The organism is Streptomyces sp. NPDC091280 (assembly GCF_044768565.1).
GTDB lineage: Bacteria > Actinomycetota > Actinomycetes > Streptomycetales > Streptomycetaceae > Streptomyces.
In genome coordinates, this window is sequence record NZ_JBIVUZ010000008.1 from 1 (window position 1) to 113329 (window position 113329).

The 113329-nt window shown below is 71.9% G+C and carries 100 protein-coding genes, 1 pseudogene and 1 riboswitch (1 of these 102 cut by a window edge); of the genes and pseudogenes, 55 read left to right on the forward strand and 46 right to left on the reverse strand.

Annotation, left to right across the window (positions count from 1 at the left end; genetic code table 11):
* A pseudogene (locus ACIQPR_RS23820) lies at window positions 1-224 on the reverse strand (cytochrome ubiquinol oxidase subunit I); the annotation flags it as partial.
* Between the two features lie 9 nt (window positions 225-233).
* Here ACIQPR_RS23820 and ACIQPR_RS23825 point away from each other — a divergent pair.
* Together ACIQPR_RS23825 and ACIQPR_RS23830 are read left to right on the forward strand one after the other, a co-directional pair.
* Window positions 234-755 (forward strand): RNA polymerase sigma factor, encoded by a 522-nt coding sequence (locus ACIQPR_RS23825; protein ID WP_403651504.1) that lies wholly within the window; start codon window positions 234-236, stop codon window positions 753-755.
* Window positions 756-788: 33 nt separating this feature from the next.
* Window positions 789-1688 (forward strand): CU044_5270 family protein, encoded by a 900-nt coding sequence (locus tag ACIQPR_RS23830; protein WP_403651506.1) that lies wholly within the window; start codon window positions 789-791, stop codon window positions 1686-1688.
* Here the strand turns inward: ACIQPR_RS23830 and ACIQPR_RS23835 are convergent, their stop codons facing one another.
* Window positions 1689-2537: a bifunctional 5,10-methylenetetrahydrofolate dehydrogenase/5,10-methenyltetrahydrofolate cyclohydrolase gene (locus tag ACIQPR_RS23835; RefSeq protein WP_403651508.1), complete on the reverse strand. Its 849-nt coding sequence runs from the start codon at window positions 2535-2537 to the stop codon at window positions 1689-1691.
* Between the two features lie 21 nt (window positions 2538-2558).
* Window positions 2559-2643: riboswitch (ZMP/ZTP riboswitch) on the reverse strand.
* Between the two features lie 224 nt (window positions 2644-2867).
* On the reverse strand, window positions 2868-3233 hold the full coding sequence (locus tag ACIQPR_RS23840; protein WP_403651510.1) for a nuclear transport factor 2 family protein: 366 nt from the start codon (window positions 3231-3233) through the stop codon (window positions 2868-2870).
* Between the two features lie 171 nt (window positions 3234-3404).
* Between ACIQPR_RS23840 and ACIQPR_RS23845 the strand changes: the two genes are divergently transcribed.
* Window positions 3405-3698: a hypothetical protein gene (locus ACIQPR_RS23845; protein WP_403651512.1), complete on the forward strand. Its 294-nt coding sequence runs from the start codon at window positions 3405-3407 to the stop codon at window positions 3696-3698.
* A gap of 87 nt (window positions 3699-3785) precedes the next feature.
* On the opposite strand, the gene ACIQPR_RS23850 is transcribed toward ACIQPR_RS23845, so the two are convergent.
* The 3 genes from ACIQPR_RS23850 to ACIQPR_RS23860 are packed head-to-tail and all read right to left on the reverse strand — an operon-like array spanning window position 3786 to window position 7179.
* Complete coding sequence (locus tag ACIQPR_RS23850) at window positions 3786-5075, reverse strand: TIGR00730 family Rossman fold protein (protein WP_403651513.1); 1290 nt, start codon at window positions 5073-5075, stop codon at window positions 3786-3788.
* Entirely contained in the window at window positions 5072-6418 is a 1347-nt protein-coding gene (locus ACIQPR_RS23855; RefSeq protein ID WP_403651515.1) for an FAD-binding protein, read from the reverse strand. Before ACIQPR_RS23855 ends, ACIQPR_RS23850 begins: the two co-directional genes overlap by 4 nt.
* Complete coding sequence (locus ACIQPR_RS23860) at window positions 6415-7179, reverse strand: isopentenyl transferase family protein (RefSeq protein WP_403651517.1); 765 nt, start codon at window positions 7177-7179, stop codon at window positions 6415-6417. The genes ACIQPR_RS23855 and ACIQPR_RS23860 overlap by 4 nt, the downstream gene beginning before the upstream one ends.
* Before the next feature lie 253 nt (window positions 7180-7432).
* Between ACIQPR_RS23860 and ACIQPR_RS23865 the strand changes: the two genes are divergently transcribed.
* From ACIQPR_RS23865 to ACIQPR_RS23880, 4 genes are all read left to right on the forward strand, one after another.
* Window positions 7433-8026, forward strand: a complete 594-nt coding sequence (locus tag ACIQPR_RS23865; RefSeq protein ID WP_403651519.1) for a transketolase — start codon at window positions 7433-7435, stop codon at window positions 8024-8026.
* A 98-nt stretch (window positions 8027-8124) separates the two neighbouring features.
* Window positions 8125-9213 carry an S-(hydroxymethyl)mycothiol dehydrogenase gene (locus tag ACIQPR_RS23870; protein ID WP_403651521.1) on the forward strand — a complete coding sequence of 363 codons (1089 nt, stop codon included), beginning with the start codon at window positions 8125-8127 and terminating at the stop codon, window positions 9211-9213.
* The gene (locus ACIQPR_RS23875) at window positions 9213-9842 is read left to right on the forward strand and encodes an MBL fold metallo-hydrolase (protein WP_403651523.1); all 630 of its coding nucleotides are present in this window, start codon (window positions 9213-9215) and stop codon (window positions 9840-9842) included. Before ACIQPR_RS23870 ends, ACIQPR_RS23875 begins: the two co-directional genes overlap by 1 nt.
* 87 nt (window positions 9843-9929) lie before the next feature.
* Window positions 9930-10844 (forward strand): SDR family oxidoreductase, encoded by a 915-nt coding sequence (locus ACIQPR_RS23880; RefSeq protein WP_403651525.1) that lies wholly within the window; start codon window positions 9930-9932, stop codon window positions 10842-10844.
* 2 nt (window positions 10845-10846) lie between these two features.
* Here the strand turns inward: ACIQPR_RS23880 and ACIQPR_RS23885 are convergent, their stop codons facing one another.
* Window positions 10847-11383, reverse strand: a complete 537-nt coding sequence (locus ACIQPR_RS23885; protein ID WP_403651527.1) for a hypothetical protein — start codon at window positions 11381-11383, stop codon at window positions 10847-10849.
* A gap of 50 nt (window positions 11384-11433) precedes the next feature.
* On the opposite strand from ACIQPR_RS23885, the gene ACIQPR_RS23890 reads away from it, so the two are divergent.
* Window positions 11434-12225, forward strand: coding sequence for an SDR family NAD(P)-dependent oxidoreductase (locus ACIQPR_RS23890; RefSeq protein ID WP_403651528.1), 792 nt, complete (start codon window positions 11434-11436; stop codon window positions 12223-12225).
* Here ACIQPR_RS23890 and ACIQPR_RS23895 read toward each other — a convergent pair.
* On the reverse strand, window positions 12211-13599 hold the full coding sequence (locus ACIQPR_RS23895; protein WP_403651530.1) for a pyridoxal phosphate-dependent decarboxylase family protein: 1389 nt from the start codon (window positions 13597-13599) through the stop codon (window positions 12211-12213). The genes ACIQPR_RS23890 and ACIQPR_RS23895 overlap by 15 nt on opposite strands.
* Window positions 13600-13808: 209 nt before the next feature.
* Between ACIQPR_RS23895 and ACIQPR_RS23900 the strand changes: the two genes are divergently transcribed.
* Window positions 13809-14507, forward strand: a complete 699-nt coding sequence (locus ACIQPR_RS23900; protein ID WP_403651532.1) for a L,D-transpeptidase family protein — start codon at window positions 13809-13811, stop codon at window positions 14505-14507.
* Window positions 14508-14514: 7 nt separating this feature from the next.
* Here ACIQPR_RS23900 and ACIQPR_RS23905 read toward each other — a convergent pair whose 3' ends face one another.
* Entirely contained in the window at window positions 14515-15738 is a 1224-nt protein-coding gene (locus tag ACIQPR_RS23905) for a Gfo/Idh/MocA family protein (protein ID WP_403651534.1), read from the reverse strand.
* Between the two features lie 165 nt (window positions 15739-15903).
* Between ACIQPR_RS23905 and ACIQPR_RS23910 the strand changes: the two genes are divergently transcribed.
* Window positions 15904-17067 carry an ROK family protein gene (locus ACIQPR_RS23910; protein ID WP_403651536.1) on the forward strand — a complete coding sequence of 388 codons (1164 nt, stop codon included), beginning with the start codon at window positions 15904-15906 and terminating at the stop codon, window positions 17065-17067.
* 100 nt (window positions 17068-17167) lie between these two features.
* Complete coding sequence (locus ACIQPR_RS23915; protein ID WP_403651538.1) at window positions 17168-17353, forward strand: hypothetical protein; 186 nt, start codon at window positions 17168-17170, stop codon at window positions 17351-17353.
* Between the two features lie 176 nt (window positions 17354-17529).
* Here the strand turns inward: ACIQPR_RS23915 and ACIQPR_RS23920 are convergent, their stop codons facing one another.
* Entirely contained in the window at window positions 17530-18897 is a 1368-nt protein-coding gene (locus tag ACIQPR_RS23920) for a S1 family peptidase (RefSeq protein ID WP_403651540.1), read from the reverse strand.
* 232 nt (window positions 18898-19129) lie between these two features.
* Between ACIQPR_RS23920 and ACIQPR_RS23925 the strand changes: the two genes are divergently transcribed.
* The 4 genes from ACIQPR_RS23925 to ACIQPR_RS23940 are packed head-to-tail and all read left to right on the forward strand — an operon-like array spanning window position 19130 to window position 22022.
* On the forward strand, window positions 19130-20308 hold the full coding sequence (locus ACIQPR_RS23925; protein WP_403651542.1) for a MalY/PatB family protein: 1179 nt from the start codon (window positions 19130-19132) through the stop codon (window positions 20306-20308).
* A 50-nt stretch (window positions 20309-20358) separates the two neighbouring features.
* Window positions 20359-21117 carry a type 1 glutamine amidotransferase domain-containing protein gene (locus tag ACIQPR_RS23930; protein ID WP_403651544.1) on the forward strand — a complete coding sequence of 253 codons (759 nt, stop codon included), beginning with the start codon at window positions 20359-20361 and terminating at the stop codon, window positions 21115-21117.
* A gap of 10 nt (window positions 21118-21127) precedes the next feature.
* Window positions 21128-21514 (forward strand): PPOX class F420-dependent oxidoreductase, encoded by a 387-nt coding sequence (locus ACIQPR_RS23935; protein WP_403651545.1) that lies wholly within the window; start codon window positions 21128-21130, stop codon window positions 21512-21514.
* A gap of 37 nt (window positions 21515-21551) precedes the next feature.
* On the forward strand, window positions 21552-22022 hold the full coding sequence (locus ACIQPR_RS23940; protein WP_403651546.1) for a DUF1003 domain-containing protein: 471 nt from the start codon (window positions 21552-21554) through the stop codon (window positions 22020-22022).
* Between the two features lie 65 nt (window positions 22023-22087).
* Here the strand turns inward: ACIQPR_RS23940 and ACIQPR_RS23945 are convergent, their stop codons facing one another.
* The 3 genes from ACIQPR_RS23945 to ACIQPR_RS23955 all read right to left on the reverse strand — a co-directional run bounded on the left by ACIQPR_RS23945 (window position 22088) and on the right by ACIQPR_RS23955 (window position 26285).
* Window positions 22088-24874, reverse strand: coding sequence for an alpha/beta hydrolase family protein (locus tag ACIQPR_RS23945; protein WP_403651547.1), 2787 nt, complete (start codon window positions 24872-24874; stop codon window positions 22088-22090).
* Window positions 24875-25042: 168 nt separating this feature from the next.
* On the reverse strand, window positions 25043-25456 hold the full coding sequence (locus ACIQPR_RS23950; RefSeq protein ID WP_403651549.1) for a Zn-ribbon domain-containing OB-fold protein: 414 nt from the start codon (window positions 25454-25456) through the stop codon (window positions 25043-25045).
* A 151-nt stretch (window positions 25457-25607) separates the two neighbouring features.
* Window positions 25608-26285, reverse strand: a complete 678-nt coding sequence (locus ACIQPR_RS23955; RefSeq protein ID WP_403652655.1) for a TetR family transcriptional regulator — start codon at window positions 26283-26285, stop codon at window positions 25608-25610.
* A 231-nt stretch (window positions 26286-26516) separates the two neighbouring features.
* Here ACIQPR_RS23955 and ACIQPR_RS23960 point away from each other — a divergent pair, with 231 nt between their 5' ends.
* From ACIQPR_RS23960 to ACIQPR_RS23970, 3 genes are all read left to right on the forward strand, one after another.
* A complete protein-coding gene (locus ACIQPR_RS23960; RefSeq protein WP_403651550.1) occupies window positions 26517-27608 on the forward strand; it encodes a substrate-binding domain-containing protein in 1092 nt (363 codons plus the stop codon).
* A gap of 67 nt (window positions 27609-27675) precedes the next feature.
* Complete coding sequence (locus tag ACIQPR_RS23965) at window positions 27676-28512, forward strand: hypothetical protein (RefSeq protein ID WP_403651552.1); 837 nt, start codon at window positions 27676-27678, stop codon at window positions 28510-28512.
* Window positions 28513-28591: 79 nt separating this feature from the next.
* Window positions 28592-29242 carry a peptidoglycan-binding protein gene (locus tag ACIQPR_RS23970; protein WP_403651554.1) on the forward strand — a complete coding sequence of 217 codons (651 nt, stop codon included), beginning with the start codon at window positions 28592-28594 and terminating at the stop codon, window positions 29240-29242.
* Window positions 29243-29261: 19 nt separating this feature from the next.
* Here the strand turns inward: ACIQPR_RS23970 and ACIQPR_RS23975 are convergent, their stop codons facing one another.
* The 5 genes from ACIQPR_RS23975 to ACIQPR_RS23995 all read right to left on the reverse strand — a co-directional run bounded on the left by ACIQPR_RS23975 (window position 29262) and on the right by ACIQPR_RS23995 (window position 35906).
* On the reverse strand, window positions 29262-29636 hold the full coding sequence (locus tag ACIQPR_RS23975) for a hypothetical protein (protein ID WP_093623389.1): 375 nt from the start codon (window positions 29634-29636) through the stop codon (window positions 29262-29264).
* A gap of 414 nt (window positions 29637-30050) precedes the next feature.
* Window positions 30051-30974, reverse strand: coding sequence for a MurR/RpiR family transcriptional regulator (locus ACIQPR_RS23980; RefSeq protein WP_403651556.1), 924 nt, complete (start codon window positions 30972-30974; stop codon window positions 30051-30053).
* Between the two features lie 67 nt (window positions 30975-31041).
* Window positions 31042-32766 (reverse strand): ArnT family glycosyltransferase, encoded by a 1725-nt coding sequence (locus ACIQPR_RS23985; RefSeq protein ID WP_403651558.1) that lies wholly within the window; start codon window positions 32764-32766, stop codon window positions 31042-31044.
* Between the two features lie 92 nt (window positions 32767-32858).
* On the reverse strand, window positions 32859-34787 hold the full coding sequence (locus ACIQPR_RS23990; protein WP_403651560.1) for a phosphatase PAP2 family protein: 1929 nt from the start codon (window positions 34785-34787) through the stop codon (window positions 32859-32861).
* Window positions 34788-35006: 219 nt separating this feature from the next.
* Complete coding sequence (locus ACIQPR_RS23995) at window positions 35007-35906, reverse strand: N-acetylglucosamine kinase (RefSeq protein WP_403651562.1); 900 nt, start codon at window positions 35904-35906, stop codon at window positions 35007-35009.
* 283 nt (window positions 35907-36189) lie between these two features.
* On the opposite strand from ACIQPR_RS23995, the gene ACIQPR_RS24000 reads away from it, so the two are divergent.
* The 6 genes from ACIQPR_RS24000 (at window position 36190) to ACIQPR_RS24025 (ending at window position 44484) form a co-directional block, all read left to right on the forward strand.
* Entirely contained in the window at window positions 36190-37344 is a 1155-nt protein-coding gene (locus tag ACIQPR_RS24000) for an ROK family protein (protein WP_403651564.1), read from the forward strand.
* Window positions 37345-37618: 274 nt separating this feature from the next.
* On the forward strand, window positions 37619-38941 hold the full coding sequence (locus ACIQPR_RS24005) for an extracellular solute-binding protein (protein ID WP_403651566.1): 1323 nt from the start codon (window positions 37619-37621) through the stop codon (window positions 38939-38941).
* 121 nt (window positions 38942-39062) lie between these two features.
* Window positions 39063-39977, forward strand: a complete 915-nt coding sequence (locus tag ACIQPR_RS24010) for a carbohydrate ABC transporter permease (RefSeq protein WP_403651568.1) — start codon at window positions 39063-39065, stop codon at window positions 39975-39977.
* Window positions 39974-40876: a carbohydrate ABC transporter permease gene (locus tag ACIQPR_RS24015; RefSeq protein ID WP_403651570.1), complete on the forward strand. Its 903-nt coding sequence runs from the start codon at window positions 39974-39976 to the stop codon at window positions 40874-40876. Before ACIQPR_RS24010 ends, ACIQPR_RS24015 begins: the two co-directional genes overlap by 4 nt.
* Window positions 40877-40878: 2 nt before the next feature.
* Window positions 40879-42597 (forward strand): hypothetical protein, encoded by a 1719-nt coding sequence (locus ACIQPR_RS24020; RefSeq protein ID WP_403651572.1) that lies wholly within the window; start codon window positions 40879-40881, stop codon window positions 42595-42597.
* A gap of 51 nt (window positions 42598-42648) precedes the next feature.
* Complete coding sequence (locus ACIQPR_RS24025; protein ID WP_403651574.1) at window positions 42649-44484, forward strand: hypothetical protein; 1836 nt, start codon at window positions 42649-42651, stop codon at window positions 44482-44484.
* A 22-nt stretch (window positions 44485-44506) separates the two neighbouring features.
* On the opposite strand, the gene ACIQPR_RS24030 is transcribed toward ACIQPR_RS24025, so the two are convergent.
* The gene (locus tag ACIQPR_RS24030; RefSeq protein WP_403651576.1) at window positions 44507-45154 is read right to left on the reverse strand and encodes a nucleoside/nucleotide kinase family protein; all 648 of its coding nucleotides are present in this window, start codon (window positions 45152-45154) and stop codon (window positions 44507-44509) included.
* Window positions 45155-45266: 112 nt separating this feature from the next.
* Here ACIQPR_RS24030 and ACIQPR_RS24035 point away from each other — a divergent pair, with 112 nt between their 5' ends.
* Window positions 45267-45662 (forward strand): YybH family protein, encoded by a 396-nt coding sequence (locus ACIQPR_RS24035; protein WP_403651578.1) that lies wholly within the window; start codon window positions 45267-45269, stop codon window positions 45660-45662.
* A gap of 135 nt (window positions 45663-45797) precedes the next feature.
* A complete protein-coding gene (locus ACIQPR_RS24040; RefSeq protein ID WP_403651580.1) occupies window positions 45798-46388 on the forward strand; it encodes a TetR/AcrR family transcriptional regulator in 591 nt (196 codons plus the stop codon).
* A gap of 29 nt (window positions 46389-46417) precedes the next feature.
* Here the strand turns inward: ACIQPR_RS24040 and ACIQPR_RS24045 are convergent, their stop codons facing one another.
* Window positions 46418-46804, reverse strand: coding sequence for a DUF5997 family protein (locus tag ACIQPR_RS24045; RefSeq protein WP_403651581.1), 387 nt, complete (start codon window positions 46802-46804; stop codon window positions 46418-46420).
* Between the two features lie 58 nt (window positions 46805-46862).
* On the opposite strand from ACIQPR_RS24045, the gene ACIQPR_RS24050 reads away from it, so the two are divergent.
* A complete protein-coding gene (locus tag ACIQPR_RS24050) occupies window positions 46863-47645 on the forward strand; it encodes a LysR family substrate-binding domain-containing protein (RefSeq protein WP_403651583.1) in 783 nt (260 codons plus the stop codon).
* 84 nt (window positions 47646-47729) lie between these two features.
* On the opposite strand, the gene ACIQPR_RS24055 is transcribed toward ACIQPR_RS24050, so the two are convergent.
* Together ACIQPR_RS24055 and ACIQPR_RS24060 are read right to left on the reverse strand one after the other, a co-directional pair.
* Complete coding sequence (locus ACIQPR_RS24055) at window positions 47730-48632, reverse strand: M48 family metalloprotease (RefSeq protein ID WP_403651585.1); 903 nt, start codon at window positions 48630-48632, stop codon at window positions 47730-47732.
* Entirely contained in the window at window positions 48629-49012 is a 384-nt protein-coding gene (locus ACIQPR_RS24060; RefSeq protein ID WP_403651587.1) for a BlaI/MecI/CopY family transcriptional regulator, read from the reverse strand. Before ACIQPR_RS24060 ends, ACIQPR_RS24055 begins: the two co-directional genes overlap by 4 nt.
* A 168-nt stretch (window positions 49013-49180) precedes the next feature.
* Here ACIQPR_RS24060 and ACIQPR_RS24065 point away from each other — a divergent pair, with 168 nt between their 5' ends.
* The 9 genes from ACIQPR_RS24065 (at window position 49181) to ACIQPR_RS24105 (ending at window position 58084) form a co-directional block, all read left to right on the forward strand.
* On the forward strand, window positions 49181-49963 hold the full coding sequence (locus ACIQPR_RS24065) for an NAD(P)H-dependent oxidoreductase (protein WP_403651588.1): 783 nt from the start codon (window positions 49181-49183) through the stop codon (window positions 49961-49963).
* Window positions 49956-50405 carry a VOC family protein gene (locus tag ACIQPR_RS24070; protein ID WP_403651590.1) on the forward strand — a complete coding sequence of 150 codons (450 nt, stop codon included), beginning with the start codon at window positions 49956-49958 and terminating at the stop codon, window positions 50403-50405. Before ACIQPR_RS24065 ends, ACIQPR_RS24070 begins: the two co-directional genes overlap by 8 nt.
* A 191-nt stretch (window positions 50406-50596) precedes the next feature.
* Complete coding sequence (locus tag ACIQPR_RS24075; protein ID WP_403651592.1) at window positions 50597-51745, forward strand: NAD(P)/FAD-dependent oxidoreductase; 1149 nt, start codon at window positions 50597-50599, stop codon at window positions 51743-51745.
* Window positions 51745-52503 carry an enoyl-CoA hydratase/isomerase family protein gene (locus tag ACIQPR_RS24080; protein WP_403651594.1) on the forward strand — a complete coding sequence of 253 codons (759 nt, stop codon included), beginning with the start codon at window positions 51745-51747 and terminating at the stop codon, window positions 52501-52503. The genes ACIQPR_RS24075 and ACIQPR_RS24080 overlap by 1 nt, the downstream gene beginning before the upstream one ends.
* A complete protein-coding gene (locus ACIQPR_RS24085; RefSeq protein ID WP_403651596.1) occupies window positions 52503-53651 on the forward strand; it encodes an acyl-CoA dehydrogenase family protein in 1149 nt (382 codons plus the stop codon). Before ACIQPR_RS24080 ends, ACIQPR_RS24085 begins: the two co-directional genes overlap by 1 nt.
* Complete coding sequence (locus ACIQPR_RS24090) at window positions 53648-55066, forward strand: AMP-binding protein (RefSeq protein ID WP_403651598.1); 1419 nt, start codon at window positions 53648-53650, stop codon at window positions 55064-55066. The genes ACIQPR_RS24085 and ACIQPR_RS24090 overlap by 4 nt, the downstream gene beginning before the upstream one ends.
* Window positions 55063-55902: a DUF6282 family protein gene (locus tag ACIQPR_RS24095; RefSeq protein WP_403651600.1), complete on the forward strand. Its 840-nt coding sequence runs from the start codon at window positions 55063-55065 to the stop codon at window positions 55900-55902. The genes ACIQPR_RS24090 and ACIQPR_RS24095 overlap by 4 nt, the downstream gene beginning before the upstream one ends.
* Complete coding sequence (locus ACIQPR_RS24100; RefSeq protein WP_403651602.1) at window positions 55899-56945, forward strand: isocitrate/isopropylmalate family dehydrogenase; 1047 nt, start codon at window positions 55899-55901, stop codon at window positions 56943-56945. The genes ACIQPR_RS24095 and ACIQPR_RS24100 overlap by 4 nt, the downstream gene beginning before the upstream one ends.
* Window positions 56942-58084, forward strand: a complete 1143-nt coding sequence (locus ACIQPR_RS24105) for a pyridoxal phosphate-dependent aminotransferase (RefSeq protein ID WP_403651604.1) — start codon at window positions 56942-56944, stop codon at window positions 58082-58084. Before ACIQPR_RS24100 ends, ACIQPR_RS24105 begins: the two co-directional genes overlap by 4 nt.
* Window positions 58085-58088: 4 nt before the next feature.
* Here the strand turns inward: ACIQPR_RS24105 and ACIQPR_RS24110 are convergent, their stop codons facing one another.
* On the reverse strand, window positions 58089-58943 hold the full coding sequence (locus ACIQPR_RS24110) for a LysR family transcriptional regulator (RefSeq protein WP_403651606.1): 855 nt from the start codon (window positions 58941-58943) through the stop codon (window positions 58089-58091).
* Window positions 58944-59028: 85 nt separating this feature from the next.
* Between ACIQPR_RS24110 and ACIQPR_RS24115 the strand changes: the two genes are divergently transcribed.
* Window positions 59029-59961 carry an EamA family transporter gene (locus tag ACIQPR_RS24115; protein ID WP_403651608.1) on the forward strand — a complete coding sequence of 311 codons (933 nt, stop codon included), beginning with the start codon at window positions 59029-59031 and terminating at the stop codon, window positions 59959-59961.
* Between the two features lie 99 nt (window positions 59962-60060).
* Here ACIQPR_RS24115 and gdhA read toward each other — a convergent pair whose 3' ends face one another.
* The 4 genes from gdhA to ACIQPR_RS24135 form a co-directional block, all read right to left on the reverse strand.
* Window positions 60061-61407: an NADP-specific glutamate dehydrogenase gene (gdhA, locus tag ACIQPR_RS24120; RefSeq protein WP_403651610.1), complete on the reverse strand. Its 1347-nt coding sequence runs from the start codon at window positions 61405-61407 to the stop codon at window positions 60061-60063.
* An 87-nt stretch (window positions 61408-61494) separates the two neighbouring features.
* Window positions 61495-63369 carry an APC family permease gene (locus ACIQPR_RS24125; protein WP_403651611.1) on the reverse strand — a complete coding sequence of 625 codons (1875 nt, stop codon included), beginning with the start codon at window positions 63367-63369 and terminating at the stop codon, window positions 61495-61497.
* Between the two features lie 239 nt (window positions 63370-63608).
* Window positions 63609-65237: an L-glutamate gamma-semialdehyde dehydrogenase gene (gene pruA / locus ACIQPR_RS24130; protein WP_403651612.1), complete on the reverse strand. Its 1629-nt coding sequence runs from the start codon at window positions 65235-65237 to the stop codon at window positions 63609-63611.
* A 103-nt stretch (window positions 65238-65340) separates the two neighbouring features.
* Complete coding sequence (locus tag ACIQPR_RS24135) at window positions 65341-66090, reverse strand: FadR/GntR family transcriptional regulator (RefSeq protein ID WP_403651614.1); 750 nt, start codon at window positions 66088-66090, stop codon at window positions 65341-65343.
* A gap of 54 nt (window positions 66091-66144) precedes the next feature.
* Between ACIQPR_RS24135 and ACIQPR_RS24140 the strand changes: the two genes are divergently transcribed.
* The 4 genes from ACIQPR_RS24140 (at window position 66145) to prcB (ending at window position 70709) form a co-directional block, all read left to right on the forward strand.
* The gene (locus ACIQPR_RS24140; protein ID WP_403651616.1) at window positions 66145-67179 is read left to right on the forward strand and encodes a helix-turn-helix domain-containing protein; all 1035 of its coding nucleotides are present in this window, start codon (window positions 66145-66147) and stop codon (window positions 67177-67179) included.
* A gap of 154 nt (window positions 67180-67333) precedes the next feature.
* Entirely contained in the window at window positions 67334-68815 is a 1482-nt protein-coding gene (locus tag ACIQPR_RS24145) for a hypothetical protein (protein ID WP_403651618.1), read from the forward strand.
* Window positions 68812-69765 carry a YbhN family protein gene (locus ACIQPR_RS24150; RefSeq protein ID WP_403651620.1) on the forward strand — a complete coding sequence of 318 codons (954 nt, stop codon included), beginning with the start codon at window positions 68812-68814 and terminating at the stop codon, window positions 69763-69765. Before ACIQPR_RS24145 ends, ACIQPR_RS24150 begins: the two co-directional genes overlap by 4 nt.
* Window positions 69766-69842: 77 nt before the next feature.
* Window positions 69843-70709: a proteasome subunit beta gene (prcB, locus tag ACIQPR_RS24155; protein WP_403651622.1), complete on the forward strand. Its 867-nt coding sequence runs from the start codon at window positions 69843-69845 to the stop codon at window positions 70707-70709.
* A 62-nt stretch (window positions 70710-70771) separates the two neighbouring features.
* Here prcB and ACIQPR_RS24160 read toward each other — a convergent pair whose 3' ends face one another.
* The 3 genes from ACIQPR_RS24160 to ACIQPR_RS24170 are packed head-to-tail and all read right to left on the reverse strand — an operon-like array spanning window position 70772 to window position 72755.
* Window positions 70772-71479, reverse strand: coding sequence for a phosphatase PAP2 family protein (locus ACIQPR_RS24160; RefSeq protein ID WP_403651624.1), 708 nt, complete (start codon window positions 71477-71479; stop codon window positions 70772-70774).
* The gene (locus ACIQPR_RS24165; RefSeq protein ID WP_403652658.1) at window positions 71476-72078 is read right to left on the reverse strand and encodes a phosphatase PAP2 family protein; all 603 of its coding nucleotides are present in this window, start codon (window positions 72076-72078) and stop codon (window positions 71476-71478) included. The genes ACIQPR_RS24160 and ACIQPR_RS24165 overlap by 4 nt, the downstream gene beginning before the upstream one ends.
* Complete coding sequence (locus ACIQPR_RS24170; protein WP_403651626.1) at window positions 72078-72755, reverse strand: DedA family protein; 678 nt, start codon at window positions 72753-72755, stop codon at window positions 72078-72080. Before ACIQPR_RS24170 ends, ACIQPR_RS24165 begins: the two co-directional genes overlap by 1 nt.
* A gap of 195 nt (window positions 72756-72950) precedes the next feature.
* On the opposite strand from ACIQPR_RS24170, the gene efeU reads away from it, so the two are divergent.
* From efeU to ACIQPR_RS24185, 3 genes are all read left to right on the forward strand, one after another.
* Entirely contained in the window at window positions 72951-75014 is a 2064-nt protein-coding gene (efeU, locus tag ACIQPR_RS24175) for an iron uptake transporter permease EfeU (protein WP_403651628.1), read from the forward strand.
* Between the two features lie 50 nt (window positions 75015-75064).
* Window positions 75065-76336 carry an iron uptake transporter deferrochelatase/peroxidase subunit gene (gene efeB / locus ACIQPR_RS24180; protein ID WP_403651630.1) on the forward strand — a complete coding sequence of 424 codons (1272 nt, stop codon included), beginning with the start codon at window positions 75065-75067 and terminating at the stop codon, window positions 76334-76336.
* Window positions 76337-76469: 133 nt separating this feature from the next.
* Complete coding sequence (locus ACIQPR_RS24185; RefSeq protein ID WP_403651632.1) at window positions 76470-77633, forward strand: HoxN/HupN/NixA family nickel/cobalt transporter; 1164 nt, start codon at window positions 76470-76472, stop codon at window positions 77631-77633.
* Between the two features lie 21 nt (window positions 77634-77654).
* Here the strand turns inward: ACIQPR_RS24185 and ACIQPR_RS24190 are convergent, their stop codons facing one another.
* The 4 genes from ACIQPR_RS24190 to ACIQPR_RS24205 all read right to left on the reverse strand — a co-directional run bounded on the left by ACIQPR_RS24190 (window position 77655) and on the right by ACIQPR_RS24205 (window position 81993).
* Entirely contained in the window at window positions 77655-78614 is a 960-nt protein-coding gene (locus ACIQPR_RS24190) for a hypothetical protein (protein ID WP_403651634.1), read from the reverse strand.
* A 10-nt stretch (window positions 78615-78624) separates the two neighbouring features.
* Complete coding sequence (locus ACIQPR_RS24195; protein ID WP_403651636.1) at window positions 78625-80097, reverse strand: APC family permease; 1473 nt, start codon at window positions 80095-80097, stop codon at window positions 78625-78627.
* A gap of 225 nt (window positions 80098-80322) precedes the next feature.
* Window positions 80323-81726: a Si-specific NAD(P)(+) transhydrogenase gene (gene sthA, locus ACIQPR_RS24200; RefSeq protein ID WP_403651638.1), complete on the reverse strand. Its 1404-nt coding sequence runs from the start codon at window positions 81724-81726 to the stop codon at window positions 80323-80325.
* Window positions 81727-81795: 69 nt separating this feature from the next.
* A complete protein-coding gene (locus ACIQPR_RS24205; protein WP_403651640.1) occupies window positions 81796-81993 on the reverse strand; it encodes a hypothetical protein in 198 nt (65 codons plus the stop codon).
* Window positions 81994-82147: 154 nt separating this feature from the next.
* Here ACIQPR_RS24205 and ACIQPR_RS24210 point away from each other — a divergent pair, with 154 nt between their 5' ends.
* Window positions 82148-83983 carry a glycoside hydrolase family 15 protein gene (locus ACIQPR_RS24210; RefSeq protein WP_403651642.1) on the forward strand — a complete coding sequence of 612 codons (1836 nt, stop codon included), beginning with the start codon at window positions 82148-82150 and terminating at the stop codon, window positions 83981-83983.
* A gap of 42 nt (window positions 83984-84025) precedes the next feature.
* Here ACIQPR_RS24210 and ACIQPR_RS24215 read toward each other — a convergent pair whose 3' ends face one another.
* The 3 genes from ACIQPR_RS24215 to ACIQPR_RS24225 all read right to left on the reverse strand — a co-directional run bounded on the left by ACIQPR_RS24215 (window position 84026) and on the right by ACIQPR_RS24225 (window position 89723).
* Window positions 84026-86752, reverse strand: coding sequence for a SpoIIE family protein phosphatase (locus tag ACIQPR_RS24215; RefSeq protein WP_403651644.1), 2727 nt, complete (start codon window positions 86750-86752; stop codon window positions 84026-84028).
* A gap of 76 nt (window positions 86753-86828) precedes the next feature.
* Window positions 86829-89372 (reverse strand): SpoIIE family protein phosphatase, encoded by a 2544-nt coding sequence (locus ACIQPR_RS24220; RefSeq protein WP_403651646.1) that lies wholly within the window; start codon window positions 89370-89372, stop codon window positions 86829-86831.
* A gap of 204 nt (window positions 89373-89576) precedes the next feature.
* Complete coding sequence (locus ACIQPR_RS24225; RefSeq protein WP_403651648.1) at window positions 89577-89723, reverse strand: hypothetical protein; 147 nt, start codon at window positions 89721-89723, stop codon at window positions 89577-89579.
* 257 nt (window positions 89724-89980) lie between these two features.
* On the opposite strand from ACIQPR_RS24225, the gene ACIQPR_RS24230 reads away from it, so the two are divergent.
* Window positions 89981-91162: a cytochrome P450 gene (locus ACIQPR_RS24230; RefSeq protein WP_403651650.1), complete on the forward strand. Its 1182-nt coding sequence runs from the start codon at window positions 89981-89983 to the stop codon at window positions 91160-91162.
* A gap of 154 nt (window positions 91163-91316) precedes the next feature.
* On the opposite strand, the gene ACIQPR_RS24235 is transcribed toward ACIQPR_RS24230, so the two are convergent.
* The 6 genes from ACIQPR_RS24235 to ACIQPR_RS24260 form a co-directional block, all read right to left on the reverse strand.
* A complete protein-coding gene (locus ACIQPR_RS24235) occupies window positions 91317-92795 on the reverse strand; it encodes an aldehyde dehydrogenase family protein (protein ID WP_403651652.1) in 1479 nt (492 codons plus the stop codon).
* Between the two features lie 72 nt (window positions 92796-92867).
* Window positions 92868-93893 (reverse strand): oligopeptide/dipeptide ABC transporter ATP-binding protein, encoded by a 1026-nt coding sequence (locus ACIQPR_RS24240; protein ID WP_403651654.1) that lies wholly within the window; start codon window positions 93891-93893, stop codon window positions 92868-92870.
* Window positions 93886-95895, reverse strand: a complete 2010-nt coding sequence (locus tag ACIQPR_RS24245; RefSeq protein WP_403651657.1) for a dipeptide/oligopeptide/nickel ABC transporter permease/ATP-binding protein — start codon at window positions 95893-95895, stop codon at window positions 93886-93888. The genes ACIQPR_RS24240 and ACIQPR_RS24245 overlap by 8 nt, the downstream gene beginning before the upstream one ends.
* Entirely contained in the window at window positions 95892-96830 is a 939-nt protein-coding gene (locus ACIQPR_RS24250) for an ABC transporter permease (RefSeq protein ID WP_403651660.1), read from the reverse strand. The genes ACIQPR_RS24245 and ACIQPR_RS24250 overlap by 4 nt, the downstream gene beginning before the upstream one ends.
* An 88-nt stretch (window positions 96831-96918) precedes the next feature.
* Window positions 96919-98532, reverse strand: a complete 1614-nt coding sequence (locus ACIQPR_RS24255; protein WP_403651663.1) for an ABC transporter substrate-binding protein — start codon at window positions 98530-98532, stop codon at window positions 96919-96921.
* A 578-nt stretch (window positions 98533-99110) separates the two neighbouring features.
* Entirely contained in the window at window positions 99111-99914 is an 804-nt protein-coding gene (locus tag ACIQPR_RS24260; RefSeq protein WP_403651666.1) for an IclR family transcriptional regulator, read from the reverse strand.
* Window positions 99915-100073: 159 nt separating this feature from the next.
* Here ACIQPR_RS24260 and ACIQPR_RS24265 point away from each other — a divergent pair, with 159 nt between their 5' ends.
* The 4 genes from ACIQPR_RS24265 (at window position 100074) to ACIQPR_RS24280 (ending at window position 104299) form a co-directional block, all read left to right on the forward strand.
* The gene (locus ACIQPR_RS24265) at window positions 100074-100940 is read left to right on the forward strand and encodes an alpha/beta hydrolase (RefSeq protein ID WP_403651669.1); all 867 of its coding nucleotides are present in this window, start codon (window positions 100074-100076) and stop codon (window positions 100938-100940) included.
* 325 nt (window positions 100941-101265) lie between these two features.
* Window positions 101266-101856, forward strand: coding sequence for a carboxymuconolactone decarboxylase family protein (locus ACIQPR_RS24270; RefSeq protein ID WP_403651672.1), 591 nt, complete (start codon window positions 101266-101268; stop codon window positions 101854-101856).
* Window positions 101856-102842: an aldo/keto reductase gene (locus ACIQPR_RS24275; RefSeq protein ID WP_403651675.1), complete on the forward strand. Its 987-nt coding sequence runs from the start codon at window positions 101856-101858 to the stop codon at window positions 102840-102842. Before ACIQPR_RS24270 ends, ACIQPR_RS24275 begins: the two co-directional genes overlap by 1 nt.
* A 95-nt stretch (window positions 102843-102937) precedes the next feature.
* Window positions 102938-104299 carry a DHA2 family efflux MFS transporter permease subunit gene (locus tag ACIQPR_RS24280; RefSeq protein ID WP_403651678.1) on the forward strand — a complete coding sequence of 454 codons (1362 nt, stop codon included), beginning with the start codon at window positions 102938-102940 and terminating at the stop codon, window positions 104297-104299.
* Between the two features lie 28 nt (window positions 104300-104327).
* Here the strand turns inward: ACIQPR_RS24280 and ACIQPR_RS24285 are convergent, their stop codons facing one another.
* From ACIQPR_RS24285 to ACIQPR_RS24295, 3 genes are all read right to left on the reverse strand, one after another.
* On the reverse strand, window positions 104328-105476 hold the full coding sequence (locus ACIQPR_RS24285; protein ID WP_403651681.1) for a serine hydrolase domain-containing protein: 1149 nt from the start codon (window positions 105474-105476) through the stop codon (window positions 104328-104330).
* Between the two features lie 194 nt (window positions 105477-105670).
* Entirely contained in the window at window positions 105671-106147 is a 477-nt protein-coding gene (locus ACIQPR_RS24290) for a hypothetical protein (protein WP_403651684.1), read from the reverse strand.
* Between the two features lie 259 nt (window positions 106148-106406).
* Complete coding sequence (locus ACIQPR_RS24295) at window positions 106407-107165, reverse strand: DUF3050 domain-containing protein (RefSeq protein WP_403651687.1); 759 nt, start codon at window positions 107163-107165, stop codon at window positions 106407-106409.
* A 229-nt stretch (window positions 107166-107394) separates the two neighbouring features.
* Here ACIQPR_RS24295 and ACIQPR_RS24300 point away from each other — a divergent pair, with 229 nt between their 5' ends.
* The 5 genes in view from ACIQPR_RS24300 to ACIQPR_RS24320 are tightly spaced (at most 28 nt apart) and all read left to right on the forward strand, a layout consistent with a single transcriptional unit that may run on beyond the window.
* On the forward strand, window positions 107395-107973 hold the full coding sequence (locus ACIQPR_RS24300; RefSeq protein WP_403651690.1) for a hypothetical protein: 579 nt from the start codon (window positions 107395-107397) through the stop codon (window positions 107971-107973).
* 28 nt (window positions 107974-108001) lie between these two features.
* A complete protein-coding gene (gene pabB, locus ACIQPR_RS24305; RefSeq protein WP_403651693.1) occupies window positions 108002-110191 on the forward strand; it encodes an aminodeoxychorismate synthase component I in 2190 nt (729 codons plus the stop codon).
* Entirely contained in the window at window positions 110188-111711 is a 1524-nt protein-coding gene (locus tag ACIQPR_RS24310) for an AMP-binding protein (protein ID WP_403651696.1), read from the forward strand. Before pabB ends, ACIQPR_RS24310 begins: the two co-directional genes overlap by 4 nt.
* A 23-nt stretch (window positions 111712-111734) precedes the next feature.
* Window positions 111735-113297: a class I adenylate-forming enzyme family protein gene (locus ACIQPR_RS24315; protein WP_403651699.1), complete on the forward strand. Its 1563-nt coding sequence runs from the start codon at window positions 111735-111737 to the stop codon at window positions 113295-113297.
* Window positions 113294-113329 carry the 5' end (the start) of an FAD-dependent monooxygenase gene (locus ACIQPR_RS24320; RefSeq protein WP_403651702.1) on the forward strand. It continues 1134 nt past the right edge of the window, so the window shows 36 of its 1170 coding nt (coding positions 1-36); the start codon lies at window positions 113294-113296; the stop codon falls past the right edge of the window. The genes ACIQPR_RS24315 and ACIQPR_RS24320 overlap by 4 nt, the downstream gene beginning before the upstream one ends.

A 113329-nucleotide genomic window follows, 5' to 3' on the forward strand; every position in this document is an offset into this window, starting at 1 on the left:
TCGGCGCGCATCAGCAGCGCCATGACGCCGCCGATCAGGAAGAACGCGAAGGACGTGACCAGATACAGCGTGCCGATCGTCTTGTGGTCCGTGGTCGTCAGCCACTTGATGCTCTTGAGGTCTCTCACGCCCCGCCTGTGTCCGTGCCCAGCCCGCCCGTCACACTCGACGGGCGCGAGGAGAATCACGGAATCGGGTGTGACGATCGCCCGGGTGCCGGACACGAAAGGAACATGAGCAACGACGAGATCTTCGCCGCTGCCTATCGCGAGCACTACTGGGCGGTCAGCCGCTACGTGGCCCGGCGACTGGGCGGGCACGGCGGTGAGGTGGAGGAAGTGGTGGCGGAGGTCTTCACCGTCGCCTGGCGCCGCCGTGCGGATCTGCCGCCGGCCCCGCTGCCCTGGCTCTACGGTGTCGCCCGCAACTGCCTGGCCAACGCGGTGCGCGGACATGGGCGCCGCCGCAGACTCGTCGACCGGTTGGGCAACGACGAGAGCGCGCACGGGCGGCAGGTGGCTGCCGGACCCGACGCGGAGGCGCCCGGCTCCTGGGTGCACGAGGCGCTCGCGCGGCTGACCCCGGCCGATCAGGAGGTACTGCGGCTGACGGCATGGGAGGAGCTGGGGGTGGAGGAGGTCGCCGTGGTCCTCGGATGCGGGGTGCGGGCCGCGGCCATGCGGCTGCATCGGGCGCGGAAGCGGCTGAGAGCGGAGATCGACCGGCTCGCGGTGCTGGGAGGGACAGGGTGTTGACCAAGTATTCCGCCGGGCCGCAGGAGCGTCGCCGTGGCTGACGAACTCGAACTCCTGCGGGGCGCCAACCCGTTCACGGCCGACGGGTCCCCGTACGGCGACGGACCGTTGGACCACCGTGCCGAACGCCGGCTCAACCGGCTGCTGTCCGAACGGCGGACCGGGCGCCGTCGACTGCTCTGGAGTCTCGGCACGGCGGTCGTCGTGGCGGCGACCGTGTGCACGCTGTCGCTGGGCGGGCCGAACGGCACTCCCGCCGTGGCGGCGCCCCGCCCGCTGGTCGTGCACGCGAACTCCACGCCCGTCACCCTGAAGCAGCTCGCCGCGCTCGCCGAGGCGGTCGCGGCCGACGGAACTCCCGTGCTGCGCAAGGGGACTCACGTGCGGTCGTGGAGCCTCGGCATGTCCGACGACGGACCGCCGGTCACCGTCCCCGAGGAACGGATCGTGCGTTGGAACGCGGACGACAGCCACACCGAGCGTGTCGTCGAGGACGGGCAGGTCGTCAAGGAGACGACGTATCCGCCGAGTTGGAGCGATGTCCCGCCCGATGCCCGGCCGCCGCACGATGTGGCGGGACTGCGGGCGTACCTCCGGGAGACGGCGTACAGCCGGACAGCGTTGACGACTCCCGAACTCCTCGGCGCCGTGGCGGAGTTGCTGGACCACTGGACGCTCGGGGCGCGGGAGTCGGCCGCGTTGGCGCGGTTGCTGGCGGAGGCGGACGGGCTGCGGCCGGCGGGGGAGGTGACCGACCGGCTCGGGCGGCGCGGCGAGGCCTATGTGTATCCGCGGTCGGGCAGCCGGCTCATGCTGATCATGGATCCGGCCACCGGCGCCGTCCTCGGGATGGAGAGCACCTTCACGAAGGACCGGCCCGAGTACGGCGTCAAGGCCGGGGACGTCATGGACTACCGTGTGTGGACGCGCTGATCACGCCCCGAGCTGCCGGGCGGCGCCGGTCACGGTCTGTTCCAGGAGCGTGGCGATGGTCATCGGGCCGACCCCGCCCGGCACCGGGGTGATCAGCGCGGCGCGCTCGGCGGCGGAGTCGAAGTCGACGTCGCCGACGTTGCCCGCGTTGTAGCCCGCGTCGAGCACGACCGCGCCCGGCTTGACGTCCTCGCCGCGGATCAGCCGGGGGCGGCCCACGGCGGCGACCACGATGTCCGCCTCGCGGACCGCCGCCGACAGGTCGCGGGTGCGCGAGTGGCAGTAGGTGACCGTGGCGTCGCGGGCCAGCAGCAGCATGCCGGCGGGCTTGCCGAGGATCGCGCTGCGGCCCACGACGACGGCCCGTTTCCCGGAGGGGTCGACGCCGTACTCGTCGAGCAGCCGCATCATGCCGCCGGGCGTGCAGGACACGAAGCCCGGCAGGCCGAAGCTCATCGCCGCGAAGGACGCGAAGGTGACGCCGTCGACGTCCTTGTCCGGCGCGATCGCCTCGAACGCGGCCCGCTCGTCGATGTGTTCGCCCATGGGGTGCTGGAGCAGGATGCCGTGCACGGCCGGGTCGGCGGAGAGCGCGGTGAGGGTGGCGACCAGTTCGGCGGTCGTCGTGGTGGCGGGGAGTTCGACGTGCCGGGACTCGATGCCGGCCTTGCGGCTGCGGTTCTGCTTCATCCTGACGTAGGTGACGGAGGCCGGGTCCGCACCGACCAGGACCGTCGCGAGCGTGGGCGCCGTACCGGTGCGTTCCTTGAGGTCGGCGGCCTGCTTCGCGGTGTCCTCGACGATCCGCCGGGCGAGCGCGGTGCCGTCCATGATCCGTGCCTGGGGCATGATCCACTCCTGGGCTGGTCGACGTATCGCCCAGGCGCACGGCGTTCACTCCGCGTGGGCCGCTCCACGGTGGTGCTCCACCTCAGCGCCAGTCACGGCCCACGGACAGCCTAACCGAGGAGAGCCCGGCGGGTACGGGCGCGCTTCACCGGCGCCGCGGGCGAGTGCGCGCCGCGCGCAGCGCCGACCCCAGCAGGGCGGCGGACGCCCGCAGACCCGCTGCGGGGACCGGTCCCCGCCGTCTGGTCCCGGCCGGGCCCGCGGGTACCGTGCTCGCCGAGAACGTCCAGGTCAGCCGGGCGGAGACCCGTACCTTCGGCACCAATCTCGCTAGCCGTCCCATGCCTGGATCATGGTCTGCCGGGTGATCTTGCCGTCGTCCAGCACGAGCATCGACTCGGCCAGCACCCGGGTTCCGTCCGGATACCGGCAGGACTCGCTGTAGGCGACCCGGTCCCCCTGCACGACGCACTCCTCCAGCTTGTGCGTCATGTCCCGGCTGTAGACGTCGGCGAGCATGGCGCCGATCTCGTCCCGGCCGTGCAGGACCTTGGGGTTGCTGGGCTGGGTCTGGTGGTCGACGACGTGGATCTCCGCGTCGTCGGCGTAGAGCGACAGAAGCGTCGCCGCTGTGTGGTCCTCGATGCCCCGGCGCAGGGCTTCGGTGTCGAAGCCGGGGCGTGCCGCGGTGCCCATGGTGACCTCCTCGGAGGGCCGCGGCCCGAACAGGAACGGGCCGCGGCGGGCCTCTCCTACGAGCGTCCTCCGCCGCGCCGGGGTCGGCAAACCGAACGGCGCGCTCCGCCTGACGGGTGAGCGGCGGGCGCTGCCCGTGACCGGGCGGCGACCCTCCGCGTTGCTGCAAGCATGATCTCAACACGACGTATCGCCGCCGCCGTTGGTCTCGCCGTCGGGGTCACCGGCCTCGTCGCGCCGATGGCGAACGCCGCCGACGCGCCCGCCTTCAAGGACGGCAAGGTCAGCCCGGTCGCCCTGCTGGACTCGCTCGCGGTCAGCGAGATCCCCGCCGAGCACCAGGGGCAGATCCCCAAGGTCGCCGACCAGATGAAGGCGCTGAACCACCTCAACGACCTCCAGCAGCTGCACCAGGTCACCGACATGGCCGCGCCGGTCACGGGACTTCTCCCCGCCGTCGAGTAGCGTCACCGCGCAGACCATGAGGGCCGTCCGGAAACGGGCGGCCCTCAGCCGTGCCGGGGGTCGGCCCGCCGCATGGAGGCGGGCTCCTCAGGCCGCGTCGGCCGTCGCCCGCAGCGTCCGCCAGTCACGGGCCATCGACAGCGCGCCCGCCGTGCCGGGACGGCAGGCCTCCAGCATCCCCGACAGGGTTTCGCCCGGCCCGAGTTCGAGCCACTCCGTGACACCGTCCGCGTCCATCTCCGCGACGGCGTCCGCGAAACGGACCGGGTCGCGCAGCCCCCGCACCCAGAACTCCGGTGTCAGGACCTCGGCGCCGACCGGCCGCGCGGTGATGTCACAGACGAGCGGGACGCGTGGGACGCGCGGTTCCAGAGGGAGCAGGGTGCGGCGCAACTCGTCGCGCATCGGGTCGAGTTGGGGGGAGGAGAGCGTACCCACGGCACGGCAGGCGTCCGCGAGCGAGAACACGCCCGCGACATGGGCGGCGGCCATACGTCCCGCCGAGTACCCGAAGACGACGTCAGGGTGGACTCCCCAACTGCGCAGCAGACGGTACTGCGCGACCTGGAGCGCGAAGACCGCGGGATCGGCGAAGGCGACACGGTCCAGGAGTCGCGCGGTGGGGGTGTCCGGCTCGGCGAACATCACGTCGCGCACCGGCAGGTCGAGGTACGGGACCAGCAGGTCGCCGACCTCGTCGAGCGCGTCGGCGAACACCGGGTACAGCGCGTACAGTTCACGCCCCATGCCGGGTCGCTGCGAGCCGCTGCCGGAGAACAGGAACGCGGTGCGTCCTTTGCGACGCCGGACCGGGGCGGCCGGACGAGCCGTCTCGGCGGGCCTGTCGACCAACCGGGCCACCGCCTCGGCCACCGACGAGCACACCACGATCCGCTCCAGGTCCCCCGGATGCAGGAAGCCCTCGGCGCGCGCGTGTTCCAGGAAGGCCAGCAGCGGACGGTAGAAACCGGACGGGTCGAGCAGCAGCACCGGCTTGCGGTGGATCTGCAACTGCGCCCACGACAACACCTCGAACAGTTCCTCCGCGGTGCCCAGCCCGCCCGGCAGCGCCACGAACGCGTCGCCCGCCTGCGCCATCCGCGCCTTGCGCTCGTGCATGTCCGCGACCACTTCGAGGGAGGTCAGCCCGGTGTGCGCGATCTCGTACGGCAGCATGCGGCGCGGTACGAAGCCGGTCACCGCGCCGCCGGCGGCCAGGGCCGCGTCCGCGAGGGTGCCCATGAGGCCGGTGCGGGCACCGCCGTAGACGAGGCGCAGGCCTGTCCGCGCGAGGGCCTCGCCGAGTTCGGCGGCCGTGCGGGAGTGGCCGGGGTCGGTGCCGGGGGACGCCCCGCAGAAGACGGTCACCGAGGTCACGGCCACAGCCGGTACCCCCGGGTCAGGACGGCGTACGGGTCGAACCGCCTTTTGGCGCGGGCCAGTTCGGACCAGACGGGACCGAAGTGGGCGCGCCAGTCGGCGGGGAGCATCGGAAGGGCTCCGCCGGGGAGCAGCACCCCGCCGACGGCCACGGCCCGTTCGTAGAGCGCGCGGTTGGCCGCCACCAATCGCCTTACCGTGTCCGGGTGGTCGGGCGGTGCCGTGCGCATCAGCGAGAGCAGGCACAGGAGTTCACCCGCCGGCCTGCGCAGCAGCGGGGTGCGCAGGGTGTGGCCCGTGAGCGGGCGCAGCTGGACGGTTCCGCAGGCGCGCAGGCCCTGTTGGGCCTCCTCGGCGAGCAGCGCGGGGACGAGGGAGACGGCGGCCTCCTCCGGGAGGAGCAGCGTCAGCCACGGATGCGGGCGCTGCCACTCGCCGGTGGCCCGCAGTAGCCGTTCGTCGCGGTCCATGCGGTGCAGATACTCGGCGTAGGAGAGGTCCTCGATCTCCTCCGTGTCCCGGTCGTGGCCCAGATCGCCGATCAACAGCTCGTCCTCGTGCGGCAGTTGACCGGAGTGCGGCGCCACCGCCTCGATCATGTAGTCCCAGACGCCACCCAGCGCCGGTCGGGCCTGGCCCGTGACATGGCTGAAGCGGGCGTCCCGGGCCAGCCGCCGCTGGTCGGTGAAGTACGGCTCGGGCGCGTGGTGGTAGAGGCGGTAGCGGCGCACCAGGTCGGGCGCGGGCACCAGCCGCAGGGTGGCGCCGACGATCAGGGCGCACTGGCCGAGACCGGCCAGGACGGCGTCGAACAGGTCCTGACGCCGCTCCGGCGAGCACGTCAGCCGTTCCCCGGTGCCGGTGACGACCTCCAGCTCCCGCACCCAGTCGGTGACCGCGCCGTGGCGGTGGCTGGCGGCCCCGAGGCTCCCGGTGCTCAGCGCCCCGCCGACGCTGGAGCCGAGATGGTCGGGAAGCACCGGCGGCGCGAGCCCCTCGGCCAGCGCGGCGCGCACGACATCGCGCAACAGGGCGCCCGCTCCGGCGACCAGTGTCCGGTCCCGGGGCACACAGCGCACCTCGTCCAACGCGGCCATGTCGACGACATAGCCACCGTCGGCCTGTCCCTGCCCGTACAGCGCCTGGCCGCCGCCGCGCGCCGACACCGGCAGACCGCGCGGACCGGCGAAGGAGACGAGGTCCCGTATCTCGTCGGCGGAACGGGCGGCCAGGACACCGAGCGGACGGGAACCCACGATGTGTCCGAAGTCGTCCGCGGCACGTGCCAGATCCTCGGCCGGCGCGCCCGGTGGTGGAATGAGATCCGAGGATGATTTCATGCTGCATGCTCCAGCACGTCGAAGTCGACTTTGGACTGTGTCATCCATTCCTCGAATATCTCGGCGAACACCGCGGACTGGAGAATCCCGTGCTCGGCATGCCGCTCGGCGATCAGGGCGGCCATCCGGTCCAGGACGTGTGCCGGGAGGTCCTCCTTGTCGATCTTCTCCACATCCAGCGAGTATTTCGCACAGCATTCGAGGACGGCCTCGAAACCGTTGACCGAGGCGGCGAGCAACCGATGGCCGGGATCGTGCCAGAGCGCGGCCAGCTCCTCCAGCAGGCCCCGAGCGGGCGCGGCCGGGGTGAGCATCGCGCGGGCCCGGCGGGTGAGCGCGGCGACATAGGCGGCACGGTCGGGAAGGGGCAGCAGGCGGACCGTCAGCCGCCAGGGCAGACCGGAGCCGCGCGCGGCCAGCTCCCGCAGCAGCGAGATCGAGCCGCCTTCCACGATGACCGGCCGCGGGCCCAGTCCGGCCACCAGGTCGACCAAGGCGTCCGTGGCCGCCGCGGCGGAGAGGTCACCGTCCGCGAAGGTCCGGTCGCCGAGCCAGTACCTGCGCACGTCGGGCACCTCGGCGCCCGCCCGGGCGCTCGTCGTGGCCAGGTCGGTGAAGCACTGTAAGCGGTCGGCCACGACGATCGGGGCGCCGGTCGCCCGCGCCAGTTCGGTGGCCGCCGCGCTTTTCCCGACACCTGTCGGTCCCGCGATCAGATACACGAACGGACGTGCGAAAGGAGGCGTTTCCTTTTCGGTCATGACACGTGTCCCTTCCGGTGTGCAGCAGGGAATTACCAGCGTCAACCTACGCACGGGGGTGGCGATCAAGAACCAGGTGTTCGCCTCGGCAGGGCAAAGACATCACCACTTTCCTGTGAGGTTGTTAAAAGTTCAAGTCCTGGGTATGGCTGGCCATTTAGTCGGGAATCCAGGGCGATATGAGAAGGCGTCGCGAGGATTCTTAACCAGTTCTTGCTGCGTTTAAAGAAAAAACTTTCCAGGAGGTAGTGCCGTGGATTCCGACATGCTGCTCGCCGTTGCCGAGACCTGCCCCGAACCCCGGCGGGACGGACCCGCGGCCAAGGGCACCGTCCTGGTCGGCTACGGCGCGGTGGAGGAGCTGACCAGGTACGCCTCCGCTCCGGGCTGGACCGTGCACGTCCCCGGGCACCCCGTCGAAGTACGCCGGGCCATCATGGGCGCCCTGCACAACGGCGAGCAGGCCTACGTCCATGTCTCCGCCGAGTCCAACGCCGATCCCCGTACCGCGCGGGGCGGCTTCGAGATCGTCCGCGAAGGACTCGCCGGCGTGGTGCTGGCGGTCGGCGCCACCCTCGACCCGGTCCTGCGCGTCACCGCCGGGCTCGACCTCGCCGTCCTCTACGCGTCCACCGTCCGGCCCTTCGACGAGATCGGCCTGCGCACGGCCGTACTCGCCGCCGACCACGCGGACGTGATCCTCGTCGAACCCGGCCTGCCCGGTACCTCGGCCCGCGAGGTCGCCAAAACCCTGGTCCACGTACCGCACCGGCTGCTGGCGCTGGGCGGGGCGGAGGCACGGGACGAAGGGGGCGTGGGCCGTGCGGTCCGCGACTTCCTGAGGTGACCGCCGACGGACGGCCCTGCTCCGCGCTCGTGCCCTTACCGATCAGTCACGCGTAGGGTCTCGGGCAGGGACAACGATCGACGAAAGGGTTCAGGACCATGGCGCAGGAAGTGCGCGGCGTGATCGCGCCGGGAAAGAACGAACCGGTCCGGGTCGAGACGATCGTCGTACCCGACCCCGGACCCGGTGAGGCCGTGGTGAAGGTACAGGCCTGCGGGGTCTGTCACACGGACCTGCACTACAAGCAGGGCGGGATCAGCGACGACTTCCCCTTCCTGCTGGGGCACGAGGCGGCGGGCATCGTGGAGTCGGTCGGCGAGGGGGTCACCGATGTCGCCCCGGGCGACTTCGTGATCCTCAACTGGCGTGCGGTGTGCGGGAACTGTCGGGCCTGTCTGCGCGGCAGGCCGCAGTACTGCTTCAACACCCACAACGCGAAGCAGAAGATGACCCTGGCCTCGACCGGCCAGGAACTCTCCCCGGCTCTCGGCATCGGCGCCTTCGCCGACAAGACGCTGGTCGCGGCGGGCCAGTGCACCAAGGTCGACCCGACCGTCTCCCCGGCCGTCGCCGGACTGCTCGGCTGCGGTGTGATGGCCGGCATCGGCGCGGCCATCAACACCGGGAACGTCGGACGCGGCGACAGCGTCGCCGTCATCGGCTGCGGCGGGGTCGGCGACGCGGCCATCGCCGGGGCACGCCTCGCGGGCGCGGCACGGATCATCGCCGTCGACATCGACGACCGCAAGCTGGAGAAGGCCCGCTCAATGGGCGCCACCCACACGGTCAACTCCAAGACGTCCGACGCCGTCGAGGCGATCCGCGAACTGACCGGCGGCTTCGGCGCCGACGTCGTCATCGAGGCGGTCGGCCGCCCCGAGACCTACCAGCAGGCCTTCTACGGCCGTGACCTCGCCGGCACGGTCGTCCTGGTCGGCGTCCCGACACCGGAGATGAAGCTCGAACTCCCGCTCCTGGACGTCTTCGGGCGCGGCGGCTCCCTCAAGTCGTCCTGGTACGGCGACTGCCTGCCCTCCCGCGACTTCCCGATGCTGATCGACCTGCACCAGCAGGGCCGCCTGGATCTGGGCGCGTTCGTCACCGAGACGGTCCAACTCGACGAGGTGGAGAAGGCGTTCGAGCGGATGCACGGCGGCGACGTACTGCGTTCGGTGGTGGTGCTCTGATGGCCGCGCGCATCGAACACCTCGTCACCTCCGGGCAGTTCACGCTCGACGGCGGCACCTGGGACGTCGACAACAACGTGTGGATCGTCGGCGACGACCACGAGGTCGTGGTGATCGACGCGGCCCACGACGCCGACGCCATCGTCCGGGCGATCGGCGACCGCAGACTGACCGCCATCATCTGCACCCACGCCCACAACGACCACATCGACGCCGCCCCCGCCCTCGCGGACCGCACCGGTGCCACGATCTGGCTGCACCCCGACGACCTGCCCCTGTGGAAGCAGACCCACCCCGACCGCGACCCCGACGCCCAGCTCGCGGACGGCCAGGTGATCGAGACCGCGGGCGCCGACCTCAAGGTCCTGCACACCCCGGGACACGCGCCCGGCGCCGTGTGCCTCTACGACCCGGGACTCGGCACGGTCTTCACCGGCGACACCCTCTTCCACGGCGGACCGGGCGCCACCGGACGGTCGTACTCCCACTTCCCGACCATCATCGACTCCATCCGCGACCGTCTCCTGACGCTCCCGCCGGAGACGAAGGTGCTCACGGGCCACGGCGACCCGACCACGGTCGGCGCCGAGGCCGCCCACCTGGAGGAGTGGATCGCGCGGGGCCACTGAGGTCCCCGACGAAAACCCGACAGAAGATGTCCGGCTTCCCGCGCACGATCGACAGGAGACACGTCGAACGGACACGGGAGGTCGGACATGCCGGGCCCACTGGAAGGCAGGGTCGCGCTGGTCGCGGGGGCGACCCGCGGAGCGGGACGCGGGATCGCCGTGGAACTCGGCGCGGCCGGCGCCACCGTCTACGTCACCGGACGCACCACCCGCGCCCGGCGCTCCGAGTACGACCGGCCCGAGACGATCGAGGACACCGCCGACCTCGTCACCGCGGCCGGCGGCCGGGGCGTCGCCGTACCCACCGACCACCTGGACCCCTCGGCCGTACGGGCCCTCGTAGACCGCGTCGACCACGAAGCGGGCCGCCTCGACATCCTCGTCAACGACATCTGGGGCGGCGAGCACCTCTTCGCCTGGGACGCCCCGGTCTGGGAACACGACCTCGACAAAGGGCTGCGGCTGCTCAGGCTCGCGGTGGAGACCCACGCGATCACCAGCCACCACGCCCTGCCCCTGCTGCTGCGCCGGCCCGGCGGCCTGGTCGTGGAGATGACCGACGGGACCGCCGAGTACAACCACGACACCTACCGCGTCTCCTTCTTCTACGACCTCGCCAAGTCGGCCGTCCTGCGCATGGCCTTCGCCCTCGGCCACGAACTCGGCCCGCGCGGCGCCACCGCCGTGGCCCTCACGCCCGGCTGGCTGCGCTCGGAGATCATGCTCGACCAGTTCGGCGTCCGCGAGGAGAACTGGCGCGACGCCCTCGACCGCGTCCCCCACTTCGCCATCTCGGAGACCCCGCGCTACGTCGGCCGCGCGGTGACGGCCCTCGCGACGGATCCCGGCGCGGCCCGCTGGAACGGGCAGTCACTGTCCAGCGGCCAACTCGCCCCGCTCTACGGCTTCACGGACCTCGACGGCAGCCGCCCCGACGCGTGGCGGTATCTGGTCGAGGTGCAGGACGCGGGGAAACCGGCGGACGTCACCGGGTACCGATGACCTCAGACGGGACGCACGGGCGGCAGGACCCACGCGGCCGAGTGACCCGGTGGCAGCGCCAGGTCGTCACGTACGGCCGCGTAGTAGCCCTGCCGCCCTTCCCGCTGCCGTTCCAACAGCTCCTGCCAGGTCTCCGGATCGTGCCTGCCCTCGCGCAGGAACCGCTCCATCGCCAGCACCGAGGTGACCCACACCCGGGCCTCCGCCACCACCTCGGGGCTGCCCAGCATGAGCAGCGTCTCGCCGGCCGGGTCGCGGGCCAGCGCCGCCTCGGCGATCAGCGGCGCCGCCTCCTGGGGTGTGAGCGGGTGGGGGTGTGGGTCGTTGCGGAAGTGCGACGCGACCCGGTAGGTGAGCGTGACCGTCTGCTTCAGGACCCGTGCGTAGTCGGTGTACACCGCGAGCCGCCGCTCCTCCCACCGGGCCTCCCGCTCCCGCTGGAACCGCACCCGCTCACCCCGCACGATCGCCACGTAGGAGCCGAGCGCCCCGATCACCACACCGATCAGCGCGGGCAGTTGCTGTATGAACGCGTTCATGTCCGCACGGTATCTGCCGAGTTGATCGTCACGGCAGTACGTTCGTGACCATGACTGACTCAAGGCGCTTCGAGGGGTACGGAGTTCTCGTCACCGGTGCGGCCCGCGGCATCGGCGCGGCCGTCGCGCGGCGACTCGGCGAGGAGGGGGCGCGGGTGCTGCTGACCGACGCCGATCCGGCCGAGGCGGAGAAGACTGCGGCGGCACTGCGTGAACTCGGCCTGGGAGCAGAGGCGTTCGGCTGCGACGTGGGGGACCGGGAGGCCGTGGAGCGCGCCGTCGCCCATGCCGTGGCGATGTTCGGCGGGCTCGACGTCCTGGTCAACTGCGCGGCCCACTGCACCCCCGACCGCCCGCTCTTCGAGGACGAGCCGGACGACGGGTGGGCCCGCGACATCGACATCACGCTGACCGGGCCGTACCGCTGCTGCCGTGCCGCCCTCCCGCACCTGGTGGCCTCCGGACGCGGAGCCGTCGTCAACATCGGTTCCGTGAACGGGATCCAGGACTTCGGCAACCACGCCTACAGCGCCGCGAAGGCCGGGCTCGGCTCGCTGACCCGCACCCTCGCCGGACGCGTGGCCAAGCGGGGCGTGCGGGTCAACATGGTGGTGCCGGGCACCGTCCGTACCTCCGCGTGGGAGGGCCGGGAGGACGACCTCGACGCGGTGCGCGGGCTCTATCCGCTCGGCCGGGTCGGCGAGCCGGAGGACATCGCGGCGGCCGTCGCGTTCCTCGCCTCGCGCGACGCCTCCTGGATCACCGGCACGGCACTGCACGTCGACGGCGGCCTCACCGCGGTCAACACCGGCTTCCGGACGGCCGTTTCAGACCGGAACTGAGGCCAGCGCCGCCAGCACCCGGTCCGTGTCGGCCTCGGACGTACGCCAGTTGCTGAACGCGGCCCGCAGCGCGGGCGTCCCGTCGTGGACCGTCGGGGTCAGGAACGCCTCGCCGGTCGCGGCCACGGCGTCCGCCAGCGCGGCCACCCGGTCCCGCGTCGGGTCGTCGGCGAGGGTGAAGCAGACGACGTTCAGCCGGACCGGTGCCGACAGCCGCAGACCCGGGAGCGCGGCGATGCCCTCGCCCAGGCGGTGGGCGAGGGCGACGTTGCGCTCGACGATCTCGCGGTGCCCGGCGCTGCCGTAGGCCAGGAGGGAGAACCAGGCGGGGAGGGCGCGCAGCCGGCGGGAGTTCTCCGGGGTGAGGTGGAGGAAGTCCGGGTCGCCGGTCGGCAGGCCGAGATAGGGGGAGGAGTTGTGGAACACCCGCGTCTGGAGGTCGCGGCGGCGGGTGAACTGGACGGCCGCGTCGTAGGGCACGTTGAGCCACTTGTGGAGGTCGACGCAGACCGAGTCCGCCGCGTCGAGTCCGTCGACGAGATGGGCGTGGGCGGGGGAGAGCGCGGCGAAACCGCCGAACGCGGCGTCCACGTGCAGCCAGAAGTCGTGCCGCTCCCTGAGCGCCGCGACGGCCCGCAGATCGTCGAAGTCGACGGTGTTCACCGTACCGGCGTTGGCCACGACGATCGCCGGGCGACCGCCCAACTCGCCCAGGGCGGCGTCGAGTCGGGCCACGTCGACGGCCTCACGGCCGCCCGCGAGCACGGGCACCTGCCGCAGCCGGTCCCGGCCGATGCCCAGCACGGACAGCGCCTTGGTGACGCTGGAGTGCGGGCTGCCGGAGAGCACGTCGACCGGGCCGAGCGCGAAGACGCCGTCCCGGGAGACATCGACGCCCAGCCGCTCGCCGAGCCACTCGCGGGCGACGGCGAGGCCCACCGTGTTGGACATGGTCGCGCCGGTCACGAAGGCCCCGGAGTGCGCCTCGCCCAGTCCCAGCAGCTCGCGCAGCCAGCCGACCGTCTCCCGCTCCAGCGCCGCCGCCCAGGAACCGGCGGCGCCGGACACGTTCTGGTCGTACGCGCTGGTCAGCCAGTCCCCGGTGATCGACGCGGGCGTCGCACCGCCGGTGACGAAACCGAGGTAGCGCGGTCCCGCCGAGCCGGAGAAACCGGGCGCCCACCGCTCGGCGAACCGCGCGAGCGCACCCTCGGCACCCGTCCCGTCGACCGGCAGCGGATCGTGACCGGGGGCCCGCCCGGTGCGCACGACCGGCCGCTCGGCCACACCGGCCAGCTCACGGACGGCGAAGTCGCGGGCGGACCGCAGGAGTTCGGGGAGCAGGGCGAGATCGTCGGCGAGGGTGCTGTGCATGGGCGGCAGCGTAGGCGGAGCCGGTCGGCCGGGTATCGGTCCACTCTGAGGAAAGTGGACCGATACTCCGTACGTACCACCGCGGGTCCGGCTCGGCGGTGCGGAATGTCACCGTTTCGTCGCAGCGTCGCCCGTCTTACAACCACCGTTCCCGCACACGGGTCTAGGTGGCAGAGATCGCAGTTCCGGGGCAAGGGAAAGGGCAGGTCATGGGGGACATACGCAGACGAGGTGCCGTGGTGCTCGGCGTCACCGGGCTGGTGGCACCGCTCACACTCGCGCTGGGCAGCGTTCCGGCGCAGGCCGCGGCGAGCTGTACGACGCAGGCCGGGCCGTACCAGAAGCAGGTGGAGAAGTTCCTCGGTCGGCCGGTCGACGGCAAGCAGTCCGCCGCCGACTGCAAGGCCATCCGGGCCTTCCAGACCAAGCACGGCATCACCCCGAACATCGGCTACGCCGGGTCCGTCACCTGGGGCGTGATGGACCTCATGAACAAGCAGAAGGCCGTGGGCGACAAGCCGAACGCGGCCCGCAAGTGCCCGACGAACAAGGGCCGCATCGCCTGCGTCAACCTCACGCTCCAGATCAGCTGGATCCAGGACGGCAGCCGGCTCGTCTACGGTCCGGTCCCGGTGCGCACCGGCCGCGACGGCTACGAGACCCGCACCGGACTGAAGAAGATCTACTGGCGGGACATCGACCACGTCTCGAACATCTACAACGTGCCGATGCCCTACAGCCAGTTCTTCGACGGCGGCCAGGCCTTCCACTCGGTCAACCTCAGCATGTGGAACCCGCCGGGCTCGCACGGCTGCGTCAACATGACCCCGGCCACCGCCAAGAAGTACTGGTCGCTCCTGAAGAACGGCGACGACGTCTTCGTCTACGGCCGCAAGCCGGGCACCTGACGGACAGTCACCCGGCCCGCGTCCCGGTGTCGTTACCGGGCGCGTCCCCGAAGTCCGGGATCTCCAGCCTCGCCCCGCCCTGCCGTGCCGAGTCGTGCGCGACGATGCCCGGCAGGGTGTAGCGGGCCGCGACCCACGCGTTGACCGACGGCAGGGTGCGGGAGTTGACCGCGGTCACGAAGTCGTCCGCCAGGAAGTGGTGGCTGCCCTCATGGCCGTTGTGCAGATGGTCGAACTCCCGCGGCAGCCGCGACCGGTCGTGCACCGGGGCCGAGCCGGAGGTGAAGGCGGCCCGGAGGTCCGGCGCGATGTGCTGGAGTGACGGATCGTCAGGAGACATGGTGGGCTTGGGCTCCAGCAGTTCGCTGATGTCCTTCACCCCCTTCTTGTCCTGCCAGAACGCCACCGTGGCGAGCTGCTCCATGCTCGCGTCGGTCCCGAAGAACCGGAAACGCGACTCCCGGATCTGCGAGGGATAGCCCACGCGCCGGAACTCGTTCGTACGGAACGAACCGCCGCCCGCCACCTCGAACAGCGCGGTCGCGTTCGAGAAGTCGTTGCCGAACTGGCTGACGTCCTTGTCGAAGACGCCGTCCCCGCGCTCGTCGACCACCCCGATCGCGGACACGCTCACCGCGTGCGTCTGCCAGGCCCCGAGCACCCCGCCCACCGAGTGCGTCGGGTAAAGCAGCGGCGGATAGCTCGCGGTCGCCTTCCAGTTGTCGCCACCGCTGTACTGGTACGCCTCGTAGAACCCCAGATCCATGTCGTGCACGTAGTCGCCCTCGGCGTAGAAGAGCCGCCCGAAGGCGCCCTCCGCGATCTGGTTGCGGGCGTGCACGGTCGCCGGGTTGTACTGGCTGGTCTCACCCATCATGTACGTCAGCCCGGTCGTCCTGACCGCGTCGATGATCGCCGCGATCTCCTCGGCGCTGATCGCCATGGGGACCGCCGAGTACACGTGCTTGCCCGCGCCGAGCCCCTGGAGGACCAGCGGGCCGTGGGTCCAGCGCTGGGTGAAGATCGCGACGGCGTCCACGGCGGGGGACTCCAGCATCGCGTCGTAGGAGGGGAAGGTGCCCGCCAGTCCTTCGGAGGCGGCCAGTCGCTCCGCCCGCTCCGGCAGGAGGTCGGTCACATGGACCTCGCTCACACCCGGGTGGGCCTGGAACAGCCTGGCGAACTGACCGGAGAACTGGCCTGCTCCGACGATGCCGAGGGAGAACGTCATGGATGCGTGCCCTTCACTGACGAGGATGTCACCATGACTTACTTTTGAGGTGGAAGAATCCCGGCGTCAAGAGTCGTACCAGGATGTTTTCCGGACGGTTTTCGGGTCGTAGAGTGCCCACGTTACTTCCAGAACGAAAGAAAAAGTCCGGGAGGGTCCACTCTCATGACCACGCATGCCGCGAGCTGGTCGCCCCTGAGTCCGGGCGAGCGCTCCGTGGCGATCGAGGTGCTCGTCCACGGCCCGCTCTCGCGCACCGACCTCGCCCGTCGGCTCGACCTCTCGGCGGGCAGCCTCACCCGCCTCACCAAGCCGCTCATCGAGTCCGGCCTGCTGGTCGAGGTCCCCGACGGCAGCGGCGCCCCGGCCGGAACGCGCCAGGGCCGCCCCTCGCAGCCCCTCGCCGTCGTCGCCGAGTCCCGCACCTTCCTCGGCTTCAAGATCACCGAGGACATGGTCTACGGCGTGGTCACCACCCTCAGGAGCGACATCGTCGCCCGCCTCGACCGGCCGCTGACCACCCACGACCCGGCCGAGGTCGCCGACCGGGTCGCCCGCATGACCGGCGAACTGGCCGCGCGCTTCCCCACCCTCGCGGGCATCGGCATCGGTGTCGGCGGTCATGTCCGCGACCGTGCCGTGGTGGGGGAGTCGCCCTTCCTCGGCTGGCGTGACGTGCCGCTGGCCCGACTCGTCGAGCGGCGCACCGGGTTGCCGGTCGTGGTGGAGAACGACGTCGCCGCGTTCGTCGAGGCCGAGACCTGGTTCGGCGCCGGGCGCGGCCTCGACCGCTTCGTCGTCCTCACCATCGGCGCGGGCGTCGGCTACGGCCTCGTCCTCGGCGGCAAGCGGGTGCCCTACGCCGAGCAGGACCGCGGGTTCGCCCGGCACTGGATCGTGGACCCCAACGGCCCGCTCACCCCGACCGGCGAACGCGGCAGCGCCGTCTCGCTGTTGACCATCCCCAGCATCCGCTACCAGGTACGGGCCGCCACCGGCCGGGATCTGACGTACGAGGAGATCCTCGCCGGTGCCGCCGCCGGTGAGCCCATGGCCGCCCGGGTGATCGGCGAAGCGGCGCGCGGGCTGGGCGTGTTGGTGGCGCAGATCGCCAACTTCGTGCAGCCGCAGAAGATCCTGCTCGCCGGTGAGGGGGTCGGTCTGATCGACGTGGCCGGCCGGACCGTGGACGACACCGTGCGCGCCCACCGGCATCCGCTGGCCGCCCCGCTGGACGTCGAGACCAGGGTCTCCGACTTCCACGACTGGGCGCGCGGGGCCGCGGTGTTGGCGATCCAGGTGCTCGTGCTGGGTGTGGCGAAGGTGTGAAATGCGTTACGGAGCTTGACAGATGGACGTGATCAGTAACACGGTCCGTTATGTCCGATTGGCTCGTGATTACTCACATCGCCTTCACCTTCGGCGACGTATGCTTCACAGCATGTCCACCCGTGTTGAATCAGCCACCGAGCGATCGGCAGCCGAGGTCAACGAGGAGATCAGGGCCCTGTGGCTCCGGTCGGGCGGGACACTGAGCGTCGAACAGCGCGAGGAGTACCGGCGGCTGGTGATGGAATGGGCCACCGCGGCTCCCCAGTCGGCCACGGCGGCCTGAGAGCCGCCGACCGGCCGGTGCGCGACTGTCGTTCGGATTCCGTCGCCCGGCCTTCCTCGTGACCCTCGGTCCAGCCGGCCGACCCCCCGTCGACCCGACAACTCGCGATCACCCGCACTGTCCGTACCACTCGCGATCACCCGAGACGCCCCCCCCGTGACGTTCCCCTCGCGTGATCAGCCCCACATCGCCGAGTAGTGCCGCTGGAAGGCCTTGCGGTCCTGCTCCGCGCGGATCCAGCGCGTCGCCACCAGCGCGATCAGACTTCCCGCGATCACCAGCAGGCCCGGCCCCACGTTCTTCGGGTCGGTCAGCCGGGACGCCAGCGTCGTCGTGCCCGCCGTGGTGTTCGTCGCCGGGGCCGACGTCCCGGGCGTCACCGAGCCGGTGCCCGCCGCGGTCCCGGCGGCCGAGGCGGACGGCGCGGGCGAAGCCGCCGTCTTCGGCGCCACCAGCAGCTTGACGTCGAGCGCGGCCAGCGCCTTGGTCAGCGGCTGGAAGAACGTCGTACCGCCCGTCTTGCAGTCGCCGCTGCCGCCCGAGGTCACCCCGAGCGCGATGCCGTTGGAGAACAACGGGCCACCGCTGTCACCCGGTTCGGCACACACCGTGGTCTGGATCAGACCGGTCACCGTGCCCTCGGGATAGTTCACCGTCGCGTCCAGCGCGGTCACCTCGCCGTCGTGCAGGCCGCTGGTGCTGCCGCTGCGGAACACCTTCTCGCCCACGGCCGCGTCGGCCAGACCCGTGATCGTCACCCCGCTGCCGTTGCCTATCGCGACGACGTCCGCGCCCTCGCCCGCCGAACCGCTCGCGTACTGCACCAGGGAGAAGTCGCTGCCGGGGAAGTTGTCGACGACCGTCTTGCCCAGCTGCTGGTCGCCCTGGTTGTCCGCGAACCAGATCGAGCCGACCGGGCCGCAGTGCCCGGCCGTCAGGATGAAGTCGGTCTGGCCGTTGGTCACGTTGTAGCCCGCCGAACAACGGCCGCCGGTCGACAGGATGGGCTGCGCCCCGTTGATCCGGGTGGTGAACTTGCCCTGCGTGCGCTGCATCTCCACCGGGGCGCCGATGCTGTTCGCGACCTTCTTCATCGCGGCCCAACTGGTCGCGGAGACACTGCTGTCGGCCTCCACGAGCACCTTGTTGTTCCGGTAGTCCATCGCCCACGCCGTGCCCGGCACCTTGGGCGCCGAACTCAGCGTGCCGACCGCCGACTTCAGCTGGTTCAGGCTGTACGGCACGACCTTCGCCTCGGCGCCCGCCTTCGTCACCTGGGCCGCCGTCGCCTTGTCGGTCACCGCGACGACCGTACGGCCGCCGGAGTCGACCCAACTGCCCGCCGTACGGGCCGAACCGAGCTTCGCCACCAGGGCGGAGCCCTTGTCCGCGGGTGTCTGCGGCGCGCTGAGCGTGGCGGCGTCCCTGGCCGGGGTGTCACTCGCCATGGCCGCCTGGGTGACCATGGCACCTCCCAGCAGGAGTCCGCCGACGGCCGTCAACCGTGTCACTCGCCGGACGACCCGTCGTCGTGCGTGCCTCATCACTGGCTCCCGAACCCCGAACGTGCGGTGCCGAACACCGCGGGGCACTCCGGTCGTTGAGGTGCCCTTCCTCCATACGTGTCCCGCCCGCCTCCCGTTCACCTTTCGGAAGATCGGCTTCGGTCGCCGACGACAACAGACGCGCGCGACGGCCGAGTTGGCCCCGGCGGCGCCCGCAGCGGCCCGGCGCGGAGCGTCGCCCGGGCGCCGCGATCCCCCTATCTTGAGCCCCATGACCAGCAACCCGCAGGCCGCGGCCGGTGAACCCAACCCCCTGCGCGCGCTCACCCTCGACCGCCTCCGCCGCCGTACCAGCATGAAATGGCGCACCTACCCCGCCGACGTGCTGCCGGTGTGGGTGGCCGAGATGGACGTGCCGCTCGCCGACGCCGTGGTCCGCGCGGTCACCGACGCGCTCGCCCTCGGGGACACCGGCTATCCCGCCGGTACCGCCTACGCGGAGGCGCTCGCCGCGTTCGCCGAGAAGCGGTGGGGCTGGGCCGGGCTCGCCGTGGAGCACACCCGGATCGTGCCGGACGTCATGCTGGGCGTCGTCGAGATGCTCCGCCTGGTCACCGGGCCGGGCGACCCGGTGGTGCTGAACCCGCCCGTGTATCCGCCGTTCTTCCAGTTCGTGACCCATATGGACCGGCGGGTGGTGGAAGCGCCGCTCGGCGTCGACCTGCGCCTCGACCTCGACGCCCTGGAGGACGCGTTCCGGAGCGCGGCGCAGGGCGGCGGGCGGGCCGCGTATCTGCTGTGCAGCCCGCACAACCCGACCGGTACGGTGCACACCGCCGCCGAACTGACCGCCGTCGCCGCGCTCGCCGAGCGGTACGGGGTGCGGGTCGTGGCCGACGAGATCCACGCACCGGTCGTCGCCGCGGGCGCCGCGTTCGTGCCCTACCTCAGCGTGCCGGGCGCGGCACGCGGACTGTCGCTCATGTCCGCGTCGAAGGCCTGGAACCTCGCCGGACTCAAGGCCGCCCTCGCCGTCGCGGGCCCCGCGTCCGCCGCCGACCTGGCCCGGCTGCCGGAGGAGGTCGGCCACGGCCCGAGCCACCTCGGCGTCATCGCCCACACCGCCGCCCTGCGCGACGGCACGGCCTGGCTGGACGCCCTGCTCACCGGCCTCGACGACAACCGCCGACTGCTCACCGGCCTGCTCGCCGAACACCTGCCCGCCGTGGGCCACCGCCCCGCCGAGGCCACCTACCTCGCCTGGCTGGACTGCCGCGCGCTCGGCCTCGGCGACGATCCGGCCAGGGTCTTCCTCGACCGGGGCCGGGTCGCGCTGAGCCCCGGCATCGACTTCGGCACCGGCGGCACGGGACACGTACGACTCAACCTGGCGACGTCCCCGGAGGTGATCGGCGAGGCGGTGCGCAGGATGGCGGCGGCGCTGCGCTGACCCCCCGCCGCGCCGTCCCGCGCATCCGGCCCGGCTGCCATCATGAGCCCATGCGTGTGCTGATGCCGGTCCCCGACCACGACTTCGACGTCACCGAGGTCGCCGTGCCCTGGCGGCTGCTCACCGACGCCGGGCACGAGGTCGTGCTCGCCACCGAGCGGGCCGGGACCCGCCCCGCCGCCGACCCCCGGCTGCTCAGCGGTGTCCTCTTCGGGCAGCTCGGGGCCGAGGACGAACCCAAGCGGTTCTATCAACAGCTCACCGAGGCACCGGAGTTCGGTGCCACGGTCGGCTGGGCGGACGTGGACGTGGCCGGGTTCGACGGGCTGCTGCTGCCGGGCGGCCACGCGCCGGGTATGCGCCAGTACCTCGGCTCGGCCCAACTGCGGGCGAAAGTCGGGGAGTTCTGGAACCTCGGCCGCCCGGTCGGCGCGATCTGCCACGGCGTCCTCGTGCTGGCCCGCACCGAGGACCCCGCCACCGGCCGCAGTGTCCTCGCCGGACGCCGTACGACCTGTCTGCCCAAGTACATGGAACGCACCGCCTACTTGAGCACCGCCTGGCGGCTCGGCCGCTACTACCGCACCTACCCGGCCTATGTGGAGGACGAGGTGCGGGCCGCGCTCGACGACCCGGGCACGCAGTTCGAGCGCGGGCCCAGGGAACTCACCCGGCGCGGAACCGCGGGCGACGACACCCACGCCTTCGTCGTCGAGGACGGCACCTATCTGTCGGCCCGCTGGCCCGGGGACGCGTACCTCTTCGCCCGCCGGTATCTCGATCTCCTGCGGGCACACTCGGGTGCTTAGACTGCCGACCATGGACGAGACCCCGCTGGACCGGCTCGGCGCAGGCCAGTACCTGCTGATCACCACTTACCGCAAGAACGGCTCCCCGGTCCCCACCCCGGTGTGGGTGGTGCGCGACGGAGACACCCTCGGGGTGTGGACGGTCGCCGACTCCTGGAAGGTGAAGCGCATCCGGGCCCGCGGCGACGTCCTGGTGGGCCCCTGCGACCTGCGCGGCAACCCCACCGGCGGCTCGGTGCCCGCCACCGCCGAACTCACCGACGCCGAGACCGCCGCCCGCTACCGCGCCCTCATCAAGCGCAAGTACGGCCTCACCGGCCGTCTCACCCTGCTCGGCAGCCGGCTGCGCCGCGGTCTCGACGGCACCGTCGGCGTCCGCGTGACCCTCAAGCCCTGAGCGCGGACACCGTGCACACCGACCCCAGGGAGCGCCCGTGGACCCCGCGCTGAACCCGGCCGAGCTGCGGCTGCGGCAGGAGCGGATCGTCTTCGCCCGGATGCGCGGCACCCAGGACCGGGTCGCCGACGCCATCACGGCCTTCGCCGGCACCATGCTCTTCGTCTATCTGCACGCCCTGTGGTTCGCCGTGTGGATCGCCCTCAACGAAGGTCTCCTCGGGCGGGCCGGGATCTTCGACCCGTACCCGTACGGGCTGCTCACGATGATCGTCAGCCTGGAGGCCATCTTCCTGTCGACCTTCGTCATGGTCAGCCAGAACCGGCAGGCGGCCCGCGAGAACGTCCGCGCCGACCTCGACTTCGAGACCAACCTCCGCTCCGAGGTGTGGTCCGCCCACATCGGAGCGGCCCTGGGCCTGGACCCCCGCGAGATCGAACAACGCGTGCAGGAACTCCTCAGCGAGAACCGCGCCAAGATGAACGGCGGCTCGAAACAGCCGAGTTGACCCGTCGCACGGCGCAGGGGCCGCAGCCTTCGGGCTGCGGCCCCTGCGCTTCGTAGGGCGTTCGGCTACGACGGGTCGAGCACCGTGCCGGTCAGCACGGGGCCGTCGGCGCGCGGTTCGCCGTTCTCGTCCGTGGCCCGGAAGAGCACGGACTCGGGCTGCTCGGTCACCTGGTCGGTGACGGTGGGCAGGTCGATCTCCACGCTTGACCGCCCCGCCGGGACCGTCGTCCACAGGGACAGGTTCGCCACCTTCGACAGGGGCCGCTCCGGAGCGGGTTCCTCGCCGGAGTTCTCGCGCAGCCATCGCGGGTCGACATCGAGAGTGGACAACTCCGGCCCGGTGGTGACCGGTTGGACGACGAACCCCGGGTTGATGTCCACGTCGGCGGGCGCCGACAGCGTCACCTTCCACCTGAGGGGCGCTCCCTCGGTGACCCGGTCGGCGACCGGGGTGACGGTGTACGTGGGCATCGGGTCGTCGTTCTCGGCGGTCACCCCGCCGTGATGGGCGCCGACCACCGCGCCGTGCACGGCCTTCACGAACAGGTCGTGCTGGACGCCGTAGTCGAAGCGGGTGTTGCCCTTCACCTCGATCGGCACGTCGAGGGCGTGGCCGCCGGGCCGGACCGTGACCAGGCGTGAGGTGTCGCGGCCGGTGGCCGGGTCGCCGAGGTAGATCCGGACCCGGCCGCTGCCCCGGCCGGACACCCGGACGGGCACGCGGTACGTCCTGACGCCCGAGTCGCCCTCCTTGACGGTGAGCCGGCCGATGTCCACGCGCGGGAGCGCGGCGGCGGTGACCGGCGGAGTGCCGGGGCGCCAGCCCCAGGCGTCCATCAGCCAGGCCCGGCCGGAGCGCGAACGCGGGGTAAGGGAAAGGGACTTGACGTGTCGCAGGTCGAGTCCGGCGCGGGTGGCGGCGGTCAGCGGGACCCGGACCTCGCGTGCCCAGTAGGAGGCGGTGCGCCGGGTGCCGGGCAGGCTGTCGACGCGGACCCGGCCCAGTGTCGCGCGGTGGCCGGAGGCGTCGGTGAGGGACACGTCGAGCCGGGTGCCGGTGGTGTCGGGCGGCACGATCACCCGCAGGGCGAGGGACTTGGCGCCGCTCAGGGAGAGCGGGCTACCGGGACGTACCGTCGTCGGCGAACCGGCCGCGGACCAGCGCAGCGCGACGGCACGGCGGCCGATCTCCTTGCTGGTGTCCCACTGCGCGAAGTGCGGCGAGAGGCCCTGGTCGCTGTCGTCGAGGCAGGCGACGGCCGGGTCGGGATCCACCGCCGAGCACAACCTGCCGCCGGACACGGTGACTTGACCGTCCGGCAGGAAGCCGCCACGGCGGCCCGCGCCCACCGCGTGGGTGAGGACCCGCGCGGGGTCCGCCGAGGGCGCCCGGCGGCCCGAGCCGTCGAGCAGCTCGCGCGCCCGGTCGTCACCGGCGACGAACAGCCGGGCGGCGGTGGCGATGTAGGTGGAGCCGGCCCGGTGCTGCTGGTCGGCGGTCAGCCGGGTCGCGGTGCCCGGCGAGCACACCGGGTCGCGCTGGTCGGGGTCGTCGTAAAAGTCGTCCTCGGCGGGTGCCTGGGCCTGGCCCGGCGTCCACTCGGTGTTGAAGAAGTTGTGGTCGGCGCCCTCGACGTAGACCGCGCTGTGCAGCGCGGCGCCCCGGCTGACACCGCGGGTCCCGTCGACGTACACCTCGCCCTGGAGGTCGGAGACGTCACCGTCGCAGCCGGGCAGCAGGGTCACCGAGGGGACGTCGGCCACCGGGTTCTGGCCGAAGATCGTCGGGCCGATGAGGACGGTGCCGCGGATCTTCCAGCGCACCGGGCCGTGATAGCCGTCCTGCGCGGCCGGGGGCGGATAAAGGCTGTCCATCGCCGCCCGGTTGACGCCCTCGCCGCCGCGCGAGTGCCCGATCAGCAGGACGCGGGAGAGGTCGGCCGCCGGTGCGTCCCGGACGACCGCCGGAGCGGTTCTCGGGTGGGCGGACCAGTCCGCCCAGCGGGCCAGGTGGAGCCGGACCAGGGACGAACGGGCCTGGGCGCCGGCGTCCTCGGCATCGGCGTCCTGGGCGTTGATCCCGTTGGCGGAGACCGACACGGTCACATAGCCCTGGGAGGCCAGGAGCCGCTGGTCGCGGAGATAGCCGCGGTAGCTCGGGACCGGCTTGGTGCCGGTGGGGCAGGGCCAGTCGCCGGTGATGTCGTCGGTGCCGGGCTTGTAGCAGGTGTAGTGCCGGCCGTGCAGGAACAGGGCGAGGGGCCGCTTCCCAGTGGCACCCTTGGGGGCGACCACCACGGCCTTCATCTCCACCGGCTGCGCATACCCGGGCAGACGCACCGGGTCGAGGGTGTACTCACCGGTCGTCGTACGGTACGTGCCCGGCCTGCCGGGATCGACCGCGCCCGGCGGCAGCGGGGCCGGGCGCGGCGGCGCGGCCTGCGAAGGTCCGCCGCCGGAGGCGGATGTGACACCGGCCGCGTCCAACTGACGTCCACCGGCGACTACATGAAGGTCCGTCAGTTGCGCGGGCGTGGTGGCGTCGAGGCCGAGCCGGAAGGTGCGGCCGTCCCGTGCCGGTCTCGGCACACCCAGGAGCCGGTCACCGGCATGGAACTCGACCCGGGCGTCGCCCATGGGCACCTGACGGCCCGAGCGCCACACCAGTTGCCGCGCGGACCCCGTCCCGGTGATCCGCCAGCCCGGCGGCAGAGCGCCGTCGTCGGCCGTCGCCGTGGCCGTGAACGGCCCGGTGTCCGTGGGCGGTACCGCTTGTGCGGACCCGGACACCCCTCCCGTCACCGCGAGCACCGCCGCGGCCGTGACCCATATGCGCCGGGCACGGAACAATGTGTTCTCCTCCTCGAACTCCAGACGCGGGCGTCCCGGCTGTCCCGGGAGCCCCTCGCGCCCCGGAGGACGGGCGGCGAAGGCTGTGGGTTGCCTGTGGAGGAGGATTCAGTCGATCTTCGACCGCACCTGGCCCGAACTCGGCGCCACGGCACGGTCGTTCGGCGGTCAGTGCCAGCCGCGGTACGGCTCGTCCAGGAGTTGGAAGACCGGTTCGCCGCGCACCGGGTCCTTGGCCGTCGACAGCCGCACGCGGTCGCCGCTGTGGATGCCGAGGGGATGGCCGATGACCCGGCCGCGCACCACGAAGCCCTCGGCCAGCTCGATCAGCGACACATTGCGGGCGGCGGGGGTGTTGCGGTGCACGACCGTCGAGTGGCGCACCGTACCGGTGCCCTCGCTGCGCTCGGTGCGCAGGTCGCCGCCCTGGCAGACCGGGCACAGCAGCCGGTGGTACATCGCGGTGCCGCACCAGGTGCAGCGCTGGAAGAGGATGGTGTCGCCGTCCGCGCCGTGCGGTTCGAGGACACCTGCCGGGGAGCCGGCCGCCGGACGGGTCGCGAATCCTGAGTGGTGGTACACGCTGTCAACTCCCTGCGCTCGGCCGGAATCCCGCGCGCGCGGCCGAGCCGGGCACGCCTGTGCGCGGCTCGCCGTGCCACCGTGCACGACCACAGCGTATGGCACTCAGTGCCAAGCGTAAAGATACTGCGTACCCTCGTGTTCGACCGCTTCAGTCGCGGCCGAGCGCGGACTCCAGCTCCTGCACGACCCGCCACAGCGGCGCGTCACGCCGGGAGACCACCACCACGACGTCCTCGGGCCGTTGCGTCAGCAGCGCGGCGGCGGGCGCCGGCGGCTGCCCGAACGCGGACCGCACATACCCCAGCGCGTGGTCCACCTCGGTGGCCGCGTCGCGCTGTCCGTCCGAACGCAGCCAGGAACGCAGCGCGTTGTTGTGCGCCGCGACCACGGCGGCGGCGATCACATCGGCCTGGAGGGTGCCGTCCGGCCGGCCCGCGAAGCGCCCGCGCAAGTAGTCGGCGAGGGCCCGCTCGTAGCGCCACACCACCGACAGTTCGTACGCGCGCAGTCCGGGCACCTTCTTGGTGAGGCGGTAGCGCTGGACGGAGAACGTCGGGTTCTCGTTGTACATCCGCAGGACGAGCCGGGCCGCGTCGCACACCCGCAGCACGGGTTCGTGCTCGTCGTCGCCGGACGCCAGGAACGCCGTCATGTCGGCGAGGCAGCGCTCGTGGTCGGGGAAGACCACGTCCTCCTTGGACGGGAAGTAGCGGAAGAACGAACGCCGTCCGACCCCGGCCAGTGCCACGATGTCGTCGATGGTGGTCTGTTCGTAGCCCCGCTCCAGAAACAGCTGGAAGGCGGCTGCGACCAGGGCGTCCCGCATGGGCGGCTTGGAGCTCATGGACGGGAACGTAGCACCAGGCCGACACGGATGGCACTCAGTGCGCACCCGGAAGGGAACTGAGTCCCCTGAGGTCCGTCACGGAGGCACCTCACTGACGGCCGTGCACGGAGTGCGAGAGCCGATGCGGTCGAGACGACGGAGACGGTCGACACGGTCGATACGGTCCGCGGCATAGAGTGACGGCGACCGGCAGTGCCTTCGGGGGGATCCATGCGGCTTCACGTCGACCAGCGCCATGAGCGGGTGCTCGAACTCGTCCGCGAGCGCGGCAGCCTGCGGGTCGCCGAACTCGCCGCGGAACTCGGAGTCTCCGCCGTCACCCTGCGCCGCGACGTGGAGACGCTGGCCGCCCAGGGCCGGGTGCGACGGCTGCACGGCGCCGTGGTGCGGCCGGACGGGAGCGTGGTCGAGCCGCCGGTGCGCCGGGAGCCCCCCGAGGGCCCGGTGATCGGAATGATCGTGCCGACCACCGCCTCGATCTTCGCCGACATCGTGCGCGGCGCCCGCGAGGCCGTGCGCGCCCAGGGCGGCCGACTGGTCCTCGGGGTGTCCGGCCACGTCGGCACGGAGGACGCCGTACAGGCCGGGCATCTGCTCGCGGGCGGCGCGCGGGGACTGCTCGTGGCGCCCAGCTGGCCGGGCGGCGCGCCCGTCGACGGCCAGGAGCGATGGCTGGTGGACCAGGACGTGCCGACCGTCCTGGTCGAACGCTCCGCCCCGCCCGGCAACCCGGCCGCCGCCCTCGACCGGGTGCGCACCGACCGCGCCCACGGAGCCGCGGTCGCCGTCGGCCACTTCGCCGCCCTCGGCCACCGCAGGATCACCGCGCTGCTCCAGGAAGGCCCGCACGCGGCGCGGATCACCGCGGGCTACGAGTCGGCCGTACGCTCCCTCGGTCTCCAGGCAGCCCCCGGCGCCCCCTCGGTCCGCGAACACGGCGACTACGAGGCGAGCGTGGACCACCTCGTCGACGCGGTGCGCGCACGCGGGGTCACCGCCGCCCTCGTGCACAGCGACGAGGACGCGATCGTCCTCGCGCCCCGGCTCCAGGCCCTCGGCATCCGCGTCCCCGACGACCTCGCGCTCATCGCCTACGACGACGAGGTCGCCCCGCTCGCCGACGTCCCGCTCACCGCCGTGGCCCCGCCGAAGCGGTCGGTGGGGGAACTCGCCGCGAAGCTGCTGCTGGGCCGGCTCGCCGAACGCGCGGCCGGAGCGCGCCCGGCCCCGCGTCAACACGTCGAACTCCTTCCCGAGTTGAGGGTCCGCGCCTCCTGCGGCGGCGGACCGCCCACCCGGTGACCACCGGCCGACCGTTTTGATCATTGCGCGCGAACGCTCTCCGCGCTCCCAGCCAAGGAGAACCGGCATGCCCTCCCCAGCCCCGGCCCGCCCCCGCATCCTGTACGTCACCGACCTGGCCTACCAGGCACGAGGACGCCGCTACTGCGACGAGGACATCGCCCTGACCGCCCGGCTGCGCGAGGACTTCGACCTGGCGCTGTGCCATCCGCTGGACGCGGCCGGGCTGATGGACGGATTCGACGCGGTCGTGGTCCGCAACAGCGGTCCGGTCCTGGCCTACCGAGACGAGTACGAAGCGTTTCGCGAGCGCGCGACCGCCGCCGGGACCCGGGTCTACAGCCAGCTCTCGGGCCGCGCGGACATGGCGGGCAAGCAGTACCTCCTCGACCTCTGCGCCGCCGGCTTCCCGGTCATCCCGACCGTCGACCGGGCCGAGGACCTGGACCGGCTGCCGCGCACGGACCGGTACGTGGTCAAGCCCAAGCTCGGCGCCGACTCGATAGGCCTGCGGATCGTCCCGGCCGACGAGCTGCCGGCCCTCACCGACGGCGGCGTCCTGGTCCAGCCGTGCGTCGACTTCGCGTACGAGGTGTCCTTCTACTTCGTCGACCACGACTTCCAGTACGCCCTGTACGCCCCCGACACCGAGCGCCGCTGGCGGCTCGAAGGCTATGAACCCACCGCCGCCGACCTGGAGTTCGCGCAGCGCTTCGTCGACTGGAACACCGTCGAGCACGGCATCCAGCGCGTCGACGCCTGCCGCGCCCCCGACGGCGGACTGCTGCTGGTCGAACTGGAGGACCTGAACCCCTACCTCTCCCTGGACGCGCTCGACGCCACGCGCCGGGACGCGTTCGTCGCCGCGCTGAAGGCGTCCCTGCACCGGTACGTCGGCGCGTGAGCTGAACTCCCGGCGCCGCGCGCACGTATCCCTCCGGGGGGATGGCGGAGATCCGCGCGCGCGACGGAAGGAGAGCAGTGTGTCTACACCGCCCGAACCGGGAGCCCCGTCCGGCGGCCCGGTCCTGGAGCCCGCCCGGGTGCTGCGCCGCCGCCGCTCCGACAACCTCGCGGAGCTGATGCGGGACACCCGCCGGGACTCCTCCGTCTTCGAGTCGGTCCCGCTGCCCCGGCCGTTCCCCGGCTCCGACGACGAGACACAGGAACTGCCGCCCGTCCGCGGTGACATACGCCCGTCACCGGGCGACAGCCCCTTCGGCCCCGGACTCCGCCGGGCCGCGATCACCATCGGCGTCAGCGCCGCCGCCCTGGTCGGCTTCGCCTGCGCCCTGCTGCTGCCCGGCAGAGGCGAGGCCAGCACCGCGCAGCCGGTCACCACACCCACCCCGGTGACCTCCGCGACCGGCGCGGGCACCGCCGACCCCGACGGCGCCGGCACCCTCCGCGAGGGCGACAGCGGCCCCGAGGTCACGGAGCTGGAACAGCGGCTGCTGCGCATCCCGAACGTCTACGAGAACGGCTCCACCAGCGGTCAGTACGACGCGACCCTCAAGGCGGCGGTCGCCCGCTTCCAGCTCTGGTACGGCATCCGCGGCGACGAGAACGGCGTCTACGGCGACGACACCCGCAAGGACCTGGAGTCGCGCACGACCCTCGACGGCGGCCAGTAGGGGCCCGCGCCCGTGCCGGTCAGCGTCCCGTGCTGTGCCCGACCAGCGCCTCGGTCACCGCGCGGACACTGCGCGCGATGTGCTGGAGCTGGAGGAGTTCGGCGGCGTACAGCTTGATCGTGTGCTCGATGACCGACTCCGGCAGCCCGATGCCGGGCAGGTCGGCGCGTGCGGTCTGAAGGGCGGTGCGGGCCACCCGGATCTCGTGCTGGACCTGGATCTGGGCGTGGCGGGCGAGCAGCACGGGGTGGCGGATGAACGCGGGGTAGCTGGCGTAGCGGGCCGGCACCAGCTCACGGAGCCACTTGGCGGCCGAGCGCTCCCAGTCGTAGCTGCCGGGGGTCTTGACCTGGCAGGGCCAGTCCTGGCTGATGCGGGTGGTGGTGAGTTGCATGTCATCGCTTCCCGGTGTGCGGCGTCGCGGGGGGTGGTTCGACGGTGTGTGGCGGCCCCGGTCTAGGGGATGACCGGGGCCGCCCTGGGCGCTCGCGCAGGCGATGCCCGACCGAACACCCCTGGCGCCGACGCGGGTAGGAGACGGCGGCTGGGGGTGTTCGTGCAGGAGCCCCGGAGGACGGGTGTCGCCGGCGCGGCAGGTGGAGCGGCGTGCGCATGGGCGGACCGGTGCTTTCTCGGGGCGGGTGCGAGCGCTGGGCTCACGCGTGCGGAACGGGTCCGGAGTAAGCCGGAAGCGATCCGTGAGCAGTATTTATATATGCCGTCCGCTTTGCAAGGAGTATGAAAACATTCATGCGTGAAATAGGCGTAGATGTCCCGATCTGATGTTGTTCGAGGGGGGAGTGGCGGGTCAGTCCCGCATGAAGAACTGGTGCTGCTCGGCGATCTGCTCGTAGTCCTCGAGGCGGGCCTGGGTGCGCTCCGGATCGGCGTCCGTCATGGCCTGGAGCAGCGCGGAGGCCATCACGCCGGGCGCCGCGTACGAGTCGAAGACCAGGCGGGAGCCGGTGCCGGTGGCGAAGGTGACGTCGGCCTCGTCGGCCAGCGCGCCGAGCGCCAGATCGGTCACCAGGGCCACCTTGAGCCCGGCGCTGCGCGCCACCCGGATCGCGGTCAGCGTCTCGTGCGCGTGCCGGGGCATGTCGAAGGCCAGCAGCCAGGTGCCGCCCGCCTCGCGGGACTGGAGGATCGCGTCGTAGGCGACGCTGCCGCCCCTGGTCACCAGCCGTACGTCCGGATGGATACGGCGTGCGGCGTACGCGAAGTACTCGGCCAACGAGACGGAGATGCGCAGGCCGAGCACGGTCAGCGGGGTCGACGCCGACAGTTCGCGGCCGACGCCGATCAGCCGGTCCGGGTCGGCGAAGTCCCGGCGCAGGTTCTCCAGGTTCTCGATCTCGGCGTCGACCGCGGCCTGCAACTCGTTGCTGCGGTTGACCTCGGCCGCCGGCGGACCGCCCGCGAGGGTGCTCAGGGCGATCGCCTGAAGCCGCTCCCGTAGCGCCGGGTAACCGCTGAAGCCGACCGCCGCCGCGAACCGGGTCACCGACGGCTGGCTGACGCCGACGCGTTCCGCGAGGTCGGTGATGGAGAGGAACGCGGCCTCGGTGATGTGCTCGATCAGGTACTGGGCGATGCGCCGCTGACCCGGCGACAGCCGTGGCCCGTCGAAGAGTTCGCGGAGTTGGGAAGTCGGCGCCGCCCCGACTTCCGGGTCGGTCTTTCCCGAGGTGATGGCGGATGCCTGGGCTCGTGCCTGCTGCGGCGATGGCACGGATCCGCCTCCTTTGTCTCCCACGGTCACTCAACATAGCTCACAGAGCGTTGTGACCAGCGGGCGATCAGCGCCGGTAAATGGTGATCGAATGACCGACTTGATCGATCGGGCGACTGCTGTCGATCAACTCGGCCAGTTTCCCCCGGGCCTTGTCGATCGAGGTGTCGGAGACGACCAGCAGACCGTGCACCTCGCCCACGGCCGCCTTGCGCGGATCGGACGACTCGATGCCGTAGTACGACGGCACCCCGCTGCCCTTGTACACCAGCCAGATCCGCTCGCCCGCGTACCGCTCACGGAGCCGGTCGGCGAGCCGGCCGAGGTCCTGGCCCCAGTCCACGTTCGAGTCGTGCAGCCGCAGATAGGTCTTGGCGGGGCCGCCGAACGCCTCGTTGGAGTACGGCAGATAGAAGGGGAACGTCCGCAGCGAGCTGACCGCGACGAACGCCACCAGCAGTCCGGTGGACAACCCGGCCCACCGCCACCGCAGCACCGGCACACAGGCCGCCGCCACCGCCAGGAACATCGGCACGAAGATCGCGTACCGGGTACCGAAGTCCCGCGAGCCGTCCATCGCCGCCGCCAGCAGCACGGCGGTGGGCACCAGCAGATAGGGCGCCGCCGGCCGCAGCCGCCGTACCGCCACGACCGTGACGACACCCGCCGCCCACAGGGCCAGCATGCCGAGCGGGGTCTTCACCAGGAGCGCGGCGGGGAGGTAGTACCAGTGGGACCCGGTGTAGAGATGCCCGAACAGGAAGCCCTGCCACGGGTAGTCCTCCAGGCCGAACTGGATGCGCATCCCGTCGAGGAACGCCCGGGGGAACGGCAGCAGTTCGACCACCCGCCCGCGCAGCCCGTGCACGGCGGGCACCGCCTCCGTGGACACGAACCGCAGCCGGGGGTCCACCACGAGATACGACGCCCATACGACGGCGACCGCGACCACCGCGAGGACGAGCGCGCCCGCGGCCCCGAGGAGCAGCGCCCGCCGGCGCGCGTCCCGGTCGGCCGGGTGCCGGGCCCACCAGACGGACACGGCGGCCAGGAGCATCAGCACGGGTACGGCGGGCAGCGCGCTCATCTTCGTCGCCACGGCCGCACCGAGCGCGGCGCCCGCGAGCGGGACGTACAGCCGGGGCCGCCGTCGGGCCCGCCACAGCAGCCAGACCGACGTCAGCAGGAAGCCCGCCTCCGGCACGTCCAGGGTGGCCAGCGAGCCGTGGGCGATCACGTCGGGGGAGAAGGCGTACAGCGCGAGGGCCACCAACCCCCGCGCCGCGCCGACCAGTTCACGGGCGAAGGCGAACACGACCAGCCCGAACAGCAGCGTCAGCACGATCACCGGCAGCCGGGCCCAGAACATCAGCCGCCAGGGGTCGTTGCCCGACTCGTATAGCAGATGGCGGCCCAACTCCCCTTGATCGCCGCGGTAGTCGGCGTCGAAGTGCGGGTCGGCGAGGGCGATCCCGGCGGCGATCACCAGTTTCCCGAGGGGCGGGTGCTCGGGGTTGTAGTCGAGGCTGTGCTCGCGCAGATAGACCGTGGCGGTGGCCACGTACACCGGCTCGTCGATGGTCGGGGTCTGCTCGACGGCGGTCGTGACCATCACGGCGGCCATCTGGGCCAGGAGCAGCGCCACCAGCAGCGGCAGCAGCCACCGGCGGTGGCGCCGCAGCCCGGCGCGCAGACGGGCCGGTCGGCTCTCCGCGGCGCGCGGCGGGGGAGGCGCGCCGTCGTCGTCGAGCGTGCCGGGGTCGAGGACCGAGTGCTGTTCGCGCGCCATCATCCGCCCTGCGGTGAGGCCGGCCGTGCGGTGGCGGGGGCGATGCGGAGCCGGGTCATGGCCCTACTGTCGCATCGCCCCCGCCACCAGGGGCGTCACCGCTTCAGGAGTCGTACCGACAGACCTTCCGCCGTATACACGGGTACGGCCCGCAGCTTGTCCGAGTTCAGCGTGATGCCGTCGAACTGGCCGCGCAGCGTCGGGGCGCCCAGGACGCGCACCGTGGAACCCGCGGCCGGCGGGTGCTCGGCGTCGAGCCGCAGGGACAGCGCGCTGCCCTTGCCGAGGGTCGCGCGCCGGGTGACCTCGACGGCGGGCTGGTGGCCCGAGCGCAGCGTGACCTCCAGGGTGGCGGACTGCTGGGCGTAGGAGCCGTGGATCTGCACGGACTCCGTCACCCGCAGCGAACCGCCGAGCACGCTGACGTCACCATGGCCGAGCGCGTGCGCCGAACCGGCCACCAGCGCACCGGACTTGAGGACGGTCCCGCCGGTGTACGCGTTGTGCCCGGTCAGCGTGAGCGTCCCGGTGCCCTGCTTGGTCAGACCGCCGCAGCCGTCGATGTCGTTGCGCCAGGCGTCGGCCGCGCCGAAGCCCCCGGCCGCGGCGTCGAGCGCGACGACGACGTCGGAGTCGAAGGAGCCGTAACCGTCCGCCGCCGCGAAGAGGTTGAGGCGCCCCCACTGCTCGAAGCCGTCGAGCAGGAGGTAGCCGGAGGGCAGCGCGGTGGTGCGCAGCACCTCGCGCCGCTGGGCCGCGGAGAGGTACGGCTGACGGGTCTCCAGCAGTACTTCGGCGCCCTTGGGCACGGTCAGCGCCTTGTCACGGCCGCTGCGGGTCAGCACGTAGGTGAACTTGGGCTCCACCAGACGGGCGTTGGCGCTCCGGTCCGCGTACGGGTCGGTCGCGGTGCTCGCCGAGTGCGCGTAGGCGTAGAGGGTGTCCGCCGTCGTGCCGGTCTGCGCCTCGAAGTAGGCCAGGGCCTGGGCGCGGGCGGCGGCCTTGAGGTCGGCGTTCGCCGGGTCGGCGAGGGTGGCGGCGGCCAGCGCGGTGGCCATGATGCGACCGCCGATGACGTCGACGGTGGAGTGCATGCCGGCCATGATCCGGGTGTGGCTCAACTGGAAGGTACGGGTGACCAGTTCCTGGAAGCGCTCCGGTACGGCGTACGCGTAGGCCAGGCCCGCGAGGTGGAAGGCGTTGGTGTGGCCGCTCGGGAAACCGCCGTCGTCGACCGGTGACGTGGAGCGCTGGCGCAGGAGTTGCGGGGCGACGAGGACCTTGGAGTCGTAGACCGGGTAGCCGAGCGCGTCGACCTTGCCGGTGTCGACGACCTCGCTCTTCTCGTTCATCCGCCACGGGCGCGGGTACTGGTAGGCGTACTTGCTCGGGTTGCCGGACGCGTAGTTGCCGCGCACGGTGTCGACGAGTTCGGCCACCTTGCCGAGTGCGGAGGTGTGCGAGCCGGCGCCGAGAGCGGATCCGGCGGGCGCGTCGGCCGGGACGGCGTCGCTGATCGTGGTCGCCGGGGTGCCGTCCGGCGCGCTGGTGATCGAAGTGACCGCCAGGGAACCGGACTTGTACAGGTCGGCCAGCGGTCCCAGGCCCGCGATCATCGCGTAGCTCTGGTGCTGCCGGTCGTAGAGGAACGCCTCCTTGGCCTGCGCCTCGGTGCGGTGGGCGGTGAGGTCGATGCAGTACCGCATGTTGGCGCGCAGGATCTCGGGGCGCAGCGGGGTGCCGGTGTTCCAGGCGGCCCCCGTCTTCCATATCTGGGCCATGCCGCCGAGGACCCGGACCACGGCGTTGGTCTCGGGGGTGAGGTTGGTGCTGACGTTCGTCTTGTAGTCGTCCACGAACGCGAGCGGAGCCGTGGCGGCCTTGGCGTCCGCGGTGGCCAGCCAGCTGACCAGCGTGGGCGCGGCGACCACGCCGGCCGAGGCGCCGAGCGAGGTCTTGAGGAAACCACGTCTGTTCACGGCGAGTCGGCCTGCGTTCGTGCGCGGCCCGGCGGGTGACGGCATGGAGGTGCCTCTCTTGAGTTCTACGGCCGTTGCGGCCGGCGAGGTCCTGGGACCAGGGAGGGGGCGTGCGATCTGCTGTGGTTCGGGGTGCACCGTACGACGGGAGAAAGCGCATACGTCAACTGGTGCGTACGTGCGAAGATTTACGGTGGGCCGTGTCCCCGCGGAGGGGGTTCGGCGTCCGGCACATGACCCCCGGGTGAACGGGGGCCGTGCGGTTCACAGGATCGAGCGGGCCAGTGCCACCGCGCCCTCGACGGGCGGCACCCGGATGGGCTGCAACCGGGCCCCCGGCGCCCGCTCGGCGAGCGCGGCGGTGAGGGCTTCGTACAGGCGGGGCTGGGCGAGCACGGTGCCGCCCGCGACCACCACGTCGTCGACGGGGACGCCGCGTTCGGCGAGCCGTACGACGAGTGCGGCCAGGGAGTGGCCCGCCTCCGCTATCACCGCGCGCGCGAGGAGCGAGCCGGCGTCGGCGGCGGCGAAGACGACACGGGCGTGGCGGCCCCACTCCGCGGAGACGTCGGAAGCGCTTTCCAACGCGGCGCCGAGCGCGGGCACTTCGGCCACCGCGAACGCCTCGACCAGTCCCAGGGCGAGCGGATCGGGGGCCTCGCCCCGGTCGTGCGCGGCCCAGGCGGCGCGGGCCGCCTCGCGGACGAGACCGGCGGCTCCGCCCTCGTCGCCGAGTACGGCGCCCCAGCCGCCCACTTGGAGCCGGCTGCCGTCGGCGAGCAGGCCCACCGCGACCGAACCGGTGCCGGCCACCAGACCGACCCCCTTGTCCAACCCGGCCGCGGGGACGAGCAGTTCGGCGTCCCCCACCACGAGTGCGGGCACCCCGAGACGCTGCTCCAGCGCGGCCCGGATCTCGGCGCACTGGCGGGGCGTCTCGCACGCGTGCCCGCCCACCGCGATGGCGGACGGGCGCGTGTGTGCGGGCAGGGTGTCCTGGACGAGTGCGGTCAGCCAGTCGGCGGCGGTCGCGATGTCGTGCGGTCGCCAGCCGCTGCTGGGCCGGATGTGGTCGGCGACGACATCCTGGCCCGCGCAGGCGCGCAGATGTGTCTTGGTGCCACCCACGTCGATGCCGACCACGAGGGGCGTGAAGTCCTGCACGGAACCTCTTTCGTCGTTGCGCTGTGCTGCGACGGCGGGCGAACCGTGTCCGGGGGGACGGAAGTTCAAGCACTAGGGAAGCCCCGGGACGGGCTTCTGTCGGACCACGGCAGGCGAGTACCGTGACGTTCGTTAGGAAGTTAACTAACGAAGTACAGTGCGTCAAGAGGCTTCGCGCATCGGACGGCGGGACGTAACGTCCGGCCCCGCGTGACGTCAGGACATCCCATCGCCGCGGCCCCCGGACAGCCTCCGGGACCGCGGCCTGTGAACTGGGGGAAGTGTGGAACACGTCGTGGCGCGGGCGTCCCGGCTGACCGAGAGCGCCAGCGCGGTGTTCGAGGTGCTGGCCAGGGCCGGCAGCGCGACCCGGCCGCAGCTGGCCACCCTCGCGGGCCTGTCCAAGCCGACGGTGTCGTCCGCCGTCGTGGAACTGGAGAGCGTCCGGCTCGCCGCCCACTCCGGCACCGCCTCCGGCGGCACGGGCCGCAACGCGGCCGTATACCGTCTCGGCCCGGCCGCCGGTGCCGTGCTCGCCGTCGACCTGGGCCCCGCCCTCACCCGGGTGCGCGGCTGCGCCCTCGACGGCACCCTGCTGGCCGAGGCCACCGGATCCCGCGAGGACGCCGCCGGCGCCGTGCGCGAGGCCCTCGACGCGCTGCCCGCAGGCACCCCGCTGCGCACCGTCGTCGTGGCGGTCGGTGACGTCGCCGCGCGCGACCGGGCGGGCGCCGGGATGCGCCCGGCGACCGCCAAGGCGGGCCCGGTGTTCGACGCCATGGCGGTCGCCCTGCCGCCCGACGTGCCGGTCCACCTGGAGAACAACGTCAACTGCGCCGCCCTCGCCGAGCTGCACGAGGGCGCCGCGCGGGGCCGCCACACCTTCGGCTATCTGCGGATCGGCGTCGGTATCGGTCTGGGCATCGTCGTCGGCGGCCATGTGCTGCGCGGCGCGAACGGCGCGGCCGGTGAGCTCGCCCGGCTGCCCTACCCCTGGGACGACGCCGTGGAGCCCCGCAGAGAGGCCCTGGAGGAGTACGTCGGGGCCCGCTCGCTGCTGCGCCGGGCCGCCGAGGCGTGGCAGGCCGACAAGAACACTGACGGGCCCTGCCCCGGCACCGCCGACCAGCTGTTCGCGCTGGCCGCGCGGGGGCAGCGCACGGCGACCGCGCTGGTCGGCCGGCACGCCGCCGACGTGGGCAGACTCGCCGCCGCCGTGGCGGCCGTACTGGACCCGGGACTGATCGTCCTCGGCGGCAGCACGGGCACGGACCCGCAGCTGCTGCCCGGGGTGCGGGCCGAGCTGGGGCGGCTGAGCTGGCCCACCGAGGTGGTGAGCAGCACGGTGGGCGATCTCGGCACCGTGGTGGGCGCCGCGCGGCTCGCGGTCGCCAGAGGAGTCCAAACCGTGACCGATGCCGCGGGGGTGAAGGATTGACGGCCTCGGACTCGGTCTGCCAATGTCCGGACAAGCGCTTTCTAAGTCGGCCGGGACGTCGACTCGGAGTGAGCCTCCCGCCCGTACGAGACGTACGGCAACCGCACCAGGGTGTGCTTGTGCGGCAGCGGCCGAGAGGGCCGGGGATGCCATCCATCAGAACGGCGAGGCCGGGCGAGGCCAAACCCCCTGAAAGCGAACCTTTCTGCAGAATGCACCTGTGCCGTCCAGGTCGGCGCCGTGCTTCCTCCGCTACAAAGAAAAGGGATCCAAGATGACCAGAGTGAGTGTGCGGAGTTCCCGCCGGCTCGTCGGCGGCGGTATGCGCCGAATGGTTCCTCTCGCCGCCGCGGCCACGGCCGGAGCCCTGCTCCTGACCGCCTGCGGCTCGGGCTCCGGCTCGGGCGGCACCTCCAAGTCGCTGACCTTCTGGATCTCCACGGTCCCGGGGCAGGACGCGGGCTGGAAGAAGCTGGTCGCCCAGTACAAGAAGGAAGAGGGCGTCAACGTCAAGCTCGTCAACATCCCCTACGACGGGTACCCGACGAAGCTGCACAACGCCGCGCAGGCCAACTCGCTGCCGGACGTCGCCGACGTGCCCGCCCTCGACCCGATCTGGTCGAGCAAGCTGATCGACCTCAGCTCCATCAGCGGCAACAAGGCCAACAACATCAACTCCAACTTCCTCGCCAAGGACTCGTCCGGCAAGGTGCTGGCCATCCCCTCGGACGTCACCGCGTCCGGCCTGTTCATCAACAAGTCGCTGTTCGAGAAGGCCGGCGTCGCCGTGCCCAGCTCGCCGTCGAACACCTGGACCTGGACCGAGTTCATCGCGGCGGCCAACAAGGTCCGCGAGAAGACCGGCGCCAAGTACTCCCTGACCTTCGACCAGTCGCCGTCCCGGCTGCGCGCCATGGTGTACGAGATGGGCGGCAAGTACGTCCACGCGGACTCCTCCGGCAAGTTCTCCGTGGACGACGCGACCAAGAAGGCTGTGAAGTACTTCGTCGGACTCAACGACGACAAGACCATGCCGAAGTCGGTGTGGACGAGCGGCGCCGACCCGTCGGCCATGTTCCAGAGCGGTGACGTCGTCGCCTACTGGTCCGGTGTCTGGCAGGTCGCCTCCTTCGCGGACAGCATCAAGAAGTTCGAGTGGGCGAGCGTGCCGACCCCGGCCCAGCCGGTGCAGGCCAGTGACGTCAACAGCGGCGGCATGATGGTCGGCTTCAACAACAACAGCGCCGCGTCCGCCGCCGCGAAGAAGTTCCTGTCCTGGGTGTACGAGCCCAAGCAGTACACCGAGCTGGTCGAGTCCTCCGGCTTCCTCCCGGTCGAGAGCGGTCTGAGCCCGAAGTACCCCTTCAAGTCGGCTGCGGCGCAGGCGGCGTTCAAGCTCTACAACGAGGAGATCCCGCTCTACGCGCCGATCTCGGGCTACTTCAACACCGCCCAGACCAACTGGGTGCTGAAGGGCAAGAGCCTCACCACCGACCCGACCAAGACGGAGCTCGGCAAGGCGATCAACGGTCAGCAGTCGGTCGACAAGGCCCTCCAGAACATCGTGGACGGCTACAACACGGCGGTCGGCGGCTGATCATGGGCCCAGGGCCCCGGGCGGCGGACCGCATCCGCCGCCCGGCCCTGGCCGCCCACGTGATGCCGGGCCCACCGGGTGAGCCCACAGCAATCCATCCACCAGCACGGAAGTCAGGAAGATGACAAAAAGCGCCGCGGACGTGTCCGTGAGGCCGCCCAGGAAACGACGCAGCACCTACACCCTCGCGCCGCTCGTCCTCATCGCGACCAATGTCGTGCTCTTCGCACTGTTCTTCGTGTGGCCGGCGGTGATCGGGCTCGTCTACTCCTTCACGAACTACACCGGTGTGGGGGTGTTCCAGTTCATCGGACTGGACAACTACCACAACCTGTTCGGGGACTCCGCCTTCTACGACGCGCTGACCCGGACGCTGCTGTACACCGTCCTGTTCGTCCCGCTGAACTTCGCGCTCTCGCTGCTCGCCGCCAACCTGCTGGTGAGCAAGCACGCCAAGGGCGCGTCCGTGGCCCGCGTCATCTTCTTCATCCCGTGGCTGCTGTCGCCCATCGTCGTGGGTGTCCTGTGGCGGTGGCTGTTCGGCGAGAACTTCGGACTGGTCAACTACGTCATCGAGAAGTTCGGCGGTTCGGCCGTGCCGTGGCAGTCGAACGCCGACCTGTCGCTGCTGGTCGTGGTGTTCGCCGCGTCGTGGGCCTGGACGGGCTTCTCGATGCTGCTGTTCATCGCCGCGATCAAGAACGTCCCGGTGTCCTACTACGAGGCCGCCTCGCTCGACGGAGCGGGCCCCTGGCGCCAGTTCATCAGCATCACGCTGCCGAGCATCGCGCCCACCTCGTTCATCGTGATCCTGCTCAACACGATCAACGCGATGAAGGAATACCCGGTGTTCGTCTCGCTGAACAACGGCGGCCCCGGCACCTCGAACAACCTGCTGGTCCAGTACATCTACCAGACCGGCTTCCAACGGGGCCAGATCGGCTACGCGAGCGCCGCGTCGTTCGTGCTCATGCTCATCCTGATGGCCGTCGCGATCGTCCAGCTGATCGTCAACCGGCGGGTGGAGAACCGATGACAACCACAGACATGCCGCGCAAGGTCGACACCGGCCCCGGACGGAAGGCGGCCAGGAAGCGGCCCCGTGGCGCGGCCACCGGCGGACTCCGCCAGGCGGTGTCCGCGACGACACTGCTGTGGGTCATGGCGTGCCTCTACGGTCTGCCCGTGCTGTGGTTCATCCTCAGCTCCCTCAAGCCCGCCGGGGACCTGTTCACCTATCCGCTGACGTTCATCCCCCACAACCCGACCCTGTCGGGGTACTTCGAAGCCTGGCGCAGCGCCAACTTCTCCCAGTACTTCATCAACACGACCATCGTCTGCGTCATCACGACGATCCTCACGGTGGGCGTCAGCTGCTGCACCGGTTACGCGCTGGCCAAGTACGACAACAAGTGGCTCAAGGCGTTCTTCATCTGCATCCTGGCCACCACGATGCTGCCGAGCGAGGTCATGCTCGCGCCCGAGTTCCTGGTGGTCCGCAACCTCGGCCTCTACAACTCGTTCGCCGGCATCATCCTCCCGGCCGTGCTCACCGCGACCGGCTGCTTCATGTTCCGCCAGTTCTTCATCACGGTCCCCGACGAACTCGTGGAGGCCGCCCGCATCGACGGCGCCCGCGAACTGTCGATCTTCGTGCGGATCATGGTGCCGCTGTCCCGGCCCATCATGCTGACCCTCGCGATCCTGTCCTTCCAGTGGCGGTGGAACGACTACATCTGGCCGCTGCTGATGCTGAACGACCCGAACAAGTTCACCGTGCAGATCGGCATCCAGAGCATCGTCGGCGCGCAGAACATCAACTGGTCGGTCCTGCTGGGCGCTTCGGTCATCTCGATGATCCCGCTGATCGTCATCTTCCTGGTCTTCCAGCGCTACGTCATGGGCGCCGACATCAACGCCGGCCTGAAGGACTGACCTTGTCCACCCCGCTCGACCACGAGTTCGTCCGCGCGGTGGCCGGTGCCGCCGACCGGTCGGCCGCCCCGCTGGCGGCCGACCCGGACGGGCAGCTCGCCGGTGTCACCCACCGGGCCCTGGCCCGCCGGGTGAAGACGCTGGTCGCCGCGCACCGCTCCCTGGACTCGGCCCTGCACGGCAGCGGGTACGCCGTGGCCGCCGCGCTGGCCCACCTCGGCGCCCTGCGCACCGCGCAGACCGCCACCGGCCTCTTCGCGGGCGGCGACAACGTGCAGTCCCCGCCGGACTCCGCGTTCACCGTCAACGACGTGTGCGACGCGTACGTCATCGCCGCGGACGGAGGCCCGGAACTGCGCGGTGTCGCCGACGCCCTCGCCGAGATCGCCGCCGCGGCGTCCGAAAGCCTCCTGACCGGCGGGGTGCACACCCCGAACCACCGCTGGGAACTGAGCGCGGCCCTGGCCCGGCTGCACCGCTCCTTCCCGGACGACCGGCTCCTCGACCGCGCCGGGCAGTGGCTCGCCGAGGGCGTCGACATCGACGCGGAGGGCCTGTACTCGGAGCGCAGCGCGGTCTACGCGTCCCTCGTGACCAACCCGTCGCTGCTGTTGTTGGCCGACGTCCTCGACCGTGGTGACCTGAGCGACGCCGTCGAGCGCAACCTCACCGCGACCCTGGACCTCATCAGACCGGACGGCACCGTCGAGACCGTCCACTCGCGACGCCAGGACCAGAAGCTTTCGTTCCCCCTGTGGCCCTACCTGGCGCAATACCGGCTGCTCGCGATCCGCACCGGCCGGGGCGACTTGGCCCGCGCGGCCGGCCTTGCGGCCGCCGACGGTATCGACGACCCCGACCTGCTCGCCCAGACCCGTCTCACCCCGGATCTGTGCAGCGTCCTGCCGATCCCGGACGCGGAGACACTCCCGCGCCACCGATACCTCCCTACCGCACGCCTTGCCGCCCACGTCTCGGCCAGCGCGCACACCGTGGTGTACGGCGGTTCGGACGTGCCAGAGCACCGGCGTATCCGCTCGGGCCTCGCCTGCAACCCCACCTTCCTGCGCCTGTTCGCCGGCGCCGCCGTCCTCGACGCGGTCCGCCTCTCACGGGGGTTCTTCGACCTGGGCCCGTTCCGTGCCGCCGACATGGAACAGCTCGCCGACAACCGGTACCGGCTCACCGGAACCCTCACAACCGCCTACTACCAAACGCTCCCGAAGGACCGAAGACGCGACGACGGCGCCTACCGTCTGGTGGACGATGGCCGCTTTTCCGCGGCGATGGCCTTCCCCGACCGCCCTCAGGACCAGGTCTCCCACACGACCCGAGTCGAGGTCGACCTCTGGGAGGACGGGGCCGAACTGCGGATCGACATGAGTGGCCCAGCGGTGCCCTGGGCCCTCGAACTGACCTTTCGGCCGGGCGGCGAGCCGCAGGGCGCCGTACCGCTCGACGACGGTAGTTGGTGCCTGACGACCGAGCCGTTGACCTACCGCGTCGGTGACGACGAGATCAGTGTCGAGGCTCGCGTCGAGACCGGCGAACCGCTCGTCGGGTCGGACCGGACTGACGTACTACGGTACGACCCGGGCCAGGACTACACCTTGGTGGGCGGCACCGACGCGACGACTGGGAACCGTGTCTACCTCGGCGCACCGGGCCCCACCACCCTGACCGTCGCGCTGCGCGCCGGCCGCCCCGCACCCGCCTTCTGACCCCGACGACCCACGCCACGGCCACCTCCGGCATGAAGGGCTGATCCACCCGTGCACCTCCTCCACCAGCGCGGCCCGCTGCACGACCTCCCCGACACCCCCGAGGCCTACGACGCGGTCCTCGCCGACGTCGTCGAGCAGGCCCTGCGGCGCATCACCCCGGAGGGCAACCTCGAACACCCCGACTGCGACGACGACATCGGGGACACCTCGCTCGGCATCACGTCCCTGCTGGTCCTCGCCTGGCAGCGCGGCAAGGACCCACGGCTGCCCGAGGCGGTGCGGCACAGTCTCGCCTTCTTCCTCCGCGAGCGCGTCTACACCGAGGACAACCCCGGCTACCCGAACCTGCGGGTCCGCAACTCCGGCCTCCCCTACGCCCGTTACGTCCTGGAGGCGGGCGCGCACCCCATCGGCGACTGGCCGAGCACGGTGTGGGCGCTGCTCCAGGCGGTCAACATCCTCGACACGGCGGACGGTCTCGTCGACGACGAACAGCGCGCCGCCCTGGTCGAGTTGGCGCACGGCTACTGGCGCTGGCTCACCGAGGCGACCTTCTTCAACCCGCAGGAGGCCGGCAACCAGGCCATCGGATGCGTCGTCGGCGGTCTGGCGCTGGCCCGCCATCTCCCCTTTGCGCAGGGCGAGTCGGTGCGCGAACGCGCGCTCACCGTGTACGCGCGGGAGATCCGCGCCCACCGCGTGAGCGACCGCGGCGCGCTGCTCCCGCCCGAGCACGGCGGGGCGTACGACAACAACTACGGCCCGATCTCCCTCTCCTTCCTCGCCCGCGCCCACATCGTCAGCGGCGAGGACGTCTTCGCCGAGGACGGAGAGGCACTGGCCCGCTACATCGACGCCCGCCTCACCGGCGGCGGCTTCGACAACGGCGGTCCGCGCTACAGCGAGCAGCACTCCGCCTTCGAATCGGTCCTCGGGCTGCGCTACTTCGGCAGCCGTATCGGCGCCGACATCGGCCGCTACCGGGGCGACAGCCGCTGGGCACGGCACGCCGTCAAGCCGGACGGGGGAGTGGACGGCCACTTCGCGTGGATGCTGGTCTGGCAGATCCAGGACACCACGCCCTGGCACCGCACCCCGTCCACGGCGGCGGTCCGCCATCAACTCCGCGCCGGTGGCGTGTCGGTGGCCTTCGACACGAAGATGACCCCGGCCGTGGTCGAGGCCGACGGCACGTACTACCTGCCCGCGGCCGTGAACCGGCAGCACGGCTTCGGCCCGGTGCTCGACGGCTTCCTGCTGTGCCGCCCGATGGGCGAGGTACGGGTCCGCGACCTCCGCGCCGACGGCCTCACCGCCAAGCTGGTCACCAAGCCGGTCGTGGGCCGCGACCACGTCCTGCGCCATGTCCGCTCCCTGTACGTCACGGACGGCACCCGGCTGTGGACGACGGTCGCCGTCGAACGGCTCGACGGGGCACCGTACTTGCTCGCCGGACTGCCCTACGCGGCGGACGACGGCGACCGGGTGCGCCGGACGGCCGAGGGCGACGTCAGCTCCGCGGGCGCCCTGCGCCTCACCCACCCCACCGGAGAGGGCGCCGACCACTTCGACGCCCGCTCCGAACTCTCCCAGCAGGAGGCGGCGTTCGCCCTCGCCGCCGACCCGCGCGGCTACGGCAACCCCGACGAGGGCTGGAGCCACCTGGTCACCTCCACGGCCCTGGAGGCCGACCCGGCACCGGGCGCGCCGGCGGACCTGAACGTGTTCGTCGTCCGCTACGGCCCCGGGGCCGAGCCGCTCACCGCCGAGTTCACGCGCGGCCGAAACGGTGAACTGACCGTCCGCACCGAGGCGTTCACCGCGGTGATCGGCGACTCGGCGGGCGACGAACACGGCGAGCCGGAGCTCACGCTCCACGCCTGAGCCCGCAACTGCGGGGCAGGCCCTACGGCGAGGGCAGCGCGGCCGGGGGGATCACCAGATCCGCCCGGCCGCGCGTCGTCGCGACCAGGTCGGCGTTGCGCTGGTCCGTGCCCAGCACCCAGGCCACGGCGGTCCCGTGGTCCTTGCCGAACTCCTCGTGCCGGGCGACGAGTCGGCGTACACGTTCGTCCTCGTCGGCCTCGCAGAACCACACCTCGTCCAGACACGGCCGCACCCGCGCCCATGAACCCGCCTCCAGCAGCAGGTAGTTGCCCTCGGTCACCACCAGCCGGGCCGAGGGCGGCACGGGGACGGCACCGGCGATCGGCTGCTCCAGGACCCGTTCGAAGCCCGGCGCGTACACGATCTCGTCGGTGTCCTCGCGGACCCTCCGCAGCAGCGCCGCGTACCCGGCCGCGTCGAAGGTGTCGGGCGCGCCCTTGCGCGCGCGGCGGCCGAGCCGGTCCAGCTCGACGTCGGCGAGGTGGAAGCCGTCCATGGGGACGTGCGCGGCCCAGGGCTCCCCGGTGCCGTTGAGCTCCCGCACCAGACGCTCGGCGAGGGTGGTCTTGCCGGCGCCCGGGCTGCCGGTGATGCCGAGGACGGCACGTCGGCCGGGGCGGGTGAGCGCGGTGGCACGGGTGAGGAGGTCGTCGAAGGTCAGCGGCACAGGGAGAGTGTGCCATCCGTCTCGGTCGCCGGGCCGGGGCGATGATGTGCCGAAGATCGGGGAGCCGTGCGAAGAGAGACCATGGAGTGGGGGACAGGAACAGGAGCCGTCCATGCCCGACGACGCGACACAGATCCGCGCCCTGATCACCGACTGGGCCGAGGCTGTCCACCGCGGCGACCTCGGCGGCGTACTGGCGGACCACACGGACGACCTCGTCATGTACGACGTCCCGCCGCCGCACGCCGGCCTGCGCGGTCTCGCCGCCTACCGCGCCAGCTGGCCGCCGTTCTTCGAGTGGCAGGCGCAGGGCGCCCGTTTCGACATCGACACCCTCGACATCACGGCCGGTACGGACGTCGCCTACGCCCACGCCCTGCTCCGCTGCGGCACCCCGGAGGAGCTGGCCGAAGCCCCCACCCTGCGGCTGCGGCTCACCTTCGGCCTGCGCAAGGAGCACGGCCGCTGGCGGGTGGCGCACGAGCACCATTCGTTCCCGCACGACTGACGCGAGCGGGTGGCTTGGCCGCCGGGCGCGGGCTCTGGCATCATGAGCAAGCGGAACCTCGTTCCGAAACGATACGGAACAGGGTTCCGTTCGGCAAGTCCGGTTCGACGGGCCTTCGGGTGGAGGAACTGCGCGGTGAGTGAGAACGGTGCGGACGCGGCAGGCGCGCCGCGGTCCAAGCGGGCGGACGCCCGGCGCAACCAGGAGGCCCTGCTCGACGCGGCGGCCAAGGTCTTCGTCGCGTCCGGCGTCGACGCGCCGGTGCGGGACATCGCCCGCGAGGCCGGCGTCGGACTCGGCACGATCTACCGCCACTTCCCGGCCCGCGCGGATCTCGTCATCGCCGTGTACCGCCACCAGGTCGAGGCGTGCGCCGAAGCCGGTCCGACGCTGCTGGCGGGCAGCGCCAGCCCGTACGCGGCCCTGCGGGAGTGGATCGGCCTCTTCGTGGACTTCCTCGTCACCAAGCACGGGCTCGCCACGGTGCTGCGCTCCGACACCGCCGGTTTCGAGACGCTGCACGCCTACTTCCTCGACCGCCTGCTGCCCGTGTGCGCCGAACTGTTCGACGCGGCGACCGCGGCCGGTGAGGTCCGGTCCGACCTGACCGCCTACGAACTCATGCGCGGCGTCGGCAACCTGTGCGCCGGCGCGGAGGACGACGACCGCTACGACGCGCTCCGCCTGGTCGACGTCTTCATCGCGGGCCTGCGCCGACCGGACTGACGTCGGCCCGGGCCCCGCGCCCCAGGCCCTCAGCCCTTGGTGGTGGGCTCCTTCTTGTTCTTGATCCGCTCGGCCTCCTTGCGGACCTCGGCCTGGGTGGCGCGTTCCTTCGCCAGCCACTCCGGGCCTTCCGCCCGCAGCGCCTCGATCTGCTCGGTGGTGAGGGGCTCGGTGACCCCGCCACGGGCGAGACCGGCGATGGAGACGCCGAGCCTGGCCGCGACGACCGGGCGCGGGTGCGGACCGTTGGCGCGCAGCTCCCGCAGCCACTGGGGCGGGTTCGTCTGCAACTCGTTCAGCTCGGTGCGCGAGACGTCACCCTCCTGGAACTCGGCGGGCGTGGCCTCTAGGTACACACCCAGCTTCTTCGCCGCCGTGGCGGGCTTCATCGTCTGGGTGGTCTGGTGCGAACTCATACCGTCAAGAGTATCGACCGGGTGAGAGGCCTCCGACCACGGCGGGTAACCTTGCGGGGTGACAGGCTCGGAAGCATCCCCCACGTTCCGGCTCGCGTACGTCCCCGGGGTGACGCCCGCCAAGTGGGTGCGGATCTGGAACGAGCGCCGGCCCGACGTCCCCCTCGTCCTCGTGCCGATTCCGGCCGCCGACGCGTCCGACGCGCTCCGGCGCGGCGACGCCGACGCCGGACTCGTACGGCTGCCGGTCGACCGTACGGTCCTCAGCGCGATCCCCCTCTACACCGAGGCGACCGTGGTCGTCGCGCCCAAGGACCACGTGGTGACGGCGGCCGAAGAGGTCTCCCTCGACGAACTCGCCGACGAGGTGGTCCTCCACCCCCTCGACGACGTCCTCGGCTGGCAACAGCCGCCCGGCGAGCCCGCGTTCGAGCGTCCCGCGACCACCGAGGACGCGATCGACCACGTGGCGTCGGGCATCGGAGTCCTCTACGTCCCCCAGTCCCTGGCCCGGCTGCACCACCGCAAGGACCTCACCTACCGGACCGTCCTGGACGCCCCCCAGTCGGACGTCGCCCTCTCCTGGCCCGAGGACGCGACCACCGATCTCGTCGAGGACTTCATCGGCATCGTCCGGGGCCGCACGGTCAACAGCACCCGGGGCCGCACCCCGCCGCCGGCCCAGCCGAAGACGAAGGGCAGGCGCACCGCCGAAACCCCGGCGCGCCGCAAGCCGACCGCCGGAAAGGCGACCGGCAAGTCCGGCTCGACGGGCAAGAACCCGCGCGGCTCCTCCGGCGGCGCCAAGGGCACCAAGCGCGGCAAGCCGCGAGGCCGCTGACGACCACCGGAGCGACCGCCAACCGCCGTCCGCCCAGGCCGACTTCACGGCCGAAGCGGGTAGCGGACAGGGGTGCAGGCTGCCTTACGCCAGCACTCCCGCCAGCATCCGGAACAGGTCGTCCGTCGCGTCGGCCGCGCCGAGCGCGGGCAGCGCGCCCAGGGCGAGGACGGCGGCGGTCAGGGGCCACAGGCGTGGGGGCGGGCTCGTCTGAAGGGCCGCGATCCGCCGGGTGACGGCACGGTCGGTGAAGCCCAACGCGCAGGCGGGGCGCGGGTGTTCGACGCTCAGGGCGGCGCGGGCCAGGGCGCGGGCGGTGGTCACGCGGTCGCCGACCGCGTCCGCCGCCCGTTCGTCGGCCCACCGTTCCACCAGGAACGCGACCGTGCCCCGCACGGGTCGCAGCAGTGGGTTGGCCGCGGCGGCGAGCGTCGTCGCGGTCACCAACAGGGCGTGCCGGTGGGCGAGATGGGCGCGTTCATGGGCGAGCAGGACCCGGCGTTCGGCCGGTTCGAGGGCGCTCAGCATGCCTGCGGTGACCAGGATCCGGCCGGGTGTGCCGGGCGTGCCGGGGATGGCGAACGCCTGCGGCGCGGGGGAGTCGGCGACGATCAGCTCGGTGTCCGCCGGATGCCCCTCGCACAGCCGCCGCAGCGCCCGTCGCGTACGGCGGTCGGCGCTGAGGGCGCCGTAGGCGGAGACGAGGAGTACGGCGAGGGTGACACCGGCCGCGATCCCGATGACCTCGGGCACCGGTTCGGCCAGCCGGTGCCCGTCCTGCCGGGCCTCGGCGACGACCGGCGGGGCGTCACCGACGAGGGTCGCCGCCAGCAGGAACAGAGACCAGCAACTGGCCGCCGCGGTCACCACGGCGGCGGCGGTCAGCACGCGGGCGGCCGGCGCCGGAGCCAGCCGGCTGCCGATCACCGGACTGATCACGGCGAGCAGCAGCGACAGCGGCAACGGCGTGTAGACGTCGAACCTCATGCCGCGCCCCCGGCCAGCAGGTCGCGCAGCGCCTTCTCCTCCTCCGGCCGCAGACCGCTCACGAACTGCTGGAGCGCGGCGATCGGATCCGGGCCCCGGTCCAGCGCCTCGTGCATCGCCTCGGCGGTCAGCTCGGCCGCGTTCTTGGCCGGCCGGTAGGCCCCGCGCCGCCCGTCCGCGTCCCGCAGCACGAGTCCCTTGTCGTAGAGGCGCTTGAGGATGGTGTGCACGGTGTTGTAGGCGAGTGGTCCGTCGATCTCGCCCTGGATCTCGGCCGGTGTCAGGGGGCGGTCGGTCGCCCAGAGTGCGGCGAGCACCTCGCTCTCCAGCTCACCGGCGCTGCGCCGTTCCGCCCGGGCCCGCGGGTCTGTGCCAGCCATGGGCGTCACCTTACAGCGTGTAGGGCGGGACGCGTCCACGGTCGGCTCTCCGACCTGTCCCTTCCGTCCCGCCGACCCCGGTGGCGTAAATGGCCTATCCATTGACGCCACCGGGGTCGGCGGCACACACTGGCCTTCCCGAGCCCGCCGCCCGTGGAGATGCCACACGTGAACGTTCTGATCGTCTTCGCCCACCCCGAACCCCGGTCGTTCAACGGCGCGTTGAAGGACACCGCCGTCGAGACCCTCGCCCGCGCCGGGCACGAGGTGGTGGTGAGCGACCTCTACCGGCTCGGCTGGAAGGCCGCCCTCGACGCCGCCGACGTCCCGGGGGAGCGGCTCGACGCCGGCTTCCTCGACGTGTCCAAGGAGCAGGAGCGCGTCTCCGGGCAGGACCTGACCCCGGCCGACATCCGGGCCGAACAGGAGAAGGTCGCCTGGTGCGATCTGCTGATCTTCCAGTTCCCGATGTGGTGGTTCGGCATGCCCGCCGTCCTCAAGGGCTGGGTCGACCGCACCATGGCCCGAGGCTTCGCCTACCAGGCCGGACGCAAGTACGACACCGGGATGCTCAAGGGCCGCCGCGCCATGGTCTGCACGACCACCGGCACCGCCGGCAGCCTCTACGAGCCGGACGGTATCGACGGCGAACTCCGCCACATCCTGTGGCCCGTCCACAACGGGATCTTCCGCTACCTCGGCTTCGACGTCCTGCCGCCGTTCGCCGCCTGGATGCCGGGCCGGCTCTCCGACGCGGAGCGGCAGACCTGCCTCGACGACTACGCCAAGCGCCTGCTGAACCTCGACGACACCCCGCCCCTGTACTTCCACCCGGCCGCCGACTACGGCCCCGACCAGCGCCTGAAGCCCGGGGTCGTGGCCCGCACCGGCTTCCAGTGGAACCCGTCCGACGGACACCGCCACGCGCACAGGAGCCTCTCCGATGACTGACACCCCGCTGTTCCGCTCCCTGCACCACCTCTGCGTGGTCGTCCACGACCTCGACAGGTCCGTCGCCTACTACGAGTCCCTCGGCATCGGCCCCTGGCAGGACTTCCCGTCGCTGGCCGCCTTCAAGGACGACCTCCAGGTCCCCGACCCGGACGCGTTCTTCGACCTCACCTACAAGTACGCCGTCCTCGACAACGTCCAGCTCCAGCTCTGCCGCCCCGGCGCGGGCCGCAGCCCGCAACGCGACTTCCTGGAGACCCACGGCGAGGGCGTCTTCCACCTCGGCTTCGGGGTGCCCGACGTCGACGCCTCCGAGCGGCGGGCCGGCGCGCTCGGCCTGGAGAACCTGCTGCGCGGCCGACGCCCCGAGGGCACCGGCTTCACCTACTTCGACACGGCCTACGACGGGGCCGGCGTCGTCCTCCAGATCCGCACCGCCTGAACCCTCCGCCGCCTCCCCGGCCACCACCGCGCCCGTGCCCCCTCGGCACGGGCGCGGTCCGCGTTCCACCACCCGTGAGGTGGTGTTTTCGACACCTGTAGGAAACCCCCGCCCGAAGTCCCGGCTCCGCTCCGAAGCGAGCCGCGGCCGTCCGGCCGTACGTTCCTCGCATCCCGATGGACGGAGGTCTGATGACCGAGCACAACCGCACCGACGTCGTCGTCGTGGGCGCCGGTGTCGTCGGCGCCAGTTGCGCATTCCACCTCGCCCGCGCAGGGCTGGACGTCACCGTCCTGGAGACGTTCGAGGGCCCCGCCGAAGGCTCCAGCGGCCGGTCCTTCGCGTCGGTCCGCGCCCAGTGGGCGGACGCCCTCAACATCGAACTGTCCTGGCGCAGCATCCGGACCTACCGCGACTTCGAGCGGAACCACGGCCTCGCCGTCGGCTACCGGGCCTCCGGCTATCTGCTGCTCGTCCCGGACCACGCCTGGGCCGACCACCTCAAGGCCGTGGACCTCCAGCGCGAGCACGGCGTCCCCGTCGACGTCCTCGACACCGCCGCCGCCCAGGCCATCACCCCCTTCGACGCCACCGGCATCGCCGGGGCGACCTGGGGCCCGGCCGACGGTGTCGTCGACCCGCACCTCGCCGCCGGCGCCTGGCTCACGATGGCCCGCGCCCTCGGCACCAAGGTCCGCTTCCGGCGCCGGGTGACCGCCGCCGAGCCCACCGGCACCGGCTGGCGCCTCCGGGCCGGCGACGAGACCCACACCTGCCGCTACGTCGTCAACGCGGCCGGCGGCTGGGGCGGCGAGGTCGCCGCGCTCGCCGGTCTCGACGTGCCCGTGGCGCACTCGCGCCGCAACGTCTACGCCACCGCGCCCGGCGCCCTCGACCACCCGCTGCCCATGACCATCGACACCGGCACCGGCGTCTACCTGCGCAGCGAGGGCGACCGGCTGCTGTTCGCCGGGGCCAAGCCGGGCGAGGTCGACGGGTACGACGTCAGCGTCGACTGGCCCTGGATGGAACAGATCCTGGAGACCGGCTCGGCCCGCTTCCCGTGGCTCGCCGACCTTCCGCTGGACCGCACCGGATGCTGGGCGGGGACGTACGAGAACACTCCCGACCACCTCCCCGTCCTCGGCGAGGCCGCCGGAGCGCCCGGCTGGGTCAACGCCTGCGGGTTCTCCGGCCACGGCGTCATCCAGGCCCCGGTCGCCGGGGAACTGGTGGCCGAGGAGATCGTCGAGGGCGGGGTGCACAGCGTCGACATCGGCGCCCTGCGCCTGGAACGCTTCGCCGACGCGCGCGCCGAGTCCACCGGGATGGTGTTCTGATGGCCGCGACCACCCGCGTCGACGTCCAGACCGAGGACGGCGTCGCCTGGATCACCCTGGACGGGCCCGAGACCCGCAACGCCCTCGACGCGCGGGCCTCCCGGGACCTGATCGCCGCCTGCGACCGGGTCGACGCCGACCCGGAGATCGGCGCGGTGGTCCTGACCGGCGCCTCCGGGGCCTTCTGCTCCGGCGCCGACACCGACGTCCTGACCTCGCTGCGCACCGCACGCGCCGACGAGGGCTACGACGGACTCGACGTGCTGTACGCCGGGTTCCGCCGGTTCGCCGCCCTGCGGGTGCCGACCGTGGCCGCCGTCGACGGGGGAGCCGTCGGCGCCGGACTCAACCTGGCGCTCGCCGCCGACCTGCGGGTGGTGACCGAACGGGCCCTGCTGGTCTCGGGGTTCGCGGCCGTGGGCATCCATCCGGGCGGCGGGCACCTGCACCTGCTGGCCCGCCACGCGGGCGGTGCCACCGCCGCCGCGATGGGCGTCTTCGCCCGCCGGGTGCGGGGCGCGGAGGCGGTCGCGCTCGGGCTCGCCTGGGCCGCCGTACCCGCCGACGAACTCCGTTCCACCGCCGCCGAGTTGGTGGCCCACCTCGCCGCCGACCCCGGACTCGCCCGCGCCCTCAAGGCCGACCTCGCGCTGACCGCCTGGGACACCGCCGCCTGGGACCGCGCCGTCGAGGTCGAACGCGCCCGCCAGATGTGGTCGTTGACCCGCTGGAGCACCACCCCTCAGAAGGAGAGCTGATGTACCCGACGCTGCGTACCGACGCCCGCCGCCGGACCTGGATCGACACCACCGTCGCCACCCTGGCCGCCTTCGGCGAGGAGCACCGGGCCCGCCTCGACGCGGCCAACCGCGCGAACGAGTTCCCGCGCGAGCTGTACGCCGAACTCGGCAAGCTCGGCTTCCTCGGCCCGCTGGTGCCCACCGAGTACGGCGGGATCGGCGGCGGGGTCCCCGAGTACGTCGTCATCAGCGAGGAGGTCGGCCGGCACGGTCTTGTCTCCGGGCAGATCGCCGCCCAGGGGCAGCGCTGGCTCCTCGACTGGGGCACCGACGAGCAGAAGGCGCGCTGGCTCGGCGGGATCGCCACCGGGGAGGTCGTCTTCTCCGAGTCGATCAGCGAGAAGAACGCCGGGTCGTCCTTCAAGGCCATGAAGTCCACGGCCGTGCGCGACGGTTCGGACTGGATCCTCAACGGCACCAAGACCCACGTCAACCTCGGCGCCGACAGCGATCTCACCCTCGTCTACGCGATGGCGCCCGAGGGCCTGACCAGCTTCCTCGTCGACACCACCCTCCCGGGCGTCAGCACCAAGGTCACCGACCCGATCGGACTGCGCCTGATCCGCACCGCCGACGTCCACCTCGACAACGTCCGCATCCCGGCGGACGCGGTGCTCGGCCCGGTCGGCGGCGGCCTGAAGACCTTCCTGTCCACCTTCAACATCAGCCGCCTCGGCAACGCCTCCGAACTGATCGGCCTCGGCCGCCGGGCCCTCGAACTGGGCCTGTGCTACGCCACCGGCCGCGAGGTCGGCGACAACGTGGTGACCGACTTCCAGGGCATCCAGTGGATGTTCGCCGACGCCTGGTGCGACCTCCAGGCCGCCTCCCTGGCCCGCGACGACGCCGCCCTCGCCCACGAGCGCGGCGAGGACATCGCCCTGCACACCTCGATCGCCAAACGGCTCGCGATCCGCGCCGCCGAGCAGGCGAGCGACGCCTCCTACAGCCTGGTCGGCGGACACGGCCTCTACTACGACACCCCGTACACGGACATCGTCAACGACATCAAGGTCCTGAAGGTGGCCGGGGGTTCCTCGGAGATCCTGCGCAACTACATAGCCCGCCGCATCCTGAAGGACCCCGGCCACGAGGGGCTGGCATGACGGCGCGCAACCTCGCACGGCTGCTGACCGACCGGGCGGCGAGCCGTCCCGGACTGCGCCTCGGCACGGTCGACGACCAACTCCGCCTGGACGAGGCCCTCGCGCTCGCCGCGGGCCGGGCCCGCCGCCTGCTCGACTCGGGCGTCCGCCCCGGCGACCGGGTCGCCCTCGTCGCCCCCACCTCCACCGACTATCTGCTGACGTGGACGGCCTGTGTGCTGGCCGGTGTCCCGGTCGCCCTGGTCAACCCCACGTATCCGGCGGACCTTTCGGACCAGATGCTCGGGCGGCTCGGCCCGAAACTGGTCCTCGGTCAGGACGACCTCGCCGCCGCCCGCACCTCGGGCACCGGCGACCCGGCCGACCTGCCCGGGGTCGCGGCCGACGCCTTCGACACGGTGTCGTACATGCACACCTCGGGCACCACCGGACTGCCCAAGTTCTGCGTCCAGACCGGCGTGTACTTCCTGCGGCTGGCCCGCGCCATGAGCGAGGCCCTCGAACTCACCCCGGACGACCGGGTGTTGGCCCCCCTCCCGCTCTTCCACATCAACCCCATGGGCTACGGCATGCTCGGCGCCCTCTATGCCGGGGCGGACGCCCTGACCGTGGAGCGGTTCTCCGCGCGCCGCTTCTGGCCGGACGTCGTGGAGCAGGGCGTCACCGCGCTCGTGCTGCACGCCCCGCCGGTGGAGATCCTCAAAAGGGCGACCACCGCCGAGGACGCGGCCGGGCACCGGATCCGCACCATGTTCTACGCCGACGGCGAGTTCCTGGCGCGCTTCTCGGTCCCGGCCGCGGTGTCCGGCTACGGCTCCACCGAGGCGGCCGGTGTCACCCACCTCAAGCGCTGGTCCGCCACCGACACCCTGCCCCCGGACGCCAGCCGGCACGGCGGGCCCGCCCGTGCCGACGTCGAATGGCGGCTGGACCGCGCGGGGTTGATCCAGGTCCGCGAGCGGGAGCCGGGCGCGCTGTTCGGCGGCTACCTCACCCCGGACGGCGTGGACCCCGCCCGCGACGCCGAAGGCTGGTTCGACACCGGGGACTTCGGGCGGCTCGACGCGGACGGCGACCTCGTCTTCGTGGAGCGCGGCTCCGAATCCATCCGCGTCAAGGGCGAGTTCGTGCCCGTCCCGTTCGTCGAGAACCACCTCGCGGGCATCCCCGGCCTCACCGACTTCGCCCTGTGGAAGCGCCCCGGCGAACTCGTCGACGAGGAGGTCGTCCTCTACGCGGCGGCCGACCCGCTGCCCTACGACGACCTCGTCAAGGCGGTCTCCCAACTCCCCTCGTTCATGCGCCCGGTGACGGTCGCTCAGATAGCGCGGGTCCCCCGGGACGCGGCGGCCGGCAAGGTGCAGCGCAGGCTGCTCGCCGAGCAGGAGGTGATCCGGTGGACGGATCTCGTGTGACACCCCTGCCTCGCCCGGACTGGGCGCTCGACATGACCGACCTGCACGTCCACGGCGCGCCCAGCCTGCTGCCCCGGCACGGCGACGACCGGGCGACCGTCGCCGCCGAACGCCGACAGGGCTTCCGTACCGTCGTGTTGAAGGCGCACGAGGGCAGCACCGCCGAGCGCGCCGCCCTCGCCGGGGACGACGTGTACGGCGGGATCGTCCTCAACAGCCCGGTGGGCGGCGCCAATCCGGACGCCGTGGAGGTCGCGGCCCGGCTCGGCGGACGCGTGGTGTGGATGCCGACGGTGTCCTCCCGCACCCACAAGGCGGGCGCCTCCTCACCCGAACTCTCCGTCCACCAGGGCTTCGAACTCGGCCCGGTCGACGTCGTCGAACACGGCCGCCTGCGCCCCGAGTGGTACGACGTCCTCGACGCCGTCGCCACCCACGACCTGCTGCTCGCCAGCGGACACCTGTCGGCCGAGGAGACGGTGGTGCTGTTCACCGAGGCCCGCCGCCGGGGCGTACGGCGGTTGCTGGTCAACCACCCCAAGATGGCGTTCCTGCACTGGAACGACACCGCCGCCAAGGAGCTGCGGGAGCTGGAGGCCCACCTCGAACTCGGCATCCTGCCCGACCTGTTGGGCACCCCCGAGCACGCCAGTCTGACGCTCACCGCGAACTACCCGTCCGCCCTGCTGGCGTTCGGCGGCGACCTCGGCCACGCCCACCACCCCGGGCCCGCCGACGCCGTCACCCCCTGGCTGCACCGCCTCGAACACCACGTCGGCCCCCGGGCCGCCGCCGCCATCATGACCACCACCACGCGGAGTCTGCTGCTGCCATGACCACCATCGCCCTCCTCCCCGGTGACGGAATCGGCTCGGAGATCCTCGACGGCCCCCTCACCTACCTGCGTCGCCTCCAGGCCGACGGCGCCCCCCTCACCCTGACCGGCCCCTTCCCCTACGGCACCACCGGCTGGCAGGCCACCGGTTCGATCCTGCCCCCGGAGACCGTCGCCGCCTGCCGCGAGGCCGACGTGGTCCTGTCCGGCGCGGTCGGCGCCCACCCGGGTGTCACCGCCGCCGAGTGCCCCAACCCCGAGGCCGCCCTCATCGAACTGCGGCACATCTTCGACCTGCGGATCAGCGTCCGTACGGTGTGGGTACCCGGCGAGGGCGGCGAGGACGTCGTCATCGTCCGCAACATCACCGGCGGCGCCTACGCGAGCCCCGACCGCCGCCAGGAGTCCGACGGCTTCCGGCCCGCCGAGGACCGTGTCGTCCTCGAACCGGACCGGGTGCGCGAGGTGTTCGCCATCGCCGCCGAGTACGCGGCCCGGCGCCCCGACCGGCAGGCGATCAGCGTCGACAAGGCCAGCGTCTTCGCCACCTCCCGGTTGTGGCGCCGTACCGCCCACGAGAGCGGGACCGCGTTCCACGACGTCAACGTGGACCGGGCAGCCTACGAGCTGGTCAAGTACCCCGAACTGCCGGGGGTGATCGTCACCGAGGGCATCTTCGGCGACATCCTCTCCGACATCGTGTGCGCCCGCGCCGGCTCGCCCGCCCTGTGCGGCTCGGCCACCGTCAACCCCGACCGGCGCTTCGGCGAGGGCATCACCGCCCTGTTCGAACCCGCCCACGGCACCGCCCCGCACCGCACCGGCAGCCGCCGCTCCAACCCGACCGGCGCCTGGCTGGCCCTCGCCGACCTGCTCGACTGGTGTCCGGACCTCCAACCGCTCGGCCTGGCCCCCAAGGTACGCGCGGCCCTGGAGTCGGCCGTCGCGGACGGCGCGCCCACCTACGACCTCGCCCCGGCCGACGCCACCGAGGTGTCCGACATGGACCAGTTCAACAAGCGGGTGCTCGGAGGCCTGGAATGACCGTCACCGCCGCTGCCTTCCAGCCCTCCGAGGCGGTCCGGCGCATCGAGCGGACCTCGCTGCGCACCGCCCAGCCCGCCTCCCGCGCCGGCCTGATCTCCCTCGCCATGGGCGAGCCGGACTTCGCCACCCCGCCCCAGGTCCGGATCGCCGCCGCCCAGGCGCTGGAGGACGGCCACACCCACTACACCGACCCGCAGGGCGACCCCGAACTCCGCGCGGCCCTGGCCCGCCGGGTCGGCGACATCACCCCGGACCAGGTCCTGGTCACCCACGGCGGCAGCGCGGCCCTCGCCGCCTCGATCCTCGCCGTCGTGAACCCCGGCGACCGGGTCGTGCTCCCCGACCCCACCTACTCGCTCTACTCCGACCTGGTCCAACTGGCGGGCGGGGAGTGCGTGTTCGTGCCGCTGCGGGCCGATCTGCACTGGGACCCGGACGCCCTCGCCCAAGCCCTGCGCGGAGCCGCCCTGTTCGTCTTCTGCAACCCCTCCAACCCGACCGGCGCGGTGCACACCGCCGACGAACTGACCGCGCTCGCCGCGATGGTCGCGGGCACCGACACCCTGGTCCTGGCCGACGAGGCGTACAGCGAACTCGTCCACACCGCCGACCCGTTCGTCTCCGCGCTCCAGGTGCCGGGCCTCGCCGGACGCACCCTCTACTGCCAGACCTTCTCCAAGAGCTACGCCATGACCGGCTGGCGGCTCGGCTACCTCACCGGCCCCCGCGACGTCATCGCGGCGGCGGCCCGGGTCCACGCCACCGTCAACGGCTCCATCAACTCGGCAGTGCAGCGCGCCGCGTTGACCGCGCTCGGCACCGCCGACGCCGACATCCGCCGGATGCGCCAGGCCTACGGCGCCCGCCGGGCGCTGATGCTGGGCGAGCTGTCCGAGATCAAGGGGCTGCGCACCGCGACCCCGGAGGGCGCCTTCTACGCCTTCCCGGCCTACGACGTCGACCTCCCCGCCGCCGAACTCGTCGCCCACCTGCGCGAGTTCGGCGTCGCCGTCCGCCCCGGCAGCGAGTTCGGCGCGGCGGGCGAAGGCTATCTGCGGCTGTCGTACGCCGCCGCCCCGAAGGACATCGTCGAGGGCGTACGGCGGCTCGGGCGCGGGCTGGCCGCGCTGCGCTGACCGGTCAGCCGGTGCGGTAGAGCGTGGTGAGGAGCTCCACCACGGCCTGGGTGGCGGGATGCGGGTCGTCCCGCCACCAGGCCAGCCGTACGACGATCGGCTCGGCGTCCAGCACCGGAAGGTAGGCCACGCCGGGGCGCGGGTACTGGTGGGCGGTGGACTCGGCGGTCATGCCGACGGCCCGGCCGCTGGAGATCACGGTGAGCCAGTCGTCGACGTCATGGACGTCCTCCGTCGCCGGACGGGAGCCGGGCGGCCACAGTTCCGGTGTGGTCGTCCCGGACCGCCGGTCCACCAGCAGCGTGCGCTGCGCCAGGTCGGCGAGCCGGACCGGGCCGCCGGTGGCGAGCACGTCCTCCGTGGACACCGCCGCCATCCGCCGCTCCAGCCCCACGATGGCCGAGTCGAACCGGCGCTCGTCCAGGTCGCGACGGGTCACCGCCAGATCGCAGGCGCCCTCCGCGAGCCCCGCCGTGCCCGAGTTCAGCCGGATCAGATGCAGGTCGGTGGCCGGGTGCGCCTTCGCCCAGCGGCGCTGGAAGGCCGCCGTGTGCCGGCCGAGCGCCGACCAGGCGTAGCCCACCCGCAGGCTGGTGTGGCCCGAGGTGGCCGCCCGGACCAGGTCGTCCGCCTCCGCGAGCACCCGCCGCGCCTGGGCCACCACTTGGAGCCCGATCGGGGTCGGCGCCACTTCGCGCGAGGTCCGCCGCAACAGCCGTACGCCCAGGGTGCGTTCGAGCGCGGCCAGGGTCCGGGAGACGGCCGCCTGGGAGACACCGAGCGCGATGGCTGCGTCGGTGAAGGTGCCCTCGTCGACGATGGCGACCAGACAGCGCAGGTGCCGTAGCTCCAGATCCATGACTCCAGCGTATCCATGACCGTGGCGTATGGATGGATCGCCGGATGCATTTTGCGCAGCGGTCCGACGGGCGGACGATCGAGTCATGCGAGCCGCTACTCTTCCCGCCTCCGCGCCCCTCCCCGCCTCCGCGCCCCTCTCCTCCTCCGCTTCCTCCTCCCCGTCGCCCACTCCGCCGGAGGAGTCGGCCCGACGCCGGCTGGCCGGTGTGGCCACGATGATCGGCAGCGGGCTCTCCAACCAGACCGGGGCCGCGATCGGCTCGCTGGCCTTCCCGGTGCTCGGGCCGGTCGGGGTCGTCGCGGTCCGCCAGTACGTCGCCGCCGTCGTCCTGACGGCCGTCGCCCGGCCGAAGCTGCGCAGCCTCACGTGGTGGCAGTGGCGGCCGGTGCTGGCCCTGGCGCTGGTCTTCGGCACCATGAACCTCTCCCTCTACACGGCCATCGACCGGATCGGGCTCGGGCTCGCGGTGACCCTGGAGTTCCTCGGCCCGCTCGCCATCGCGCTGTCCGGCGCCCGCCGCCGGATCGACGCGGTGTGCGCCCTGTGCGCCGCCGCGGGCGCGGTCACCCTGATGCGCCCGCAGCCGTCCACCGACTACCTGGGCCTCGGCCTCGGGCTGCTCGCCGCGTGCTGCTGGGCCTCGTACATCCTGCTCAACCGGACCGTGGGCAGCCGTGTCCCCGGTGCGCAGGGCGCGGCGGCGGCCTCCCTGGTCTCCGCCGCGATGTTCCTGCCCGTCGGCGCGGCAGTCGCCCTGAGCCACCCGCCGACCCTCACCGCCGTCGGCTGCGCGGTGGTGGCCGGGGTGCTCTCCTCCGCCGTGCCCTACCTCGCCGACCTGTTCACGCTGCGCCGGGTGCCCGCGCAGGCGTTCGGCCTGTTCATGAGCGTCAACCCGCTGCTCGCCGCACTCGTCGGCTGGATCGGGCTCGGCCAGGGCCTGGGCGCGCTGGAGTGGGCGGCGATCGGAGCGGTCGTCGCGGCCAACTCGGTGAGCATGCTGGCCCGCCGCTGAACGAGGCGCTGCGGCGGTTGCCGCAGGGGGAGGTGCCGGTGCCCGCGTCGCGCGCGGTCACCGGCACCTCCGGACTCCGGCCCCCGGTGGGCGGGTTCGTCAGACGACGCCCTGCGCGGTCATGGCCGTCGCCACCCGCAGGAAGCCCGCGATGTTCGAGCCGAGCACGTAGTCCTCGGCGTCGCCGCCGTACGTCTCCGCCGTGGCGCGGCACTCCGCGTGGATGGAGCGCATCACGGTCGCCAGCTTCGCCTCGGTGTCGGCGAACGACCAGGTGGTGCGGGCGGCGTTCTGCTGCATCTCCAGTGCCGAGGTGGCCACCCCGCCCGCGTTCGCCGCCTTGCCGGGGGCGAAGAGGACCCCGGCCTCCCGGAACACCTCCACCGCGTCCGGCGTGCACGGCATGTTCGCGCCCTCGGCGACCGCCAGCACCCCGCTCTTGACCAGCGCGACCGCGTCCTCCCGGCGCACCTCGTTCTGCGTCGCGCAGGGCAGGGCGATCTCGCACGGGACGTCGTAGACCGTGCCGCGGGCCGAGAAGCGGGCGGTCGGCCGGGCCTCGGCGTAGGCCGAGATCCGCTCCCGGCGGACCTCCTTGACCTCCTTGAGGAGCGCCAGGTCGATGCCGTCCTCGTCGACGAGGTAGCCGGAGGAGTCGGAGCAGGCCACGACCGTGCCGCCGAGCGCGTGCACCTTCTCGATGGCGTACACGGCGACGTTGCCCGAGCCGGAGACCACCACGCGCCGCCCGTCGAAGGACCGGCCCCGGGTGGCGAGCATCTCGGCGGCGAAGTACACCGTGCCGTAACCGGTCGCCTCCGTACGGACGTTGGAGCCGCCCCAGCCGACCGGCTTGCCGGTGAGGACGCCGGACTCGTAGCGGTTGGTGATCCGCTTGTACTGGCCGAAGAGGAAGCCGATCTCGCGGGCGCCGACGCCGATGTCACCGGCCGGCACGTCGGTGTGCTCGCCGAGGTGGCGGTACAGCTCGGTCATGAACGACTGGCAGAACCGCATGACTTCGCCGTCCGAGCGGCCCTTGGGGTCGAAGTCGGAGCCGCCCTTGCCGCCGCCGATCGCCATCCCGGTCAGGGCGTTCTTGAAGATCTGCTCGAAACCGAGGAACTTCACGATCCCGAGGTTCACGGACGGGTGGAAGCGCAGCCCGCCCTTGTAGGGGCCGAGCGCGCTGTTGAACTCCACCCGGAAGCCCCGGTTGACGCGGACCCGGCCGGTGTCGTCGACCCACGGCACCCGGAACATCAACTGCCGCTCCGGCTCGACGAGTCGCTCCAGGATGCCGGAGTCCGCGTACTCGGGATGCCGTTCCAGGACGGGCCGCAGGGAGTGCAGCACCTCGGCCGCCGCCTGGTGGAACTCCGCCTCTCCCGGGCCGCGTCGGCGGACCTCCGTGTACACGTCGTCGATGTACGCGCTGACGTCCATGGCTGTGCTCGCTCTCGCTGAGGGCACCGGCGGACACCGGTGCCCGGTTGTCGGGCGGGGTGGCTCGTACCGGTCCGGCACCGGTACTCAGCCACCCGCCGCGGTGGTGACGGGCTGCTTCCGGTGCTCCTTCGCCACCTCCAGGGCCACGGCCTCCCGCAGCCCCTCGGTGGCGAACCCGGAGGCCACCCCCCAGTAGTACGCGATCAGGGCCACCACCAGCTCAATGAGCGTGCCGACCGGGAACGCGAACTCCTTGAGCGGGCCGAACTCGCCGACGTACGACACGACGAGCGTCGCCAGCAGGAAGAACACCAGCCAGGCGGCACGGCCCGTGTGCGGCCTGGCCTCGGCGTCGGTCAGCACCCACAGCAGCACGCAGTAGCCGATGACCAGCGCGCAGCTCGCCGCGAAGTACCCGGTGAACGACCAACTCCCGGCCGCCGCCGTGCCGTCGGCGCTGAGGAACCAGCCGCCCTTGTCGCTGACGTAGCACCAGGCCGCCAGGAACACCGCGCTGACCGCGATGCCGGTACGGCGGTCCAGCCAGCCCCGGTGCGGCAGGTAGTGGGCGCCGTAGACGGCGAGGCCCGCGAAGAGGACGACGGTGAGGTTGACCAGGGTCGTGAAGCCGGCCCAGTAGATCATCGCGGCTGCGCCGAGGAAGCCGGCCGGGCACCAGAAGCCGGCGGCACGCAGCCGGAAGGGGCGGGGCAGTTCGGGGGAGTGGGTGCGCAGCACCGGCAGACAGACGGCGGCCATCAGGGCGCTGAGGACCATCGCGGCGCTGATGAAGCCCGCCAGGCGGTACCAGCTCGGCGCGGGGGCGAAGAACAGACAGCCCACGACGAAGGAGACGGCGACCGACACCCACGGGATGCCGTGCTTGTTGGTCTTCTGGAAGACCCGGGGGAAGTAGCCGTGGATGCTCAGGCCGAAGCCGACCCGCGCGGTGGAGCCGAGGAAGATGTAGCCCGCGCCGGCCGGGGAGACCACCGCGTCGATCAGCAGGACCGTCGCGAAGGCGCCCAGCGCGGCCAGCGAGGAGGCGCGCAGCGCGTGCAGCAGCGGGCCGTCCGCCCAGCCGCTGCCCCCGAGGCCGCTCCAGTCGCCGACCGATATCCCGGCCGAGCCCCAGTTGACCGCGCCGATGAAGGCGACCTGGAGCGCGAGGTACACGGCCAGCGGGATGAGGATGCAGCCGATGGTGCCCCACGGGATGGTCCGGCGCGGGTTGACGACCTCGCCGCTGAAGTCCAGCACCCCGCGGAAGCCGATCAGCGCGAAGGCGATACCGGTGGTGGCGACCGCCTCGAAGACCGAGCCGCCGCCGTTGGGGAAGAAGCCGTGCGCGGTGTAGTTGGAGGAGTCGAAGACGAACAGCAGCAGCACGAAGGTCGCCGACGGGATGACGATCTTCCACCAGGTGATCCAGCGGTTGGTCTCGCTCAGCAGCTTCACCCCGAAGGCGTTGATCGCGTAGAACAACGCCATCAGGCCGATCCCGGCGGACACCCCGAGCGGCCAGGTCAGCACCGACACCCCGCCCTTGACCTCCATCAGGTCCAGCCCCGGGAAGGCGCTGCCCAGGTAGGTGATGACCGCCAGGGCCTCGATCGGCGGGAGGGACACGTTGGCGATCCAGTACGAGAAGCCCATGATCCAGCCGGTCAGGCCGCCGTGCGTGAGGTACGGGTAGCGGACGATGGCGCCGCTGCGCGGGAGGGCCGCCCCGACCTCCATCCAGGCCAGCGCCACCATCAGGATCAGCGCGCCGCCGATCAGCCACGAGAGGATCGCGGCCGGGCCCGCCACCCCGGCGGCGTAGAGCATCGCGAACAGCCAGCCGGAGCCGATCTGCGCGCCGACGCCGAGGAACAGCACCTGTTGCAGCGTCATGGTGCGGCGCAGCTTTCCGTCCGCCCCCTCGTCGAGCACGGGTGTAACTGGGGAATGCGACATGATGACGTACTCCTTTGGACAGCCGCCGGAACTCCGGCTCAAGTTGGGGTACATCGTGGGGCTGTTCCGCGGGGTCGCGATATCTTCTGGCGTAGGAGATGTGGGTCGGCTTCTCCGACCGATGTCGAAAGCAACACCGTGTGTTCGCGCGGGAAATGGAAGCGTTACGGATCCCGCTCCCGCATACGCGAATGCCCCCGGCGCATGGGCGCCGGGGGCAGGTCGGACGGGGTGTCGCGTCACGAATCCAGGTGCGGGTAACGGTATTCCGTGGCCGGTATGTGGTTTTCCTTCGTGGTGCGGGGACTTGCGAACCGGATGAGATTCCAGACCGTGCCGGCCTTGTCGTTGGTGCCGGAGGCGCGGGCCCCGCCGAAAGGCTGCTGGCCGACCACGGAACCGGTCGGCTTGTCGTTCACGTAGAAATTGCCGGCGGTGTAGCGCAATGCGGCGTCGGCCTCCTCCACGGCGGCCCGGTCCTGCGCGAAGACCGCGCCGGTGAGGCCGTACGAGGTGGAGGAGTCGACCAGTTCGAGGACCTTCGCCCACTCGGAGTCGTCGTAGACGAACGTGGTGAGGACCGGGGCGAACAGTTCCTGGGTCATGAACGGCGAGTGCGGGTCGTCGACTTCGAGGACGGTCGGGTCGACGAACCAGCCGACCGAGTCGTCCGTGGTGCCGCCGACGACGACCAGGCCCTCGGCCCGCGCGCGGGCCAACGCCTCGGCGTGCTTGGCGTGTTGACGGGCGTTGATGACCGCGCCGACGTAGGTCTCGGGCCTGGTCGGGTCGCCGGTGACGACCGTCTCGGTGAGGGCGATCAGCCGTTCCTTGAGGCGCGGCCACAGGCTGCGCGGGACGTAGAGCCGGGAGGCGGCGGAGCACTTCTGGCCCTGGAACTCGTAGGCGCCGCGCACACACGCCACGGCGAGGGCCTCCACGTCGGCGCTGGGGTGGGCCAGGATGAAGTCCTTGCCGCCCGTCTCGCCCACCACGCGGGGGTAGTTGCGGTACCCGGCGACGTTCTCGCCGACCGTGCGCCAGATGTGCTGGAACGTGGTGGTCGACCCGGTGAAGTGGACGGCGGCCAGGTCGCGGTGGGCCAGCGCGGTCGGGCCGAGGTCCGGACCGGTGCCGTGCACCAGGTTGATCACACCGTCGGGCAGGCCCGCCTCGCGCAGCAGCTCAAGCGACAGGTGGGCGACCAGCGAGGCGCTCTCGGCGGGCTTCCACACCACGGTGTTGCCGAGCACGGCCGGGGCGAAGGCCAGGTTGTTCATGCAGGTGAAGTTGAACGGCGTCACCGCGAACACGAAGCCTTCCAGCGGACGGTATTCCATCCGGTTCCAGGCGCCGGGGTTGGAGCCGGGCTGGGAGGCGTACATGTCGAGCATGTTCTTGACGTTGAAGCGGATGAAATCGACCGTCTCGCAGGCCGCGTCGATGTCGGCCTGGTAGGTCGTCTTCGACAGCTCCAGCATGGTGGCCGCGTTCAGCCGGTCACGCCAGGGGCCGAACTGGAGCATGTCCGCGGCGCGCAGGAACGGCGCGACCCGCTCCTCCCAGTTGAGCCTGCCCCACCAGGCCGAGGCGCGGTTCGCCGCGTCGATCGCGCTCGTCATCTCGGCGGGGCCCGCGTGGTGGACCCGACCGAAGCTGTGGGCGTGTTCGTGCGGGGTGACGATCCGCTCGGTCCGCCCGGTGCGCACCTCCTGACCGTCGATCACGTTCGGGACGTCGAAGTCGGCGGAACGGATCTCCTTCAGCGCGGCGTTCACGCGCTCCCGCTCGGCCGAGCCCGCGGCGAAGCCGAGTGGGGCGGTCGGTCCTACGGGGAAGAGGGCCGTACGGCCGGCAGGGGTGGTCATCGCTACCTCCGAGCGGGTTCCGAGTGCGGGCGCGCCCGTCACGGGCACGCCCCGGCCCTCGGAGCATCGCAGCCCGCCCGGTCACTCGTCAATGGCTAGGCCATTAGCTCTCGGTGGTTCCGGAGGTGCGGCGGGGCAGCGCGGAGGGGTCCTCGACCCAGCGGCTCATGTGGACGCGCATGGCCAGCTGCGCGGCGGCCGGGTCGCCGTCCAGGACCGCCGAGGCCACCGCCACGGTGTCCTCGCGCAGGGTCGAGGCGGACGACGGCTGCGGCTCGGTGCGCTCGAACACGCGCAGGACCGCGTCGTGGATGCCCCGCGAGATGGCGAGCCTGACCGAGTTGCCGGACGCCACCGCCAGCAGTTCGTGGACGGCGAAGTCGGCGCGCTCCAGGTCCTTCCAGTGCCGGGCGGCGCGGGCCGCCGCCAGCAGCTCCGCGAGCTGTTCCCGCTGCTCGGCGGTGATGTTGCGGGCCGCCAGCTCCGCGTTGTCCTGCTCGAAGGTGTACCGGAACTCGGCCAGCTCTTTCCCGGTCGCCGGTGCCAGGGTCAGCAGCGAGGACAGGGCCAGTCCTACGACGTCCGGTCCCGGCGTGGCGGCGAAGGCGCCCCCGTGTGCCCCGAGCCGCACCCGTACGATCCCGGCCGCCTCCAGCACCCGGATCGCCTCCCGCACGGTCGCCCGGCTGACCCCGAAGGCCTCGGCCAACTCCCGCTCGCTGGGCAGCCGTTCACCGTCCGGGACGCGTCCGGTCAGCACCGCCTGGCGCAGCTGGTCGACGATGTCGTCGACGGAACGGGTGCGGGCGAGTTCCTTGAAGAGCTCCCGGGCGGGTGTCCTTGGTGTAGTCACAAGGACTTTCTAACACTCTTCCCCCCGGTCGAATAATGGCCTTACCATTGCGAAGTGGCCTCAGTGGAAACCCTGCAAGCGGTGGTCGACTCCCTGGCCGAGCGGCTCGGCCTCTCCGTCCTCATCGAGGACGCGAGCTTCCGCGCCCTGAGCTGGAGCGTGCAGACCGACGTCGACGAGGTCCGGCTGCACAGCATCCTGCGGCGCGGAGTCACCTCGGCGACCCTGGACGCCGTCGAGCGGCTCGGCCTCGCCCGTGCCGTCGGCCCCCTCGTGGTGCCCGCCGTGCCCGAGGCGCACATGGAGCGGCGCTGGTGCGTCCCGCTGCGGGTGACCGACCACCTCGTCGGCTATCTGTGGGTGCTGGACCCCCAGGGCAGGGTGAGCGAGGACGCCGTCCCCGCCCTGGCCGCGGCGGCCGACCGGGCCATCGGGGTGATCGCCGCGGGCTCGGCGCCCGAGGACGAGGACAGGCAACTCCGCGACCTGCTCGGACGGCTCGAACGGGCCCCCGACGAGGAGGCCGCCCGGCGCCTCACCGTCCTGACCCGCCTGCCCGACGACGCCCGGGTCGTGGTGGACGAACACCCCCGGCGCGGCGGCTGGCCCCTGTCCTGCGGACTGACCGCCCACCCGGTCGGCCCGGAGCACCCGGGTGCCACCAGCGGACCGCCGCTGCCCCTGGTGGACCTGCGCGAGGCGGTCCGACGCGCCTGCCTCACCCTCCAGGCGCTGCGCGCGGGCGCGCTCCTCGCCCGGCCGAGCTGGGACTGTCTGCGCGCGTGGCGGATGGTCGCCGAGGCGCCCGCCGGGCTGACTCCGGCCGAGATCCATCCCGGAGTGGACGAACTCCGCGCGCAGAAGACCCCCGACCTGATGATCACCACCCGGACCTTCCTGGACCTCGGCGGCGACGTCCAGGCCGCGGCGGACGCCCTCCATCTGCACCGCACCACGCTCTACTACCGACTGGACCGCATCAAGGCGCTGACCGGCGTCGACCTGCGCACCGGCCCGGACCGCCACGACCTCGACCTCGCCCTGCGCCTCGCCGCCTTCCGCGACGCCGCCGAGCCGCCCTCCGTCTGAACGACGGCCACGCGCTCCCCCTGTTGGCTGAATTACGGGCCGCGACCATGCCTGCGCCGGGATAGTTTGTCCATGTTTTCCCCGGCTCCCGTCTTCGGTCCTACAGGCTGTAGGGTGCCGGTAACCCTACAAACTGTAGGGGGGAGGGTGGCTCATGTCCGGCAGCACGTACACCACACTCGCCGGTACCCGACGGCCCGGACCGCCGACTGCGCCCGGCCGCCCCGAGTACCCCCTCGCACTGGTGGCCGCCACCTTCACCCTGGCCCAACTGGTGCTGGTACGCCCTGGATTGGGCCTCGGCTGGGACGAGACCGTGTACGTCAGCCAGATCAGCGCGCACGCCCCCGCCGCCTTCTTCAGCGCACCCCGCGCCCGCGGCATCTCCCTCCTGGTGGCACCTGTCACCTCCTGGTCCTCGTCCACCGCCCTGCTGCGCGTCTACCTTGCCGCCCTCTCCGGCCTCGCCCTCTTCCTCGCGCTCCGCAGCTGGCGCACCCTGTTCCCGACCCGCGTCCTGGCCGTGGCGGGCGCCCTCTTCGCCTCCCTCTGGGTGACCCTCTTCTACGGTCCGCAGGCCATGCCCAACTACTGGGTCGCCGTGGGCGCCCTTGCCGCGGCGGGCTGCTTCCTGCGGGCCCGCGCCGACCGCGCGGGCCGCGCGCCCCTGTGGGGCCTGGTGGCGAGCGCGTCCCTCATGGCGTGGATGCGGCCCACCGACGCGGTCTGGGCGACCCTCCCGCTCCTCGCCCTCTGTCTTCTCTCGCGCCACTGGCGGCTGCTCGCCGCCCTCCTCGCCGGACTCGCGTCCGGCGCCGTGGAATGGGTGATCGAGGCCTACGTCAGCTACGGCGGTCTGGCGCAGCGGCTGCACGACGCCTCGGCGATCGAGGGCGGCCTCGGCTGGCACCTCGCGGTCACCGACCAGCTGCGCAGCCTGGGCGGACGCGCCCTGTGCCGCCCGTGCACCGGCGCCATGCCCAACCCGCTGGTCGACGTGTGGTGGCTCGTGCTGCCCGTGCTCGCCGTCGCCGGACTGGTCGTCGCCGTCCGCGCCCGGCGCACCGCGCCCACCCTCGTCCCGTTCGCCTGCGCCGCGACGGCCGCCTTCCCGTACCTGTTCATGATCGGCTACGCGGCCCCGCGCTTCCTGCTGCCCGCCTACGCGCTGGTCGCGATCCCGGTCGCCGACGCCCTCGTCCAGCTGGCCGTGAGACCGACCGGGGCGTGGCGGCGGATCGCGGTGACCCTGCTCGCGGTGGGCCTCGCCGGCCATCTGGCGATCCAACTCGCCGTCCTGGAACGCACGGTGAGCCGCACGAACGCCCAGCACCGCGACTGGTCCCGCACCGCCGCCGAACTCCACCGCCTCGGCGTGCGGAAGCCGTGCCTGCTCACCGGGCAGGACGCCATTCCGGTCGCCTTCTACACAGGCTGCGCCTCCGCCGCGACCGGCGGCCACAACGCCAACACCAGCCGTACCGTCATCGACCGCACCGCCCGCCGGATGCCCGTCGCCGACCTCACACCGGTCGGCGGCCGCCCACCCGCCTACGCCCACGACTGGCCCGTCCACCGCCACGGCACGCTCGAAATCCGCGTCGCGCCGAGCACGGAGAGGGGCCCGGACTCGTGACGGCACCCCCCGACCTCACCCCGGCCACCGGCACCCGACGCCGGCACGCCTACTGGCAGGGCCTGTCGACGCTCTGCGTGCTCGTGGCCGTGGTCTGTCTGCTCCGGCGGCACTGGCCCGTGCTCGCCGACGGCGCCGGGCGGCTCGCCGTCGCCGATCAGGGGTGGCTGCTCGTCGCCGGGACGGCCGCGCTCGGGACCTGGGCGTCCTCGGCGCTCGCCCAGCAGGGCGCGGTGCCCCAACGGCTGCCCGGCGGACGGCTGGTGGCCGCGCAGCTCGCCGCGTCGGCCGCCAACCACGTGCTGCCCGCCGGGCTCGGCGCCGGTGCCGTCAACCTGCGGTTCCTGATGCGCTGCGGGCTCCCGGTCGGCCGTTCGGCCAGCGCCCTCGCCGTGAAGGCGACCGCCGGAGTGGTCGTCCGGATCGTGCTGATCGGTGTGCTCGCGACGGCCTGCCCGGGAGTACTGCGCGTCCCGCACGTCTCCGTGGGAGTGCTGGGCATCGCGCTCGCCGTCCTCGCGCTGGTGGCCGTCCTGCTCAACTGCCCACTGTGGCCCCGGTGCAGACGCGCCCTCGCGGCGGTGCTGACCGACATCCGGGCCGTGCACGCCAGACCGCAGCGGGCGGTGGCCCTGTGGGGCGGCTCGCTGGCCTTCGCCGGACTGCACTCGCTGGTGCTGATCTGCGTCACGCAGGCCGTCGAACTGCCGCTGTCCCCGGCCCGGGTGGCGCTGCTGTATCTCGCCGCGAGCAGCGCCGCCGCCCTGCTGCCCACGCCGGGCGGCATCGGCTCGCTGGATGCCGCCCTGGTCTTCGCCCTCACCGCCTCGGGCACCACGGCGTCGGCCGCCGCGTCCGTCGTCCTCGGCTACCGGCTGCTCACCGTGTGGCTGCCGTTGGTTCCCGGCCTGCTGGTGCTCGGGGTACTGGTCCGCCGCAAGGACCTCTGACACCGAACGGCGTTTCCCGTCCCGCGAGTTCAGGTAGGACACCGTTATTGGCCCGCGCACGGTCGAGAGGAAGTGGCATGGCAGGGAACGAGAGCGACGGCCGGCTGGCGGAGGAGTTCTTCACTCCCGGAAACTCGTCCTTCACCGACTTCCTGGCCGCCCACCGGCCCGCGCTGCTGCCCACCCGCCGTCCCTTCCCGGACGGTGTCACCGCGGCCGACGGCCAATTCCCGCACGGCACCACGGTGTTGGCGCTCACCTACGGCGACGGCGTACTGATCGCCGGCGACCGCAGGGCCACCATGGGCAACGTCATCGCGCAGCGCGACCTGGAGAAGGTGCACCCGGCGGACGACTACACGGCGGTCGCCTTCGCGGGCACGGTCGGGCTCGCCGTCGACATGGTGAAGCTGTACCAGGTCGAGCTGACGCACTTCGAGAAGATCGAGGGCATCCCGATGACCCTCAACGCCAAGGCCACCCGCCTCGCCGGCCTGATCCGGCAGAACCTCGGCCAGGCCATGCAGGGCCTCGCCGTCGTACCGCTCCTCGTCGGCTACGACCCGACCGCCCCCGAGGGCGCCAAGGGCCGCATCTTCACCTTCGACGTCGTCGGCGGCACCTACGAGAAGCCGGACTTCCACGCCGAGGGCTCCGGCTCCCCGTACGCCAGGGGCGCCCTGAAGAAGCTGTACCGGCGGGACATGTCTCGGCGCGACGCGGCCCTGACCGCGCTCCAGGCCCTCTACGACGCGGCCGACGACGACTCGGCCACCGGCGGCCCCGACATCAACCGCCGTATCTTCCCCATCGTCTCGATCATCACCGAGAACGGCTTCGAGCGGCTCCCGGAACCGGAGACCGAGGCACTGACCCGCGAGATGGTCGCCCAGCGCCAGAACCAACCGGACGGCCCGACCGTCTCACCGGCCGCGACCACCTGACGGCACGGGCACGGCCCGACCAAGAACGGCGACGCAGAACATCCGCCGAGAACGCCGACCGGCTACGACACCTGCCCCCGGGACGCATGCTCCTCCCGTGGTCCGGCGGTGTCGGGCGCGTTCGCGAGCAACCGCGACGGGAGCCACCGGGCCGCCGCGCACAGGCACACGCCGAGCCAGCCGATGGCGAACAGCCAGCCGCCCGCCACGTCCGTGAACCAGTGCACGCCCAGGTACACCCGGGTCACTCCGACCAGCGCGCCCCAGCAGCCGACGGCCAGACAGAGCGCGGTGCGGCCGTGCGGGGCGCGCAGGCGTATCGCGACGATCACCAGTCCGGCGGTGATCGCCGCCGTGGTGGTGTGGCCCGAGGGGAACGACCAGCCCGAGGCGTGTCCGGCCCAGTCGGCGCGCAGCGGGCGGGGGCGGGCGATCCGGGTCATCACGCCGTAGCGCAGCGCCTGTCCGGCCGCGAGGCAGGCCGCGGCCAGGAGCGCGGCGAGGAGGCGTCGGCGTACGGTGCGGGCGGTGAGGAGCGCGGCGAGGACGACGATGCCGTACGGGACGACGCCCGTGCCGGTCGCGCTCACACCGCGTGCCACCGCCACGGCCATCTCCGGGCGGTGCGCGACGGACCACGACAGCAGGTCCTCGTCGCTGAACAGCGGAGCGCCCCCGCGCCCGATCACGACCATGCTCAGCACGCCGAACGCGGTCCAGGCACCCACGCCCACACTGCCCGCCAGTTCGGCGACGTCCTTGCGGTTCACGACGTCACCAGCGGTCGCAGGCGGCCGGAACTGAGCCGTCGTACCAGGGAGTTCGGCCGGTGCCGGACCAGGACCATCGCGCCGAACGCGAGGAGCGTGCCGACCAGGAGGCCCGCCACCACGTCGTGCGGGTAGTGGACCCCGACCCACACCCGGGACACCGCCATCGCGAGCGCGGCCACGGCCGCGACGGCGCCCAGCCGGCGGGAGACGAAGAACAGGGCGACCGCCGCGGCGGCAGCGATCGTCGCGTGGTTGCTGGGGAAGGACCAGTCGCCCGGCGCCGGACACGCCTCCAGGGTGACCACGCGCAGCTTCTGGCAGGGGCGGTTCTCCCGCACCACCGACTTCAGCAGGGTGTCGATCCCGTACACGGCGACCACGACCAACGGCACCGCGAGCGCCGTCACCGCCGCCTCGGCACCCACCCGGCGCGCCCGCCACCACCCGATGACCATGAGCACGGCGAACAGCGCGAGCCCGTAGGCCGACCAGACCGAGACCGTGTCGTCCAGCCAACCGGGCGCCCGCTGCGCCGAGTTCACCACGTCCTCGTAGGCCGAGCCGTCGATCGAGGACCCCTGGAAGGCGACGAGGATCATCCGCGCGCCTCCCCGGCCTTCGCCGTCCGGGCCGCCCTGCGCGAGCGGCGCACCTCGGCGGCGAGCGGCAGCAGCGACACGACGACGATCACGGCGACCATGGGCAGCAGGTACTTGTCGACGTTCGGGACCGAGGAACCGAGGGCGTACCCGGCGAGCGTCAGCCCCAGGCTCCACACCAGGCCGCCGACCACCTGCCACACGGTGAAGGTCCGGACGGGCACCCCGAGCGCGCCCGCCATCGGGTTCAGCACCGTGCGCACCACGGGCACGAAGCGGGCCAGCACCACCGCCTTCGCGTGGCCGTATCTGTCGAGCAACTCCTCGGCCCGCCGGGCGCCTTCGTGCAGCCGGGGCGAGCGGCTGCGGGTGAGCAGCGCGCCGCCCGCCTTCCGGCCGAGCAGATAGCCGCACTGCGCTCCGGCCAGCGCGCCCACCGCCGCCGCGAGCAGCAGGGGCGGGAGCGAGAGTCTCACGGCCCGGTCCGCGCCGCCCGTGCAGAGCAGGCCCGCGGTGAACAGCAGGGAGTCGCCGGGCAGGAAGAACCCGATCAGCAGTCCCGTCTCGGCGAACATCACCACGCCCACCCCCAGCACACCGAAGGCGGCCAGCAGCGACTTGGCGTCCAGCACATTGACGGCGAGCTGGGACGCCAGGTCCAAGGGTGTGGTCATCGTCGTGATCCTCTTCGCCAGTGTCCGACTACAGATCTGTAGACGGTCTACTCAACTGTAGACGATCGTGACCCGCGCGGAGTTCCACACCTTTGCCCGGTCGTTGCCCGTTCATGACTGACGGACTACACGCATGTAGTCATGATGGTCCGCGAAGTAAGGCATGCCTTCACTAACTAGGAGGGGTCGCGCCCAATGTGGGACGACGCGTTTCCGAGCTTTCTGATCGGACTGCGGGAGGGACTGGAAGCGGGACTCATCGTCTCGATCCTGGTCGCCACCCTGGTCCGCGCCGACGCCAAGTCCCGTCTGCCGCAGGTGTGGACGGGTGTGCTGGCCGCCATCGCCCTCGCGCTGAGCTTCGGCGCGGTCCTCACGTTCACCGCGGCGAACCTCTCCGCCACCGCGCAGGAGGCCTTCGGCGGAGTCCTCAGCGTGATCGCCGTCGCCTTCGTCACCGCGATGGTGTTCTGGATGCGCCGCTCGGCCCGCACCTTCTCCGGCGAGATCAGGGAGAAGGTCACCGGCGCGCTCGGCATGGGCGCGGGCGTCCTGATGCTCACCTCGTTCCTCGCGGTGGGCCGCGAGGGCCTGGAGACGGCCCTGTTCCTGTGGACCACCGCTCGCGCGGCCGGCGAGTCCTCCGGCCCCCTGACCGGCGCCGCCATCGGTCTCGCCCTCGCGGCCGGCCTGTGCTGGGGCCTGTACCGCCGGGTCCTGCGGATCAACCTGACGAAGTTCTTCACCGCCACGGGTGTCGTCCTCATCGTCATCGCCGCCGGTGTCCTCGGCTACGGCCTGCGCGACCTCCAGGAGGGCGGTGTCCTGCCCGGCCTGACCACGTACGCCTTCGACCTCAGCGGCAGCGTCGACGCCGGCTCCTGGTACAGCACCCTCATCCAGGGCGTGTTCAACCTGATGCCCACGATGACCTGGCTCCAGGTGGTGGCCTACGTCGGCTATCTCGCCGTGGTCCTGCCCCTGTTCGTACGCGGAGTGCGCGCCGAGCGGGTCAAGAAGCCTGCTCCGACTCCAACTCCGATGCCGGAGTCGGAGCAGGAGTCGACGCCTGTGCCGGAGGCCGTTTCGCCTCCGCGTCGCCGCCCGGTCTGGGTGGTCCCCGTCGCCGTGGTCGCCGTGCCCGCCGTCGTGGCCGGGCTCGTCGTCGCCCTCGCCCGTCCCAAGCCCGCGAGTTCCCAGACGGTCGCCGTCTCCGAGACGGAGTGCGGCAAGGGCTTCACCGCGCCCGACACCGGGCGCCAGACCTTCCAGATGCACAACACCGGCGACAAGACGTCCGAGGTGTACCTCATCGACCCGGTCTCGGGCGCGGTCTACGGCGAGGTCGAGGGCCTGGCGCCGGGCACCACCCGGGACCTGGTCGCCACCGTCGCGGGCGGCTCGTACGCCTGGCGCTGCGTCCCCACCGGAGCGAAGGCCGTCACCTCCGCCACCGTGCACGTCAGCGGCGGGGGCACGACGGCGAAGGCGGTCGTCCCCGTCTCCGAGAACGACCTCGCCGCACCCCTCAAGGCCTACAAGGTGTACGTCGACCAGGGCCTGGCCACCCTCGAAACCCAGACCCGGCGGCTGAGCGCCGACATCGCGGGCGACCACCTCGGCACGGCACGCGCCGACTGGCTGACGGCGCACCGCACCTACTCCTCGCTGGGTGCCGCCTACGGCACGTTCGAGGACTTCGACCAGAAGATCAACGGCCGGGCCGACGGGCTCGCCGGGGGAGTGGACGACAAGGACTTCGCGGGCTTCCACCGCATCGAGTACGGGCTCTGGCACGGACAGTCGGCGAGCGAGCTGAAGGTGCCCGCGCAGCAACTCGCCACCGCTGTCGTGGGCTTGCGCAAGGCGTTCCCCACCCAGGACTTCGACCCGGGCGACCTGCCGCTGCGGGCCCACGAGATCCTGGAGAACGCCCTCCAGTTCGAGCTCACCGGCGACACCGACGAGGGCAGCGGCACCAACCTCGCGACCGTCGACAGCAACCTCGCGGGCACCCGTGAACTCCTCACCGTGCTCAAGCCGTTGCTGACCAAGGAGTCCTCGACGCTGCTTCCGGCCGTCGACGCCGCCGTGACCCGGTTGCAGCAGCTGCTCGACTCGGCGCACCACGGCGGCAGTTGGACCCCGGTGGAACAGCTGAGCCAGGTGGAGAAGGCCCGACTCGACGGCGCCACCGGGCAGTTGCTGGAGGAGCTGGCCCCGGTGCCGGACCTGCTGGAGATCAGGAAGTCCGCCTGATGAGCACCGAGAACACGAACAGCACCGGCCGTAGTGAAGGGAACCCTCCGATGTCCACTGCCGAAACCCCGGGCTGCCCGGCCGGAGCCGGCCGCCGCTCCTTCGTCCGGACGGCGCTCGGTGCCGGGGCCGCCGGCGCGGTGCTGGCCGGCGGGGCGTTCGCGCTCGCCGAGACCGGCGGCACCGCCCAGGCGCAGGCCGCGGACGGCAACGACGCGGCGAAGGTGCCCTTCCACGGCACGCACCAGGCGGGCATCCTCACCCCCGCCCCGGCCGCCGCGACCTTCGTCTCCCTGGACGTGATCGCCGACAACCGCGCCGAACTGGCCGACCTGCTGCGCACGATCACCGAACGGGCCCGCTTCCTCACCTCCGGCGGCACCCCCGCCGACCTGGGCGTCGGCGCGCCGCCCGCCGACAACGGCATCCTCGGCCCGGAGGTCCCCGCCGACGCCCTCACGGTGACCGTCGGCGTGGGCGCCTCCCTCTTCGACGACCGCTACGGCCTGGCCAAAGCGAGGCCGAGCCGGCTGACCCCGATGAAGACGTTCCCGAACGACAATCTGCGGGCCGCCGAGTGCCACGGCGACCTGTCCCTCCAGGTGTGCGCCGCCCGGCAGGACACGGTGCTGCACGCGCTGCGCGACATCGCCCGGCACACCCGGGGCGGCATGCAGATCAAGTGGCGTGTCGACGGCTTCCAGAACACCCCGCGCCCCACCGGAGCCCAGCGCAACCTGCTCGGTTTCAAGGACGGCATCGCCAATCCGGACGTGAAGTCGGCCCGTGAGACCGACCGGCTGATCTGGGTGGGCGACGGACAGGGCGAGCCCGCCTGGGCGAGCGGCGGCAGCTACCAGGTGATCCGGATCATCCGCATGCTGGTCGAGTTCTGGGACCGGGTCTCGCTCAGCGAGCAGGAGCTGATGTTCGGCCGCCGCAAGGACACCGGTGCCCCGCTGGACGGCGCCAAGGAGACGGACATCCCGCAGTACACCAAGGACCCCAAGGGCACGGCGATCCCGCTCGACGCCCATATCCGCCTCGCCAACCCGCGCACCGCCGCCACCGACACCTCCCGTATCCTGCGCCGCGGCTACAACTACGACCGGGGCATCGACGCCGTGGGCAACCTCGACATGGGCCTGGTCTTCTGCTGCTACCAGCAGGACGTGAAGCGCCAGTTCGAGGCGACCCAGACCCGTCTGATCGACGAACCCCTGGTCGACTACATCTCCCCGACGGGCGGCGGCTACTTCTACGCGCTGCCCGGTGCGAAGGACGCCAAGGACTGGCTGGGGAGGGGGCTGCTGGCTTCCTGACCAGCTGTTTTCCTTTCCCTTGGGCAAGACCTGCCGTGGGCTTTGCTGACCGTTACTGCGAACGAGTTGCAGGTACGGGAGGATGGCACGAGGTTGCACTCCGCGACCCCGCCCCCGGCAGAAAGACCCCTCGATGACGGCCGCCCCCGAGTCCACCCCGACCCTCCCCGCCACGGCCGCGACCCCGCGGCCGTCGCTGTGGCACCGCGTGCGCACGTCCATGACGCGGCAGGAGTGGACCAGGGTCGGCGGGATGGCCGGCTTCATCCTGGCGCTGCACGTGATCGGCTGGTTCACCCTCGTATGGATCGTCGCGCCCGGGCACTACAGCGTCGGCGAGAAGTCCTTCGGCATCGGCATGGGCGTCACCGCCTACACGCTCGGCATGCGGCACGCGTTCGACGCCGACCACATCGCGGCCATCGACAACACCACCCGCAAGCTGATGAGCGAGGGCAAGCGACCGCTCTCGGTGGGCTTCTGGTTCTCGCTCGGCCACTCCAGCGTCGTCTTCGGCCTGACGCTGCTGCTCTCCCTCGGCGTCAAGGCGCTGGCGGGCCCGGTCCGCGACGACGACTCCCAGCTCCACAACGTCACCGGCCTGATCGGCACGACCGTCTCGGGCACCTTCCTCTACGTCATCGCCGGCATCAACCTCGTGATCCTGGCCGGTATATGGAAGGTGTTCCGCCGGATGCGCTCGGGCGACTTCGACGAGGAGGCGCTGGAGGAGCACCTGAACAACCGGGGCTTCATGAACCGCCTTCTGGGCCGCTTCATGAGGTCGATCACCAAGTCCTGGCAGATGTATCCGCTGGGCCTGCTGTTCGGCCTGGGCTTCGACACGGCGACCGAGATCGCGCTGCTGGTGCTGGCGGGTTCGGGCGCGGCGTCCGGCCTGCCCTGGTACGCGATCCTGTGCCTGCCGGTCCTGTTCGCGGCCGGTATGTCGCTGCTGGACACGATCGACGGCACGTTCATGAACTTCGCCTACGGCTGGGCGTTCTCCAAGCCGGTCCGCAAGGTCTACTACAACCTCACGATCACCGGGCTGTCCGTCGCCGTCGCCCTGATCATCGGCACGGTCGAACTCCTGGGCCTGTTCGCCGAGAAGCTCGATCTGCACGGCTTCTTCTGGGACTGGGTCGCGGGCCTCGACCTCAACGTCATCGGCTTCGTCATCGTCGGCCTGTTCTTCGCGACCTGGGCCGTGGCCCTGCTGGTGTGGAAGTTCGGCCGGATCGAGGACAAGTGGACCGCGGGCCTGGCCCGGCCCGCGGAGCGGCCCGCCGAGTAGGCCCTCAGGAGCGGACGCCCCTCAGGAGCGGATGCCCAACTCCTTGCGCCACTTCACGAGTTGCTTCTCCGCCTCCCCGGTGTAGGACCAGGGCGTCGGCGTCGCCCGCCGCCCCAGCATCCCGAGCACGGCCGCCGCCACCTCCTTCGTGCCCGCGTAACAGGCCGCGTGCGCCAGGTAGTTGAGGTCGCGCAGTTCACCCGGCGGCACCGGACCCTCCTCGCGGGCCGCGATCCAGCGCTGCCAGCTGCGGCGTACGTCGCTGACGGCGCCGTCGTGCGTCCAGTGCTGGCCGAGGCCCACGGCGGCCTGCCGGCCCTTGGTCGCGTCGAGGGCGTAGCGGTACTCCTCGACCCGCGCGTACTGCACCAGCACCGGCAGCGCGCAGCCCGGCGGCGCCACCCCCGCCGCGTCGCGGGCGAAGTCGTACATCAGGCCGTGGCTGCCGTGCCAGCGGGAGGAGTAGTAGTGCAGGACCTGGAGGTGGCCCTCGACGCTGTAGGGGTCGCGGCGGTGCAACTCGTCCCACCAGCGGGCGAGTTCCTGCCGCCGTACGCCCGACGGGTAGAGGCGGGCCACCGAGATCAGCGAGATCCAGGGTGTGGGGTCCTCCGGGTAGGTCTCGGCGGCCTGGAGGCAGGCCATGACGGCGGCGTCGACGCGGTTGCGGTCGATGGGCACGCCCCGGCCCGCCGCGATGGCCAGGTTGAAGGCCCGGGCCGTCTCGGTGGCCGCCCGAAGGGTGAGCGCGTCGACGTTGCCGGGCTCGGCGGCCAGCCACGACTCCACCGTCGAACTGCTCGCGCAGGCCTGTGCGAGCGTCCGCACACGGTGGCCGCGGGCCAGCCAGTGCGCCCCGGTGTTGCGCAGCAGGTCCCGCAGGCCCTGCCAGCGGCCGATGACGATGTCGTGCCGGGCCGAACTGAGGGGCGCGTCCCCGCAGTCGGGGTCGAAGTCGGGGGTGAAGCGGTCTCGCGCCATCGGATGCCCCTCAGAAGTCCGTAGGGAGACCCTGGTGGACCCGGGACTGTTCGGGCACGAAGTCGTCGGGGACGTAGTCGGTCCGCACGGTGTGGGCGGCGTCCAGCCGCGCGGGCCGGTAGTAGTCGCTGCCCTGCTTCCAGTACCAGAGCATCGGGATCAGGCCCACGCCGAGACCGCCGATGCCGATGCTGATCGCGGCGCCGCTCAGGCTGCCCAGCGACTCGACGAAGATCCAGAACATGAACAGGGCGCCGAACAGCGGCCACAGCCCGCCGAAGAGGAAGTTGCCCGCCGATCTGAACAGCATCTTGCGGTAGGCGACGACCACCGCGAGGCCCGCCAGGCCGTAGTACACGGCGATCTGGAGACCGATCGCGGAGATCGCGTCGGCGAGGATCTCGCCCACCGAACCGAGCGCGTTCGAGGCGATGAACATCGCCAGCGCCACCCCGCCGACCACGACGATGGCCACCCAGGGCGTGTTCCAGGCGCGGTGCACCCGGCCCAGCGCGGCCGGCATCGTACGGTCGCGGCCCATCGCGAACAGCGAGCGCGTGACCTGGATGAGGGTGGTCTCCAGGGTGGCGATGGTGGACAGCATCACCGCCACGATCAGCAGCTTGCCGCCCCAGCCGGGCCAGATCTCGTCGCCGAGCACGGCCAGCACGTTGGCGTCGTTGCTCTGGATCTGCCGCGAGGACAGGATGACGTTCACCGCGATGGTGAACACCTCGAAGAGCAGGAACACGATGCCGACACCGATGAGGCCCGCGAGTCCGGTCGTACGACGGCTGTTGCGGGTCTCCTCGCTGAGGTTGCTGGTGACGTCCCAGCCCCAGTAGTAGAACGCGGCGATGAGCGCGCCCGACGCGAAGCCGGACACCCCGTCGAAGTGGCTGAAGCCCAGCCAGGACCAGTCGAAGACCCGGGCGTTGCCGGTGTGGACGACGGCGAACACCGCGAACAGGGCCAGGATCCCCAGCTCCACACCGGACATCAGGAGCTGGGCGCGGACCGTGAGCCGGGCGCCGCCGAGCACCACGAGCAGCATGATCACGAACCAGGCGGCGCCGACGACGGTCGACAGCGCCGTGTTGTCCGCGAGGCCCTCGTCGAACAGGGACAGGGTCATCGACCCGGCGGGCAGGGACCCGGCGACCATGAAGATGGTCGCGGAGATCACCAGCGCCCAGCCGCTGATGAAGCCCAGGAAGGGGTGCAGGGTGCGCCCCACCCAGGAGTAGCTGGCGCCCGCGTTCACGTCGATCCGGCCGAGGTAGCTGAAGGCCAGCGCGATGCCCAGCATGGGTATCGCGCAGTAGAGGAGGGCGGCCGGACTGGCCAGCCCCACCGCACCGACCAGGACCGCGGTGGTCGCCGCGATCGAGTAGGCGGGCGCGCTGCCCGCCACGGCCATCACCACGGTGTCGAACGTGCCGAGGGCGTTGGCCTGTAGCCCTCTGCCCCTGTTGTTGCTCATGGATGCGCTGCTTTCCGTCTTGCACGACGTGCGGAGTTGAGCGAGCCGGCCCCGGACCCGGAGAAAGGGGTGGCCTCGGGTCAGTGGCCGGTCGGGACAACAGAAGGGAATGGCGGATTCCGCTTAACCGCTGCGTCGGCGGACGGTCACACCGTGTGTGGGTGTGATGATAGCCCCACCTTTTGAGCTTTCAAGATTGACCAGCGAGTAATCTCCTGTGAACGATCAGTCGCCGAGGCGGTCGATCTGCCGCAGTTTGTTCGTGGCGTCGAGGGCGGCGACCTTGTAAGACTCGGCCAGCGTCGGGTAGTTGAAGACCGCGTCCACGAGATAGTCGACCGTTCCGCCGCAGCCCATCACCGACTGGCCGATGTGAATGAGTTCCGTCGCGCCCGTGCCGAAGCAGTGCACACCGAGCAGGGTGCGGTCGGTGGGGGAGACCAGCAGCTTCAGCATGCCGTGCGAGTCGCCGATGATCTGGCCGCGCGCGAGTTCGCGGTAGCGGGAGATCCCGACCTCGAACGGCACGCACTCCTCCGTGAGTTGGTCCTCGGTCTTCCCGATGAAGCTGATCTCCGGAATGGTGTAGATGCCGATCGGCTGCCGGTCGTCGATCCGGTGCACCGGCTCACCGCAGGCGTGGTAGGCGGCCGTACGGCCCTGTTCCATCGAGGTCGCGGCCAGCGCCGGGAAGCCGATGACGTCGCCGACCGCGTAGATGTGCGGCACGGAGGTGCGGAAGTTCTCGTCGACGTCGATCCGGCCGCGCCGGTCGGCGGACAACCCGGCCTTGTCCAGGTCGAGTTCGTCGGTCAGGCCCTGCCGTCCCGCGGAGTACATCACCGCGTCGGCCGGGATCTTCTTGCCGCTCTCCAGGACGGTCAGCGTGCCGTTGGCGTGCCGCTCCACGGCGGCCACGGTCTCCCCGAAACGGAAGGTGACGGCGAGGTCCCGCAGGTGGTATTTGAGCGACTCGATGACCTCAAGGTCGCAGAAGTCGAGCATGCCCGCCCGCTTCTCCACCACGGTGATCTTGCTGCCGAGCGCGGCGAACATGGAGGCGTACTCCATGCCGATCACGCCCGCGCCGACGATGACCATGGACCGGGGGACCTTCGGCAGGTCCAGCACGTTGTCCGAGTCCATGATGGTCCGCCCGTCGAACTCGACGGTGTCCGGCCGCGCGGGACGGGTGCCGGTCGCGATGATGATGTTCTCGGCGGTCAACAGCCGTTCGTGGCCGGTGATCTCGGTCAGCGCGACGGTGTGCGGGTCCACGAAGCGGCCCGTCCCGGCGAACAGGGAGACCTGGTTGCGGGACAACTGGCTGCGGATGACGTCCACTTCACGACTGACCACGTGCTGCGTCCGCGCGGTGAGGTCGCCGACGGTGATGTCGTCCTTCAGGCGGTAGCTCTGGCCGTACAGATCCCGCTGGGTGAGGCCGGTGAGATACAGCACCGCCTCGCGCAGGGTCTTGGAGGGGATGGTCCCGGTGTGGATGGAGACGCCGCCGACCATGTCGGGGCGGTCGACGACGGCGACCCGGCGGCCGAGCTTGGCCGCGGCGATGGCGGCCTTCTGGCCGCCCGGTCCTGAACCGATGACAAGCATGTCGAAGTCGGGCACCTCCGGAGTCTGTCAGCCGGAGCGCCCTCTCCGAAAGGGTGAACGGGTAACCAGGTGCCGACGGGACGCCTAAGGCAGCAGTTCCTCCAGGGCCGCCGCCCCCTTCGCCGCGATCTTCCGCCGGGCCCACTCCAGGTTCTGCGGGGTGACGTCCCGGCCGGCCGCCAGGACCACGTCCTCCGGAGCCACCTCGGTGCCCGTGCGGGTGTGCAGCAGGGCGTCCGGGGTCGCGCGGTCGGGGTCTTCGTCGGGCTGCGCTGTCGACATGGTGCCTCCTCGCCTGAGACCGGGCGAGTGCCGTGGGTCCCACTCCCACGATTCCTCGCCCGACTCCAGCGCGCATCCGGAAGAGTGGCCGAACGAGAACGTGAACCTAAGCTGGAACCGGCCCGTGCGGGCCCGGACCAGGGAGGCTGCCGCGATGGTCGAGACCCCGCCCGAACAGGACACGCCCACCGGACCCGGATACCTGCCCATCGCCGAGCACGGACTGATCGGCGATCTGCGGAGCGTGGCCCTGGTGGGCACCAACGGCACGATCGACTGGTACTGCTGCCCGTCCTTCGACGCCCCCAGCGTCTTCGCCGCGATCCTGGACGCGGAGCGCGGCGGCTCCTTCGAACTGGCCGCCGCCGTGCCCGCCCGCACCAAGCAGTTCTACTTCCCCGACACCAACGTCCTGATCACCCGGTTCTTCACCGAGGACGGCGTCGGCGAGGTCCAGGACTTCATGCCGGTGACCGGGGAGCCGGACGAGTCGGCCCGGCACCGGCTGATCCGCCGCGTGGTGTGCGTGCGCGGCTCGGTCCCGTTCCGGATCAGGGTCGCGCCCAGGTTCGACTACGGCGCCAGCCCGCACACCGCGCGCATGCTCGGCGAGGTCGCCCTCTTCGAGTCCGCCGACAGGTCCCTCGCGCTGACCGCCACGGTGCCCCTGGAGTGCGACGAGGTCGACGTGTGGGCCGACTTCAAGCTCGACGAGGGCGAGTCCGAGGTCTTCGCGCTCGACCAGGTCGACGGCGAGATCGGCCCCCGCGACTGCGCGCGCACGGAGGCCGAGGACGAGTTCAACGCGACCGTCGCCTACTGGCGCCGCTGGCTGTCCCAGTCCCGCTACCGGGGCCGCTGGCGTGAGATGGTCCACCGCTCCGCCCTCACCCTCAAGCTGCTCACCTACGCCCCCACCGGGGCGATCGTCGCCGCCCCCACGACCAGCCTCCCCGAACAACTCGGCGGCGAGCGCAACTGGGACTACCGCTACGTCTGGATCCGCGACGCCGCCTTCTGCGTCTACGCGCTGCTGCGCCTCGGCTTCACCGGCGAGGCGAAGGCCTTCATGAACTTCGTGTCCCGCTACATCAGCCCCGGCGACGGCAACCCCTCCGGCCCGCTCCAGATCATGTACGGCATCGACGGCCGCACCGAACTCACCGAACGCGAACTCCCGAACCTCGAAGGCCACTTGAAATCCGCCCCGGTCCGGGTCGGCAACGCCGCCGCCGACCAGCTCCAACTCGACATCTACGGCGCCCTGATCGACTCCATCTACCTCTACGACAAGTGGGCCGAGCCCATCTCCAGCGCGCAGTGGGACGACGTGTGCGCCCTGGTCGACTGGGTCTGCGTCCACTGGGACCAGCCCGACGAGGGCGTCTGGGAGACCCGCGGCGGCCGCAAGAACTTCCTCTACTCACGCCTGATGTGCTGGGTGGCGATCGAGCGCGCCATCCGCCTCGCCAACCGCCGCGGCCTGCCCGCCAACCTGCCCTACTGGGGCGGCTGCCGCGACACCATCTACCGGCGGATCATGGACCGCGGCTGGTCGGAGACCCGCCAGGCCTTCGTCCAGTACGAGGGCAGCGACGTCCTCGACGCCGCGCTGCTGATGATGCCGCTGGCGAAGTTCATCGCCCCCACCGACCCCAAGTGGCTCTCCACCCTTGACGCGTTGACCGAGGAACTGGTCTCCGACTCGCTCGTCTACCGCTACAACCCGCAGGCCAGCCCCGACGGACTGCGCGGCGACGAGGGCACGTTCTCGATCTGCTCCTTCTGGTACGTCGAGGCCCTGGTCCGGGCCGGCCGCGTGGACGAGGCCCGGCTCGCCTTCGAGAAGATGCTCACCTACGCCAACCATCTCGGCCTGTACGCCGAGGAGATCGGCCGCACCGGCGAGCAACAGGGCAACTTCCCCCAGGCGTTCACCCACCTCGCCCTGATCAGCGCCGCGTTCAACCTGGACAAGGCCCTCGGCTGATCCGACCGCGTCCCGCAGGGGCATTTCGGCGAAACCCGGTGCTCACAGGGTCTGTTCGGCCCAGATGACCTTGCCCGCGGGGGTGTAGCGGGTGCCCCAGCGTTCGGAGAGCTGGGCCACCAGGAACAGGCCCCGGCCGCCCTCGTCCGTCATCGCCGCGTAGCGGAGGTGGGGGGAGGTGGTGCTGCCGTCGTAGACCTCGCAGATGAGGGTGCGGTCGCGCAGCAGGCGGACGCGGACGGGGTCGTTGCCGTAGCGGATGGCGTTGGTGACCAGTTCGCTGAGGACGAGTTCGGTGGTGAACGTCAGCTCCTCCAGGCCCCAGTGGGTCAGTTGGCGGGTGACCGAGGCGCGCATGTCGGCGACCGCGGCGGGGTCGGACGGTACGCGCCACTCGGCGACGCGGTCGGCGCCCAGGGCGCGGGTGCGGGCGACGATCAGGGCGATGTCGTCGCTCGGCCGTACCGACAGCTCCGAGTCGAGGACGGCCCGGCAGGTGTCCTCGGGCGAGTCGCCCGCGCGGGTGAGCGCGGTGCGCAGCATCTCCAGACCCACGTCGATGTCGCGTTCGCGGTCCTCGACCAGTCCGTCCGTGTAGAGGACCAGCCTGCTGCCCTCGTCGAGCTTCAACTCTGCGGTCTCGAAAGGGAGTCCGCCGAGACCGAGCGGCGGTCCGGCCGGGACGTCCGGGTACTCGACGGTGCCGTCCGGGCGGATCAGCGCGGGCGGCGGATGGCCGGCGCGGGCCACGGTGCAGCGCAGGGACACCGGGTCGTAGATGGCGTAGAGGCAGGTCGCTCCGGTGACCGGGGCGCCGCTGTCCTCGGTCGTCTCGTCCTGGTCGATGCGGCCCACCAACTCGTCCAGCAGACCGAGGAGTTCGTCCGGCGGCAGGTCCAGTGCGGAGAAGTTGAGGACGGCGGTGCGCAGGCGTCCCATGGTGGCCGCCGCGTGCAGCCCGTGGCCGACGACATCGCCGACGACCAGGGCGACGCGGGCGCCGGACAGGGGCAGTACGTCGAACCAGTCGCCGCCGACCCCGGCCTTCGCCGGGAGGTAGCGGTAGGCGACGTCGAGCGCGGTCTGCTCGGGGAGGCGGCGGGGGAGCAGGCTGCGCTGGAGGGTCACCGCCATACCGTGTTCGCGGGTGTAGCGGCGGGAGTTGTCGATGGACACGGCGGCGCGGGCGACGAGTTCCTCGGCGAGGGCCAGTTCCTCCGAGTCGAAGGGCTCGGGCTTGTCGGAGCGCCAGAAGTTGACCACGCCCAGGATCAGCGCCCCGGCCCGCAGCGGCACCGTGATCAGCGAGTGGATGCCGTACTCCACGACCTGCGCGGTGCGCTCCGGGTCCTGGGTGAGCCAGCCGGGGGCCTCGCCGAGCCGGGGTTCGACGACGGCGTCACCGGTGTCGAGGCTGCGTGCCTGCGGGGCGGACTCCACGAACTGGATCTGCTTGCCGACCGGGTACAGCGGTGCGTCGTCGCGGACCCCGCTGTAGGCCGTGCGGCGCAGCTCGGTCCCGGGCTGGGGCTCCTCGCCGCTGAGGACGGCGTCGTAGAGGTCGACGGTGACGAAGTCGGCGAAGCGCGGGACGGCCAGTTCGGCGAGTTCCTCGGCGGTGCGGGTGACGTCCAGGCTGGTGCCGATGCCCACTCCGGCGTCGTAGAGCATGTTGAGGCGTTCGCGGGCGACCTCGGCGCGGCCGGAGAGGGCGCGCAGCTCGGTGGAGTCGCGCAGCGTGGTGACGCTTCCGGGCGGGCCGCCCTCCAGGTCGGTGGGGCGCTGGTTGACGGCGAGGAGCCGGCCGCCGACGCGGTGCACCTCGTCGGTCGCGACCCGCGCGGAGGCCAGCAGGGCGGTCATCTCGGCGTCGAGTCCGAGGTCGAGGACGAGGCGGCCCTCGCCGTTCTCGGGCAGGTCGAGGAGTTGCCGTGCCTCGTCGTTGGCGAGCAGCAGCCGCCCCTCGCCGCTCACGATGATCACGCCCTCCCGCACGGAGTGCAGCACCGCGTCGTGGTGCTCGTACATCCGGGTCATCTCGTGCGGGCCCAGGCCGTGGGTCTGGTGCTGAAGACGTCTGCTGACCAGCGCGGTGCCGCCGGTGGCGAGGACGAGGGCCGCGCCCGCCGCGATCAGCAGGAGCGGCAGCTGCTGGTCGGCGGTGCCGCCCACGTTCGCCTTCGTCACCCCGGCCGACACCAGGCCCACGACCTTGCCGCCGGGGCCCTTGACCGGCACCACGGCCTGCACCAGCGGCCCGATGGTGCCGGTGATCTCCTCGGTGACGACGTGCCCGGCCAGCGCGGGCGCGATGTCCCCGACGAACTTCTTGCCGATGCGGTCCGGCTTGGGATGGGTGTAGCGGATCCCCTCGGTGTTCATGACGACGATGAAGTCGACCTTGGACGTCTTGCGGGCGGCCTCGGCGCTCGGCTGGAGGATCGCCGTGGGGTCGGCGCTCTTCAGGGCCGCGACCGTGCCCGGCGCGTTGGCGAAGGTCTCGGCGACCGCCACCGACCGGTTGCGGGCCTCCTGCGTGCTGTCGTGCCGCACCTGGAGGACCTGTGCCACCACCGCCGACACGACCAGCAGCAGCACGATCACCACTTGCAGCACGAACACCTGCCCGGCGACGCTGCGCCCGGCCAGCCCGGACCGCCGGTGCCGGTGTTCGCGCGCCCGGCGGGCACGGTCGTACGGGCGCCGCGCGGGCAGACCGTCGGGGCGGTGGGTCGACCGGGCCCTCGGCCGACCCGTCAGGCGGACCATGAGCCCATGTCTACACTGCCCGACCTCAGGAGGCGAGAGCCGTCACACCCGGTGACAGGCCGGGGCCGAACCGGGATCAAGGATGCCTCCCGGGCTTGGCGCGCCGGGCCGCGAGCAGCAGCGCGATGTCGTCGGGGCGGTCGGCCGCGTGCCGGGCGGCCGTGGTGAGCCGGTCGGCGACCCCGGCCAGCGAACGAGCGCCCGTCCGCGCGGCCGGACCGCCCGCCTTCGCCAGCGCGACCCGCAGGGCGGCGATGCCGTCGTCGATGTCGACGCCGGGCCGCTCGACGAGACCGTCGGTGTAGAGCGCCAGCACGGAGTCCGGCTCCAGCCGGAGTTCCGTCACGGGGTACTGGGCGTGCGGGTCCACCCCGAGGACCACGCCCCCGGGGATGTCCCAGACCCGGGTACGGCCGTCCGGGGTACGGATCAGGGGCGGCGGGTGCCCGGCCCGGGCGACCTGGACCAGGCCGCTCGACGGGTCGAGCCGCAGGTAGCAGCAGCTCGCGAACTGGCCCGGGTCGAGGTCGATGAGGAGATGGTTGGTGCCGCTCATCACCTCGTCGGGCGGCCGGTCGCCGAGCGCGAACGCCCGCACCGCGCTGCGGAGTTGGCCCATCGTGGCGGCGGCCTGGACACCGTGTCCCTGGACGTCGCCGATCACCAGGGCCAGACCGTCGCCGGACTCGACGACGTCGTACCAGTCGCCGCCCACCTCCATCCCCTGGGTGCCGGGCAGATAGCGTCCGGCGGTCTCCACCTGCGGGTGGACCGACAGCCGGCGGGGCAGCAGCGCCTGCTGGAGACCGCGGGCGAGGGCCGCCTCCGAGTCGTAGCGCTGGGCCTTCTCCATCGCGTGGGCGATCAGTCCGGCGAGGGCGGTGAGCACCGCGCGCTCCTCGGAGCTGAAGCTGCGGGACCGGTCGAAGCCCAGGATGGCCGAGCCGACCGGGCGCCCGGACGCGATCAGCGGCAGGAACGCGCGGGCCCCCACCTCCGCGTCCAGCGGGATGCCCGGGTAGGCCTCCGCGAGCTGCTGCATGGAGTCGAAGAAGAGCGGCCGTCCGGTGGTGAGGGTCTCGACACCGGGCAGCCGGGTGTCGAGCCCGACCCCGTCGAAGGGGGCGAGGAAGCCCTGCGGGAAGCCGGTCTCCCAGGCCAGGTGGAGATGCCGCTCCTGGAGCAGGTAGATCGCCAGGCGTCGGCCGCCGAACGCGGGCAGCAGCTCCTTCATCACGACCGCCGACACCTGGCGGGCGGTGACCGCCTCCGTCAGCGCGATGGCGAGCACGATCGGCCGGTACAGCGGGGCGAGCGAGGTGACGCCGTTGCCCGGGGCGTCGGCCCCCTCGGGGTGCACCGGCACCAGCGGGATCGGCGGGCCGGACACCCGCGTCGACGGCGTCACCGTGCACGTCAGCTGGTCGTGGCCGGGATGGACCGCCAGCGCGAGCCAGTCGCCCTCGTACGGCTCCGGCGGCTGCTTCTGCCCCTCCGGGCGCCGGACGTGGAAGTGCACCGGCCCGAGCGACAGCAGGGCGCCGCGCAGCTGGTCCTCGCAGCCGATCTGGTTCAGCCAGGGCACGCCCTCCCACAGCGGGCGGCCGAGCAGTTCCTCGCGCGGGCTGCCCAGCAGCTGGGCGGCGCGCGGATTGGCGTAGGTGACCAGCCCCAGCCGGTCCAGACAGAACACGCCGTCCGGCAGCAGCTCGGCCGCGCCGTCGGCGACCGGGGCGGGGCCGGGGTCGACGACGACTCCGCTGACCGGGTGCCCGCCGCCGGGCGGGACCGGACCCGTGGCGGGCGTCCACAGGTCCAGCAGCCGGACCGAGCCGTCCGCCGCCCGCACCCGCAGGGGCAGCGGCGGGGGCTTCCCGGCGGCCGTCGCCCGCAGCGCCGCCATGACCTGGTAGGTGTCGCCGGGGGCCAGGGCGTCCGCGATGGCGCGGGCGGTGCCGGGGGACTCGTCGGGCTCGACGCCCAGCAGGGTGTGCAGGGCGCTGTCGGCGGTGACGGCGGCCGTGGCCGGATCCCACACGAACCGGGCCATCCGGCCCTCGGGGCGGTGCGTGGCCGCCGTCCGGACGCACACCGGCTCGCCGTCCCAGGCCACGCGGGGCCCGTCCTCGTCCTTGTGCTCGTCCTCCAGCTCGCGCAGCGCCGCGCCCAGCTCCTCGGCCAGCCGTGTCATGCGGTCCAGGCCGGACAGCAGCCCGGTGGTGTCGGCCGCGGACGGCCGCAGCACGGTGAGCACGCCGTACGTCGTCGATCCGCTCATGACCGGCACGTACTGCGAGCCGAACTGGAAGGGCAGACTCGCGGCGAACTGGGGGTAGCGGCGCATGCACTCGGCGGCGTTCGGCAGGACCACCTGGACGCCGAGCCGGAAGGCGTCCGCGACGGGGAACTTGTTGTCGACGCTCAGCCGGTTCCAGGGGCGGAACAGCGGCCCGGGCAGCCCGGCCAGCACGGCCAGGCGCAGCAGTCCGGGCGTGCTCGACCGCAGGTAGACGCCCCCGGAGTGGCCGCCGGCCGCGTCGATCGCCTCCGTGGAGGCGTCGATGAGCAGCTCGGCGAGCCGTCCGGGCGTCCCCTTCTCGGGCTCGGCACTCCCAGTCATTGGGGCTCTACCTCGTCCCTGTGGCGCCGGGTGGGTGACACAGCAAGAATGCGCCAGGACGCGGCCGGGGTCACCTGGGCGGACGGGATGGGCCGGAGAGGCACGGGTATCGCCGGGCCGTAGCTGTCTGATGAAGTGATCAAGAGTGACTCAAGTGTCGGGGTTGAGGTGGGCGCCGGTTCGGGCCGGTGAGCCCTCGGTGCGTCAGGCGGCGACGGGGTGCGGGCCGCTGCGGACGCGGTGCGCGCGGTGGACGCGGCGTGCGCCGTGGATGCGGTGCGCGTCGCGGGGGATCCTGCCGGGGCCGCCGTTGCCGTCGGTGGTGCCTTCGGCGGACGGGGATGTGGCCATGGGGCTGTGCCCTTTCGGATCGGCGCGCAAAGTGGACAGGCGGGACTGGGGAGTTGCGGCCCGACGTGTTTCCGTGACCGGGTCCGCGTCTCGTGGCGTTCAGGATGGCGCAAACTCCGCCTCGCGCGGGGCGAATTCGATCTGTTGCCCACATTCGTCGCCGGTGACCGGCCGGGCGGCCCCCGCCCTCGGCCGGTCGCGCCCGCGTTGTTAGCCTCGCTCATGGCCAGTTTCCCCCTGCCCCGACCTGGAGCGCGATGAGTACGGTCGCCGCCGCCTACCCGCTCGGCGCCGGGACCACGCTCGCCGAACTCGCCCACGACCCGCATCCCCGCCTGGCGCTGCTGCGCGAGAGCGAACCCGTGTCCTGGCTGCCCGAGTTGGACGGCTGGCTGGTGACCCGGCGCGACCTCGCGCTCACCGTGATGCGGGACGCGAGCACCTTCACCGTCGACGACCCCCGCTTCTCCACCGCCCAGGTCGTCGGCCCGAGCATGCTCTCCCTCGACGGAGCACGGCACACCCGCCACCGCGAACCCTTCACCGCGCCCTTCCGGCCGCGCGAAGTACACGACGGCTTCGCCTCGTTCATCGAGGAGGAGACCGGCCGGCTCGTCACCGCACTGCGTCCGGCCGGCGCCGCCGAACTGCGCCGCGCCTTCGCCGGCCCCCTCGCGGTCGCCGTCGTCACCCACGCCCTCGGCCTGACCGGCACCACCCCGGCCACCGTCCTCGCCTGGTACGACGCCATCGTGCGGTCCGTCTCGGACATCACCGCCGGACACACGGCGGGCGCCGCGGGCACCGCCGCCTACGCGGAACTGCGCGCGGCCGTCGAGGCCACCGTCGCCGACCGGGACGCGGCCTCACTCCTCGTCTCGGCCGCCGGCCGGCTGACCGTCCCCGAAGTCGCCTCCAACGCGGCCGTGTTGATGTTCGGCGGCATCGAGACCACCGAATCGATGATCACCAACGCGCTGCTCCACCTGCTCCGCCACCCCGGCCAACTCGCCCTGGTCCAAGCCGACATGGGCCTGCTGGACGGCGCGATCGAGGAATCGCTGCGCCTCGAACCCGGCGCCGCCGTCGTGGACCGCTACGCCACCCGCGACACCGTCCTCGGCACGGCCGAGATCCGCGCGGGCGACCTGGTCACGGTCTCCCTCACCGGCGCCAACCGCGACCCGGAGGTCTTCCCCGACCCCGACCGCTTCGATGTCCGGCGCGAGAACGCCCGCCTCCAACTCGCCTTCGCCCACGGCCCGCACTACTGCCTCGCCGCACACCTCGTCCGGCTGGAGACGCGTATCGCGCTCCACCACCTGCTCGACCGGCTGCCGTCCCTGCGCCTGGACCCGGACCGCCCGACGGCCCCGCACGGCCTGGTCTTCCGCAAACCGCCGACGCTGCACGCGCGATGGGACCTCGGCACGTCCTGAATCCCCACCGCGCATCCTGTCGGGCGGTTCGGCCACGGCTCGGTGCCGGCCGGGTCCGCCCCCGGGCGCGTGGAGGCGCGGTCCGCACCGGCGTGGAAGCCGTGGAGCGGGGCAGGTTCCGGGCGTATGTCACCCACGTGCCGGTCCGCGCGCCTCAGCCCGCGTCGATGACGACGGCCTTGACCTGGGTCCAGTCCTCCACGTAGTCCGGGCCCATCGACCGGCCGAAGCCGCTGTTCTTGTAGCCGCCGAAGGGCGTGCCGATCGACCCCGTCGGGCCGCCGTCACCGACCGTGTTGACGGCGACCTGTCCGGCCTCGACGCGGCGCGCGAGCCGCACGGCACGGCCCACGTCCCGCGTCCAGACGGTCGCGGTGAGGCCGTAGCGCGTGCCGTTGGCGATGGCGACCGCCTCGTCCTCGTCGTCGTAGGTGAGGACCGAGAGGACCGGGCCGAAGATCTCCTCCTGGGCGATACGCATCTCCGGGCGCACCCGGTCGAAGAGCGTCGGCTCGACGAAGTAGCCGTCCGCGTACGGGGGTTCGGTGAGTTTGCCGCCGCCGACCACGAGCTCGGCGCCCTCCTCGCGGCCGATCGCCAGATAGTCCAGGACCCGCCTCTCCTGCCGGGCGTTGATCAGCGGACCCATGTCGACCGGCTGGTCCCACCGGCCGACCCGGACGGCCCGGAAGCGTGCGGCCAGTTCCTCGACCAGCCGGCCGTGGAGCGAGGAGTGGACCAGCACGCGTGAACCGGCCGCGCAGACCTGGCCGCTGTTCATGACGATGCTGCGGACGATCGCCGGTACCGCCTTGTCGAGGTCGGCGTCGGGCAGCACGATCTGCGGGGACTTGCCGCCCAACTCCAGTTGCAGGGGTATGAGGTTGCGGGCGCAGGCCTCCATCACGGCGGTGCCCGTGGCCGGTGAACCGGTGAAGCTCATCTTGCGGATGCCCGGGTGCGCGGGCAGGGCCGCACCCGCTTCGGCGCCGTGGCCCGTGACGACGTTGAGGACCCCGGGCGGGATGCCCGCCTCCAGCGCGAGGCGGGCCAGGTAGAGGGCGGTGAGCGGGGCGTCCTCGGCGGGCTTGAGGACGACCGTGTTGCCGGCCGCCATCGGGGCGGCGGTGTTGAAGACCGTCATGGGGCCGGGCGCGTTCCAGGGGATGATCGCGCCCACCACGCCGAAGGGCTCGCGCAGGGTCAGGCCGAGAACGTCCGGCGAGCGGGTCGGGAGCGTGTCGCCGAAGACCTTGTCGGCCTTCCCCGCGAGGTAGGCCAGCCGGGCGGCGATGGGCGAGGGGCCGACCGGGTGGCCGACCTCGATCGCCTCCAGCCGGTTGATGTCGTCGTCGTGCTCGCGCACCAACTCCGCCCAGCGGTACAGGAGTTCACCGCGCACGGCGGGACTGGTGTCACGCCACGCGGGCAGTGCCGCCGCGGCGGACCGTACGGCGTCGTCCACGTCCTGCGCGGTGCCGCGCGGGACACGGGCCACCACCGCGCCGGTCGCCGGATTCACCACGTCGAGCGTGGACTTGGAACGAGCGGGCACCCACTCGCCAGCGATGAGGTGGGTGCCGTCGGGGAGCAGGGCGGCGATGTCGAGCGGGGCGGGGGCGGTGGTGGTCATCGTGCTCCTTGTGCGGAGAGGGCGGGGGCCGCCAGGTGGTCGGGCGGCGCGGTCAGGCGGTGATCACGGTGATCAGGTGGCGTCGGCCGTCGTCCGGCCGTCCGGCAGGGTCGCCGTGCCCGCCGCGATCTCGTCCCGGCGATGGCACGCGACGGCGACTCCGTCGCGCTGGACCAGGTCCGGCCGGGCGGTCCAGCAGATCTCCCGCGCGTACGGGCAGCGGGGAGTGAAGGCGCAGCCCTCGCTGACGCGGTCCGTCGCGGGGGTGGCCGCGGCGGCCGTCCGTCGCTCGGCCCGGCGACGGCGCTGGGCGACCGGGTCGGGGACCGGCGCGGCGGCCAACAGGGCGCGGGTGTAAGGGTGGGCGGGGCTGTCGGCGACCAGCGTGGCCGGGCCGCGCTCGACCACGCGGCCGGCGTAGAGGACGACGATCGTGTCGCTGAGGTAACGCACCACCGACAGGTCGTGCGAGATGAACAGATAGCTCAGTCCGCGGGTGCGCTTGAGTCGGGCCAGCAGGTTCAGGACCTGGGCCTGGACCGAGAGGTCGAGGGCGCTGACCGCCTCGTCGCACACGACGAAGTCGGGTTCCATGACCAACGCCCGTGCGATGGCGATGCGTTGACGCTGTCCGCCGGAGAAGGCCGCCGGGTGGCGGTGGGCGGCACCGGGCGGCAGCCCGACGTCGTCGAGGGCGCGCAGGACACGCTCACGGATCGCGTCGGCGGGCAGGCCCAGGTTGTGGCGCAGGGCCTCGGCGAGCGTGTCGCCCACCGTGTGCGCGGGATTCATGGAGCCGTAGGGGTCCTGGAAGACCACCTGCATACGGCGGGCCAGCAGCCGGCGCTCGGCGCGCGTGCCGTGCGTGATGTCGGCGCCGTCGAACGCGATGCTGCCGCCCGTCACCGGCACCAGCCCCAGCACCGCCGAGCCGATGGTCGACTTGCCGGAGCCGGACTCGCCGACCAGGCCGACCGTCTCGCCACGTCCCACGGTCAGATCCACACCGCGTACGGCGTGGACGTCACCGCCGCGCCGGCGGGAGCGGCGGTAGGTGACATCGAGGTCCCGCACGTGGAGGAGCGTCGCGTCAGTCATGGGTTCCGCCTCCGGTCGGTTCGAGCGGGAGGATGCATCGCGTGGACCGTTCCGGCTCGGCCGGATGAGAGATCACGACGGGTTTCTCCTTGCAGGCGTCGGTCACCCGCGGGCAGCGGTTCTGGAAGTGGCAGCCGACCGGCCACTGGGTCGGGGACGGCACCGCGCCCTCGACGGCGGGCAGCGGCTGCCCGGGGCGGGCGTGGTGGGGGTCGGAGCCCAGCAGCCCGGCCGTGTACGGATGCGTCGGCGTGGTCACGAGCGCCGTGACCTCGGCCTCCTCGACGACCTCCCCGGCGTACATCACGACGGCCCGGTCGCACAGGTCGGCCAGCACGCCCCAGTCGTGCGTGATGAGGACGACGGAGGTGCCGGACACCTGGAGTTCGCGCAACAGGTCGAGGATCTCGGCCTGCACGGTCACATCGAGCGCGGTGGTCGGCTCGTCGGCGATCACCAGGACCGGATCGCCCGCCAACGCGGCGGCGATACCGACGCGTTGGGCCATCCCGCCCGACAACTGGTGCGGGTAGCTGCCGGCCACCCGGGCGGGGTCGGGCAGCCGTACCTGCGCGAAGAGTTCCAGGGCGCGCTCCCGGGCCCGCTTGCGCGAGCAGCCGGTGTGCAGGCGTACCGCCTCGGCGACCTGGGCCCCGGCGGTGAACGACGGGTCGAGGCTGGAGACGGGGTCCTGGGAGATCCAGCCGATACGGCGTCCGCGTACCTTGCGCAGGCTCGCCGCGTCCGCCTGGGCGAGGTCGGTGCCCTCGAAGAGGATGGTGCCCGAGGTGATCGCGCCGCCCGCGGGCAGCATGCCGAGCAGCGAGGTGGCGGTGACGGTCTTGCCGCAGCCGGTCTCGCCGACGATGCCCAGTACCTCTCCGGCCCGCAGGTCGAAGGAGACGTCCCGGACGACTTCGGTGGGCACGCCCTCGACGCGCAGGGACACCGTCAGACCGCGTACCGACAGCAGGGCGTCGGTGTCGGGCGGCTCGGTCACGCGCGGTGCGTCGGTCACGCGCGAGGCGTCGGTGGCCGTGGCCCGGACCGGCTCGAGGGAGGCTCCCCGGGGTCGGCCGGTCCGGCGGGAGGGCGGTTTGTCGGCCGGGGGCGCGGAGCGCTCGGCGAAGGTGTCGCGCAGGCCGTCGCTGAGCAGGCCGAGGGCCACGACGAAGGAGACGATCATGAAGCCGGAGGGGATCAGCAGCCAGGGGTCGGTGCCGATGTTCTTGGACGCCTCGGCGACCATGCTGCCCCAGCTGGCGTCGGTGGTGCCGAGTCCGAGGAAGCCGAGCCCGGTCTCCAGCAGGACGGCGTAGGCGCCGAACACGGAGGCCTGGACGAGGACGGCTCCGGTGACCCGGGGCAGCACGTGCCGGCGGATGACGACGAGGTCGCCGATCCCGTTCGCGACGGCGGCCCGGACGTACAGCTCCTCCTTCACACCGAGGGTGGCCGAGCGGACGACCCGGGCGAGGAGGGGTGCGCCGAGCAGCCCGTTGGCGGCCATGGCGGCGCTCTCGTCGTTGGTGAAGACCGAGAGGACCACCAGCAGGACGATGATGACCGGGACGGCGGAGATCAGGTCGGCGGTCTTGAGGACGAACCGGTCGAACAGGCCGCCCCGGTACCCCGCGACCATGCCCGCCGGGACACCGAGCGTCAGATAGACGGCCAGCGTGATCACCACACCGAGGAGGGTGACCTGTCCGCCGTGCATCAGCCGGCTGAGCACGTCCCTGCCCAGCTCGCCGGTGCCCAACCAGTGGGCGCCGCCGGGGCCTTGGAGGGCGTGGGTCAGGTCCTGCGCGTCCGGGTCGTACGGTGCGAGCGGGCCCGCGAACACGGTGACCAGGACGACGAGGAGGAGGTAGCCGGCGGAGACGGCCGCGGTGGGCCTGCGCAGCAGCCGGGCCGCGAACCCGCTCCGCGCGGCACCCCGCCGCCGGGCCTCCCGTCCGCTCCCGGGCGCCGTCCGGCGTGCGCTCACCGGGGTCTTCATGTCCGCACCTTCGGGTCGAGCATCGAATACACCACTTCGATCAGGAGGTTGATCAGCATCACGGTCACCGTGAAGACGAGCGCGACGCCCTGGACCATCGGGATGTCCTGCGTCTGCGCGGCGGTCACGGCCAGGCCGCCGAGACCGGGCATGACGAACAGGGTCTCGGCGAGGACGGTGCCGCCGAACAGCGTCACCACGACCACACCGAGGACGGTGACGATCGGCGCCGCCGCGTTGCGCAGCACATGCCGGAAGACCACCGACCGCTCGGGGACACCGCGGGCCCGCAGCACGCGGACGTACTCGCGGTCCAGTTGGGTCAGTACGCCGTCGCGGGTCTGCTTGGCCACGGGAGCGGTCGCGGGCACGCCCAGCGTCAGCACGGGCAGCACCAGCGACTCGAACCACCGCACCGGCGAGTCGGCGAACGGGACGTAGCCCGTGGCGGGGAAGAGCGGCAGCCGTACGGCGAACGCGGTCATCAGCACCAGGCCGAACCAGAAGTTCGGCACGGCGAGCCCGACCAGTGAGATGCCGTCCACGGCCCGCCCCAGCCGGCCGCCCTTCAGCGCGCTCAGCACACCGAGCACCACGCCCGCCACCGCGGCCACCAGGATGGCGCCACCGATCAGTGAGAGCGTGACCCCGAGGCGGGAGGCGAGCTGGTCGCTCACCGGCACCCCGGAGGTGACGGAGTCGCCGAGGTCGCCGTGCAGGGCGGCGGTCAGCCAGTCCCAGTAGCGGACGGGCAGCGAGTGGTCGAGCCCGAGCTGCCGGTCGAGCGCCTTCACCTGAGCGGGACTCGCGTTGGCGCCGAGGATGGTGCGGCCCGGGTCGCCCGGCACCAGGCTGGTCAGGACGAAGGTCAGGACGCTGACGCCGAACACCACCGGGATCGCGCCGAGCAGCCAGCGGAAGAGGATCCTGTGCATCTCACCCCACTCCTTTCTTGGGCCGGGCGGCCCTCGTCTCTTGGGCCGGGCGGCCCCCGTCGTCGGGTACGGGGGCCGCCCGGAGTGCCTACTTGGTGGCGTAGAAGGCCAGCGGGCTGGCGAAGGGCGCGCCCGCGCTGACCTTCACCCCGCCGATGCCGGGACGGACGTAGTAGTTGACCGGGGTGAAGGCGACCGGGGCGAACCAGGCGTTCTGCACCAGGTACTCCTGCATCTGCCGGTCGAGACCGGCGCGTTCCGTCGGGGCGGCGGCAGCGGCCTTGTCGAACAGGGTCGTCAGCTCGGGGGCGGTGGAGCCGAAGCCGTTGAAGACCTTCGAGCCCGGCATGAAGAGGTCCAGGCCCTCCAGGTACATGGGCTCCTCGGTGAAGCCGCCCGAGACGGCCGGGTACTTCTTGTTGGTCTGGTTCTCGACGAACGAGGTGATGCTGGTGACGGCGGTGACCTTCACCTTGATGCCCACCTTGGCCAGCTGACCGGCGACGGCCTGGGCCATGGTGTCGAAGCCGACGAACGTGGCGGCGAGGACGGGCAGGGTGAACCCGTCGGGGTAACCGGCCGCCTTCAGCAGCGACTTGGCCTTCGCCGGGTCGTACGCGTAGTGGTCGGCGAGGGCGGCCGAGTAGCCGTCGCCGCCCTTGATGACGGTCTGGACGGTCGGCGTCCCGCTGTCGCCGAGCAGCGCCTTGGTCACCGCGTCCCGGTCGATCGCGTAGTTGATCGCCTGCCGGACCCGGACGTCACCGAGCGGCTTGGACACCTCGCCGCCGCGGTCGATCAGGCTCAGCCCCTGGAGGATCACCGGCAGCCCCACGGTGGACATGCCCGCCGACCTGGCCGAGGCGGCCGACGTGTAGTCGCCCTTGTAGACGTCGATCTGGCCCGTCTTCATCGCGTTGACCGCGGTCTGGCCGTTCTGCACGATCTTCATGACGATCTTCTTGTAGTGCTGCTTGCTCTTGTCGTAGTACGACGGGTTGGCCGTGTAGGTGTAGTGGTCGCCGGCCACGCTCTGCGAGGGCTGGTAGATGTAGGGCCCGGCCCCCTGGCTGGTGTCGGTCGGCGTGAGCTTCGACGCGCTCGCGAGCCCCTTGGGGCTGATGATCTGCCCGATGCCGTACGACTGGGTCAGCAGCGTCGGCAGGATCGGGTTGGCCTTCGCCAGCTCGATGGTCAGCGCCAGCGGACCCGTGGCCGTGATCGTCGCGTCGGTGAGGTAGTGGGCCTGGTTGCCCTGCGCCTTCTTCGCGTACTCCAGGGACGCCTTGACCGCGTCGGCGGTCACCGGTGTGCCGTCGGCGAACCTCACCCCGGAGCGGAGCGTGACGGACAGTTCGGTGTTGCCCGTCCCGACGTACTTCCAGGACTTCGCGAGCGCGGGCTGCACGGTGCCGTCCGGGGAGAGGTAGAACAGCGACTCGTACGACAGCATCGTGAAGTCGACGAACCCGAGGTCGAGGCTGCCCGGGTTCATGGTGGGCGGCGCCTGCTGCTCGGCCACGGTCAGCGTGTCGCCGGCGACGGCCTTGCCGGTGCTCTGCGCGCCGGTGGTCGATCCGGTGCCGCCGCCGCAGGCGGTCAGGGTGAGGGCGAGCCCGGCGGACAGGGCCACGAGGCCACCGCGGGCGGCCCGGAGTGCTCTCGGGCCGGGCAGTCGGGAAGCGGAGTCGAGGAAGTGCATGTCTTCTCCTAGCGCCACGGGAGATCCGCCACGGCGGCGGAGACCGGAAGGGCGGGCAGCTGAAGGTGGTGGGAGACATCCGCGCGCGCCGGGCGGGGCGTCGGGGTCGCGGAGCCCGGGTGATGCCCGGGTGGTGCCCGGGAGCGGGTGTCCACCCGCGGATGGGCACGGAGTGAGTGGTGCGAGCCGGCCGGCGGAGGGCCGGTGGATGCGGAGGGTCGGGTGCGTCGCCGGGGACCGCCGCGCGGCGACGGCCGTGAACGGGCCGTGCGGGACCGACGGTCTTCAGGGATGAGCGGCGACGAACCGGAGGTGCTCCCGCTGCTCGCGAGGATCGGGCTCAGATGCTGCGGTGGTGCCGGCCCACCGGGGGCTGGCCGGTGAACAGGGGCGCGGCCGTCTCCCTCACGCGGTGCGGACGAGACGTGACCGGCCCAGTGGTGTAACCCTGCTGAAACGATGCCCTGCTGTCCAGAGTCCGTACGGGGTGGATTCGCCGCGGACCCACAAGATAAGCGTGCGTATCGTGACGCGGGCCCCAGGCCGGATCGCGTGCCGGGCGCGGGGGCCGCGAGGGCTCAGCCCAGGAGACCGTGCAGCGCGCCCGCCGTCGTCCGTACGGCGTCGACCCGGCTCAGGAGGGTCTCGCGGGTTTCCAGGAAGGCGATCGTCGAGACGTTGACGGCGCCGATGACCGAGCCCTTCGCGTCACGCACCGGCACGGCGAGGCAGCGCACGCCGAGTTCGTTCTCCTCGTCGTCCAGCGCGAAACCCTGTTCGCGCACCTTGGCGAGTTCGGCCCGCAGTGCGGCGGGTTCGGTGAGGGTGTTCTCCGTGCGCGGCGCCAGCCCCAACCGGCCCATCAGATCGGTGAGTCGGTCGTCTGCGAGGTCGGCGAGGACGCACTTGCCGATCGCGGTGGTGTGCAGCGGCAGTTGCATGCCGACCCGGGAGGAGTCCTGTACCGGGTTGGGCCCCGACACCTTGACCAGCAGGGTGATCGCGTCGCCGGTGCGCACACCGATCTGCACCGTGTGACCGATCCTGCGGCCGAGGACCTCCAGTTCGGCGCGCATCACCTGGTCCTCCTCGCAGCCCTGGGTGATCCGGGCGGCGAGCGCGCGGACCCGGGGCCCGGGGCCGTAGCCGCCGGAGCCGTCCGAGGCGAGGAAACCGGTGGCCACGAGGTTCTGCAGGATGCGGTGGGCGCTGGCCTTGGGCACCCCGGCGGTCGCGGCCACATCGCCCAGCCGGTGCGGATATCCGGGCGCCGACGCGGCTTCCAGCAGGTTGAGCGCCTTGTCGGTGGCGTTGCCGGCGAAGGAACTGCGCCCTCCCCGGCCGCCGGTCTGTGAGTCCACCGAAGTTTCGATCCCGGCCATTGACAGGCTCCAGTCGCAGCGTTTCACTGATGAGCGTTCCACAAGAGAATACATCATTCTACGTAGTGGAACGTCCGGGTGGTGGGTCGGAGGGCTGCCGTACCCGCCTCGGAGGTCCCGGACCCGCACCACGAACGTATCCCCGAGAGGACGAGCCCCGTGGCCGAGAAGGTTCACAAGGTACGCACGACACCCGAGCAGATGGCAGCCATCGAACAGCAGTGGATCGACGAGGTCCGCGAGGACCAGGAACTCACCACCTTCGGTCTCTACCCCCAGCCTTCGCGCGGCAGCGCGGACGCCCGAGGCAGCTATCAGCTCTACCTCCCGCCCCAGTACGAGACCGAGCCGGCCCGACGGTTCCCCGTCATCTACTGGCTGCACGGCGGTTTCGGCAACGCCCGGCAGGGGTCCGACATGGTCGCCCGGATCGACAAGGCGATCCGGAACGGCGTGATGCCTCCGGCGATCGTCGTCGTCCCGCAGATCCTGCCGATCGGCTGGTACGTCGACTCCAAGGACGGCGCCCGCCCGCTCGCCCAGATCACCGCCTTCGACCTGGTCCGGCACATGGACGACACCTACCGCACCATCCCCGAGGCGCGGGCGCGTACCGTCGAGGGCTTCTCGATGGGCGGCTTCGGCGCCCTGCACCTCGGCCTCAAGTACCCGAAGATCTTCGGGAAGGTGTCGTCGATCGCCGGGGCGATCCTGCGCGACCTCAAGGACGAACCCGAGGACCGGGTCAACAACACCTACTTCGGCGACCAGGAGTACTACGACCTCTGCCACCCCTGGAGCCTGGTCCTCGCCAACGCCCCCGAACTGCGCCGCACCAGCCAGGTCCGCCTGCTGTCCGGCCGCCTCGACACCAGGCTGGCACCCACCATCCGCGACCTGGACACCCGTTTCACGGACCTCGAAGTCCCGCACGACTTCTTCGAGTTCCCGGACGCGGACCACGAGTACGCGGACATCATGGACGGCTACGGAGACAAGTACTACGCCTGGTGGCGCACCGCCTGACCGGCCGCTTCCCCCCTATCCACCAGCGGGTTGAACGCCCCGTCCGGGCCGTTCCCCGCACCAGAGTCGCCACACCGCCCCCGTTTCTGCCCGGTCGGCCGACCGTCGATCCCCTGCTCGGCCCACCGGTGCCGGGCGCCCGCGCCCGGGGCACCTCCCCTTTCACCCGCCCCCGACCACGCGACCGCGCGCCCTCGAAGCGCCACCTCGTGGTCACGGACGGCGCTGTCCCGGGCGCGGGCCTCTCCGGCGGACGTCACCGCCCGATCCCGTGCGCGCGGCCCTCGACCTGGCGACCCTCCATCTCCCGAAAGGCAGCGCGACCATGCGCCTGACCCCCATCACCGGCCTGACCCCCGAACAGACCGCACTTCTGGAGACCATCGTCGGTCCCGGAGCCGAGGAACCGCCCCCGCCCTTCCTCGTTTGGGCACGCAACATGGAACTCGCCCACTGGGTCGAGAACCTCGGCCGCTACTGCCGCAACGAGTCCCGATTCCCGCAGCGGTTGCGGGAGTTGAGCGTGCTGATCTGCGGCCGGCACTTCGACAGCCAGGCCGCCTGGAACGCCCACATCCAGCAGGCCGTCGAGGAGGGCGTCCCCGCCGAGTGCCTGGAACGCCTCGCGCGCGGCGAGGACCCGCAGTTCAAGGCCGAGGACGAACGCGTCTTCCACGCCTTCGCCCACGAGATGCTCTACGACCACTTCGTCACGGACGAGACCTACGCCGAGGCCCTCGCGCTGTTCGGTGAGGAAGGCGTGCTGGACCTGATCGGCTGCGTCGGCAGCTTCAGCATGTCCGCGATGATGCTCAACACCTTCCAGGTCCCGCTGCGCCCGCACCTGCCCCGGCCCTTCGCCGACATCGACGGATTCCGGCGGGTGGCCGCCCCGGACCGAGAGGGTGGGGCCTGATGCCGCAGTCCCCGCCGCGGTCGCTCGACGGCCTCTTCGAAGAGAAGGGCGAGAAGAGAGAGCAGGGCGAGGAAGGTGAGGTGGGCCAGGCAGGCCAAGAAGGCATGGAGTGCGCCGCGCACCGATTCGTCCTCGGCGGCCCCTTCGGAGCGGAACCCGCCGAGACCACCGCCGAGCGCCTCGCCCGTTTCGTCGGCATCGGCGGCCTCCTCGTGGAGACCTCGCACAGCTACGCCGGCGGAAAGGCCGAGTCGGCGGTCGGCGACTGGCTGCGCGAGCACCCCGGCACCCTGCGCGTGGTCACGAAGGTCGGCCACGACACGACCGGTGGGGACATCCCCTTGGACCGGGACACCGTCTTCGAGCACGTGCGGTCCGCGTCGGCGAACCTCGGCGTCGACACCATCGACGTCCTCCTCTACCACTGCGACGACCCCGCCCGGCCGGTCGCCGAACTCGCGGACACCCTCGTTAGTCTCGTCGCGGCCGGACACGTCCGCCGTGTCGGCGTCTCCAACTGGCGCGCGGAACGACTGGCGCGGCTCGCCGTCGAACTCGGCGAGCGGGGTCAAACCCCCGTCGCCAGCTACCAGTTCAGCCTCGCCGAGCCCGACCCGGCTTTGCTGGAAGGCAGTCTGCACGCCGACAGCGCCGTACTCGACGTCGTGCGCGCACACCGGCTGCCCCTGATCGGCTGGTCCTCGCAGGCGCGCGGCCACTTCGCGCGCACCGGACCGAAGGAGCACCACGGCAAGCCCGATCCCTACGACACCGAGGACAACCGCGCCCGACGCCTCCGCTGCCGCGAACTCGCCGTGGAACTGGGCTCGTTGCCCGAGACCGTGGCCCTGGCCTGGACGCTTCACCACCCCGGTGTGTGGCCGTCCATCGGCGCGCGGACGACCGCCCAGATCGACAACTCGCTCCGGGCGCGCCGCCTCACGCTGACCGAGGAGCAGGTCCGCTGGCTCAGGGACGGCAGTTGAGCCAGGAGCGGCGGAGCGGGCCGCGATTCGGCCACCGGGTCTCCGCGAAGGTCGCCGTGTGCGCGGTGTTCGTCGCGGCGAACTTTATGGCGATCATGGACACCACGATCGTCAACGTCGCGCTCCCGGCCATGGGCCGCGAGTTCGCGGTGGACCCGTCCGGACTCAGCTCGGTCAATGTCGGATACCTGGTGGCCCTCGCGGTCTTCATCCCGGTCTCCGGCTGGCTCGGCAACCGCTTCGGCACCCGGCGCACGGCGCTGACCGCCCTGCTGCTGTTCACCGCGGCCTCGGGCCTGTGCGCCACCGCGGGCTCGCTGGCGGCGCTCACCGCGTACCGCGTCCTCCAGGGTGTCGGCGGCGGACTGCTCGCCCCGGTCGGGATGACGATGATGCTGCGGGCGTTTCCGGTGGCGGAACGGCTGCGCGCGCAGCAGTACGTCATGCTGCCGACCGCCGTCGCCCCCGCCCTGGGACCGGTCCTGGGCGGCTGGCTCGTCGACACGGCCTCCTGGCACTGGGTGTTCCTCGTCAACCTGCCCGTCGGACTGCTCGCCCTGTGCTTCGGGCTGGGCGTGCTGCCCGACTTCCCGGGCCGTGGCGCAGCCCGTTTCGACGTACTCGGTTTCGTCCTCGCGGGCGGTGGACTCGCGGCGGTGCTGTACGCCCTCACCGCCGCCCCGGACCGGGGGTGGGGAAGCGGCGCCGTCCTCGTCCCGCTCGTGGGCGGCGCTCTGTTCCTCGCCGCACTGGTTCCCTGGGAGCTGCGCGCCAGGCATCCGATGATCGAACTGCGGGTCTTCGGGGACGAGTTGTTCCGCACGACCCAACGGGTCCTGCTGCCGACCGGGGCCGCCTTCATGGGCGTGCTGTACCTCTGTCCCCAGTTCCTGCAAACCGAGTTGGGCTACGACGCGCTGCGCTCCGGCCTCGCCACGTTCCCGGAGGCTCTCGGCATGCTGACCGCCTCCCAGATCGTGCCCCGGGTCCACGACCGGGTCGGCCCCCGCCGCCTCATGGTCGTCGGCGGTGCGGGCGCCGCGCTGGTCGTCGTCCTCCTGACGATCCTCACGGCCGACCCGCGACCGCTCGCCTTCTACCCGGCGACGTACCTGCTCGGCGCGTCGGTCGGTCTGCTCTTCGCGAGCGCCCAGAACGCGGCCTTCGTGACAATCCCCCCGTCGCGTACGGCCGACGCCACCACGCTCCTGAACATGCAGCGGCAGACCGCCGGGGCGTTCGGGGTGGCTCTGGCCGGCACCCTTGCGGCATCGTCGGCCGGCGGCGCGTCCGCCTACCGGATCGCCTTTCTCACGCTGGCCGCCCTGTGCCTGTGCGCGTCGCTCCTCGCCCTGCGCGTCAGCGACCGCCAGGTCAGGGAGGCGTACGGCGCGGCCGACCCGAGTCCCGCGCCCGGCGAAACGGCCGCACGGGTGAGACGGACCGCCGGTCCCTGAGAACCCGACACGTCCAGGTTCCTCACCGTCAGCCCTCCGCCGCGCACCGCCAGAAGTCCCGCATCAGCCGCGTCGGTGTCGGGCTGGTCATCGCCACCTGGGTCAGCAGGACCGTCACCGTGCCGGTGGGCGGAACGAGGTGGGCGGTGGTGCCGGTGCCGCCGACCCAGCCGTAACGGCCGGGGACGTTCCACGGGTCGACGGGGGCGATGTCGACCTGGCCGCCGTAGCCCCAGCCCTGGCCCTCCAGGAAGAGGGTCGCGGCTTCCCGTTGGGCGGCCGTGAGGTGGTTCGTCGTCATGCGGCTCACCGAGGTGGGGGAGAGGACCCGTGTGCCGTCCGGTGCCGTGCCGTCGTCCGCGAGCATGCGGCCGAAGGCCAGCAGGTCGTCGGCCGTCGAGACCAGGCCGCCGGCGCCCGAGGGGAAGGCCGGGGGCCGGCTGAAGCCGCCGTCGGGGGTGTCCGCCCGCTTCAGGGCGCCGTGCTCACCCGGTGTGTAGGCGGTGGTGAAGCGGGCCCGCTTCGACTCGGGGACCGTGAACGCCGTGTCCGTCATGCCCAGCGGTCCGAAGAACCGCTCCGCCAGGAAGGCGGGGAAGGACGAGCCGCAGGCGCGGGCGACCAGGACGCCCTGGAGGTCCGAGCAGGTGTTGTAGAGCCAGGCGCCGCCCGGCTGTTGCACCATCGGGATGCGGGCCAGGGCGGCGAGCCATTCATCCGGGCCGGGCTGGAGGTAGGGCGCGCGGCCGTCCTGCTGGAACGCGAGCAGCGCCTGTACGGCAGGCAGCGAGAAGTCGTCGGGGAAGCCCCACCCGGCCCGGAAGCTCAGCAGGTCCTCGACCGTGATCGGACGGTCCGCGGGCACGACGTCGTCGACCGGCGAGGAGGGCGTGCGGACCACCGTCGGCTTCGCCAGCTCCGGCAGCCACTCGGCCACCGGGGTGTCCAGCGCCAGGCGGCCGTCCTCCACCAGCGCCAGCACGGCCGCCGCCGTGACCGGCTTGGTGACCGAGGCGATCCGGAAGATCGCGTCGCGGGTCATCGGCGCGGTGCCTTCGGCGTCGAGGGAGCCCACGGCCACCACCTCGACGTCGTCGCCACGGGCCACCAGGCCCACCGCGCCCGGCACCGTTCCGTCGTCGACGGAACGGCGCAGGGTGTCGTGGAGAGAGCTCATCGGTCGGCCTTCCGGTCCGGGGAGTCGTGTCGAACGCATGGGTTACGACTCTCCTCGCCCCGCGAACTCATCGCTCCCCGGCCGGTCGGGAATGCGGTGCGCGGTACTGCGTCGCTCCGGGCGGAACCTGCCCGGGGGCGAGCCCGGTGCGGGTGGGCGTCGTCCGCCCGGAGCGAGTTTCGGGTACGGCCCGCTCAGCTGAAGACGAAGGGTCCGGGCGACTGGGCGGCGCTCGACGTGCAGGTGACGGAGATGCCGAAGATGACCATCTTCAGCGAGCCGCCGTAGAAGTCCAGGCTGTCGCCGACGGCCACGGTGCCGGGCAGCGGACCGACGGTGACCGCGCCGCCCGCGGGTATGGCCGGGTTCACGGTGCCGCTGAACACCCGGCTGGAGCCCGCGGAGTTGGTCATGGTCAGCGTGGAGCTGATGGAGTTCGCCGACAGGGCGAGCGGTGTGGTGATGGCGGTGGAGCTGAGGGTGATGGTGGCCGAGGTGCTGCTGACCTGGGTCGCGGTCAGGGTGGCCGCGCCGCCGCCGAAGATGCCGCAGGAGGCGGTGATGGTGGCGCTGGTGGGGGTGACGGCGGCGGACGCGGAAGGCGCGAAGCCCAGCGTCGTGGCGGCGATGACCGCAGCCGTGAGTGCCGCACCTGTGGTGAAGCGTTTCATGGGGATCGTGGTCCCTTCCCGTGGACAGGAGTGCCATGTGTGGGATGGTGACCCCGGGCCGGGTGGGTGCGGGCACACTGCGGGGGATCGGATCTGACGGTCCGTCGGAACGTACGATCCCCATTGATACGCGGGCGGCACAGAACGACCTAGGTGAAATTCGGCCGACTGTGCCCGAGCGGTTTTGGACAGCCTCCGCGACGTGGACCGGCCGGTGGGCCGGAACGGTCCCTCGGCCGCTGTTCCGCGGCGACCGCGCTCACTCCATGGCCGCCACGATCCCGTCCCACAGCAGCGACCGCGCCTCCAGCGCCAGCGTCGCCGTCTCGATCGCCTCCTCCCAGCGGCTGTCGTCCGTTCCGCACAGGTCGGCGACCATCTGCATGGCCATGGGGGTGTGTTCCTCGCCGTCCACCTCGATGTGACGCGCGAGGTAGTCGCAGAACAGCGGAAAGCGGTCCGTGCCCTCCTTCTTGATCACCTGGTCGAACATGTCCGGGATCAGGTCCTCGCGGGAGAAGGCGAAGGCGGCGGCGCGGCAGTGCAGCGGGCGGTCCTCGATGATGCCGAAGGTCGTGCGCACGAACTCCGAGGCGGGAGCCGGGACTTGGGCCGCGCGCAGCGCCGCGGGCACGCCGTGGCCCTCGATCAGCAGAGCGAGGAACGCGTCGATCCGGGTGGTGTCGGCCCCGGCCTCGGTCATGCCGGCGCGGTACAGCTCGAAGTGACTGGTGAAGCCGCCGCCCAGTTCGTCGCTCTCCTCGACCAGCACGATGTCGTTGATGAGCCGCCGGCTGACCTCGGAGCCCCGTGGCACCCAGGGGACGTCGACACAGGTCAGTTCACGCTGCAAGGACTTGAGCAGGGACATGAAGTCCCATACCGCGAAGACGTGGTGCGCCATGAACGTCGCCATGTTCTCGCTGCTGTCGATGCGCTGGTAAATCGGGTGTGCGGTGACTTCTTTCCGCGCCTGCCCGATCACCGAACGAGCCTTTTCGATTCCCTCGTTCCGCATATCCCAATCGTACCTGGACATGATTCTCCTTCGGTCGGGGAAGTGATCGTGCAGCAATTCGAGTCGGGCCTGCAAGCGCTTCCTCGAATCTGGGGGAAGTTACCTCCAGTAGCGCTCGACAGAGCACGCAAAGATAGTGAAAAGTCCGATAAAGAGTCACGATTCGGGCATTCAAAAAAACTTCGTTGAAGATTTGAACGTGCTGTGAAGATGCTGCGTACCTGTCCCTGTGAGCAGTAATCCCGTCACCGTCACCGTGGCCTATCACGTGGTGTCGGGCCGTGAACCCGACTTCCATTCGTGGGGCTGGTCGATGCTGGGCGCGAGCGCCCGGCAGCCGGGCTTCATGGGAGGCGGCGTCCTTGTCGACCGAGATGCGGAGTGGCATGTCGTCTATCGCTTCGCCAGCGAGGGAACGGCCCGGGCCTGGGAGGACTCCACCGCACGGGCCCAGTGGGACGTCCGGGCCGCGGACTTCGCGCGGCAGACCGGGCGCCGGAGCGTGCGGGGCTCCAAGGTGTGGTTCGACACCCAGACCACCACACCGAAGCCGCTCACTCCGCCGGCGAAATGGAAGCTCTGGTTCGTGAACATGAGCGCCGTCTTTCCGCCGGTGCTGCTGTTCAATCTGATCATTCTTCCTTATCTTGGCGGCCTCAATCCGCTAGTCCGCACATTCCTGTTGTGCCTGTGTGTGACGGCTCTCGTCACCTGGATTCTCATGCCGCGGCTCCAGCGTTTCCTCAAGAAATGGCTGTATCCGCCGCTCCAGGCATTTCGTGGACGGCACAAAAGACGGACCGCATAGTCCGCCGCGAACCAAGGGAGGTGGGCGGGTGAAGACCCTGCTCATCGACAATTACGACTCATACACGTACAACCTGTTCCAGCTGATCGCCGAGGTCAACGGCGAGGAACCCGTCGTGATCCGCAATGACGCCCCGGGCGGGACCCCGGATCTCGCGGATTTCGACAATGTCGTGGTGTCGCCCGGACCGGGCCACCCGGGCGAGCCGCGCGACTTCGGCATCGCCTCCGCCGTGCTCGCCGGCTCCCCGCTGCCCGTGCTCGGCGTCTGCCTGGGCCACCAGGGCATCGCGCTCGGCGAGGGCGCCCCGGTGACCGCCGCGCCGCAGCCCCGGCACGGGCATCTGTCCACGGTCCGGCACGACGGACGCGACCTGTTCCGCGGACTCCCGCAGGACTTCACCGCCGTCCGCTACCACTCGCTGGCCGTGCCCGAACCGCTCCCGGACACCCTGGAGGCCACCGCCTGGGCCGAGGACGGCGTCCTGATGGGACTGCGGCACCGAGGCCGGCCGCTGTGGGGCGTGCAGTTCCACCCGGAGTCCGTACTGACCGAGTACGGCTACCGCATGCTCGTCAACTTCCGCAATCTCACGGCGGAACGGGCCGGACGGCCCCGCACCAAGAACACCGCCGTCACACCGGCCGCCGCCGCGATACCGCGCCCGAGGCAGGCCCCCCGCCCCGCCTACCGGCTGCACACCCGGCGGGTCGCCGGCGCGGTCGACACGGAGGCGGCCTTCACCCGGCTGTACGGGGCGTCACGACGCTCGTTCTGGCTGGACAGCGCCCTGGTCGAGGACGGCCTCTCCCGGTTCTCGTTCCTCGGCGACGACAGCGGCCCGCTCGCGGAGTTCGTACGCTACGACGTCGAGTCCGGCACCTGCGAGATCGAGCGGCCGGGACGGCCCACCCGCAAGGTCGCCGCGAGCGTCTTCGACTACCTGAGACGACAGTTGACGACACGTCATGTCGAAGCGGGCGACCTGCCCTTCGACTTCACCGGCGGGTACGTCGGCTACTTCGGCTACGAGACCAAGGCCGACTGCGGGTCGCCGAACCGGCACTCCTCCGAAGTGCCGGACGCCTGCTGGCTGTTCGCGGACCGGCTGATCGCGGTGGACCACCTCAAGGGCTTCACCTACGCCGTCTGCGTCGCCGAGGACACCCCGCGGGCCACCTGGGAGGCGACCGACTGGCTGGAGAGCACGCTGGCCCAGCTCAGCTTCATCACCCCCGAGCCCGAACGCCCGCCGCTGCCCTCGGTGTTCGAGCCCGACGTCGGTGCCGCCGAGCCGTGGCTGGTGCGCGACCGGGAGACGTATCTCGCCGACATCGCCGCCTGCCAACGCGAGTTGAAGGCGGGCACCAGCTACGAGATCTGCCTGACGAACGCGGCCCGTTTACCCGCCCCGCCCGACTCCTTCGCCTACTACCGCGAACTGCGCCGGACCAACCCCGCCCCCTACGCGGCCTTCCTGCGGCTCGGCGACGTGGACGTGGCGGGCTCGTCCCCGGAACGGTTCCTGCGGATCAGCCGCGACGGGATCGCCGAGGCCCGCCCCATCAAGGGCACCGCGCCGCGCGGCGAAGGACCGCAGGAGGACGCCCGGCTGCGGGACGCGCTCGCCTCCGACGCCAAGACACGCGCGGAGAACCTGATGATCGTCGATCTGCTCCGCAACGACCTCGGCCAGGTCTGCCGGACCGGGTCGGTACGGGTCACCCGGCTCATGGCCACCGAGACGTACGCGACCGTGCACCAGCTGGTCTCCACCGTCGAGGGCCGGCTGCGGGAGGGCACCGACGCGGTGGAGTGCGTGCGGGCCTGCTTCCCCGGCGGCTCGATGACCGGGGCACCGAAGCTGCGCACCCTGGAGATCATCGACGGGCTGGAGACCGAGGCCCGCGGCGTCTACTCCGGTGCCCTCGGCTACCTGGGATGCAGCGGGGGAGCCGACCTCAACATCGTCATCCGTACGGCCGTCATCGCCGACGGGCTGATGCAGCTGGGGGCCGGGGGCGCGATCGTGCTCGACTCCGACCCGGCCGCCGAGTACGACGAGATGCTGTTGAAGACGGCGGCCCAGATGCGCGCCCTGCACCGCTACACCGGGGACCGCATCCGCGAGCAGCGCGACCACGCGGCGGTCCGCGCCGCCCTGCGCGCGGAGGGTGTCCGCGGCGAGCACACCGCCACCGAGGAGCCCGTGCGATGACGACCCCGCAGACCCTGCTCCCGCCGGCCGACGCCGAGGCGCCCGGCAACCTCGCCGCCCAGCTCGCCGGGCTGGCCGAGCGGCGCGGCTGGACCGGCCGGGCCGCCTTCCACCAGGGCCACCGGACCTGGACCCACGGCGAGGTGCACGCGCTCGCCGCCCGGGCCGCCACCGTGCTCTCCCAGCACGGAGTGCGGCCGGGCGACCGGGTGGTGCTGGCCCTGCCCGACGGCATCGCCTGGGTGACGGTGTTCCTCGCCGCCGCCCGCCTAGGCGCCGTCGCCGTCCTGGTCAATCCCGAACTCCCGGCCCCGGACCAGGAGTTCATGGCGGCGGACGCGCAAGCCGCCCTCTGCGTGACCGGGCCGGGCCTGGAGAACCGATTCCCCGACCGGCCCCGGCTCGGAGCCGACCAGCTGCTCGCGCTCACCGCCACCGCTCCGCCCGCCCCCGCCCACCAGGTCGACGCGCACGCGCCGCTCTACGTCCAGTACACCTCCGGCACCACGGGCCGCCCCAAAGGCGCCGTGCACACGCACGGCGACCCGAAGGCCTACCACGACCTCATCGGACGGCGGTTGCTGCGGATCACCGCGGACGACGTCACCCTGTCGGTGTCCAAGCTGTACTTCGCCTACGGCTTCGGCAACGCCTTCGTCTTCCCGCTCTTCTCCGGCTCCTCCGCCGTCCTGGTCGACCGGCGCCCGGCCCCGGCCACCGTCGACGAGCTGGTGGCCCGGCACCGGGTGACCCTGCTCTACTCCGTGCCCTCCGCGTTCGCCGCGCTCGTGGCCGACCGGGGCAGCGGACACCGCGCCTGCTTCGCCTCGATACGCGCCGCGGTGTCGGCCGGCGAGGGACTGCCGGAGCAACTCGGCCCGCAGATCACCGAGTTGCTCGGCGCGCCGGTGCTGGAGCAGATCGGCTCCACCGAGGCCGGCCACGCCTTCTGCGCCAACAGCTTCGGACACAACCACCCCGGCACGGTCGGCAGACCCGTCCCCGGCTTCGAGGTGGAACTGCGCGACCGCGCCGGCCGCCCGGTACCGGACGGCACCGAGGGCGAACTGTGGGTGCGCGGCCCGACGATCACCCCCGGCTATCTGAACCGGCCCGAGGAGAGCGAACGCACCCTCGTCGGCGGCTGGCTGGCCACCCACGACCGGGCGGTCCGCGAACCGGACGGCGCGTTCCGGCACCTGGGCCGCGCCGACGACATGGAGATGGTCGGCGGCATCACCGTCTCCCCACTGGAGATCGAGGCCGTACTGCGCGGCCACCCGGCGGTGAAGGAGGTCGCGGTCGCCGCCGTCACCGACGGAACCGGAGCCAGCCGACTGCGCGCCTTCGTCGTCCCCACCACCCGGGCCCCGGACGGCCTCCAGGACGACCTGCTCCAGCTCGCCCGCGAACGCCTTGCCGCCTTCAAGGTGCCGCGCAGCGTCAGCATGGTCCCCTCCCTGCCCCGCACCCCGACCGGCAAGCTCCGCCGCCACCTGGTCCGCCGAGGCGCCTGGTGACCACCACAGAAAGGAACGGCCAGATGCGAGAGCAGCACCCTCCGCTCGCCGACCGCGGGTTCTACCTCGGCCCGCTCTTCCGGCAGGCGGCCGAGCGCCACGGAGCCGTCCACGTCACCCTCGACCGGCCGCTCGACACCCACCCCGCCCAAGGCGTCGACCTGACCTACACGGCCCTCGCGGACCTCGTCGACGACCTGTCCGGCCGCCTGTGGGCAGCGGGCGTACGGCCCTCGGAGCGCGTGGTCGTCCACAAGACCGACAACGTCGACATCGTCCTGCTCACCTGCGCGATCTCCCGCATCGGCGCGGTACCGGTCCTGCTCTCGCCCGCGCTGGCCGGACCGGTCGTCGCCGAACTCGTCGGACGACTGCGCCGGCCCTGGCTGATCACCGACCGGGCCAAGCTCGACGGACCGCTCAAGGACGTGGAGATCCCGGTCCTGCGCGTCCTGTCCGTGGACGAGGCGCCGGGCGCCGAACCTCTCACGAAGCACGCCGGCGCCGAGCGCCCCGCACCGGTCCGCCTGCACCCGCGCGAAGCCGCCCTGATCACCCACAGCTCGGGCACCACCGGCCTGCCCAAACTCGCCGTGCACTGCCCGAACACCATGTGGAACCGGCTGATCCCGCAGCAGGCGATGGGCTGGCCCACGCGCGGCGAGACGGCGGCCCTGCACATGTCGTTCGTGCACTCGCGCTTCTACCACCTGCTCGGCGTCCTGCTCCGCTACGGCAGCCCCCTGGTCCTGATCACCGACCCCGACCCGGCGGCCGTCGCACCCCTCCTGGTCCGCCACCGCCCCGGCATCGTCGAGACCCACCCCAACACCTTCGTCCTGTGGGAGGAACTGGCCGAGGCACCCGGCGCGCCCCTGTCACGGGTGCGGTCCTACGGCTCCACGTTCGACGCGATCCACCCGCGCACGGTACGACGGCTGCTGGACGCCTCCACCCGGCGCTCCCCCTGGCTGCTCCAGCTGTACGGGCAGAGCGAGACGGGACCCGTCGCCTTCCAGTGGTTCACCCGGCGCAGCGCGGCAAGGGCCGACGGACGCCGGGTCGGCATCGGGATACCGGGCTTCACGCGGGTCCGGATCACCGGCCCCGACGGCCGGCCCACGCCCCCCGGGACCCCCGGCCGGATCGAGGCCCGCACCCGCGGCCGGATCCTCACCTACCTCGGCCTCCAGGACCGCTACGACCGTCAACTCCACGACGGCTGGTGGGAGATGGGCGACATGGGCTACCGCAGCAGGCTCGGCGCCCTGTACCTGATCGACCGCGAGATCGACCGCATCGACTCCGTGCACAGCAACCTGGAGGTCGAGGACGTCCTCATGGACCGGCTGGAGGAGTTGCGCGAAGTGGTCATCGTGCCCGGCGCCGACCGGGAGCCCGTACCGGTGGTGTGCGTGCGCGGCGAACGCGCCCTCGACCCCGAACGCTGGCGGAAGGCCACGGCCGACCTGCCGGCGATGGCCGAGCCCCGCCAGTGGCGGTTCGAGGAACTGCCGATGACCGCCACCTGGAAGGTGAAGCGGCTGGAGATCACCCGGATGCTGTCGACGGGTGCGCGCGCGTGAACCGGGTCGTGGTGGTCGGCGCGGGACCGGCG

Excerpts from the sequence above, each read along its gene's own strand:
- ACIQPR_RS23825 (WP_403651504.1), top strand. The coding sequence starts at position 234 with ATGAGCAACGACGAGATCTTCGCCGCTGCCTATCGCGAGCACTACTGG.
- ACIQPR_RS23835 (WP_403651508.1), bottom strand. The coding sequence starts at position 2,537 with ATGCCCCAGGCACGGATCATGGACGGCACCGCGCTCGCCCGGCGGATC.
- ACIQPR_RS23840 (WP_403651510.1), bottom strand. The coding sequence starts at position 3,233 with ATGGGCACCGCGGCACGCCCCGGCTTCGACACCGAAGCCCTGCGCCGG.
- ACIQPR_RS23845 (WP_403651512.1), top strand. The coding sequence starts at position 3,405 with ATGATCTCAACACGACGTATCGCCGCCGCCGTTGGTCTCGCCGTCGGG.
- ACIQPR_RS23855 (WP_403651515.1), bottom strand. The coding sequence starts at position 6,418 with ATGAAATCATCCTCGGATCTCATTCCACCACCGGGCGCGCCGGCCGAG.
- ACIQPR_RS23860 (WP_403651517.1), bottom strand. The coding sequence starts at position 7,179 with ATGACCGAAAAGGAAACGCCTCCTTTCGCACGTCCGTTCGTGTATCTG.
- ACIQPR_RS23870 (WP_403651521.1), top strand. The coding sequence starts at position 8,125 with ATGGCGCAGGAAGTGCGCGGCGTGATCGCGCCGGGAAAGAACGAACCG.
- ACIQPR_RS23875 (WP_403651523.1), top strand. The coding sequence starts at position 9,213 with ATGGCCGCGCGCATCGAACACCTCGTCACCTCCGGGCAGTTCACGCTC.
- ACIQPR_RS23880 (WP_403651525.1), top strand. The coding sequence starts at position 9,930 with ATGCCGGGCCCACTGGAAGGCAGGGTCGCGCTGGTCGCGGGGGCGACC.
- ACIQPR_RS23885 (WP_403651527.1), bottom strand. The coding sequence starts at position 11,383 with ATGAACGCGTTCATACAGCAACTGCCCGCGCTGATCGGTGTGGTGATC.
- ACIQPR_RS23890 (WP_403651528.1), top strand. The coding sequence starts at position 11,434 with ATGACTGACTCAAGGCGCTTCGAGGGGTACGGAGTTCTCGTCACCGGT.
- ACIQPR_RS23895 (WP_403651530.1), bottom strand. The coding sequence starts at position 13,599 with ATGCACAGCACCCTCGCCGACGATCTCGCCCTGCTCCCCGAACTCCTG.
- ACIQPR_RS23900 (WP_403651532.1), top strand. The coding sequence starts at position 13,809 with ATGGGGGACATACGCAGACGAGGTGCCGTGGTGCTCGGCGTCACCGGG.
- ACIQPR_RS23905 (WP_403651534.1), bottom strand. The coding sequence starts at position 15,738 with ATGACGTTCTCCCTCGGCATCGTCGGAGCAGGCCAGTTCTCCGGTCAG.
- ACIQPR_RS23910 (WP_403651536.1), top strand. The coding sequence starts at position 15,904 with ATGACCACGCATGCCGCGAGCTGGTCGCCCCTGAGTCCGGGCGAGCGC.
- ACIQPR_RS23915 (WP_403651538.1), top strand. The coding sequence starts at position 17,168 with ATGCTTCACAGCATGTCCACCCGTGTTGAATCAGCCACCGAGCGATCG.
- ACIQPR_RS23920 (WP_403651540.1), bottom strand. The coding sequence starts at position 18,897 with ATGAGGCACGCACGACGACGGGTCGTCCGGCGAGTGACACGGTTGACG.
- ACIQPR_RS23925 (WP_403651542.1), top strand. The coding sequence starts at position 19,130 with ATGACCAGCAACCCGCAGGCCGCGGCCGGTGAACCCAACCCCCTGCGC.
- ACIQPR_RS23930 (WP_403651544.1), top strand. The coding sequence starts at position 20,359 with ATGCGTGTGCTGATGCCGGTCCCCGACCACGACTTCGACGTCACCGAG.
- ACIQPR_RS23935 (WP_403651545.1), top strand. The coding sequence starts at position 21,128 with ATGGACGAGACCCCGCTGGACCGGCTCGGCGCAGGCCAGTACCTGCTG.
- ACIQPR_RS23955 (WP_403652655.1), bottom strand. The coding sequence starts at position 26,285 with ATGCGGGACGCCCTGGTCGCAGCCGCCTTCCAGCTGTTTCTGGAGCGG.
- ACIQPR_RS23960 (WP_403651550.1), top strand. The coding sequence starts at position 26,517 with ATGCGGCTTCACGTCGACCAGCGCCATGAGCGGGTGCTCGAACTCGTC.
- ACIQPR_RS23965 (WP_403651552.1), top strand. The coding sequence starts at position 27,676 with ATGCCCTCCCCAGCCCCGGCCCGCCCCCGCATCCTGTACGTCACCGAC.
- ACIQPR_RS23975 (WP_093623389.1), bottom strand. The coding sequence starts at position 29,636 with ATGCAACTCACCACCACCCGCATCAGCCAGGACTGGCCCTGCCAGGTC.
- ACIQPR_RS23985 (WP_403651558.1), bottom strand. The coding sequence starts at position 32,766 with ATGATGGCGCGCGAACAGCACTCGGTCCTCGACCCCGGCACGCTCGAC.
- ACIQPR_RS23990 (WP_403651560.1), bottom strand. The coding sequence starts at position 34,787 with ATGCCGTCACCCGCCGGGCCGCGCACGAACGCAGGCCGACTCGCCGTG.
- ACIQPR_RS24005 (WP_403651566.1), top strand. The coding sequence starts at position 37,619 with ATGACCAGAGTGAGTGTGCGGAGTTCCCGCCGGCTCGTCGGCGGCGGT.
- ACIQPR_RS24010 (WP_403651568.1), top strand. The coding sequence starts at position 39,063 with ATGACAAAAAGCGCCGCGGACGTGTCCGTGAGGCCGCCCAGGAAACGA.
- ACIQPR_RS24015 (WP_403651570.1), top strand. The coding sequence starts at position 39,974 with ATGACAACCACAGACATGCCGCGCAAGGTCGACACCGGCCCCGGACGG.
- ACIQPR_RS24035 (WP_403651578.1), top strand. The coding sequence starts at position 45,267 with ATGCCCGACGACGCGACACAGATCCGCGCCCTGATCACCGACTGGGCC.
- ACIQPR_RS24045 (WP_403651581.1), bottom strand. The coding sequence starts at position 46,804 with ATGAGTTCGCACCAGACCACCCAGACGATGAAGCCCGCCACGGCGGCG.
- ACIQPR_RS24055 (WP_403651585.1), bottom strand. The coding sequence starts at position 48,632 with ATGAGGTTCGACGTCTACACGCCGTTGCCGCTGTCGCTGCTGCTCGCC.
- ACIQPR_RS24060 (WP_403651587.1), bottom strand. The coding sequence starts at position 49,012 with ATGGCTGGCACAGACCCGCGGGCCCGGGCGGAACGGCGCAGCGCCGGT.
- ACIQPR_RS24070 (WP_403651590.1), top strand. The coding sequence starts at position 49,956 with ATGACTGACACCCCGCTGTTCCGCTCCCTGCACCACCTCTGCGTGGTC.
- ACIQPR_RS24075 (WP_403651592.1), top strand. The coding sequence starts at position 50,597 with ATGACCGAGCACAACCGCACCGACGTCGTCGTCGTGGGCGCCGGTGTC.
- ACIQPR_RS24080 (WP_403651594.1), top strand. The coding sequence starts at position 51,745 with ATGGCCGCGACCACCCGCGTCGACGTCCAGACCGAGGACGGCGTCGCC.
- ACIQPR_RS24085 (WP_403651596.1), top strand. The coding sequence starts at position 52,503 with ATGTACCCGACGCTGCGTACCGACGCCCGCCGCCGGACCTGGATCGAC.
- ACIQPR_RS24090 (WP_403651598.1), top strand. The coding sequence starts at position 53,648 with ATGACGGCGCGCAACCTCGCACGGCTGCTGACCGACCGGGCGGCGAGC.
- ACIQPR_RS24100 (WP_403651602.1), top strand. The coding sequence starts at position 55,899 with ATGACCACCATCGCCCTCCTCCCCGGTGACGGAATCGGCTCGGAGATC.
- ACIQPR_RS24105 (WP_403651604.1), top strand. The coding sequence starts at position 56,942 with ATGACCGTCACCGCCGCTGCCTTCCAGCCCTCCGAGGCGGTCCGGCGC.
- ACIQPR_RS24110 (WP_403651606.1), bottom strand. The coding sequence starts at position 58,943 with ATGGATCTGGAGCTACGGCACCTGCGCTGTCTGGTCGCCATCGTCGAC.
- ACIQPR_RS24115 (WP_403651608.1), top strand. The coding sequence starts at position 59,029 with ATGCGAGCCGCTACTCTTCCCGCCTCCGCGCCCCTCCCCGCCTCCGCG.
- gdhA (WP_403651610.1), bottom strand. The coding sequence starts at position 61,407 with ATGGACGTCAGCGCGTACATCGACGACGTGTACACGGAGGTCCGCCGA.
- ACIQPR_RS24125 (WP_403651611.1), bottom strand. The coding sequence starts at position 63,369 with ATGTCGCATTCCCCAGTTACACCCGTGCTCGACGAGGGGGCGGACGGA.
- pruA (WP_403651612.1), bottom strand. The coding sequence starts at position 65,237 with ATGACCACCCCTGCCGGCCGTACGGCCCTCTTCCCCGTAGGACCGACC.
- ACIQPR_RS24145 (WP_403651618.1), top strand. The coding sequence starts at position 67,334 with ATGTCCGGCAGCACGTACACCACACTCGCCGGTACCCGACGGCCCGGA.
- prcB (WP_403651622.1), top strand. The coding sequence starts at position 69,843 with ATGGCAGGGAACGAGAGCGACGGCCGGCTGGCGGAGGAGTTCTTCACT.
- ACIQPR_RS24170 (WP_403651626.1), bottom strand. The coding sequence starts at position 72,755 with ATGACCACACCCTTGGACCTGGCGTCCCAGCTCGCCGTCAATGTGCTG.
- efeU (WP_403651628.1), top strand. The coding sequence starts at position 72,951 with ATGTGGGACGACGCGTTTCCGAGCTTTCTGATCGGACTGCGGGAGGGA.
- efeB (WP_403651630.1), top strand. The coding sequence starts at position 75,065 with ATGTCCACTGCCGAAACCCCGGGCTGCCCGGCCGGAGCCGGCCGCCGC.
- ACIQPR_RS24185 (WP_403651632.1), top strand. The coding sequence starts at position 76,470 with ATGACGGCCGCCCCCGAGTCCACCCCGACCCTCCCCGCCACGGCCGCG.
- ACIQPR_RS24190 (WP_403651634.1), bottom strand. The coding sequence starts at position 78,614 with ATGGCGCGAGACCGCTTCACCCCCGACTTCGACCCCGACTGCGGGGAC.
- ACIQPR_RS24195 (WP_403651636.1), bottom strand. The coding sequence starts at position 80,097 with ATGAGCAACAACAGGGGCAGAGGGCTACAGGCCAACGCCCTCGGCACG.
- ACIQPR_RS24205 (WP_403651640.1), bottom strand. The coding sequence starts at position 81,993 with ATGTCGACAGCGCAGCCCGACGAAGACCCCGACCGCGCGACCCCGGAC.
- ACIQPR_RS24210 (WP_403651642.1), top strand. The coding sequence starts at position 82,148 with ATGGTCGAGACCCCGCCCGAACAGGACACGCCCACCGGACCCGGATAC.
- ACIQPR_RS24215 (WP_403651644.1), bottom strand. The coding sequence starts at position 86,752 with ATGGTCCGCCTGACGGGTCGGCCGAGGGCCCGGTCGACCCACCGCCCC.
- ACIQPR_RS24220 (WP_403651646.1), bottom strand. The coding sequence starts at position 89,372 with ATGACTGGGAGTGCCGAGCCCGAGAAGGGGACGCCCGGACGGCTCGCC.
- ACIQPR_RS24225 (WP_403651648.1), bottom strand. The coding sequence starts at position 89,723 with ATGGCCACATCCCCGTCCGCCGAAGGCACCACCGACGGCAACGGCGGC.
- ACIQPR_RS24230 (WP_403651650.1), top strand. The coding sequence starts at position 89,981 with ATGAGTACGGTCGCCGCCGCCTACCCGCTCGGCGCCGGGACCACGCTC.
- ACIQPR_RS24235 (WP_403651652.1), bottom strand. The coding sequence starts at position 92,795 with ATGACCACCACCGCCCCCGCCCCGCTCGACATCGCCGCCCTGCTCCCC.
- ACIQPR_RS24240 (WP_403651654.1), bottom strand. The coding sequence starts at position 93,893 with ATGACTGACGCGACGCTCCTCCACGTGCGGGACCTCGATGTCACCTAC.
- ACIQPR_RS24245 (WP_403651657.1), bottom strand. The coding sequence starts at position 95,895 with ATGAAGACCCCGGTGAGCGCACGCCGGACGGCGCCCGGGAGCGGACGG.
- ACIQPR_RS24250 (WP_403651660.1), bottom strand. The coding sequence starts at position 96,830 with ATGCACAGGATCCTCTTCCGCTGGCTGCTCGGCGCGATCCCGGTGGTG.
- ACIQPR_RS24255 (WP_403651663.1), bottom strand. The coding sequence starts at position 98,532 with ATGCACTTCCTCGACTCCGCTTCCCGACTGCCCGGCCCGAGAGCACTC.
- ACIQPR_RS24260 (WP_403651666.1), bottom strand. The coding sequence starts at position 99,914 with ATGGCCGGGATCGAAACTTCGGTGGACTCACAGACCGGCGGCCGGGGA.
- ACIQPR_RS24270 (WP_403651672.1), top strand. The coding sequence starts at position 101,266 with ATGCGCCTGACCCCCATCACCGGCCTGACCCCCGAACAGACCGCACTT.
- ACIQPR_RS24275 (WP_403651675.1), top strand. The coding sequence starts at position 101,856 with ATGCCGCAGTCCCCGCCGCGGTCGCTCGACGGCCTCTTCGAAGAGAAG.
- ACIQPR_RS24280 (WP_403651678.1), top strand. The coding sequence starts at position 102,938 with ATGGACACCACGATCGTCAACGTCGCGCTCCCGGCCATGGGCCGCGAG.
- ACIQPR_RS24285 (WP_403651681.1), bottom strand. The coding sequence starts at position 105,476 with ATGAGCTCTCTCCACGACACCCTGCGCCGTTCCGTCGACGACGGAACG.
- ACIQPR_RS24290 (WP_403651684.1), bottom strand. The coding sequence starts at position 106,147 with ATGAAACGCTTCACCACAGGTGCGGCACTCACGGCTGCGGTCATCGCC.
- ACIQPR_RS24295 (WP_403651687.1), bottom strand. The coding sequence starts at position 107,165 with ATGCGGAACGAGGGAATCGAAAAGGCTCGTTCGGTGATCGGGCAGGCG.
- ACIQPR_RS24310 (WP_403651696.1), top strand. The coding sequence starts at position 110,188 with ATGACGACCCCGCAGACCCTGCTCCCGCCGGCCGACGCCGAGGCGCCC.
- ACIQPR_RS24315 (WP_403651699.1), top strand. The coding sequence starts at position 111,735 with ATGCGAGAGCAGCACCCTCCGCTCGCCGACCGCGGGTTCTACCTCGGC.